We start from the raw sequence: 113350 nt of genomic DNA, 5'->3' as shown, positions 1-113350 counted from the left end.
GCCCTTCGGCCAAACGACAGATGTGGCGGGTTTTTGACCTTTCCCGAAACGCGGCCCGAAATGGGCCCGCATGCTGATGCGCATATCGTTCGATTGTATAGGTCGCACCGATCCCTTCGGGGCCCCACCAAATCATGTCTTCATTCCATGTTCGGGCCAATTCGTCCGTCAACGACAGACCACTATCCCACCGCCCCAGGTCTGAAATCATGGCGTTGATCGAGGCGAGTGTGCGCTCACCTTCTTCCGGTGGCGCATCCTTCGTCAGAATCCCATCATTGGTTATGGGGCCAGGTTGGACCAAATGAGCGGCCGTCTGAGGTGGAAATGGGTTTTGGCCAGCCTGTGCCATCAGATGGGGAATATCGAAGAACATGGCTGTCTCGGAGATTTTGCCACCAGACACTTTGTTGAATTCGCAATAGCGAAGAAAGGCCAGCTTCCCGGTTGGCCGAATACCCAGCCAAGGCGCATCGAACAGGCCCATCAGGTGCCCCATGGACACCACCCAGACACCTGCATCCTCGGTCAATGAGTTCTTTCCGGCAAAGAATATGTCCTGCCGACGCTGAAGACGCTTCAGACTATGGTTTAGCGGCTGCCAGAAGTCATTAGCCACCTGAGCTGCCCCCAGAACTTCATTGAACGGATGAAAGCCGCGCCATAACAGATCCGGAGCACAGAATCGGCGCATGACCCCTGTCAGCTCTGCGCCACTCGCACTGCTGAGATCCTCGTAAAACGAAGACACAAGCTGTTTCTCAGCCTCAAAGCTCGCTGAATTTCCATTTTTTTGCAGCACGTTACGCCTGCCTTCTCCAGATAATGATTCACTGTATTTTTTCATTTTTGCATACGTATGCAAAAATGTCTTGCCAGAATTGATGAGCGCAGATTACAGTTTTGCAAACGTATGCAAAGCGATTCCATACCGGGGGCATCATGGCGGAAATTCAACTGCGCAATGTCGGCAAGCGCTGGGGCTCTTTTGTAGGGGTCCATAATTTCGACCTGACCATCGCGGACAGAGAGTTTCTGGTGCTTCTCGGCCCTTCCGGATGTGGCAAGACAACAACCATGCGGATGATTGCAGGGCTTGAGGATGTGACCGAAGGCGAGGTTTTGATCGACGGCAAAGTGGTCAACGACCTTGAGCCCAAGGACCGGGATGTAGCGATGGTTTTCCAGAGTTACGCGCTTTATCCGAACATGAACGTCTATGAAAATATCCGCTTCCCTCTAAAGGTTCGCGGAATAGAACCCTCGACGCATGACGAGAAGATTCGCCGGGCCAGCGCGATGGTTGAGCTGGACGACTTCCTGCACCGTAAACCTGCGGAATTGTCGGGTGGCCAACGCCAGCGCGTAGCGCTGGCCCGCGCTATCGTGCGGGAACCCAACGTGTTTTTGATGGATGAACCGCTGTCCAATCTGGACGCCAAACTGCGCGTGTCAACCCGCGCGCAGATCAAGAACCTCAGTCACGAACTGGCCGTAACCACGATCTATGTGACCCACGACCAGATCGAGGCAATGACACTGGCTGACCGCGTGGTTGTCATGAAGCAAGGCGTGGTGCAGCAGGTCGGCAGCCCAACCGAAATCTATGACCGGCCCGCGAATACATTTGTTGCCAGTTTTATCGGCTCACCCGCGATGAACCTGATGGATGGTCAGGTTTCGGGTGGTGTGTTCCAAGCCGAACATGTGGCCATCCCGGTGGACGCTCCTGATGGCCCAATGACTTTGGGTTTTCGCGCCGAAGACGCCAACGTTGCCGAAAATCGGGGCCAAATCACCGCACCAATCTACACATTGGAGCTTTTGGGCGACGCGACGATGATTTCGGTCCGGGTCGGTGGTGCGCTGGTCTCGGTCAAGGCGGACAAGGCATTTCGCGCCGATATTGGCGAGACAGTCTCATTCTCGGTGCCGACAGAAATCTGTCACCTCTTCGAAGCTGGAAGCGGTGCGCGGATCGGGGAGTAACAGCCCCACAAACAGCCCGCACGGGCTTAACACCGGTCCGGACGTCGACGACGGACCGATCCGACAGGGAGAAACGCATGAAACTCAAGACGATCCTCATGGCAGGTGCCATGTCCATCGCCGCCAGCGGCGCATGGGCAGATTGCGCCTTTGAAAATGACGTACCTCTGAAGTCGTTATCAGCAGGCTTCGAAGCGTGGAAAGCCGTCACTGACGCGATGGCGGAATGTGGCAACTTCAGCGCTTCGCTGGATCAGGAATTCCGCGAAAAACAGCCGGAGGCCTTCGCAGCAGATCCAGCGCTTTATCAGATTGGCGGCGTATCAAACGCCACTCTGGTACCGCTTTTGAATGCGGGCACAATCCGCCCGCTTGACGATCTGGTTGATAAATATGGTCAGGACCTGTTGCCGAACCAATTGATCAAAGTGGACGGCAAGACCATGGCCATCGCGATGATGGTCAACGCGCAACATCTGATGTACCGCGATGACGTTCTGGCCGAGTTGGGTATTGATGAACCCAAGACCTATGACGATGTCCTGGCCGCCGCTGCCAAGATAAAAGACGCCGGTATGATGGATTACCCGATTGGCGGCACGTTCAAGACCGGTTGGAACCTGGGTCAGGAATTCGTCAACATGTATCTGGGCGAAGGCGGGTCTTTCTTTGGCGACGGCAATATGCCAGCGATCAACAACGAACAGGGTGTGGCCGCGCTTGAGACAATGAAAGCCATGACCGAGTACATGGATCCGGAATATCTGGTTTCAGACTCGACCTACGTTCAGCAGCAGTTCCAGCAGGGTAAAATCGCCATGGCGAACCTGTGGGCCAGCCGCGCGGCCGCGATGAATGACGAGGCTGAAAGCCAGGTGGTTGGCAAGGTAACCATGGCCGCAGCCCCAGTTGGTTCGGCTGTTCCGGCCACCACGATCTGGTGGGACGGCATCGTGCTGGCAGCCAATATGACCGATGAAGAGGCTGACGCCGCCTTCCGCGTTGCGCTGGAAGGCATGGATGGTGACATGGTCAGCGCCAACAACGATGTCGCGGTCTGGTTGAGCCCGGCATATAGCGCTGGCGCCCTGGCCGCAGGTGCAGCTGCATCTGCCGAGGCGGGGGCAAAGGCCTATCCGGCCTCAGGTCCGATGGGCATCATGCACACTTCGCTGGGGAACGGCCTGGCCGACTACCTGACGGGCGCCAAAGATGCCCAGACCACTCTGGCTGATATCGAGGCAGACTACATCACTGCCGCGACAGAGGCCGGTCTGATTAGCAACTGACCCTCCCCGCGGGAGGGCTCCGGCCCTCCTGCACCTTCCTGCGAGAAACATGAGAAAGGCAGAGCCATGAATTTCCGGACATTTGCCGCTTTTGTCGGCCCCTCTGTCTTTATGATGCTTCTCTTTATCGCGTTCCCACTGGTTAGCGTGTTCAAACAAAGCTTCTATGTCACTCAGCCAATCTATGAGATCGTGGAAAAGGAAACCTGCACCCCCGGCTTTTTGACGCAAACCTGCGTGACCGAGCAAGTGTCGCAGCCCATTCTGGACGAGCATGGCGAGGTCATCACGCAAACCCAATACGTAGGGCTGCAGAGCTACAGGAACGTGCTAGAGCCAGAACGGGCATGGCGTGCAATCAGCGATGGCAGTTGGCATGTTCTGTCTACAATCAATTTCTGGAAGGCCCTGCGGTTCACCCTGACATTCACTCTTATTACCTTGCCGCTGGTCGTCGGTTGCGGGCTTGGGATCGCACTCCTGATCAACAATGCGGCGCGGTCGATCCGCGGGCCGGTTATCTTCGTCTCGTTGCTGCCATTCATCATCACGCCTGTGATTGGTGTGCTGTCCATCAATTGGCTGTTCCGAGGCGACGGCATCCTAACCGCAATGATGGAATGGTGGTTGAACCGCGACATTGCCCTGTTCGCTCAAGCGTGGACGATTGAAATCCTTATGATGCTCTACCGCGTCTGGCACGTGGCACCATTCGCGGCGATCATCTTTTATGCCGGTCTGCAAACGGTCAATCAGGACAGCCTTGAAAGCGCCGTCATTGATGGAGCTACGCGCTGGCAGCGCTTAAAGTACATCGTCATCCCGCATCTGATGCCATTGATCATCTTTGTTGCGATGATCCACCTGATGGACAGCTACCGCGTCTTTGAAGAAATTGTCGGCTTCTCCAGCCAAGGGTACGTGATCTCGCTGCAGTGGCTGACGTTTGACTACCTAACACCAGATCAGGCGGGCAACCGGTCAATCAGCCGGGCTTCGGCAAACTCGATGCTGACTATGATTGGCGTCGTCATCCTTCTTATTCTGCCTCTGCGCCGCACGTGGCGCGATCATAAAGGGGGTCACTGAAATGTCCTCGCGCGCGCTTCGCCAACCTTTCAGCCTGCGGCTGACCTCAAATATCTTTCTGGCGCTTTGGTGTCTGATCGCGGCTTTCCCGATCTTCTGGATCGTCGTAATGAGTTTCAAATCACCGGTCGATGCCTTTGACAGCAATGCGCTGAATGTGATCTTTGGTCCAACCACACTGGGAGGCGGTAAAGGTCTCTCGCTGCTGGATATCGTCCTGGGCGTTGCAGTGATCTGGGCGACAATAGTGATTGCCACCAAAACCCTGCCTTCGATGGTAAAATCTTACTCGAAGCCCGGAGGGGAATGGTTCGGATGGGTCGTTGGCGTGCTGGTCGTCCTTTTAGGCTTTCTAGTGGTGTTCTTTGTTGTCCTGCCAACCGTTCTGAATGTACTGAACCCGTGGTTTGGACCTTTAGGGCGGGATGTTCTGGGCCTAACGACTGAACACTACAAAACTGTCTGGATCGACCGTGGGTTTTCGAACAACTTTAAGAACTCATTGATCGTGACCACTGGCGTGGTGACAGTTTCGCTGACTGTAGGCACGCTGGCGGGTTATGGTCTGGCACGCTCGGGTTCAACCTTGGCGTTCTGGATCTTGATTGTCGCGCTGGTCTTTCGCGCGTTGCCACATTCGGTGCTCGTGGCAGGCTACTTGCCGGTCTTCATCAACTCTGCCGAGTGGCTGGCCCCGATCCTTGGTGAGAACGCACCAACACTCTACGGTAAGCCTTTCGCTGTAATCGCGGTGCTGGTCGCCATCAACCAGCCTTTCACCATCTGGATGCTGCGCTCGTTCTTTCAGAACATCCCGGCAGAACTGGATGAGGCTGCCCGTGTGGATGGATGTAGCCATTTTCAAGCCTTTCGCCGTGTCATCATGCCGGTGATGTGGCCGGGTGTGATCACCACAGGGCTGTTCAGCTTCTTACTGGCCTACAACGATTTTCTCGTCACGGCGCTGCTGCTGGATGCGCAGAACCAGACAATGGTGCCTGCCATCGTCGGCATGTTTAACCGCGAGACCACAACAACCGATCAGGTCGTCGCCGTGGCCGCAGCGGTATCGATCACGGCGCCTTTGATTTTTCTGGTCCTGATATTCCAGCGCCAGATCGTCAGCGGCCTGACCGCAGGGGCGGTGAAAGGCTGATGAGCAAAAACGCAAGACACGACGCGATGTCACGCCATCCGGCGCTGAACAGAATGCCAAGGGATTTTCTGAGCATTGGGGCCGCAAACCCCAATCCTCCCCTCTGGCAATCTAAAAGGACACAGACATGAAAGGCTCCCGTCCCGAACAGGCGGTTCTGACCCGCGATACGGACATAAGCAAAACCGAAGACACGCGCCGCGTGATCGAAACCATGGTGGATGGCCTGAACGACCACCGCATCGACGATATTGGCGAGTTTTTCGCGCAAGGGTTCCGCTGGATAGGCAATCAGGGCTGCGGTACCAAAACCGGCTTGCAGGAGTTTCAGGACAATTGGCAACGCCCATTCCAAGCAGCGTTTTCTGACAAAACCTGCATAGACGAGGCGCGTCTTTACATGGGCGAATGGGCCGCCGCCTTTGGCCGTCAGGAAGCCACGCACTCGGGCGAGTTTCTGGGCATCGCCCCCACCGGCAAACGTGTCGAGATCCGTTATATGGATTTCTGGAAGGTGGTGGACGGCAAGATCGTCGACAACTGGGTGAATGTCGATTTCGCACATGTCGCCGCGCAATTGGGCGTGGACTTATTTCAGGGACAAGGCTGGGAAGCGTTTGACCGTGGAGAGAAGATCCCTCCCCGGCCCGAGAACTAAGGATTGATGAAAATGGGAATCGAGTATCTAAAACGTGGCAAGTCCGATGCGGACCGGGCTGAAGATGATGCCAAAACGCGCGCAGTGGTCGAGGCAACTCTCAAAGACATTGAAACCCGCGGTGACACCGCGGTTCGTGAGTTGAGTGAGAAGTTCGACAACTATTCTCCTGAATCTTTCCGTCTGAGTCAGCAGGATATCGACGGATTAATCGGCCAACTGACCGATCGTGAACTGGCCGATATCAAGTTCGCGCAGGAGCAGGTCACGAACTTTGCGCGTGCGCAACGCGCCTCGATGACGGATGTTGAGGTTGAGACTTTGCCAGGGGTTATTCTTGGTCACAAGAATATCCCTGTCCAATCCGTCGGCTGCTATGTTCCCGGTGGAAAATTCCCGATGGTTGCATCGGCACATATGTCGGTAGCGACCGCCAGCGTTGCCGGTGTTCCCCGCATCATTGCGTGCACTCCCCCATTCCACGGCAAGCCCAATGCAGCCGTGATTGCGGCGATGCATCTGGGCGGCGCGCATGAGATTTATGTCATGGGCGGTATACAGGCGATTGGTGCGATGGCCCTGGGAACCGAAACAATTGATCCGGTTCACATGCTGGTCGGGCCGGGCAATGCTTTTGTGGCCGAAGCCAAGCGCCAACTGTTCGGACGCGTTGGCATCGATCTGTTTGCCGGCCCGACCGAGACCATGGTGATTGCCGATCAAACTGTGGACGCGGAAATCTGCGCGACCGACCTGCTGGGTCAAGCCGAACACGGCTATAACTCGCCCGCCGTTCTGGTCACCAACTCGCGCAAGCTGGCCGAAGGGACCTTATCCGAGATCGACCGCCTGCTGGGGATTCTGCCCACAGCAGGAACTGCGCGCGTCAGTTGGGAAGACTACGGCGAGGTAATTCTGTGCGACAGCTACGACGAGATGCTGTCGGTTGCCGACGATATCGCGTCAGAACATGTGCAGGTGATGACAGACCGGGACGACTGGTTTCTTGAAAACATGACCTGCTATGGGGCTCTTTTCCTTGGGCCACGCACCAATGTGTCGAACGGGGACAAGGTGATCGGTACGAACCATACTCTGCCGACAAAAAAAGCCGGTCGGTATACCGGCGGGCTTTGGGTCGGCAAGTTCCTTAAAACGCATAGTTATCAAAAGATTCTGACTGATGAGGCGGCAACGCTGATTGGTGAATACGGCTCGCGTCTTTGTATGCTTGAAGGGTTTGTAGGGCATGCGGAACAGTGCAATGTTCGAGTGCGCCGGTATGGTGGAATCAATGTTCCCTACGGTCAGCCGGCTCCCTATCGGGATGCCGCCGAATGAGTTACAAACACACGCAACATAAGACCCTGATCGAACCTCTCAGGGCCGCAATGTACAATTTCAGTGAAACTGGCGTACGACAAGCTTTGGCCGCAGTCACATCGCCCAAGGCTGTGTTTCACTTATCCCACCCTTTCGGCGACAGCATTGGCAGCGATGCCTTCTATGACGCTGCTTATACAGACCTTCTGAGCGCCTGGCCCGACCTTGAACGCCGGGATTACATTGTCATGGCCGGACCGGATGAGTTCGGATCAGACTGGGTCGGATGTGGTGGTTACTACACTGGCGTCTTTACCGGCCCGTGGCTCGACATTCCGCCAACGGGCCATCAGGTGACCATGCGGTTCCACGAGTTTTTCCGGTTCGAAGACAACAAGATCGTTGAAATGCAGGCCTTGTGGGACATCCCCGAGGTGATGATGCAGGCCAGGGCCTGGCCAATGGCGCCCAGCCTCGGGCGGGAATGGCATGTGCCCGGCCCTGCAACACAAGACGGGTTGGTGCCCGGGCCTTATGATGCATCCAAAGGTCAGACGACGTGCCAACACATCATCGACATGCTGGAGCACCTGAAAAAACACCCGTCAGAAGGTGGGCCGGATGTCATGGAGATGGAGCGTTTCTGGCACCCACGCATGAGTTGGTACGGCCCTTCGGGAATTGGCACCGGGCGTGGTATTGCCGGTTTTCGCAACTGGCATCAGATTCCATTTCTGAACGGAATGCCGGATCGTGGGAAGTATGTAGAAGATATCACCTACCACTTCTTCGGTGATGGTGAATACGCAGCCGTAACCGGGTGGCCCAACATGATCCAAACAGTCACACACGATGGCTGGCTGGGGATTGCCCCGTCGGATAAAAAGATCACCATGCGGAGTCTCGATTTTTGGCGGTTGGAAAACGGAAAAATCCGCGAAAACTGGGTTCTTGTCGACCTGCTGGACGCCTATCTGCAGCTTGGCGTTGACGTCTTTGCCCGTCTGAGGGAATTCAATAAGGCCCGAAACATGGGCCGTATTGAAATACCGGATGGAATGACCTGATGACAGATTTGCCCCGCACCCCCTCGTTTTCACTAAGCGGCAAGGTCGCGCTTGTGACCGGTGCCTCTTCGGGCATTGGACGGGGGTGCGCCGTTGCTCTGGCAGAGGCCGGGGCGCATGTGGTCTGCGCTGCAAGGGGTGCGGATCGTTTGAATGAAACGGTTGCGGCGTTGCAGGCGCAGGGTTGGTCGGCTGAGGCGGCGGTCGTGGATCAGGGTGATCTTTCTGCCCTGAGACAACTCTTTCAGGCGCGCGCCTTTGATGTGGTCGTGAATTCCGCCGGAACCGCGCGTCACAGCGCGGCGATTGAGACCACGCCCGAGGATTTTGATGCCGTTACCGATGTCAATCTACGATCAGCCTATTTCCTGTCGGCCTATGCCGCCAAGGCACTTATGAAGGCGGGTAAGCCGGGCTCCATCATCCATATCTCAAGTCAAATGGGTCATGTTGGCGGTGTTGACCGGGCGCTTTATTGTGCGACCAAACATGGGCTTGAAGGCATGGTCAAAGCCATGGCCATTGAATGGGGCCAACAGCGCATTCGCATCAACACGGTCTGCCCGACCTTCATCCGCACAGCCCTGACGCAATCAACATTCGACAATCCCGAACGGGCCGCCTGGATCATGGAAAAGATCAAACTGGGTCGCGTGGGCGAAGTGGAAGACATCATGGGAGCAGTCACTTATCTGGCCTCGGATGCCTCAGCGCTGGTCACGGGGACTTCGATGCTTATTGACGGGGGGTGGACAGCGGACTGATGGCTGAGAAAGTTACATCCCTTCAGGTTGCGCAACTTGCCGGTGTGAGCCAGTCGGCGGTCAGCCGGGTATTCACACCCGGTGCGTCCGTCAGCAAGAAGACCGAAGAGAAAGTGCGCAAAGCCGCCGCCACGCTTGGCTATCGCCCCAACGTTCTGGCCCGGGCTATGGTCTCGGGCAAAAGCCGCATTATCGGCCTGGTTGTCGGTTATCTGGACAACTACTTCTACCCCGAAGCGCTGGAGAAACTGTCCAACGTCTTGCAGGAGCACGGGTATCATGTCTTGATTTTTATGGCGTCCCGATCTGCCGGAAACATCGAGAACGTGATGGAGGAAATTCTCGACTATCAGGTTGACGGGGTCATTTTGGCATCCGTACCGATGTCATCGGATATCGCGACGCGATGTCAGCAGGCGGGTGTACCCGTCGTGCTGTTCAACCGAAGTCAGGACATTGAAGGCATAACCACGGTCACGTCCGACAACTATGTCGGGGGTCGCAAGGTAGCTGAATTCCTGATTGCGGGCGGGCATAAACGCGTTGCCTATATTGCAGGATGGCAGGGGGCGTCCACACAGAGAGACCGGGAAGCCGGTTTTCGCGCTGCATTGACCGAGGCAGGACAGGAGTTGTTCGCGCGCGACGACGGAATGTTCCACACCGAAAATGCCCGGGACGCTGCGCGACGCATGTTTGATGTCGCTCCTGAAAATCGGCCAGATGCTGTCTTTGTCGCGAATGACCATATGGCGCTGGCGGTGATGGATGTGTTGAGATTCGAACTGGGGTTGAGCATTCCCGAGGATGTCTCGGTCGTTGGATACGATGACGTGCCGCCTGCGGGCTGGCCGGCATACAATCTTACAACAATTCGGCAACGGGCTAACCTGATGGTGACCGAAACGGTCGCCGCATTGCTGGACCACATTCAGGACCCGCACTCGGCCGAACCTCGCAAAGTGGCGATTGACGGCCCTCTGGTGGTTCGAACTTCAGCCCGGTTGCCCAAAGGTTGGAACCCACGAAGGATGAGTTCATGAAAGGCTTTGATCCTAAATTCCGGGATTTTCCCGATTATATCATCGGCATCACCAAAGAGATCTGGGAAGATCGGGGGATCGCGACACTGCACCAGTACTACAGCGATGACATAGTCGTTCGGTCACCCGGATCAGTTGTGCTGGGCAACCAGAATGTCATTGGCGCAACCATGGCTACGCTGGCGGAATTCCCGGATCGTCAACTGCTGGGCGAGGATGTCATCTGGTCTGGCACCCCAGAAAACGGAATGCTGAGCTCGCACAGGATCATTTCAACCGCGACGCATCTGGCCGAAGGCGTCTATGGCAAGCCTACCGGCACCAAACTGCGCTATCGGATTCTGGCTGACTGCCATGCAATCGACAATCAGATCAATGATGAGTGGCTGATCCGGGATCAGGGTGCCATTGTTCGGCAGATGGGATGGGATCCCAAGGAATATGCAGCAGATCTGATTGCGCGTGAGGGCGGCCCGGCGAACTGCGTTAAACCGTTGACTCCTGAAGTAGATCAGCCCGGCCCGTACAAAGGCACCGGCAACAACAATGAATGGGGTCAGCGTTATGCGGATATCCTGACCCGGATCATGAACGCCGATATGGGCGTGATTGAGGGTGAATATGACCGCGCCGTTCAGTCCGAATATGTGGGCGGAGTTACCGGCCATGGCTGGGGCGCGGTGGATCGGTTCTGGATGGGTCTGCGCGCCAGCTTCCCCAACGCCGAATTCAAGATCGAGCACCAAATTGGCCGCGATGACCCGAACATGCCACCCCGCGCTGCGATCCGCTGGAGCCTTTGGGGCAAGCATGATGGCTGGGGTGTCTTTGGCGCGCCAACCGGTGCGCAGGTCTATGTGCTGGGCATCAGCCACGGTGAGTTCGGCGAGTTGATCACCGGCCAGCCGCAGCTGCGCCGGGAATACACCCTGTTCGATGAGACCTCGGTCTGGAAACAGATTCTTCTACAGGGACAGGAGGGCTGAGTGGCCGCGACAGGCTCATCCCTGAACGCCAGTCAGGCGGCGCGGCGCTATCATATGCACCGTGCCTCGCTGCGCGCGCGGCGTCTGAACAACCGACCTCCGGGGGCGGGATTTATCCCCAAACCCCCAACTTCAAGGAGACACGTTCATGAGCACCATCCAACAACGCATCGTCCGCTACGGCGAGCTCCAACCCTGTAAAACCGCGTTCATCGACGCCCACACACCCGGCAGCGATCAAAAAGAGAACTTTACTATTGTCGGCGGCGGCGTGTCGGAATCCCCCGATCAGCACGTCCACATCACCGACAAGATCGGCTTTAACATCGGTGCGGCGGGTCAGCCGCCGAAATGCCGTAACTCTTTGCACAGCCATACGACCGCCGAGGTCTTTTTTGTCGCAAAAGGCCGCTGGCGGTTCTTCTGGGGTCGCTATGGCACGGCTGGTGAGTTCTTCGCCGAGGAAGGCGATATCTTTAACATCCCAACCGGCATCTTCCGCGGCTTCGAGAATGTGGGCCAGGACTACGGCATGATCATGTCGATCCTTGGTGGCGATGACGCCGGTGGCGGTGTCACTTGGGCGCCGCAAGTGATCGAAGACGCACAGGCGCATGGCTTGATGCTGGGCGACAACGGGGTCCTGTACGATTCCAAAAAAGGTCAGGAGCTGCCTCACAATGTCCGCCCGATGCCATTGTTGAGCGAAGAGCAATTGAAGGACTACCCTGAGGTTCCGGTCGAGGATGTCATCGGAAAATACGTTGCGCGCTATTGGGATCTGATGGCTCTGTCGGCCAAAAGGTCAGCGGTAGTGATCGGCGAGAATGGCCTTATCAAGGACAAACCGGGATTTGAGGTCGACTTTCTTGGCCATGGGTCTTGTGTGACCAATCCGGTCAAAGCTGAAAAGCCGGTGGTTCTGATGCCTGCCAGCGGTCATTGGCGAATTTCGATTGACGGGTTTGAGACGACGTTGTCCTCGGGCGACACGGCCTTGGTTCTGCCGGGCGAGGACTATAGCGTGGCACCATCGATGACTGGGCAGGCAGGCCTGTACCGGATCACTGCAACCGATGACCCCGCCGGAGCGACCTGGACAGGATGAACGCCGACCCCAACGACACACACGCCATTTATGAGCGGCAAGCGACAGAGTACGACAAGCGCCGATCAAAAGCTTTGTTCGAAGCGCGCTGGTTGGCGCGCTTCACCGCCAGCCTTAAACCGGGCGACCATGTTTTGGATCTGGGATGCGGCACCGGCGATCCGATTGCGCGCTGGTTCATGGCTGAAGGCTTTGATGTCACAGGGGCGGATTTCTCTGACGCGATGCTGGCCATCGCGCGCAAGCGTTGGCCTGATGGCGATTGGCGGAATGCGGATATGCGGGATTTTGAACTGGATACCCAGTTTGGCGGGATCATTGCCTGGAACAGCTTTTTCCACCTGACCGCAGAGGAACAGGAAGACTGTATCGCCCGCATGGCACGTCATTTGCGACCGGGTGGAATGCTGATGCTTACGGTAGGCCCGCGCGCTGGCGAAGAAACTGGCGCAGTCGGAAGCGAGCTTGTCTATCATGCCTCGCTTTCGCCCGCTGCCTACGCCCGGTGTCTGGAACAAAATGGGCTGAGGATGACAGGCTTTCTGGCAGAAGACCCTGAAACCCAAAGCCACACAATCCTGATGGCCCGCAAAGACTAAGGAGGCTTGTATGACCATAAAAACCACACATGTTGGGTCTCTGCCCCGAACGCAAAGGGTAGTGGATTTCATCTTTGCCCGCGAAAATGACAAGCCCTATGACGCTGCGGATTTTGATGCCTGCATGGCAGATGCGGTTTCGGAAACGGTACGTAAACAGGTCGAGGCCGGTGTTGATATCGTCAGCGATGGTGAGACATCCAAGATATCTTATGCCACCTACGTGAAAGACCGCTACACAGGCTTTTCCGGAGACAGCCCGCGCAATGCACCCGCCGATCTGAAGATGTTCCCCGGTTTTCTGGAGCGGCTGGCCAATGACGGTGGCACGCCGCAATACGCCCGCCCGATGTGTACAGGCCAGGTTCGGTCGAAGGGACAGGGTGAGCTGGAAAAGGATATCGCCAACCTCAAGGCTGCGATGAAACAGCACGAAGCAGCGCGCGGGTTCATGAATGCCGCATCACCGGGTGTGATCTCTCTGTTCCTGCAGAATGATTTCTACCCCACGCGTGAGGCCTATTTGGCTGCGCTGGCGGATGCCATGAAAGAGGAATACGAAACCATCGTTTCCGCAGGTCTGGATTTACAGCTTGATTGCCCCGATCTGGCCCTGTCGCGCCACATGCTGTTCAACGACCTGTCGGACGAAGATTTCCTCAAGATTGCCGACATGCATGTCGAAGCCTTGAACCACGCGTTGCAGAACGTACCGCAGGATCGGGTTCGGGTGCATATCTGCTGGGGTAACTACGAAGGCCCGCATTGCTGCGACATTGCGATGGACAAAGTTTTCGGCACCTTGATGGCGACCAAGTCTCGCTATGTTCTGTTTGAAACCTCGAACCCGCGCCATGCCCACGAGTGGACCGTTTTCCGCGCCCGAAAGGCAGAAATTCCCGAAGATAAGATTCTTGTTCCCGGCGTGGTCGATACAACCACAAACTTTGTTGAGCACCCGGAACTGGTGGCCCAGAGGATTGAACGGTTCACCGATATTGTTGGATCAGATCGTGTAATCGCAGGCAGCGACTGCGGATTTGGCACATTTGCAGGATTCGGCGCAGTCGACCCGCAAATAGCCTATGCCAAGCTGGCGGCGCTTTGCGAAGGAGCCAGGCTGGCCTCGGCATGATACCCGTTGTTTTCTTGCCCGGCATGATGTGCGATGTCCGCCTGTTCGGCCCTCAGATCAAAGCACTGTCGGGTATTTATCCCGTCATGAGCTTTCCTTTGGGTCATCATGATAACATTCAGACCATAGCGACCGACATTCTGAAAAACGCACCACCTTCCTTCGCGCTGGCCGGGCTGTCGATGGGCGGTATTGTGGCGATGGAAATACTGCGTCAGGCACCCGACCGTGTCGATCGGCTTGCACTACTGGACACAAACCCGCTTGCCGAAACGCCCGAGGTGAAAGCCCGCCGCGCGCCACAGATGGCGGCCGTGCGCGAAGGTCGCTTGCGGCACGTTATGCGCGATGAGATGAAGCCAAATTATCTGGCAGATGGCCCGTGTACCGGGGCAATACTCGACCTTTGCATGGCGATGGCCACCGATTTGGGCCCGGACGTCTTTTTACGGCAATCCCGGGCGTTGATGGACCGGGCAGATCAGTGCGCGACCCTCTCTGCTTATTCTGGAAAAGCTCTGATCCTGTGCGGGCGGGATGACGGATTATGCCCTGTCGAGCGTCACCAGTTGATGCACAACCTTCTTCCCAACAGCACGTTTGAGATTATTGAGCAGGCCGGCCACCTGCCCACATTGGAAAAACCTGACGAAACCACGGCGGCTCTGCTCCGCTGGCTGGAGGACACATGACACCTTCGCTTTTGACTCTGCTACGCAAGGTCGACACACCCACCGTCTGCAATGCTATCGAGGTTGCACAAGGCAAGCGCGGGTTCGACGGCTTCACCCGAGGCACCATGCTGTGTTCAGCCCCTGAAGAGCCCGCAATTGTGGGCTACGCCCGCACCGCCAAGATCGCGGCCGTCAATCCGCCGACTGAGCCCGCCGATGTCATTAGGGCCCGCCGGATGGCCTACTACAAATACATGGCAGACTCGCCTACACCATCCGTCGCCGTCATCGAAGACACAGATTACCCCGACTGCATCGGAGCTTATTGGGGAGAGATCAATACCACCATCCACAAGGGTTTTGGCCTGTCAGGTGCCCTGACTAACGGTGTTATGCGCGATCTTGGCGACGTACCCGATGGGTTTCCTGTTGTCGCCGGTTCCGTAGGACCAAGCCACGGCTTCGTCCACATACGCGAGATCGACACCCAAGTGTCTGTCTTCGGTTTGGTGGTCAGGCCGGGGGACCTGATCCATGCCGACCGCCACGGCGCGTTGGTCATCCCCGAAGACGTGATCGATCAGTTGGAGGGCGCAATCCATAAGCTTCTATCGACCGAGCGCATTATCCTCGACGCGGCCAGCCAACCGGGGTTTGACTTTGAAAAGTTTCAAAGCGCCTGGACAGCGTTTGAAAAGGCCAGGGTCTAAATCAATCCGGGGCCAAATCGGAATTTTGAGGCCCCCGTTCGTCCGCGACACGGCAACACCTCGTTTACTCTTGAAGACAGGTACCCGCTTGTGTCAGCAAAGGCCGATACCAATGACCGCATGGATCGCCAGAGCAAAAGCTGATGCCGAAACGTGACCATGTGCCTTAGAAGGAATACTGCCAGTGGCCGAGTTTGACGCTATTCCAGTGCTGGACGTTACCCCGCTGATCAACGGCGGCGACACAACCCAATTGGCACAGGATTTCCTGAAAGCATACGGGGAAACCGGGTTCGGATACATTGTTAACCACGGAGTAGATCCAAAGCTGTGCAAAGGTATCTTTGAGGCCTCACAAGCATTTCACGACTTACCCCAGTCCGCAAAACAGAAAATTGCGTTGGACAAGAACCATCGCGGTTATATCGCGATCAACACCTCTACGGACGTGAACTCTGATCTGGCGAAGGTTGAGAAACCCAACCAATCCGCATCCTTCATGATGATGCGCGAGGATGCCAGCCCGGACCCAGATGTGTATCTGTCCGGACCCAACCAATGGCCTGAACTCGACGGGTTCAGAGACACCTGCGAAGCCTATGCCAGTGCAATGAGCCAACTTGGGTTTCAGTTGATGACCTTGGCGCTTCAGGCGATTGACGCAAAAGATCATTCCGTGTTGCGGGCCTTCCAGGAACCGACGATCTGGCTGCGTCTGCTCAAGTACCCACCGCAACCGCCGCAATCGCCGGAAGACCTTTACGGGTCAGCGCCGCACAAGGATTTCGGATGCCTTACGCTGCTTGCACAGGACGACGTAGGTGGCCTCCAGGTGCAGACGCCTTCGGGCAACTGGGTGGATGCCCCACCGATGCCCGGTGCTTTTGTAGTCAATGTGGGGGATATGCTGCATCGCATGTCCAATGGGAAACTGCTGTCTACGCCGCACCGGGTTATTAACGCCACGGGCAAGCAAAGATACTCGGTTCCTTTCTTCTATGATCCGCATGTGTCACTGGAAATCGCAGCCCTGCCCGGCACCGGCGCCCCCAAGTTCGAAGCGATCAATTTCGGTGAATTCCTCCGAGGGGAACTTGAGGCCGCGTATGACGCACATAAGGCCCCCAAAACTGCCTAGTTTTAGGGTGCTCAACCGCCGAGCCTAACCTTCAGCATTGCGTGTGCGCAGATCGAATTGTTCAGGACGACCTCTTGATCCAGCAAACTCATGCTGCTTGTTCTGCGAATCAGCGTCTCGATGAGGCATTCAATCTCTAGCAGCGCGAGATGCATGCCAACGCACATGTGAACACCCGCGCCAAAGCCAAGGTGCCGGCGCGCGTTTTTGCGTTCCAGATCAAAGACATCAGCGTTTTCAAACATATCGTTGTCTCGATTGGCAGAGGCAAACAACATCATGACCCGCGCGCTTTGCGGAATTTCGACCCCTGCTTCAACCACAGACGCCGTGGCGTGGCGGCTGAAAGAGCGAATAGGGCTTCCAAGCCGGATTGCCTCGTGAATGGCGTTTGGAATCAGCGACGGGTCCAATTTGACCTTTTCGAAGGTGTCTGGATCACGCGCCAGATAATAGATCAGATGACCAATGGCCGAGATCGTCGTGTCTAGGCTTGGGTTTATGTAGTCGCGAATCGCAAACGGAGCCAAATCGGGATCGATGTCCCCTGCTCGCGACATTTCGCTGATCCGATGGGTCCAGCTTCCACATTTGAGCTTGTCTGGCGTTACATCGCGCTGAATGAAAACCCGCATTTCCTCGATCGCCTCACATGCGGCTTGCCCGCGCGCGTTCTGAACGCCCAATACGTCAAAGGCGGCGGCGGCCCATTTGAGCATGTTCTCGCGCCCGAAATCAGGCAGGCCAACCAGATCGCGGACCACTGCCAGCGGAAGGCCCTGCGCAAGATCCTCGACCGCATCAACGGTCCCTTTTTTCAGTGCGTTTTCAACCAGCTCGTCAGCAACTTCTTCAATACGTGACCGATATTGCTGCACGGCTTGTGCGGTCAGAGGCGGCTGCATCGCACCGCGCAGTGCATCGTGTCGTGCGCCATCAGAGGCAACAGTATTTCCCTGCAAATGGGTGCATCCAAAGTCATCCGCGGCAACGCCTTTGCCTGAAATGTAAAGCTCTGGGCGGCGCAGAGCGGAACGGACGGTGCTGTATTGAGTGAAAGCATAGTTGCCGTGTTCTGACATCCAGACAACCGGACCCTTGTCACGCAGGCGCGTGTAATGGGGCCATGGGTTCTGGATGACCTCATCCGAATACAGGTCAACGTCGTCGTGCGGGCAGTCGTTTGGCAAAATCATCATTGCCATAGAATACAACTATGCTAACTTAGGTCAATATTGTTGCATATGGGAGGAATGAATGACCTATCGCGCCGCAATCGCGGGCCTCTGCACATCGGTCGCAATGGCCACGACAGCAAATGCCCAAGACATTGACCTGACCATGTCGCACTACTTGCCACCCGTTCTCGGGCTGCACGTGGATTTTCTGGAACCGTTTGCGCGGGAGCTGGAAGAAAAATCCGGTGGCAAAATCGCCGTCGACATCCAGACAGCAGGAAGCTCGCTTGGCGTCATCACCAAGCAATGGGATCAGACTCAGGATGGTCTGTCCGACATTTCGTTTGGTCTTCACGGTATTCCACGCGGTCGCTTTACCTGCACCCAGGTTGTGGAACTGCCGTTCCTGACAGACAGTGTGGAAGAAGCCAACGCAGTGCTCTGGGGCCTGTACCCCGAATATCTGGCCGAGGAGCATTCGGGCGTGAAAGTGCTGGCGTTGATGGCGCATGATCCGGGCGTTCTGGCGACAAATGGGAAACGTGTTGAAACGCCCGAGGACCTGAAAGGCCTGCGTATTCGCGTGCCGTCCCCGTTCATTGCCGCCATGTTGGAAGACCTGGGTGCCGTGCCGGTGGGTATGCCTCCGGGGCAGGTTTACGAGAATATGCAGACCGGTGCGATTGACGGTGTGGTTCTGCCATGGGCGGGGCTAAAGGAATTCCGCATCACAGAAGTCACCACCAATGCCATCGAGATCGGAGCCTATACAACGCCCTTCTACTTCGTGATGAACGAAGACACCTACAATGACATGCCCGACGATGTGCGTTCTGTGATTGATGAGATCACAGGTGACGCGCTGGTCGCCAAATTCCCGAACTGGTGGACGGAATGGGGCGCAGCCGGCCCGGCGCAGATCACCGACGCGGGTGGAGAGGTCATTACTCCGGACGCTGCCCTGCGTCAGACCTGGATTGATGCAACTGCAGACACGGTGGCACAGCTTGAGAAAGATCTGGCTGAGCAATGCGGGCCAGAGCTGATCCAGGCGGCGCGTGCCCTTGCGGCGAATTAAAGGACGCGCACCGCTGGCAGGAAAGTCCCGCCAGCGGTAGCCTGAATTTCATGGACAATAAGATTGTGGAGACTGCCACCCTGGCGCTGGTCTGGATCGGCGGGTTGCTGATGTTGGGTGCGATGGCGCTGACCATTGGGGATATTGGCGCCCGATGGATGTTTTCGGTCGGATTCATCGGGCTGGTCGATGTGACTCAGTTTGCTGTTGTGGGGTTTGCCTATCTGGCCTTGCCAAGGGTCTTCTGGACCGATGCAAACGTGGCAATCGAGCTCTATGACGGGCGGCTTTCCCCGCGAATGGACGCAGCGCTGCGTATCCTGTCTTTGGTCTTGTCGCTTGGCGTGATCGCCCTTTTGTTACGGTATGGCTGGGTACAGGCGGAACGTACATTGCGTTACGGGGATGTGTCCCAGAACGTCAGTATCCCGATGATCGGTTTTTGGGTTCTCATATTGACGGGTCTAGGGGTATCCGCGCTCATCTGCCTTGTACGTTTGTGGCGGTCTTGTGTGGTTATTGTGAAAGGACGGGTGGCCGATGCCCATTGAACTCTGGGGCGTTACCGGCTTTGCAGCGCTGATCGCACTGATCCTGCTGCGTGTGCCCGTTGCCATCGCCATGGCCAGCGTAGGTGTGATCGGCGGGGCGCTTTTGGGTAGCGTCAAGAAAACCGGCCTGATCTTCTCGGCCGCCGCGTTAGAGAGTGTCTTTCCATATACGCTGTCAGTGGTTCCCCTGTTTATCCTGATGGGCGTTTTTGTGACGCATGCCGATTTGTCCAGAAAGCTATATGACGGTATCCACGCGCTTTTGTGTCACAAGCCCGGTGGGCTGGCCCAGGCAACGGTCGGGGCCTGCGCGATGTTCGGTGCCATTTGCGGCTCATCCCTGGCGACTGCGGCAACCATGACCCGCGTGGCCCTGCCGCAGATGCGGGCGAGAGGTTACGCGGACAGTCTGGCAACCGGCGCAATCGCTGCGGGGGGGACGCTGGGCATCCTGATCCCGCCCTCGATTATCCTGATGATCTATGGCGTCCTCACCGGCACGTCTATCGGTAAGCTTTTTCTTGCCGGCCTGATCCCGGGCTTGCTTGGCACTGCGCTGTATATGCTTGCGGCACGTTATTCTGTCTGGCGCGACCCCACCGCGGGCCCGCCGGAAGCCCGCAAAACATGGGGTGAACGTCTACATGCTCTGATGCGGACCTGGGACGTGTTCCTGCTTTTCGGTCTGGTTCTGGGCGGTATCTATGGCGGCTGGTTCTCAACCATCGAAGCGGCTGCCGTGGGTGCCTTTGGCGGGCTATTGGCTGCGGTGGTCCGACAAAGATCGCTTCGGTTTCTTCCCAAGGCCCTGGACGAGGCCGCCCGCACAACCGGAATGATCTTCATCATCATTGTCGGAACCGCCGCTTTCAACGCGTTTATCGAGCGCACGCACCTGCCCAACACGATTATCGGGTTCGTGGCTGATGTCGGCCTCAGCCCGTTGGTCGTATTGATCCTTTTGATGCTAATTTACCTGGTTCTCGGCTTCATCATGGACGGGCTATCGGTGGTCTTTGTGACCATTCCAATCGTCTTCCCGCTGGTACAATCGCTAGGTATCGATCCGGTGCTTTTTGGCATTCTGGTCGTTACAGCAACCGAGATCGGGTTGATCACACCACCCGTTGGCATGAACCTGTTCGTGATCAAGGGCATCGCACCGGACCTGGACATTCGGACGATCTGGAAGGGCGTGATCCCTTTCATTGCTGCCGATGTGATCCGGCTGGCTGTCCTGATCGCCTTTCCGGCGCTCACGCTCTTGCTACCTGCGGCAGTCCACTAGCCACCAAACTCTGTCGACAACGCGGCGCATGCTGCCTTCAGGCTTTTGCCAACGGCACCATCTGCCTTGTCATCAAAATCACCTGACCACCCCAGCACGGTCACCGCCAGCGACAGATCCGTCCCATAGGAAAAGACCGGCGCAGACAAAGAGGCGATACGGGGCAGCAAATCCCCATCCACCCGCCCAAGACCAATCTCCAGCGTATGATGGCGTATCTGTTCCATTTCTCCACCGCCCTCTTCTTCGGCCAGCGGAAGGACCTGGCTTTCATTGCCCCACGCAAGAAAGACGCGACCCGTGGCAGACGTCAGCACCGGCAGCACCAGCCCGGCGCGCGCTTCAACGGCCAACGGGCGAAACCCTTCGAAATACCGAATGATGGTCGGCCCGCGATTGCCCCATACGGCGACAAAAACAGCCTCACCAATCTCATCCCGCAATGCCTCGGCCCGGTCACAGGTGCGTTCTACAGTGTCGAGCCGACTTAGTGCCGAAAGACCAAGGCCAAGGGATGTAGCACCAAGGTCATACGCACCCCGCCCCGTTTGCCGTAGCGCACCGCAACGCACCAGCGAGACCAGATAGTGATGCACTTTCGAAGGCGAGCTATCCAAGGCCTGCGCGATCTCTGCCACGCCGACAGGTCCGGGAGCAGCAGCAACAATGTGCATGATATCAAATGCCCGCTCGACCGATTGAACGCCTTTCCGATCTCCGGGTTTGGCTTCTGCGGTCGGCATACGTGCCGGGGTTTGTAGGCGAATAATCGGTTTCAAAAGAGATCCTTATGTTACCGGAACAGATTACAATGGTATCTGTATGTTGCACAGAGAGAACAGGAATTCCCTGCAATTGGTTCTCTGTATATATCAAGGCAATGCAAAGGTAGGCGCGGACGGTTCAGGATCACCGGCATTTGCCGAATACGAACCGGCTATATGCGCCCCAACAAAGCCATTTACCGTGCCGTCAGTTCATCTTCCGAGACAATTGCCATCAAATTATGCCCAGAATGCTGTTCCCGGGGACAGTCACAACAGGCAACTTGTCAGCTTTTTGGCTGTAGATTAGCGTTCTTCGGGCGCAAATTGCGTTTTGGTCTGTTTCCTGAAGGAAGATATATTCATGCGCTGGTCAAGGACGAACCCGTTTTGATTAATCTCCGGATGCCTCACTATTTTGCGCTCGGTCTTCTCTTTTTTGTGTTGGTAACCGGGCGGGGCCTGCTCAGTGAAGGGTTTCACCCGGATGATTGGATGCATGCGGCCGGTTACACCGGGCGGTGGTTGGTGAGTGAGGGGCGTTGGTTTCAGGATACGATCTTCCGGTCCCTCTTGGGCGGAGAGTTCCGGCTCACGCTCCAAATCGCCCTGGCCGCCATTTGTTTTCTGACCATATGCTGGCGACTGGCGGGGCATATCACCGAAAAACATCTGCAAGGAATTGCCGCCCTCGCGTTGCTTCTTGCTGGCGTCAACCATGTTTATCTGACCGAAGCGATGACCTGGCAGGCACACGTTTTTTCGTATCCACTCGCGCTTCTTATGTCGCTGGTGGCGTTCGAACTTATTGCCCGATCAGCGAAAGACAGGTTCAGGCTGGAAGTATTCCTTCGCCTTGTATTGGCCGCACAGCTTCTTGCACTTTCCTTTGCCGTTTTTCAGGCCTTCGCGATTTTCGGAGCCATTCTTCCGATCATGATGCTTTTGCGCTGGGACCGCGATCCCCTCGCCTTGGTGGCGCGCGTATTTCTCTATTGCTGCGTGGCTGGGGTGGCATCAATCCTTCTTTATGCGATTGAATGGCAAATCATCGCGCGCATACATGATTTACAGCTCACGGCGGAAAGATTTGGGCTCATCACCTTTCCAGAACTTTTGAACAAGTTCTCGCAGATCGACGGATTTCTTCGAAATATCTACTCCGGGAAGGTAATATCCGTCCCAAGACCCGCCAGATTGGCACTGCTTTTGGTCGCTTTCGCGGGTTTAGCGCTTCCAGTCCTGGCTGCGGCCATGGCGATCATAACCGGAACCATGCCCCTGTCGCGGCGGTTGGAGATTGTCTTTAGGGTTGCAGTGTCACTGCTGCTTGCATTTGGGATTGCGCCGCTTCTGTTCTGGTACGTGACACCCGGAGAGTACTTCCCGCCCAGAGCAATCGGCTATATCGGGTTTTGGATGGCTGCACTGACATTGACCGGCGCTGTACAAGGGTGGTCCCTTCCTCAGCGGTCATGGTTTTCGAGGCTGTTTCCCGTCTCTGCCGCAATCGCCCTTTTATTGGCCGCTGTCGTCCACAACACCCTGTCAATCTGGATCTGGCGCGATCGTGCCGAGCTGGCTTCGAAAGACCTTGTCCTTGCGGAAGAAATTTTTGTTGCGGTTAATCAACTGGATCAACCCTGGAACAGCGTCAAAATTGTCGGGAATTTACCAGATGACTGGAATACGTTTTCCTGGCGCAGCTATATGGGCAGTTCAGCGTTCGAGCTGCGCAACCCGCAAAAATCCTTGTTCGAAGTTCAGTACAGTCCAGATATTGTTGTAGAGGGGGCGTACTACAGTCCGAAAGCCTGTCCGGCGTTTCCCGACCCTCGGTCCGTTTTCGTTGTCAAAGATATTGCTTACGTCTGCCTAGAAGCGATGCCCGCTTTCTCGGAACCCCAAACCTGCCTGCAGCTTTCAGATGGTCACTCTATCGCCGTCTGCTACGAGGCGCCTTATGTATTGGTTCGCTTTCCGACTTGCCCGGATGAGGCCTCGGACATCTACTATCTGCTCGAATGGATTGATCAAAGCACGGGTCGTCGGGACGTTTTGGGAACAATTTACCCACCTCAATTCATGCGCCTTTCGATGGAACATCTTGCCGAACCTCATGGCGACAGCTGTTATTATCGGATGCACGAATTACCCCAGATTGCTTCGGAAGTTGCCATCACCGCAAGAACTCGCAACGGTGAAACGCTGTTCGAAGACAGTGTCGAATTCACTGCAGCCCGGTAAAGGCACGACTTGACACCAACCTGAGCTTTTTTGAGCCCAGACCTGCATCACTATTCGGTGGCGAACACCGTCGGATTGCAATCACGGCGCAAGAAAACGAAGCCCTGCGACGACAGACATGCCCACCAGCATTGAGATTGGCAGGCTGCGGGTTTTTACAGCGACCAGGAACACAATCGCCCCCGCCACCCATTCGATAGGGCCGCCCTTTAGCATCAGCTGGGCCACCAGCGCGACTATCAGACAACCCGGCAACGCCTCCATCCCGCGCGCCCAACTTCCTTCCTGTGGCAAGCGCAGTGCCAACAGAAAACCGCCCAAGCGAATTGCATAGCTGACAACGCCAAGGCCCAGGACGGTCAACCAGATTTCAGTCGCCATGGGTTACTCCTGCCGTGAGTGCACCAAGCACAGCCCCGACTATCAGCCCCCAACTGGCGTATGACGGAAACATCAGCGCAAACGTGACGACGGAACATGCGGCCACACCCCAAGGCAATAGATCGCTGCGCCCTCGCCAGAGACCGGGCAACAACGCAACAAAAACTGCAATAATGGCAAAATCCATCCCAATGCTGGCCGGGTTTGATATCCCCTTGGACAACAGAGCGCCCGCACAGGTAGCGAAAATCCAGACCAGCAGCAGGAAGGCCCCTCCACCAAAGAGATACCAGTAACTTGCCAGCGCGCCTCGGGTCTTTGCAGCCTGCATAAGAGCGATCGAGGCATCTGTAGCCAGATATACGCCTGTTGCAATCTGCCACCGTGGACGGTTGATCAACGCGCCCCGCATACTTGCAGTGATCAACAGGATACGCATGTTCAGCGCAGCGCCCGCCAAAACCGCCGCTGCAACCCCCGCGCCTGTCATCAACTGATCCAACGCAATCAGTTGCGCCGAACCACCAAATACAAACGCGCTCATGCTAAGCGACTGAACCATGGAAAAACCTGACTGCGAGGCCAAAAGACCAAAGGCCACACCATAGGTGGCAGCGGCCAGCGCTATGGGCAGCATATCCCTCACGCCCGTCGCAATTTCAGAGATTTTGGGTATTGGCACTTCAGCCATGATTGACCTTTTCGAACGAACGCTGTTCACTAAAACGAACATACAGTTGTTCGATTTGAAATACAATCGTTCTATACGGTGAACACATGACCCCAAACGACCTCATTGCCAGCGCCATTCAAAGAGAGCGTAATCGCCAGGGGCTTAGTCTGTCAGCACTTGCAGCCAAGGCAGGTTTGGCAAAGTCCACCCTCTCGCAATTAGAATCTGGCAATGGAAACCCGAGCATCGAAACCCTTTGGGCGATTGCCTCAGCATTGGAGGTCACATTCTCGACGCTGTTTGAAATCAGCAAGCCCGAGACCAGTCTTGTCCGAGCAGACGAAGGTGACCGGCTGGAATCCGAACAAGCGGATTATCAGACAACGTTGCTGGCAAATTGTCCCCCGGGCATCCGACGTGATCTTTATCGGGTGGACCTTGAGCCCGGTAGCGTGCGCCGATCTACAGCACATCCAACCGGAACCGTCGAGCACGCTATTCTTTGCATCGGCCAAGCCCGCCTGGGACCGGTAGGGTCTGAAGAAACGCTCAACGCCGGGGACTACTATCGCTATCCAGCCGACGGGCCACATATCTACGAAGCGTTGTCGCCCGGCACCCAAATGGTCATCGTAATGGAAACAAGGGACTAGCCAATTCCTGAGAAACTATCTTCGATTTTTCCACCCTACGGCGATCATCGGAAACCAGGCCATGCGCGCGGCCCATTTTCGACTGGGTCTGACCGTACTAAATTTTCTTTTAACTTTTGCCTTGTGACCGCAGGTAAAACATAGCAACGTCAGATTGATTTTGTTGGTTCAACAATAATGAGGTAGATCAAATGGCCGGAAAGTTTGAAATCTTCGAAGACAAGGCCGGAGAATATCGGTTTCGGCTAAAGGCCGGGAATGGCGAAATCATCCTGGCCAGTGAGGGCTATGTCCAAAAGGCCAGCGCTGAAAACGGCATCGCCTCCGTGCAGACCAATGCCCCAAATGACGATCGGTACGAGCGCAAGGAAACCAAGTCCGGTGGCCATATGTTCAACCTGAAAGCCAGCAATGGGCAGGTTATCGGCACCAGCGAAAGCTATACAAGCACGTCCGGGCGGGACAACGGCATTGAGTCTGTCAAGCGCAACGCGCCCGATGCGCGGGTTGAAGATCTGACCTGACTCGCACCAATTGCGCGTGTTGCAGGGTCACATTTCGTGACCCTGTTGCTTATTTGCGGACAGAAAACAGAGAGGACTAAGCCCTCTCTAAAATTCCGATTTCCCTCTATCACACAGCTCCTGACAACGTTCATTGCGTGAAAAACGGCTTGTTGATGCCGGTTGCCAAGCTTGAAAGAGGCAACCGGAAGCGTCTATGCAACTTCTTGCTCACCGCCGCGTCGTTTACGACGCAAGGCTAAGCCAAGGCCGAAAACAGCTATATCCCCCAGAACCGAGATCGCACGATGCGCGATTGCCACGCTCAGACCGGCACCCTGACCGATGAACAGCCCAAGACCCAGAGCGATAATCCCGTCCCGAATTCCGATACCGCCAGGTGCCCCTGGCATCAGGAAACCTGTAACCCAAGCGGTAGTGAAGATCGCTGTACACTGCCACATACCGGCACTGCCTTCGGGGTAGACCGCCTGCGCGACACACCATAGCGATACGCCAAGTATCAAGAAGTTGAACCCATGTAGCGACAGCAAGACGAGGCACTTTGAAAATGTGATTTCTGGCCTCCCTGCCCTGCGCCAGATCACGATCTGGCCAATCACGATACTGGTTAGAAGCCCAAGGAACATAGCCACCATCGGCCAGCCAAACCAAACTGCGGGAAGGTCGGCCGTTATCGCTGCGACGAAATCGGGCATGGTAAGCAGCAGAACCCCGACGATCAGTACGCCGCTGGTTAGCAGGAAACCGACCTCAAGGAGTAACGAAGACGCTATAATAGAAGATGGTACCCCATCGCTCCGAGCGAGAGCAAACCGCCCCAAAAGATGCGCTACGTTCCCGGGGATGTATTTCCCGATCTGCGAAACCAGAAGCTGACTTTCGGCACGCGCGGGTGGCAGACTTACGTCATGAATGCCTAGCGTCACCCGCCAGGCTGCGGCGCCTACGAACTGCGACAGAACGTAAAGGGTGAACGCGCCTGTAAGCGCAACCCAGGCGCTGCCCGCCCCCAGGTCAAGCACCGCAAGGTCTCCTGCATGGCGCAGCAGGGTGATACCGATGAAAGCCAGAGCGGCAGCAGTACCGATATAGCGCAACGCGGTCGCCATACTATTAGGACTTGCGGGCGACGATGAGGTAGCCGACCCCGCGATCGCCGTTAAGGAACATCTTTTGTGCCTTCCAGACTAGCCGCATTGCTACCGTTCCGGGGAACGAGCTGTAGATAGGCCAGATGCGAGTCAGCAGGTTGCGGTCTGATCCGCTGGCACCAGTGCGTTCGTCCTGGTTCATCTCATCACCGCCGCGTTTCCGGGTCTGATTGGCATAGACTCCGGCGCTCAGCCGTTCCATGAAATTGGCCACCGGAAAGCCATAGCACAGGACTGCCTCGACCTTGAAACCAGCTTTTTCAGCCAAGTCCACAAGATCTGTACGCCGATATCTCCGGTAATGACCGGCCCAAACATCCGCTGGGTTCCAACGTTCGGGATGTGCGGGCACCGAGGCCATTAGAACACCACCCGATTTCAAATAGCGAGCCCAGTCCGAAAGCGCTTCAAAGTCGTCCTCAATATGTTCCAACACCTCGAACGCGGCCAAGTAGTCAAAGCTCTGCGGTGCGAGTCCATCACATGTTGCCCGGATTTCAACGTTGGGTGTTCCAACTAGCATTTCCCTGGCGATACGCTGAGCGGACGGAGATTCATCCACTCCCACTGCCGAAAACCCCATCCCGGCCAAGTCATCCAACAACGCACCCGAGCCGCAACCGATTTCCAAAAGCCGTCCGGGCACGAGTTGCCGAGTGACGCCTAGAATCACATCGCGCCGCATCAGGTAGCGCGGCGCAGGCACCCAATTGGCGTCTGGCAAGGCCGGGCCGAAATGCTTGTGTCGGGTGACGCTTCCTTGATGAGGGGCGGCGGTGAGTTGGGTATCCGTCATATCAGTCACGACTTTACTCAGCTTGAGGCAGGCAGTGAAACAGGTAATGACATAGGTTCCGCGCAATCTCTTGCGGTTGTGCCATTTCCAACCTGTCTGAGGGCAATACCGGATAACCCTCGGCTCGCAATTCAGCGATGGCGTCCAGCAGTGCGTCAGGATCGGAATGAGGGACCAATTTCAATCCGGGAGCATCAGTGCCGAAGGTTTCCGTCATGGCAGGTGAAGACCGGGTGACGACCGAACGGCCCGACATGAGTGCCTGGTAGACCTTGTTCGGCACCACAGAAGCAGCCTTACTTGAAGCACCAAAAATCCCGAGGCAGATGTCGGTTCGAGCAATCGCCTCTGTAATTTCCTCATACGGAACCCAATCTTGCCATGCAATGTGATCGTGGGCGGCACCCGCCAATACTCTATCGAGTAGTTTGCGTTCTTGCCCGGTACCGATCAGGTGCCAGTCGACCTTGCGGCCTCGATCGGACGTTGCAGCCGCCAGTATCGTTTCAAGCCCATGCAGCGGGATGAGTTGACCATAGAACAGCACGCGCGTAGCGCCTTCATGGTGCGAAGGGGCGGGCAAGCGCTGAAAAGATCCCGGCTCACTTCCCACCGGCACTGCGCCCAGTTTGTTTTTAGGTAAGTTGAAAATCCTCGCAATATGCTCGGCATGCGCCTGGGTATCGAGCAGGACACGGTGCGCGACGCGGCAGGCCAGCCATTCAGTGGCCCACAGCATCCATGCTGCCGGTGTCTTGCGGGCGACCATGCGACGATCATTGACGACGGTGTCATAGAGCGAAAGGAACATGTCCCAGGTGATCCGTTGCCTCCGCAACCGAGCAAAGGGCCAGAGTACCAATGTATCAAGCGCTCCGAGATAAGGGACAAGAACCGCATCGTGCCGGGGTGCGCGCAGGTAACGTAGGATCAAAAGCGGGTAAGCCAAAAATGCGCGGAGCAACACTTGGATCATCACTGCCACGTTCAGTTGGCTCTTGTCAGCATGCTTCGGCCAAATTTCAGCGTGAACTTCGGTCACCTCCACGCCAAGCTCTTGCAGCCCAGCGCGCAGAATCCGAGTGCGCGGTTTGCTGAGGTCGTAGGTACCCCAGAACACCACCCGTTTGTTACGGGGTTCTTGCGGGGCCGGAGTGGCGTGCGCCGCAGAGGGAGTGAGGGACAAGTCGGCGTTCATAGCGAAAGCATCCTAAAGCCGACATAGATGTTGCGGTCCAGACTGCCCGGTGCCGACGGTGCCACCCCGGTATCCCAGATCAGCCTGACTGTAACACCCTCTGGACCGATTATTTTCACTGGGTCGGTCCGCACTGCAAGCACATCACCAGTCTCGACCATGCTTGTATCGATCTGCACAGGCTGGTCGGCTTCTACCCGATAATTTCCGGGGAACGGGAGTACGAGCTGGACCGGTACGCCAGTCAATGCAACTTCTCGCCCCGCGAGCCAGATTGATCCCAAGTAATGAACGTATGACTTGCGCAGGATCGCGTGGTCCTCAGGCAATAGAACCGGGGCAGTACCGTCCGGCAGCGCTGGATCCATCGTGTGCGCCAGCGCAGTTTTATTCGCAATAAGCATGGGCGGTTGATGCTCGGCGATAATCCCGGCGAAAACAGGGTGACCCTCTGCCCGATAGCGCGCGACCCCCCAACCTGACATGAAGAATCCAGGATTTGGGAAACTCGCAATCATGTGGCTGTCATCAATATAGCTCACCGGTTCAGGGAAAAGACGATGCACTTCGGCAATCGTAGCGTGTTGGGTGGCTGCGCGATCGGGAAGGGTTTGAACCACCTGAATGCAGAACCCTGCAAACATCACCACAACAAGCTGCGTCAGACGACGTGAGGTGTCCAACCGCTGCGCTCCAATCGCCACCCCTACCATCAGCAGAGGTACGGCGAAGGGGAAGAAATAGACAAAGGCGTTGCGATAGATCACCACCGCAAACAGCGGCGCAGCGAATAGCATCAGCAATAGAACCTGCCTTGAGCTTCCTCTGGCGCTCACCCCGAGCCCCACGAGAATAATCTGCGGGATGCTGAACATTGCCCAACTGAGAAGTTCCGTCGCCCGTGGGAACATCCCGCTTTTTAACAGTGTGGTGTTCAGCGCGTCCTTGGCATTGTGCGCGGTCTCATTGCCTTCGGCGATACGAATACCGGACGCGTGCCAAAGGTAGAGCGAAGCACATATAATGCCCGCCAAAACACCCGCAACGATGATCCGGAGCACTGCTGAACGATCTTCAATCCTCCAGATCAACACCGCCAGGAACGCAGGCAGGTAAAGCGCCGATTTGATTGTGACCAGAACCGCAAGGGCGCTCATTATCGCGGCAGCAACCATCTGCCAGAATGACAGGCGAGTGCTCAGCAGGATCATAATCGAAGTGGTCAGCAGCGCCGCTGCGATCGGATCAGCTCGGAAGCTGGCACCATGGGCCAGCACAAAGCCCGATGTCAAATAACCCAAAACGGCAATATCGGCGGAACGACGGGTGGTGAAGTGTCGCGCGATGCGGTGGATCGAAAACGTAGTTAGACCCAGGCAGCCGATCATAACAAGCCGAGCGGCAAATATCTGTTCCATTTCATGCCCCGGCAGCGCACCGAGCCAAGTGAAGCCGTGGACGAAGAAGGTTTGCATCGGCCGGTCCAACCGACCATCGAGAAAGGCGTGAACATGAGACAGGAAATAGAATTCGTCCCAGTTCACATTGTGAGTATAGGCCAACACCAAAAGCAGCAGGAAGACACTGACGATGCCAACGCGCACTAAACCCTCAAGAGTAATAACCCCTACTATACCGTCGATCTTCTGACCGTGAATGGCAGGATTATCCATTCTCCAACGCCCTAGCCGGGTCGAGAGGGATCACCTCGGTCGGTTTACGGGGCGCGCGCAACAACTCACGAGCGCGTATGTCTTCCAACAGACTGCGGTTGGCCGAGATGAGATCGGCCAAGATACCAACCGCAAACAGGATCGTGGCCATGGCCAGAAGCACGCCGGATAGAACCAGAGACTGTACATGCCCGGCACCGCCGTCTGTCGCATAATAATACAGAAACCGACCGACACCGATCAGGCCGGGCAGCGCAAAGATCGCCGAAAGCGTCAAGAAAAACCGCAGCGGTGCATAGATCACGAACACACGTAGGATAGTTCGTGCCGAGCGCGCTACATATTCAGGAATACCCCTGAAGAGACGGGACGGGCGTGTCACCTTGTTGACCCGGACTGGCACCGAAGTCATCGGGATATGTTTCCGACCGGCCTGAATGATCGTTTCCAGCGTGTAGGTGTAGGTGTTGACCACACAAAGCCGAGCAGCAGCATCACGTGAATAGGCGCGAAATCCGCTCGGCGCATCAGGAATTTTTGACTTGCTGGCCACGCGCACGACCCAGCTGCCCAGCCGTTGCAGCACCTTTTTCAACAGAGAGAAGCTTTCGATTTCGGCAATCGGGCGGGCCCCGACCACAATTTGCGCCTGTCGTTTCAGGATTGGGTCAATTAGGGCGGGAATATCATCCGCGCAATACTGATTATCGGCGTCGGTATTGACGATCACATCGGCACCCAATGAAAGCGCATATTCGATCCCCGCACTGAATGCACGGGCAAGGCCGACGTGACTGCTCATCTCTAGGACGTGATCGGCCTTGGCATCCCAAGCGACGTCGACGGTTCGGTCGGTGGAGCCGTCGTCGATGACTAAAACCTCAATACTGTTGACTCCAGGAATGGATCGAGGGATCGCCGCGATCGCTTCTGCAAGAGTCTCCTCCTCGTTAAGCGCCGGTATTTGAACAATAAGTTTCATGATCATGGCCGCATCGATGACTTTGATGCCAAATTTATCCGCGTTTTTTGGGACCGAATTATGTCCAAAAAGAGCAATTGTTGCGCAATCTGAAACGATTGTTGCGCTTCGCCTTGCTGCGGTACGTGTCAGCAAACTCGCAAGCCACTTCAATGGCTTCGAGCCGTGATTCCTCATTGGCCAGACGGATCATGGCCAGTCGAAGAGCATCATCGTTCTTCTCTACGGCCTGGTATTGCATGGAGCTGCGTGCAAGGCCGACCACCTTGCAGGTGCGACGCTCTGATGTGCCGAGCTTCTGGCGAGCATGAATGACGGCCTGACGAAGTTGGCTCGTCGTCAGGCCCTCGGTTTTAGGTAGTTCAGACTTTCCTTGAGGATCAGCTTATCCAGTTCCAGTTCGGCCACGATCTTCTTTAGCCGGGCATTTTCTTTCTCCAGGCTGCGCAACTCCGACAGTTGCGACTTGCCCATGCCACCGAACCGACGCCGCCAATTGTAGTAGGTCGCATCACTGACACCGATACCACGACAGGCCGACCGAACATCGTCGCCATCTGCCAGCTTCAGTTCAATCTCACGCAGCAGCTTCAGAATGTCTTCGTCCGAGTGTCGCTTCCGAGCCATCTCTTGTTCCCCCTTCCCAGCCAAAGTAGTGGCCGAATTTTAGGGAGCAAAGACAGGTGATGAACTATCCGTTTGCCGCAAAATTATCACACAGAAGTTCTGACGGCTAGAATTGGCGGACCTCAGCGTTTTGATAGCTTGAGGATTTATGGTTTTTTTTTGGCAAGAATGTCGACCGAGTGGAGATAGCGACATACGCATCCGCCGCTAGGTGAAACTCGGTGTCGAGCGCAGCACCATGTTTCCGTACAGTCTTCGGCAAAGAACATGGATGCCGCCACGGGCTGCTTGACGCTACAAAGAACGTGGACTTTGCTTAATACCGTACCGCGCTAACAATTCTGCTCGCTTGCGCTTCACGCGAAAACTGGTGGCCTTGTGTCGTCGATAAATTGACAGCAAGTCAGCGCGACGCTCTCCAGAAACTAAGTTGTTACGGTTCGGGCCAGGAGCGTGATGATAACGAAAGCCGCAAATGTCCACATGTTGGAATGGAGCAAAGGCATATAGTTTAAGCAAGTAATCCCAGTCTTCGCGGCTCGCCAAATATGTGTCGAAATCTACTCTTCGGGCTAAATCAATCGGCACCAAAAAAGCACCTATCGGGATAAAGTTCTGTACCTCTATTGTATCGAGAGTTCTTTTTTTCAGCAAACGCGGCTTTGGTGCCCCGAAGCTCAAATCTGGATCATCTTGTACACGCGTGTAATTGCCATAGATCACCGTCCCCGGAATTAGGTGGGGCTTTGCCTGCTCTAAATAGTCAGGCGTGATCGTGTCGTCATCATCCAAAAAACAAATCCATCCCCCTCGCGCGATATTGCGCCCGAAGTTCCGACTGTTTGACGGACCTCGAGTACCAGGGTAGGAAAGAAAACTATCGGTCTCACGCAAGGCACCCGCCACTGCATCTCGGGTCTCACGAGAACCTTCATCCGCAACCACTATTAATTCGGCCTCAGGCCCTTGCGCGATTACCGACTTGATCGCTCGGACCAAAAGCTTAGGTCTATTATGGGTGGTTATTACGAATGAGATTAAAGGTGTCATCAATCACTTGCCAGTTTGCAGATTTCGGACGGAGGCGACCTCATCTGAATAGCCCAAGGTTTCACTTAAAGTCAGCAATCGTGACAACAAATCATCGGGGATGTGTTGTACCAATTCTTCAGGCGAAACCGCCTTACCGCGTGCTTCAGGGCGTGAGTTTCGATTGACACTTCCCGTCTGAAGCACAGCATGATCCAGAAAATCCGATAGTATCGCGTTGTCATCACGGTCCACTCGAAAAATGATCTTTGGCTTGAACGTCAAGCAAAGCTCAAACCAGTTCACATAGCTCGCCACCGCGCGAACAACATCAGAGGCGCTGTTGTCGCCGCCGATGGGATCGGTTCCCAAGCGTTCCCTGAGGACTTGGCGGCGAAACCGCAAGCTCTTCCCTCGCCTGTTTTCCGGAACAATTGATGGAATCGACGCGAATGGAGAGCGGGCAACCAAAAAAATCTTCGCGAACCCATTCAATGGCCCAATCGCATCGTGGAACGGGTTACGATACTTCTCGCCAGGCAACATCCAAGAGATGATCCCGTTCTCACCTACGATCTCATGACCAACATCCAAGCCACTCTTCGAGATCAGTGAAGCTGTGAACCCTGTGCCGCAGCGTGGATGTCCCAAGCCCACAAAAAAAGAACCGCGATGATGTATGCAGGTCGAGTTACCATGGGGCGATCTTGCCATTGTAGATTTTCCCGCAAGGTCAAAATTGGAGATGCATAGTTGACAAAAAGAAAGATAGGCTAGAGACGGCGACAAGCGATTTATGTAGCAAACCGGCTCGCGGCGCCAGCCTAAAAACCGTTAGTCAAACCACTTGAAGTGAGCGGTTGTTTAAGCAGCAAGTACCTAACCAAATCTGGGTGAGATTGATAAAGACACTCACTTTAGCCGCAACTCAGCAATTGCCCTCTGATCTGCCTAACCTTCCCCTTTCACCAGAGCATCCAACTCGTCTTTCACGGGGACCCGAGGGTGCAGCGTCATGTCAGCTTCTTCAACCGCCAGATCGAACGCAGCTTTCGGTGTCAGGAATTGTTCAACATCAAGTTCGGGGAACAATGCTTGCTTGATGTTTCCCAGCAGTTCAACGGATTGTACCGTACGTGGCACTTGATGTGGCACGAACACATTCTTCTTTCCCCGTGGTGATCTTGCTGACATCGTACTTTCCGAAGTAGCAGATCAGCCCGTCCTTGGAGCGGTTGAGAAGCTTGCTGTCGCCATCCGACCATTTGGACTTACCTTTCTGCACAGCCATCAACTTTTTGGCGTAATGCTCAAAGCTGGTGGCTTCCTTCTTGGCATGGTCGCTGTTGGCTTTGCTACGGAAGGTATGAGCAAACTCGTAAGCTACTTCGATGGCTTCCAGACGTGATTCTTCCTTGGAGGAACGGGTCACGTATTTGCCTGCTATCGGGTCTCTGAACCGGATATACCAATAAGGGCTGCGGCCCGTCCGATAGATCGCCAGACCCTTTCTGAGGATTTTTCGTTTGGAGATTTGGTTTTTTGAATCTTTGACCAAGGTCAGCCCGTCGGAGGAGTGTATAACTGTGTATAACTTTTACGGCTGAAAATCCGAAGGCTCAACGTTCAAAATTTATCAATTATTTCCGAGGTTTAGTGGTGCCCGGGGGCGGAATCGAACCACCGACACGAGGATTTTCAATCAAGCTACCAAGAGCAATTTCAATGGGTTACAATAAAGTGCATCACTTAGTGCATAACTTTTGAAAATTGATGGGGCGGGATCAGTTTAAGATATTGAAACTAATAAAGTAATCATGCCACCGACGTCGCCAAACGGGTTTTCTACGATAGCCGAGCCGGCAACCATGACTGACCCGATCTCTGCCAAAAATGGGCACCCGCCGAATACCGGCGGGTGCCTTGTCTTCAATGCTTCGGCAGCGACTTTGGCGTTTTATATGCATCGACGATTGCAGTTGCCTGATGCGAAGCAATGCTTCCAGCCTTAACTTTGCCGTTGAGATAGGTGGAAAGCTTCTTCTCTCGATAAACCTCACGCTTCCAGCGGTTGAACTCACCCAAGGCATCTTCGGGATAGCAAAACGCCTCCTGCGGTCCAGCAGCGGACTGCGGATAATAGCTAGGGTACTGATGAGAGAACTTTTGGCGCATACCGTAAACGGCATCCAAGTTTTCTTCCTTCCAGTACTTCGACCAAGCCATTCCAACGCTAATATCCGGCACAAAACTAGAGTCAATTTTGATATCCCGAGCGATCAACGCAGCGAACATGTCGGCAATCTCTTCAAAGACACAGAAATATCCCTCAGGCACTGAGCCATAGACAGAGCCCACACGGTCCATGAACTGTTTCGTGGAGAGATCTCGGATAGATGCACCACGAGAGAGGCCAACTTGTTCGTAGACAAAATCCACAAACCCCTTCCGGGCAAGTGTCCGGTAAGCCTTTTTGGCATGCTCATTGGATGCACTGCTATCCAGTGCATAGTATTCCAGAACAGCCATGCATACGTTTTCGGGAAACGCATGATAAATGGTACCGCCACGTGGCACAGGAAGGAAAGCATAGGTGTCATCGCCTTCCATCTCCCGGATATTTTTCTTTATCGTTGCGATACGTTTCTTGACAGGTGTTTCCTGCCAGTCATTCGTAATTTTGATGATGGTTGAGTGGTCGACGCCACAAAGCCGAGAGAGGCCACGTCCAGTCAAATAAGGGGCGCCATTGCTGAGCACGCCCATACCAACACCATCCGATTCAACTTCGGTAACAATGGTTAGGTCGAACTCCAATTGACCCTTGGTGCTCTTTTCAGGTTCTTCGGTCATTTATTTCCTCACAAACAGAAGGTTAGGGTTATGCCCTATCGGGTTTTTCTTCTGTTCCACCCCTGAGGATAGAGGGCCTTAGGGTTGTGTTACGTGCACTTTGTGCTTACGTCACACGATGTGAATGTGCTCTCATACCTCAGGTCCACCGGCTAAACCGCCAAATGGGCGCAGAACTGTTTGGATATAAGAGCTTAACTCTTGGTATCAAGGCCGCCTGCCGATTTGGCAGGCTTTTTTTTCGCCTTACATCGTACAATGAATTGCTGAAAGACGGCTCAGCAGGTCACCAACGACCAAACTTTCGGTGCAGATAGCAGCAGTGAGCTTCTCAACCACCTCAGGCCACCTTTGTAACTCTATCAGGCATGACAGGCTCATCCTTGTGGCGATCAGCACCGCCTTTGAAGCTAAAGAACATTGAACGCTGCCTCAGAATCTCCTGAGGGTCTTTGAACTGAATGTTTCGGCGGGACCCGCTGCGCCCAGCGGCAGCGGCTGAGATCGTGTCATAGAGTGCAGGTACCTTTATGGTTTTCCCCTCAAAAATATCATCTACCGTTAGAATTTGAATGGCTGGAATACGGCCTATAAAAGTCTCAACATAACCCGCCTTGCGGGCTTCCTCCAACATACCCTTGGACGGTTTGTGCGCAGAAATGAAAACCCCGATGGCGTTCGGGTCAGATGTTTCGCGACGTTCTCTTTCCAGAGTTCCGATCAGGTCTCTAACCATTCCAGGATTGAGGGATTTTCCGCCTTTCACTGACACTATTCCTCGACTCTTTTCTTCCTTTTCAGCAAGCCAGAAGAAAGAGCCATCAATGCCGCCATCTCCCCGAAACTTACCTGAGTGCATAGCGCCCACGGCTGCGACGGCCCATTCCTCAAATTTGAACGGGTGTTTTTCTGCTAGATATCTCGCCGAGTCCGCACTTTGAGGAATACCAAATACTTCAAAGTCGATATCAGAGAACTCATTGATGAGCCGGTCCTGTACCACACGCATCGCCTGTACAGCGACGTCGACACCAATCCACTTTCGACCCATTGCTTGAGCCGCATGCAACGTAGTGCCGCAGCCGCAGAAAGGGTCCAGCACAACATCACCTTCATTGGATGACATCGCTATGATGCGTTCCAAAAGTGCTAGAGGCTTTTGTGTTGGGTAACCAAGACGTTCTTGAGCCTGTGAGTTGAGCGGAAAGATGTCGGTCCAAACGTCGGTGAGCGCAATGCCCTTTTGTTCATCTAGATATCGTTTCACACGAGGCACTTTGCCTGGACCACTCTGGTGAATGAGGCCATCTTCGTAAGCCTTGTGCATTCTTTCCTTAGTCCATCGCCATACCCGCTTCACGCCTAGAAACTCATATTCCAAGTTGGGCCGGTTTTTGTTTGGGTTAAGCAGATCACCCAACGTGTAGCGTCTGCCTTCCTCATCAACGTTATTATATTTTTTTGCAGTTTTTTCAGGCAGGTCGGCGAGATCGTACGGTTTGTAGATTGCGCCTTCATTCCACGTCGCTGCATCGGATTTTTGGTACGATAATAGCAAATCGTGAGTATTCGGCAGACGGCGCTTCATCAAAGATTTGCCAGTGTTGCGCTGCCAGACAATCTCGTTCTGAAATCTACCTGCTCCAAAGATTGCGTCCATCATCATCTTTAAATAATGGCTGGCCGTCGGGTCACAGTGTAAGTAGATACTGCCAGTGGGCTTTAAAACCCGTTCGAGTTCGACAAGGCGCGCTGCCATCATTATCAGATAAGCCAGCATATCATTCTCCCCTAAAATTCGCCGCAGGGAGCTGATAAATGTACCAACCTTTCCAGAGGTCATTTCGAGGTATTCAAACGTTTCCTCGGCTGCATCACCCCAAGTCCAAGTGTCTTCAAAAGTTGCAATTTGGGCATCTGACCACTTGGACTTATCCGGCGATCTAAACAGCAAGTTGTAATTGGCGTTCGAGTTGAACGGCGGATCAAGATAGATCAGATCAACGCTTTCATCCGGAACATATTCTCGGAGGATGTGGAGGTTATCTCCAAAATAAAATGCATTCTTCATTTCAAAACTCCACCCCCCGGTGGCTCTGCGAGAAAAGCTGGCACGACGAAACCTGAAAAACATAATAGAAATCATATAGATGAACTATCCGAAGCAGAAATGGTGCGTCGAAGCCACGGTTTATCGGCTCACTCCGCCCGTCAACCACAAGATGTAGTACGAGCTTCACTTGGCCCGCCGAGTTCGCAGAGCGAGATAGCAGGTTGGGCAAAGGTAACTGCAGAGATCTGTAAGAGTCCGAGTGGCCATCATACCGGCCCAGAACATCTTTTTCTTCCGCTGATTAACTGCTACGACTGCCTCTGACATGGCAGACGCGGCCATGTTGGGGCGTGGAAACCCCTCGCGAAGAATAGTTGCTGGGCGACCAGCGACACCCATGACCTATGGTCGGGGTGCCTGTGTTATACAACAGGCTCCGGCTAAAGGCGCAGGGTCCGTCTTCGCGCGGATTTCCAACACCCCGATCACCAGTCAACGGCGAGGGCGCTCGCAGATCGGGGCATGCTGAACAAGACCACAAAACTATCGATGCAGACCGAGGCGCGTGACACTGCGCCCGCCGCTTCCAAATTCAATCCACCTGACCATTCAAAACCCCTGTCGGCCTACTTCAATGTTGGCCGTATCGGGGGCGGTGCGGGCACCCCTGCTTCCATCAATCCATGACTACAGGCATTAAAACATGACAGACTCACAAGACACAGACGACAATAACGACGAAGGCAGCATCTGGGACCTGTTCCGGCTCATCGGCTTTGGCGTCGTTTGCTATTTCATGTACGTGATATTCTTCACCGACCCTCGTGGCGACCAATTCAACGAACTGGTCGAGACAACGGCACCATCGGACCAGAAAGTGTTTCTGGATATCGTCGGGACGGCTATCGAAACCGCTGACAGTGCCAGCAACGATGCAGCAGCAACAGCGGCATACATCGCAGCCAACGAACAGCTTTGCTCCAGACAGGCCTTCGACCCGTTCAGCATGAAGACTGGCTGGGTCGGGATTTTCGATGGTGCTGACCTGACGGACTCAAACTCCAAGATGTATGTTGAGATCGACATCGGCCACGACAACGAAATTCGGGCCGAGGTTCCTGACGCATTACGCAACACAGTGTTGAACATCGAGGACGGCAAGTCAGTCACATTCTCAGGGCCATTTGAACCGGGCAACATGTATGAAAATCAGTGCCTGGACACCATCGGCTCTGTCCTGTTCGGAGCGAAGCCCAAACTGACCAACCGGCAGTTCACATTCGAGCTCAGGCAGATCGCAGAAATCGCCGAATGATCATTGTGCGCACGGCAAGCGATTGCTGTGCGTCCGTCACATCACCGCCAGTCATTTAAGCAGCAGGTTCTCAGGACACCATGAAGACGTTAACCCTTTCCGCCCTCCTTGCCTTATCGGTCGTGACCCATGCTGGCATCACACCCAGCTTCGCCCAAGCACAAACCGTCAGCCAATCCCAATCGCAGCTTGAGATTGCATTCAGGCAATTACCCGAGAGTGACAGGATCACGATCCAGTCTCAGCTTTCCAACTTCGGCCTCTATGCCAGTACGTTGGATGGGTTGTGGGGACGTAACACAGAAAACGCCCTGCGCCAAGCTGCCATGATGATGAAAAACAACATGGGGACAGAACTGGCTCTAAATTCATCGCAGCAGGCCAGAGCTTTCCTGAACCAGTTCATCGACGGATCGGCCAGTGATTTCATGTGGGGCGAAGGTGGCGAATGTGACGGATGTGGTGAAACTGACCAACAGACCTTTGCCGACGCCGAGAATACCGTTGTGCTGCCGGAAGGGTTTCAGTGCAATGCGCAACCCCGTTTGTATCAAGCTGGCAGGCTGGAATTTGGCGACTTGCGCTGGACTCAAGTATCCGAACAGGTCGAAGCCCTGCTGGCTTCATTCAAACACTCAACCGAAAGCGGACGCAGCCTGAACCCATCTGAAAAGCGTCAGATGGAAGAAATCATCAACACGCACGAAATCCCCTATGCGGCTGAGTTCTATGGCTACGAACTCTACAATGCTGGTGATTTGAAAGGCGCACACGAGGCTTGGGCCAAGGCAGCACTTCATGGCGAACCCGCCAGTGCCTCGCTGCTGACAGTTTCCTTGCTGGGGCAATATGATGAGTTCCAACATCTCAGCTTTGCCAATCGACCGGAGCCTCATGTGATCGTGGATTGCCTGCGCTATGCCGCTGAGGGTGAAGAGGAAAATTCGATAATGTACCTTGCATCAGCCCTCGTGGGAGATCCTGATGTACCCGATGAATTGCGAGGCGCTGTCGAAATCGACACAGAGGAAGCCCGCCGATTGCTTGGCACACTGCCATACAACTTCAGTACCGAGTATGCAGACGAAGGGCTTATGCACTTTGTTCAGAGGGTACATCATATAGGTGACTTTGGCGACCTCCCGATGTAAGAACTAAGAACAATAAGGGAACACATTATGAGGGCCGCGTATGACTGACTACCCAAAATCGCTTCCTGAGTTTCAGCAACGTTTTCCTGATGATGAGGCTTGTGCGTCCTGGCTATTCGATCTGCGTTGGCCGAACGGGTTTGAGTGTCCCGGTTGCGGTCATGACAAGTGCTGGACCTTGAGTTGCAGGTCGTGGACGTATGAATGCAAAGGATGCAGGCGGCAAACATCCATTCGTGCCGGAACGCTGATGCACGCTTCCAATCTGCCTCTGACTATTTGGTTCTGGGCAGCGTATCTTATGGCCACGCATTCGAACGGGTTCTCGGCCGTACAGTTGCAAAAACAACTCGGGTTGGGCTCATATCGGACCGCGTGGTTGTTGCTTGGCAAATTGCGTGCGGCCATGATCGATCCAGATCGTAACCCTTTGTCAGGACTGGTTGAAGTCGACGAAACATCGATCCGCCAACGGACTGGAAATGGCCCAGTCGGTGTGGGCAGAAGCCACGAGGGAAAGCTCATGATTGCCGGAGCAGTGGAGATCAAAGGACAAGGAGCCAAAACGCACCCCGGACGCCTCCGCCTGGCCGTGATTGCAGATTATACATCTGAGACCCTGCACGATTTTGTGGCCACCGAAATTGCCACAGGCAGCAGCATCAAGACCGACGGGCTGGCGTCATATAACAACGCACCCAACATGGACCACGACAGAAACGTCGTTGGAGATCAGTTGGCGCATCTGGTGCTGCCTTGGATCCATCGCGTTTTCTCCAACTTCAAGGCTTGGGCGCTTGGGGTCTACCATGGTTTGAGAGCAAAGCATTTGCAGTCGTATTTGGACGAATTTGTCTTCCGCTTCAATCGACGACGCTATCGGCACGCCGGGTTAAAAACACTGCTCAATCTCGTTACAAAAAGGCAACCAATGACATACAAGATGTTGATAGGGGCTGAACAAAGTGCATAAGCCCTGCAGACGATATTGCCGCCATCCGTAGGCTGGCCGACATGGCCGATCAAAAAGCCCGAGCGGATGCAGCAACCAAGGCTGCCGGGACCGCTCAATCTTTCTCAGGCAAGTGCGATGGACTGCTGTCGCTAAAGGGCATCTGTTGGGCAATGACACCCGACGAAATGGCGGCCGTTCTCACTTCGCAACAATACGAATGCAAACGTGACCTGTTTGAAAACCTGTACTGCCAATATGGTGAAGCAGAGATCGAATTTTCCGAAACGCAAGTGTCGTTCAACTGCGAAGCCTTTGACGTTTGCCAATACGATCATGCTGAAGTGTCCGACTTCCTGTTGAGGCAAGGTGTCGTCACGGCAATGGAAGAAAAACAACGACTGGTCACACAAGACGCTGGGGATGCCGCTTTATGGATTGGGCTGGGAGGGTCACCAGCCTTGGCTTTTGATGGTCCATACTGGCTGAACACAAACTGCGGTGTAGGATCCAAAGGCCAAGAGCTATGTGTCGAACAGCCCGAGGATGGTGTTGTTAGGCTGGTTCTGAACAAGAATACCTTTGGCGCAGCGACGCCGAGCTTCGATTGACTGGCAGACTTTCGTCCACACTGACACTTCCCGAAGTCCTTCAACATTACTTTGACGCTCCAGCCGGACGGCTCTGAATCGCCGAGTTTCGACCATAAACTATTTGTTTCCATACGGTACAGGTACATATCGAAACGCATAATAAGCGGTTGATTGCGCTTGACTATTCTGGCCCCTTGTGAAACCTATCAGGGAAATGCAGGCGCGACCTCTCCTCAGGGTTGCGAGTTGAGTTATTGGGTTAGGATTATGAAATCTAGATCCTTGATTGCTGTTGTCACAGGGCTGATGGCAATTTTTGTGTCGTCTGCTGGGTCGGCTGATGATAGCAGCACTGCTACTCATGTTCAGAACAGCCTGTCGGTCTGTTTGGGTGAACAGCATTTGACTGTTCCGCTGGTGCCACAGTTGCAGATTATTCAACCTGATGGATCGTTGCGAGATTTCCGATCACTAGAGCGAATGAATTCTGATCAGATTCAGAAAATCTTGGACAGCGCTCCTTTGAAGGCAAAAACCATTGTTCTGGGTTCCCCTGGAAATAGCTCATCGCAGCGACCTTTGCTGGACACGTTGTATGGTCAGAGGTCGCCTTACAAAATTCGAGAACTACGGCTGTACAGTGGACTTTGGCAAGATTTCGATACTTGGATGGGAAATTTTCCTAGCGACAGTACGACCGCCTCCGGCACTCATCGTTTCACTCCTAGAAGGGCTGATTTTTTTGAACGCCCAATAAAAGCGACGTGTTTCAAAGGTCTTCCACCCAGTAGTAATGACCCGGAAAGCCGCCATTGTAGCATCATTGGCCTGAGCCAAAGTGACACTTCTGTCATTGTCAGTTTCGACACAGGCAGGGATTTAGAAGGGTACTGGCCGACACTTACTTCTGACTGGAAAACACTTGAAATGTTTGGCTGGTCAGGGCCCTTGACGGAAATCGAAGACGCACTCCAATCCATTCAAGTAAGTAACAAAAGAAAAGAAAAATGCAACTAAACACAGAACAAAAAGAGTTTCTCGAGGCAATAATTGAGGGTGAATTTTCAGGTGCCGATATCAACGGGGTGCCAACAGCGGATTACATCGCGCAACTACCTCCTGAATTATCAACCATTTATGGCAATCTTAGTGTTAATTCGCATTTTGATTCTAACCCTGAGGCAATGTTCTATTTGGCTTTGGCTTCGATTGTCGAAGGTCAGCCTGCGGTAGAAGCGCCAGTCTGGCTTTGGCTGAGAGGTGCCGCTGAGGTCAATATTGGCGAGGGCAGTCAGGCGGATTTCATTCGGGACTACAACAACGCTCAGGCTGAGGCTCGAACTGGCGGAGCGGTAACGATAGACGAAATGAACGCTATTTCGAACTTAATGGCGCAGCGCGTCTTTGATGAAATATTTAACAATCCAGAAAACCCATCATTTACGGTTCCAGAGCTGTCAGTGCTAGCCTCAACCGATGCTCGTGCTGCTGCGGAAGTTCTTTTTGGCGGTGAAGACGAGCTAGGAGGGTGGGCCGGGAACCCACTATTTCTCGCACTTGGATATGATGTTGAATTCGACAATAACATCATCAATTCGCAACACGGTACCTACGATGCATTTGCGATGGTAAAATTCACGCGATCAGAATTTCAGATTGTCCAAAACACTTGGGACGCTCTGGTTCAATTTTTTAGCTACCCAAGCGGCGGCGCAACAGCGATTGAGGCTATTGGAAAACTCTCGGCGTCCCTTGAGGCATCGTATGGCTACGACGGAGGCACAATTCTTTCGCTGTTGGCGGATCCGTTCGTAAGCAACATTCAAGTTGGAAGAATCGAGCAAGACGACAGACTTGTGGCGACCGATAGCACGGACTTTATTCATGCAGGAGGCGGTGACGATATTATCGAGGGTTCTATTGGCGGAATAGACTTCATTGATGGAGGCGCTGATTTTGATACCGTAAACTTTAGCCACGATATTCAGCAATATAACATTGAAACGACGCAAGTGCGTGTCGGGTCTCTGGTTGACACCGGAATCGCGGTGGCTGGAGTGATTGCATACGAAGGCGACGAGGCGAACTTTGCGACACTTTATGATGTAGAGAACCTCGTTCTCGGTCAAAGCGATGATCATGTCAGCTTTGTTGGGGAAACCAGCCTTACGGAAATTGACGCAGGTGAAAACTCTGACCAGATCGGTGATACAATTGACGCGTCCCAATTGGCTGAACAAGCTGAAATTGACCTGTCTACCAGCCAAATAACCTATGGCGAAAATTCACTCACCGTTACGGGTTTTGAAAACGTCATCGGCACCGATTTCAACGACACCATCACCGGCGATGCCCAAAATAACGTTCTCAAAGGCGGCGGTGGCGCTGATATTCTTCGTGGCGGTGAGGGTGATGACACGATCTATTTCGATGCTGCGGACACAGAAATAGATGGTGGCGCAGATCGCGATATAGCAATTTTCGAAGGCAATGGTGCCGCCAATCTGGATTTGAGCGCGACAGGCTTTGAAGTTGCCGTTGGTGGCAAAGGTAAGGACACATTCACCGCGTCTGTTAACAGCTTGACACTAATGGCCGGGGGTGACGAAGCAGATACTTTTTCGCTGGAGTATTCTGATATTCAGGCAAGTACTCCAGGCCCTGCTATAATATGGGGTGGAGCCGGCGCAGACGTAATTAACTTTAACTCAGATGTAGGGATAATGGTGGCCAACATTCAGGGTTTGACTGAAGAAAATTTTCAGTCACTGACTCTAGATGATTTCGAGCTCGGTCAGAACTTCAATTGGGGTTTTATTGATGCAGTAATCATTAATCCTGATGCTCATGATAGAGTTTTCATTGGCGGTCAGGTTTTGGGTGTTTCTGATGTTAGTTTGAAACATAGCTATGTCGATCAAGCCGGAGGGAGCGAAGCTTATATCGGAACATCCAATGTCAAAGTCTTGAGCGTAGGCGCCCCTGGCTCTTATTCTTCCAACAGTGGCTATGATTTGGAGATTGCAACTGAAATTAACGCCGATTTCTTGGGAGTCCAAGCCTTGGGCCCTCTCAACAATGTCCAAACGAACGGTATAAAAACTTATACTTCATATCATTATCTTTACAGAGATTCGGAGGGCGTTGAGTACTTTGAAGGAGAGATTTATGACTACGACGACATAATTGATCTGAATTCTGCCGATGCTAGAACGGGTTGGCTTGAGGATGAGAACGGAACCAGCTTTAAAGTATACTCTTGGGAAGTATATGAAGGCTGGGTGAACGGGGAGCGTGTTCGTTCACAGCAGATAACATATGATGAAATTGATGAACCGTCTGAGATTTCTTATCTGAGTCTGTCACAATTTGAGGCACGCTATGATCTGGATATTTCTTCCTCAGGGCCGCCTTCTTCCTTTGTTTTCGGCGGTCGGTTCAACGGTGACATTCTTTCCGCAAATGGAGCAGTAAATATTTCATTGCTAGGTGGGGACCCCATCGAAGATGTCGATGACCATACTGAGCTGAACTTCGATCCCGGAAGCGGCGACAGCGGTGACAACAGATCGTTTTCTGGGTTCCAACCCGCCGTCAATGCAATTGTAATCGCAGGAACTGTTGTTGACCCCAATTCCACGCAAACAGGGATAACACTATCACAGCAGGGTAGTGACACTGTAATCACCTATGGTCAGAATGAAACAATCACGCTCTTGGCTACATCTCTGTCTGACTGGCAGGCCGCCGCAAACACTCAACTGTCGGGAACCGCTGCTGGCGAAACTCTCACCGGAACCGGAACGGGTGAACTGATTGCCGGAGGCGCTGGCGACGACGTTCTGCTTGGAAACGATGGCAACGATACGCTGCATGGCGGCAATGGCAACGACGAACTTAATGGGGGCTGGGGTAACGACACGATAATCTCTGGGTCCGACAACGACACAATTATTGGCGGATGGGGTGACGATACGATTGTCTACACATCCGGCGATGATGTGATCGTTGGCCTTAATGACAACTACGGCAACGACACGCTCGATCTCAGCAAGTATAACGCAAATCAGGTGAGTTTCACTGTGTCAGGTCATGCGGTCCTTATCGATACGCCAGATGGTCGTATCACGCTGGACTATCAGGCGAGTGTCGATGGCAGTAGCAATCTGACAAACATCGAAACTATCTTATTCGCTGATGGGTCTCTGGACTATCAAAGTATCAGAGAGCGGGCAGTTTCCGATCAATCAACTAATGCCGATGATACTATACAAGGCACTGGTTTAGATGACATGATCATAGACGCCGGAGGCAATGACACCATAACCGCCAGCAATGGTGACGACACTGTTGTCTATGAGTCTGGCGACGATGTCATTCGTGGCAGCAACTACAACCAAGGGAATGATACACTTGATTTGAGTAAATACAGTGCGGATCAGGTGACGTTTACGAATGGCGGGCATCATATTTTCATCGATACACCGGATGGTCGCATCACACTGGATGCGCAGAATACATTCGATATTGGTCACGAAAGAACAAACATCGAAACCATCGTGTTTTCTGACGGGACTCTGGATGAACTCGGCATCAGAGAACGGGCAATCGCAGATCATTCAACCACAGGTGATGATGTTGTTAGAGGTACCGGCAGGGGTGATTTGATCATCGACGCTGGCGGTAACGATGTGATTAACGCCGACTCTGGTGACGACACTATTGTCTATGCCTCAGGTGACGACTTTATTTACGGCAGAAAATACAATCAAGGCAACGACACGCTCGATCTGAGCAAGTACAGCGCGGATCAGGTAACGTTCAACAATGTTGGATTGGATGTAATTGTTCAAACCCCGGATGGACAGATCACGCTGCAAAATCAGACGGCTGTCGACGTTGGGCATGCCTGGACAAATATCGAAACTATTCTGTTTTCTGACGGTTCTTTGGACGATACCGGTATCCGAGGTCGGGCTGTTTCCGATCAGAAAACCAATGGTGACGATACGATCCGTGGAACCCTCTTTGACGACCTGCTGGATGGTGGAGAAGGGAACGACACGCTGATCGGCGGCTCCGGGGCGGACACTTTTGTATTTGCAGCAGACTTCGGCAATGATTCCGTATCCGACTTTACCGATGGTGTAGATCTAATTCAGATCGACATTGGAGGCCTTTCGTATTCGGATCTGATGATTTCTGAAACCAACGGCAGTGCGGAAGTTGCGATAGCTGGTCATGGCACGTTCACGTTGAACAATGTGAGCAGCTTGGTGCTAACCGAGGACGATTTCCTGTTCGTCTAGTCAGACCGGTAATAAGCCAGCCCGACGATCAGGTGCGGGCTGGCTGCTTTTTAGTGTCCCTACCCATCTTCACCGAGCAAATGTGGACAACAGTATTGCGGTGAGTTTGCCCCAATACTCACGTCGCATCGATATCGGCACGCAAATTGAGTGGCTGCCAGTGCCAGAAGCCGGGAACTTCCCGGCCCCCTGCCCTCCAACGATCCCCGTTGCCCACCCCGACCGAGAAATCCGATGCCGTCTACGACAAACCAACGTTTGTCGGTGACGGAGAGATGAAGCATGGCCGAGTATGTGGTTTACTACCGGGTTTCGACCGAACGGCAGGGACGATCTGGCCTCGGGCTGGAAGCGCAGCGGGCGATGGTCGAGCAATTCCTGACGCCCACCGATCAGGTCATAGCCGAGTTCACTGAAATCCAATCCGGCAAACGGGACGACCGAGCCGAACTGTGGAACGCCATCAACCTTGTGAAGAAAACCCGGTCGAAACTGCTGATCCCAAAGCTGGACAGATTTTCCCGGAAGGTGTCGTTCATATCGGGCATCATCGACCAAGGGATTGAACTGGTTGTCTGCGAACACCCGAACGTGTCAACGTTCTTCCTGCACCTGCTGGCCTGCTTTGCCGAAGAGGAGCGCCGACAGATATCAGAACGCACCAGAGCCGCACTCAGAGCGGCAAAGAACAGGGGAACCGTCCTTGGCCGGAACGCTCAGGCGTTGGCGGCTCAACGGCAGGCAGAGAAGCGGATATTCTTCGAAACGATCCGGGCCGAGTTCGAACGGGCGTTGGTCGAGGCGGGATCGTTTTCGGGAGCAGCACGACTGCTGAACGAACGTAGCGTGACAACATACAAGGGTGGGCGCTGGTATCCGCAATCCGTGAAGAATTACACAGTATTCTTGGACTTAGGCCAAGTGTAACGTGTTTGACAGCCTTACCTACAGGGCTGCCGATCTGACAAAGCCGTCATTGACAAGTACCTCGAATGATATGAAGAAAGAGACATGAACATGAATACTGCTTTTTTCATGACTTATTACTGCCGCCTCAACTGAGCGCGGTAAACTTTAACATTTTGCCGCCGCATGGTGGCACATATGTTGGCTCCTGCGGTGGATCGGGAGCATCTAATGAAACAACTTCCCCTTCCCTTGCCCACCAGTTTCGGAGTGATACGGCGCGCGCGCCCGACGGATATCGAGCAGATTGTCCAGATGGTCACACAATTAGCGAAACATCACGGCGACAAACCGACCATTACGCGCGAGGCCCTAGCCCGAGACCTGTTCGGTGAAATACCTTGGATTTTTGTCGTTGTCGCAGAGACGGACGACAAGCTGATTGGATACGCGGCCATGTGCAGATTAACTCGGCTCCAATTTGGGGCAAGGGGAATGGATATGCATCACTTGTTCACGGAGGGACAATTTCGGGGTCAGGGCGTGGGGCGGGGCCTCGTTGAAGCTTGCAAAATTGAAGCTATCACTTTGTCATGTAGCTACCTGACAGTCGGAACCCATCCTGAAAATCATGAAGCTCAGGCGTTTTATACATCACTCGGTTTCGAACGTAGAGATGCGCATCCGCCGCGCTTCTCTATCCGACTTGTTTCATGAGCGTCAGAAATAGGCATACACCAGCTATCACCGTCAGACCTACGCCTCACCCTTCACCAAAGCATCCAGCACGTCTTTCACAGGGTCCCGAGGATGCAGTGTCATATCAGCGTCTTCCACCGTCAGATCGAAAGCCGCTTTCGGCGTCAGGAATTGCTCAACATCCAATTCGGGGAACAGCGTTTGCTTGATGTTTTCCAACAGTTCAACGGACTGTGCCGTCCGTGGCACCTGATGCGGCACGAACACCTTCTTCTTTCGGGCATTGTCCACATCCGTTTTGGTGCTGGGAATGCCAAAGCCATCATTTAGGATTTGGGCTAGCTCTTTCACCTTCAGCTTGTAGTCGGGGGTGATGTTGTCCCGCTGGAACGACTCCACGTTAATTTTGTGGGTTCCAGCTTTCCGCAGCTTATGCGCAATACTCAGGTCCCGGCGCAGGCGTTTCAGGACACCATCCTGTTTGGCAATGTAAGCACCAGCCGGACCTTGAGCGGCCAACTTGCCCTCAAAGTACAAAGCCCATGCCCGGTAATCGTCCACGGACTTCAGACAATGCGCGGTCTGTTTGTTGTAGTCCGACCAGATGTCTCGAGTGGTGTTGAACTGATCTACCGTGTCCCACGGCTGCGTCGAGAATGCCAAGTGCGTTCGGGTCTGACCGCCTTTGGTCGTCACGGTCACATCGCCTGCTGTCTCCGGTCGCCGCTTCCAGTCAAACTCCATCGACAACCGTTTGGTCATTGTCTTGTCAACAAAGTCCATCCCCTGTTCATACATCTCACGGATGCCAGCACCCATCGTGACGGTCATCGTGTCGGTGGGCTTGCGGTCGAAGAACAGGTCGACGATTTTGCCATTCTGCTCCGCCTTCGACAATTTGGAGTCCAGCTTGATCCCGCCCTTGGCCAACACCACCCGTTCGTCTTCCTTGGGCACCATGCCGGTGCCGTCCCAATCCTTGGGTTCAGACCGCTCCAATGTCGCTTGGCCACGGGTACGCCAACCAATCGGCTTTCGAACGATATGTTTGACTTCATAAATCTTGGTTTCACTGAAAGGTACATCGTCAACAGACAACCGAACACGCGATGCCAGATAGTTCCGTCCAAGAAATCCGGTCGCCGCCGCTTTCATTTGATCGTCCGTTGCAGTCGTCAGGAAGCCATCTGTCGTCACACTAAAGATACTGACATCCTCAGGCAGAGCGTTCATGATCTCCCCAAGCACACCCCGACAGAAGGCCGTGATGAAGGATGCGAAAACCGGATTGGTGATCTTGCTCGGCCCAAGCGGTTTGGTTTCAGCATCCCGCAAATCATATATTCGACGTTCCCGCAAACCCTGCGCGGTCTTGCCGTAAGTGGAGTTGACCAGCTCTTTCCAGAACAGATTGTGCAGGGTCTTCTTGGGATGCTTGGCCCGTTCTTCGATGCAGTGATGGGTGAAGCCGGTGAAAGGCCGTTTAGCGTCTATTCCATCCGCCCTGCCAACTCTCCGGGAGTCGATCCGCTTGCCATCCACCAACTCAATATCGGCCCCAAGTTGTTGGGCCAGGAATATTTCGCTGACATGAGTGGAACTGTTACCTTTCCTCGGGAACACCAATCCGTTTTCCGTCCGCACCGGCAGAACCGGGTACCGCACATCATCCGGGAATTCGAAGTTTACATTGGCGAATGCCAGATCACCATGAACCAACTCACCGCTGAACAACTCATGTGTATCCCGTATCTCCCGAACGCTTGACCAGTCGGGGACACCAATGAGCGCCATGGCGGATGGATAAGCACTCGTCAGGTCATAATCATACCAAACGCCATCAGGTGCGGGGCCAAACCAAAATTGTTCATTGCGGCCACCGTGATAGCACTCGGTGAAGAAATCCTCATTGATAAACAGCTTTCGAATAGGGACGGTCTTTTTCTTGGATTGGTATCGACCGCTTTTCTTGTTCCAGTACTTCTCCTCCACGACTTCTTTGCCAACAACGTCGAGCGGGTCTATCCCCTTTGCCCGCCAATGTGCTTGAAACAGATCAACGCCGATGGATGTCAGAGTCACTGGCAGTTTGAATGCCCCGGTCTTTTCAAAATACAGCCGGATCATTCGAACAGTATATTGCGCACAGACCTCAGCATCCCGGATGGCATAGTCCCGGAACAGGGGCCAATTGGCGTCCAGCAGTTCTCCCATATGCTCCTTGTAGTATTGCTCCTGCTCTGGATCGTCGGACAGCTTCAGCTTCTCAAAGCCTAGGATTTCACCCAGCTTGGCAAGGCTTTTGGCTCCTGCGGGTGCCAGAGCAATCGTGTCCCGGATTGCCACATGCAGCTTGACCGGCTTGAGCGTTCCACCCCGCTTCAGATTAACCTTGATATCCTTTTCGACATTCATGAACAGATTGCGGACATTCTCCAGATTCATGGCCTTCCGGGTTTTCTCCTCCTTGAAGTCAGAGAACCCCGGGACGTCGGCACGAGTGAAGTGCGCCACCAGATAGACATTCACCGGCACTTTCAGATTAGGGTGCTGGGCAAACCCATCTCGCAGCGCATGTTCCACAAACTCGGCCAAAGTCAGCCGGTCGTCATCTGCTGGCCCTTTCGGCAACACAATGCCGGACCAGTGTTGTTCATCACCTGCGTTGTCCGGCGTGATGACATGGCAGCTATATTGGTAGGACAGCACCTGATTGCGAACCTCGGCCAGACCATCAGCATTTACAAACGGCTCCCGCTGATACTCGGTGTCAAAGCCAATGACGAGATAACGAATATGCCGGGAACTTGGTCTATTCTTGGGATAAAAATGATAGGGCTGAAAAGTGAGTTTGGCTTGCATGGGACCCCGAGTTCAGATCAAGATGCTGGAACGTGCCACGCTGCCATAGCGGCAAAAATGGTAATTGTTAATCCCCTATACCCACACGGCACTTTTACTATTCTCTGGCTTCAGACACATATGATAGATCAAGCATGATAGCCCCTCAGGACAGCTATGCGGACGGAACGGACCTTTAGCGCAGTTTACAAATGGACGCCGGACCGTGGTTTGTTCCTTGAAGTTGAATGTCGGCAGGATCGCATCAAAAGGTCATGTCGAAAATCTCTATGCGGCTGCCAGGTTGTTTCGATTCACTTTGGGAATTGCCAGCATCCAGAACGCCCTCTCTGATGTACCCGATGTCGCGCAGATGGGCTGAATTAAGTTCACGCAACGCTTCGTCTAGTTTTTGTCGTTTAACACGTTCCTCGCGATAGGCTTGAAAGGTCCGCCAAAGTTTACCAGCGATGAAGCGGTAACCATCCGCCGATGCGGGTGAAGTCGGGTAGTCCACCATTCGTCTGTCTCCTCCGTGCGATACAAGGAAAACATGGCGCGACCTGCCTTCCCCAGGCCAGTTCAGAGCGATTTAAACCCCGGTACAGTTTCTGAACTGGAACGGGGTCTACTTGAAGATATAATCTGAACAGGAGGGAGGACTGACACGATGCCTGCCAAATCCTATGGAATGATTTGCCCAATCTCAAAAGCGTGCGAAATTCTGACGCCGCGTTGGACAATCCCGATTTTGACCGAAATGGGGTATAACGGCTACACCAAGTTCACCGACCTTAAGCGGGTACTTGGCAACATTTCTCCGGCAATCCTTTCAAAGCGGCTATCCGAGATGGAAGCAGTAGGTCTGATCGAACGGATCGAAGACAAAGGCAAAGGAACCATAGACTACTTGCCTACAGATAAGGCGAACGCTCTGGTACCAATACTAGATGCTTTGGCTGAGTGGACCCAGAAACATATTGAAGCCGAGCTGGCTGTGTGCAGTTATGATTTGTCGCGACTTATGTGGTATTTGCGCCAGATGATCGTGGTCAACGAACTTCCTCGTCGGCGCGTAGTAGTGCGTATGAATTTTGCCGATGAAGAGGGGCCATTCCCAGTCTACTGGCTGGTCTATGAGCCCCACAGCGGTATTGTTGAGGCCTGTGTAGACGTGCCTTCCTTTGACGTGGACTTGTATATCGAAACGACCAAGCTGTCATTTGGAGCTGTTTTTTACGGTCGAACAAGCGTTGCTCGAGAGGTCGCGGAAGGCCGCATGTTTCTTTCCGGAGATAAAGTGCTAGAACGAACCATCGACCGATGGATGCCGCGAGCGGCACTGGCATCAGTCGAAGGCACTCTGCAATTGGCGGCGGCTGAATAGCGATCTTTGTCAGTACGGGAGTTACCTTCAATCGTCGCAAAGGGCTCGAAGCAGACCTTGATAGTTGGCGTCTGACCAAAACCCTTGCACGAGAGCCCAAATTCATACGATGATGCTGGAACACGCCAAACTGCCTCTGCCAAAATGGTAATTGTTAACCCCCTACACCCATACGGTACATTTACTATTTTTCCGTTGCCGGACCACAAGGCCGTGGGAGAATTTGCCCCGATCCTTGTGTTTCAGGGGATATTCTCCCGAATTTGCGCTGACCCCGATTTAATCACGGATTCATGACCAAACATCGATCTGTGCCCCCTAAATAGATCATACGCAGACACACACCGCACACGACAACACATTGAACACAGCTCGTAGCTCTCTTGCATCAGGACCGCGATGCAAACCACATATAGACAGCCCGAAGCGTCATGCGATCAGAAGGTAATTTCCGCCGGATGGTGACGAACCGAAATCAGTAGGCCAGCAGACATGACGTCATCGAATAGTAGGGTCAGGAGACAGCGAAAGCGGGGGAAGGATGAAAGCCCCCATGAGAAAGCCAGAGCAAAATAATTGTCATCACGAGACGGGGAAGTGCCGTCGCCGAGCTAGCCCCGCTGCCGTCCACGCAAAGCTAGCATATCGGTCCGCTGTTTAAGCAGCACGTAGGCTGAGACCGGATAACCGCCAGCCGTGCTTTGGAAAGCAATCGTGTGTGGATGGTATGACAGAACCCACGGGGTCGTCGGACTTCTCCTCAACGGATAGGAGAAGTATGTCCAAAATCCAAATTGACCAAAAAAGGATTAACATTCGCGAAGCGAATGTCTTGCGAAGCAAGCGATTGATCAATCATTGCCAGATGATGGCCAACAGATAGCTTACTGCTTCACTGCGTGAAGTGCTTCGCATCTGCTAGCTTGTTTCAACCGGTTGGTTGGGCTGGCCGGGGTAAGTACTTGGTCCCATGGCGTTCGGTCTGGTGGCCGTCGGGACCATAAAGGAATGATGATTGCTACCTATTGCCATCTACCGGCAAATGGATAGCCATCAATTTCACTTCGTGAAATGCTTCGCATGTGCTTGGAGATTTTATTCGACCATTGGACTGGCTGGATGATGATCTTGATCCCATTGCTATCCATATTGGACCTGACAAACCTTGATAGGATCAAAACTTGCCATCCATCGCCACCGTCCAGCAATTGTTTGGCTATCAACTTCACTTCGTGAAGTGCTTCGCATGGTTTGGTTTTTTGTTGCTCGTGGTTGACACCAACCGGAAAGCAAAAGGTCCCATTGCGTTCCATCAGAACCCAACGGGACCAAATAAAGTTCTCGAAGCAACCGGCAGATGTCACTTTCCGAACCGGCTGCGGATGGCTGTCGCAGCCGTCTCAAGGACCGCATCCAGTTTGCCGTCACTCGTGAGGCTTTTCAGCTTTTCAAGGTTTTGCACCACGTCCTCTGCATCCGTGCATTTGATCGCTGACAATCCCGGAGCCAGTTCGAGAGACGCTTTACCGTACCTCGGCGAGATGAACCATTCGCCTTTGCTCGACTGCCAAACCCAAGTGCTTTTCGTCGGGTTGCTGATTTCCCCTGTCGCCATACCGGCCAACTGCTTGTCGATTGCAGCGATGAATTTCTGACGACGCTGATGGGACGGCTGGGTCGTCTTGGGCTTTTCCGCTGCTTCCAGATTGAATTGTTTTTCAAGTGCCATTGGGATCTCCTTTGCTACCCCAACGGCGTCCTATGGCTCACGATTGCAGACAACGGACTGGAATATAACTTTTGGTTTCTTGCTGATACTTCTGGCTTTGGCGATACTCAGGACTGGCTTACTTTGCGAATAGGAGGCGCAGCTTGTGAAGGTCAAAGCATACCTTGGCTTAGGAAGCCGCTACTCGTATCTTGCATCAACACAACTTGACCGAATTGCGGAAAGCTGTGGCATTGAATTTGACTGGATACCCATAAATTCAGTTGATTTGATAAGACGCGCCAGAACCGATGGCTCGCCATGTGACCAGCCAATATTAGCTGGACAGTACGATCCCAAGTTCAGAGAACGAGACGCAAAACGATGGGCAGTGCATTATCATGTAGCGTTCAATGAGCCTGACTTATCTTCACTCCCCTCCAATGCACTGGCACTAACTTGCTGGTGCCTGCCGGACCCGGACCTACGGCAGAAGCTTATAAAAGATATTTTCAATGCCATTTTTTCTGAAAGTGCGACGATGACCATGAACTCTCTAGAACTTGTTGCCAGAAACTATGATGTGTCACCCGCCGAAATTGCAGATGGCCTCAACGGCGGTGAAGCTGCTTCACTGCACGAGCTAGCGATCCAGAACGCCCTTAAAGACGGTGCGTTTGGAGTGCCAACTTTCGTTGCAGACGGAGAGTTATTCTGGGGAAATGATCGGTTGCCACTGTTGGAAACCTACCTCGAGGCACTTTGAATTCGCCATATATTAGACCCCGAACAGCAACTTCACCGCTGGGGCAATCAGCTTGTTTCGACCAAAACTCACTCCCGGTGCTGCAAGTTCTCAATGATCCCTGTCGTGGGAGCCATGTTCTTCAAATAGAACCGCTCCAACTGATCCACGGATGTTCCAGCATTCTTGGCAAGTGTGTGGGGGTTCACCTTCCCATTCGACGACCTCACCCGGGACTGAATGGCATAATGCCGAAGTGAGTAAGGTGACAGCTTACGGTCATCATCCAGCAGATCGGCCTTTTCCAATATGTGGTTGAAGATACGCCGAGCCGTGTTAATCGCCGTTGTTCGGTTTGGGTACTCCGGCATCCAGACATAACCGTTCCTGTCCGGCCCCTTCTCATCGAATGGGTTCAAGGTGGCATGGTAGAGGGGCACAGCCAAAGGCATCGTCACGCTGACACGACCACCTGTCTTACCGCCCCGCACACTCATTTCCAGATGAGCCGGGTCACCCTTGATCTGGATATCCTTGTGCTTGAGGCCGAACAGTTCGCCCTCAGTCGGACGGAGGAACGTGTGGACCACAAAGCGGAACATCTTGGCATGATGACCGGTGATCTCGACGCCACGCACCTTGTCTCTGCGTTTGACACACTCTCCAGTGGCCTTCATGAACCGTTTGTATTCGTCATCGGTGAATGTGTGCCGAGGCGTATCAACGGTCTTTTGCTTTGGCATCACCGGCAGCACATCCAGCAGGCCATCCTCGACAGCCAGCGTCAGGACTTTGCGGATGATAATGGTGTGCTTGGCCTTGGTTGATTCCGCCAACCGCTTTGGCCGGTTCTCATCCAGGTGAATCAGATAATCCCGAACCATCCCCGTGGTGATCTTGCTGACATCATATTTGCCGAAATAGCAGATCAGCCCATCCTTGGATCGGTTCAGCAGCTTGTTGTCACCATCCGACCATTTCGACTTACCTTTCTGCACAGCCATCAACTTTTTGGCGTAATGCTCAAAACTGGTAGCTTTCTTCTTGGCGTGGTCGCTGTTGGCCCTGCTGCGGAACGTGTCAGCAAATTCCTCAGCCGCCTCACGGGCTTCGACCCGTGATGTTTCTTTCGTAGAACGCAGTACATAACTACCCTTTATCGGGTCTCTAAGGCGAACATACCAATAAGGGCCTCGGGCATACATTAGGATGGCCAGCCCTTTACGCAGGTGTTTTATCTTGAGTATTCGATTTTTGGAATCTTTGGCCATGTCGGAACCGTTCGAGGAGTGCATACCTGTGCATAACTTTTACGGTTGAGAATCCGAAGGCTCAACGATCAAAATTCATCAAGTATTTCAGGGAGTTAATGGTGCCCGGGGGCGGAATCGAACCACCGACACGAGGATTTTCAATCCACTGCTCTACCCCTGAGCTACCCGGGCACGGGAACGGCGGCTGCCGTTGGGTGGAGGCGTTCTATGACTTGCCACCGGCAGTGTCCAGAGGCTTTTTTACATTTTTTCAATGGGGCCGAACCGGTTTGGGTACAGCCTGATCCAGCTCGTCATCCACATCCTCATCACGCTCGGATGGCACGGCATATGAACCGTTCATCCATTTAGCCAGATCAATGTCAGCGCAGCGTTTTGAGCAGAAAGGACGGAAGGCATGCAAAGTCTCTTTTCCGCAGATTGGGCAACTCATTTCAACACCTCCGCCAGCGGAACCCGGCCGCGTTTTCGCTGAAGCTCAAAATGTCCAAGCGGGGTCCATCCGGCCAAAATCGTCTCGTCCAGATCCGTCTTGAAGGCCGAGCGCAGCGCAGATTCAAAACCCTTACGGTCTTTTTTGGGCATCGGCGCCAGGTCCAGCGTGATCTGCCCGCCCAGACCGCGCACGCGAAGGGCGCGGGGCAATGCCTTTGCGCAAGCGAAATTGGCCTTGGTTCCGGCTGCAAGAGAGGTATCACTGCCCGTATTCACATCTACCGCAACAAGCGCCCGCGTGGGCTGTATGAACAGGGATGCCCCTGCGGGCAACGGCTCGACAATGCCGGACGCCACGTCCAGCGCGTCAAGAACGCCATGGGTTTCAAAACTGCCCGCAGCGGTCGCGACTTCTGCCGGGTCCGTCCAATCGCGCCAGGCCAGGACATGCGGTGCGTCACCATCGCAGAGCGTTTCGGGCTCGGTGCCGGGGTCCAGCATCACCTGTTCTGCCTGCGCGCGCATGGCAGAAACGTCCTCGGCAATGTCTGCGTCGTCTGCGCCATGGCAACAGGACCGAAGGATCAGGCCATAGTCGCAGCCTTGCATCTGGTCATGCGCGATTTCCAGCAGCCGGTCGCGTTCGTCTTCATCCCGGATACTGCGCGAGATGTTCAGACCCGGAGCGTCAGGGGTCACAATGGCATACCGGCTTTTGAACAGAATACGGTTCGTCACCGGCAGCGCCTTGCCCGGCTCGGCAAAGCCCGTCACCTGCACCAAAAGCTGCACGCCAGGCGCCAGGCCTTTTACCTGCCGCAGAAAGGCCGGCCCGTCGGGAGTGGTCAGGAACATGCCACCTTGCCCTTTCACGGGCCGATCCGCGCGGGCGCGGTAAATCGTGCCGATGGGCGGAGCATCCGAGGCGATCAGGAAATCTTCGAGGATGCCATCGACCATAAGCGCCGCGGCCTCGCGGCCTTGGATGTGATCCAGAACGACAGTACGACCCTTCATGAAGCCTCGCGATAGAGTGGGTAGCCGATCCCCAATAGCAGAGCGGCAGTTTCAGACAGGGGCAGGCCGACAATGCCGGTGAATGATCCTGAAATCCAGGGAATGAAAGCGCCGGCCGGACCTTGTATAGCATAGGCCCCGGCCTTGCCCTGCCAATCTCCGGTCGCAAGATAGGCGTTGATCTCAACATCCGACAGGCGTTTGACCTTGACCTGGGACACTACATCCCGTTGCAAGACCCGATCTCCGCGCCGAACGGCAACAGAAGTGATCACCCGGTGTCGCCGACCGGATAGGGCATGCAGGAATTCTGCCGCCTGGCCCGTGCCTTCGGGCTTACCCAAAATGCGACGGCCCAATGCAACAGTGGTATCTGCACACAGGGTGATATCATCGCCACCCGCCTGAACCGCCTGCACTTTTTCCCGCGTTATACGGTTGCAGTAGGGAAGCGGAAGCTCCCCTTGCAACGGTGTTTCATCAATGTCAGGTGCGCAAATGGCATCGGGCCGCACGCCAAGCTGAACCAGCAGGTCCAACCGCCTTGGGCTGCCCGATCCTAGGATAAACGCCATTGCGGCAGGCGTTACTTGAAGCGGTAGTTGATCCGACCCTTGGTCAGATCATAAGGGGTCATCTCGACCTGAACCTTGTCGCCGGCCAGAACACGGATGCGGTTCTTGCGCATCTTGCCTGCCGTATGCGCGATGATCTCATGGCCGTTTTCCAGCTCGACCCGAAACGTCGCATTAGGCAGGAGTTCCTTCACGACACCGGGAAATTCGAGCGTATCTTCCTTGGCCATGTTGTCTCCATCGTTACGTTGCACCCGCAGAATCTGCGGGGATGTGCGCTTAAATGAGCTTATTTTGGGCTCATTTCAAGGCCGGAATCATTAAAGCGAAGAGATTGTGACTGATTCGACTCTGGGCGCCTGTTCAGCCCAATGCGTTCTATTCAGCACATGTCCATCCTTACGAACATTGGCTATGGCAGACAAATCAATGTCTGAAAAGGTCCAGCCGGGCTGGTTCATGGCACCTTCCGCCAACACTCCGGTCTGCGGGAAACCGGTATCGGGTGGCCCGAAGATGCCGCCCATGCCGGTATTCTTGTCGACCGCTTCAGACCAACTGTTATCCCCGACCAGCGAAGCCATGACCGTAACGCATTGATTTTCAAGCGCGCGCGACATTGCTCCGATCCGAACGCGCCAATACCCCGACAAAGCTTCGGTGCACGAGGGCACAAGGATCAGATCGGCATCGCTGAGTGCGCGACCCAACAGGGGAAACTCGCTGTCATAGCAGATCAGCACACCGATCTTACCCAATGCGGTGTCGAACAGCTTTAACGAACCGCCGGGCGCAATATCCCAGGATTCACGCTCGAACCGGGTCATGATCTGTTTGTCTTGGTGGTCATGCGCACCATCCGGCGCGTAAAATACGGCCCTGTTCACCGGTCGGCCCGGCCCGCAGAGAACCGGTGCCGAAGCCCCGAGAATATAAACCTTGTGTTCTTGCGCCAGACGCCGATGCACAGCCTGAACCTGCTCCATCCGATCCGAAACGGCCATGATCGAGCGTTCCAGATCACCCGCCGTTTCGGCTCCATCGAGCGTAGACAACTCCATCGCGCCATATTCGGGAAAGACAAGAAGATCAGCGCCCTGCCCCACCGCATCCGAAACCCAACGCGCCAACTTGTCTTCGTACTGGGCCCAACTGTCGAGCCAATCCAGCGGATAGGCGGCGGTTGCGATTTTCACGAACAAATTCCTGTTGGTCAGTTTCGCGTAAGGGTAGGAGGTAAGATTGCCTGATGTACAGGTCTACTTTTTGATCCGAGGTACCTGCAGGTGGTATTGGTGCGCAATGGGTAGCCGTACCGTAAGTTAGCGCGTCAGATGAGCATTGGAAATAGGGAAGTCACTGCCGTGGATAGGTTTTCGTATCTTGGTCGGATTAGCACGGCCCGATTGCGTATCGAGGATTGGGCCAGTGTTCCCGCAGATCCACACAAGGCCAGCGAGCTCAAAACCGCTCTGGCAACTGCGCTTACGCCTCAGGTCACGCAATACCTGCCGCTTTCGATGCAGTTTCCGCGCCCTGATAGTGGAATAGATGACTGGATCGCGGATCGCAGCGAGGAAGCTCATGTTCTGCTTGTAAAGCATCGCGACCGAGGCACCTTTGCAGGGTTGATACTACTACATGCTGAACCCGGACCCGAACAGCGCCCAACGATCAATCTGGGCTACTTCTTTCACGAGGATTACTGGGGGCAGGGATATGCGTCCGAGGCGGTGAAAGCACTTGTTGCAGCGTTGGAAGCAGGTCCCCCGGCGCAACTGATTGCTGGCGTGGATAAAAGCAACGCTGCATCGGCAAACGTTCTGCGCAAGTCTGGATTTTCACATGATCCAGAACAGTCTACTGCGACACGAGATTACTTTGTCTTCTCAACCGGCTGAGTGATCAGAGAGGTCACGTGGCCCTTTATGCAGTTCTAGAGATCCCGCATCCAAAACTGCAACGGTTTCTGCGTCTCACCGTCTTCCCCAATATCCTTCCACGAAAACTGCGCGATCACGCCCGGCAAGGGCGCATACCCCCGCGCGCGCCAGAACGCATCAAGCGGGCGATAGCCCGCAGGGCGCATCGGGTGGTCAGCCGGTCGTTGGACACCGCAGAAGGCGCATTTCGAGAAGCTTAAGCGCCGCGCATGTGCTTCACGCAGGTCGAAGAACTTATGGCCAACACCTTGGCCGCGATACGCGGGCAGCAACACCGATTCCGCGCAAAAGAAAATGTCATTCAGGTCCAAGCCTGTTCCATCGAACGCGGCGGCGAAATCATCGGCGTGATCCACTAGCGGAGCCCCCGTGGATGCCCCGATCAGCCTGTCACCATCAAATGCACCGACCACGATAGCGCGGGTGCTGTCCCGATAGGATTGCAGGTATTTACGCTCGTATTCCAGGTCACCGTCGTACAGGTAAGGCCATGCGCGAAACACTTCGATCCGCAGGCGCGCAACATCGTCCAGAGCGGCCTCAAGCCCCGATCCGGTCAGCGCGCGAACTGCGCTCACCTCAGCCATTTGAAACCTGTTTGGTCCAATCCGCCAAGTTGTAGAACGTGGTCACACGGGTGATCTTACCGTCTTTCAGATCAAAAAAGGATCCGGCCGGCAGGCGGTATGTCTGCCCATTTGCCCCGGGCAAGCCTCCATCCGTTTCAAGATAGGTGCCGTTCACGGTAAACTCGGCGGCGGCGCGCGTGCCGCCTTGGGCTTCGAAAACAACGATATCGGTCAGGTTCTCTTTGTAGCAGCGGTTCATATGGGCACAGAACGCGGCGAACTTTTCCTTGCCTACCCGAATTTGACCTTCGTTGACGTGATGGGCCACATCTTCGGACAAACACGCCAGCATGCCGTCAACATCACCAGCATTGAAAGCGTCAAAATAGGTTTTCACGGTTGCGTTCATGATCTCTCCATTGGTTCGCCCCAGCGATCTTTCAGATGACTGATGATCTGGTCACGTGTTTGTCGATAGTGAAGTAACTTTTCGTCCCGCGTTTCGCCCAGCCCGGTGGGATCCATAATGGGCCAATAGTCGACAGCGAGATGAAAAAACCGGGTCAGTTCCAGTGCTTTTCGCTGGCTGGCCGGGGATAAGGCGACGATCAGGTCAAACGAGCTGAGGTCATCGCCCCATTCTTCCATCTCGTCAAACGACCGGGACCGGTGGCGCGACAACTCGACATCAATTTCCTGACAGACAGCGATGCAGAAGCCGTCTATTTCCAGGTCATTGTGCACCCCGGCAGACTGCACATAAGTGCCGGTGCCGTAGAACTTCTTCATGATGCCTTCGGCCATCGGGGACCGAACCGAGTTATGGTCGCAACAAAACAGGACCGACTGCGGCAGGGGCTTCACCTGTCACCCTCCGAAATGCAGTACGCAAATCAGCGTGAACAGGCGGCGGGCGGTGTCGGTGTCGATCTCGGCCTTGCCCTCCAACCGCTCTTGCAGCACCCGGCTGCCTTCGTTGTGGATGCCGCGCCGCGCCATGTCGATCGTTTCGATCTGGCTGGGCGGGAGTGTTTTCACGGCGTTGAAGTAGCTTTCACAAATCTGGAAGTAATCCTTGACGACCTGCCGAAAGGGGCCAAGCGACAAATGAAATTCAGCCGCTTTTTCGCTTTCCTCGGTTTCGATATCGAAAACCAGACGTTTGTCACGGATCGACAATTGCAGATGGTAAGGTCCAACGGGAACCTGACGATCTTCCCGCTGGGGCAATGCGAACGAGTTCTCTTCAAGCAGATCGAAAATCGCCACCTTGCGCTCCTGCTCAATCTCCGGGGTCGGAGGCGGCAGGTTGCTGTCATCCAGTTCGATATGCGAAATGCGAGTCATTTTTTCTGTCGTCCGTTCAGATCAGGTCAGACCTATATCAACAGACCAGCAGGGGCAACGCGCAGAAACTCTGCCTGAACGACAAATCAACCATTCAACCGATGCAACCGCGCCAAAACGGACAGGCCATGCGCCTCAAGGCTTTCAGACTGTGCCAGTTGCGCGGCGCTCGGGCCAATTGCCTGCAACGCCTGCGGCGTCATGTGGCTGAGCGTTGTTCGCTTGAGAAAGTCCATCACGCTCAACCCGGACGAAAACCGCGCCGAGCGTGCCGTCGGCAACACGTGATTGGGACCGCCGACATAGTCGCCAATGGCCTCGGGCGTGTATTGCCCAAGGAATATCGCACCCGCGTGAACGGTTTTGGCGCTAAGCGCCTGCGGATCGGCGACACATAGTTCAAGGTGTTCAGGGGCGATCCGGTTGGAAAGCTCTGCCGCTTCGTCCAAGTCGCGCACGACGATGACCGCACCGAAATCCCGCCAGCTTGCCCCGGCAATTTCACGGCGTTGCAAGGTTTCCAAACGCTTCGCAACGGCATCGGCCACCGCATGACCAAACTCGGCACTGTCTGTAATCAAAAGCGCCTGCGCGCTTTCGTCATGCTCGGCCTGGCTGAGCAGGTCCAGGGCGATCCAATCAGGGTCGTTATCCTTGTCGGCAATCACCAGAATTTCAGAGGGGCCGGCAATCATATCAATGCCGACCTTACCAAACACCCGCCGCTTGGCCGCGGCCACAAAGGCGTTGCCCGGGCCCGTGATCTTGTCCACCGGTGCAATCGTCTGGGTGCCATAAGCCAACGCGGCCACTGCCTGCGCCCCGCCGATACGATAAATTTCGTCTACCCCTGACAAATGCGCGGCCAGCAGAACAAGCGGATTCACCTGCCCGTCTGGCGTGGGGACCACAATCGCCAACCGCTCGACCCCTGCAACTTTGGCCGGGATTGCATTCATCAGAACCGACGACGGATAAGAGGCCAACCCGCCCGGCACATAAAGACCGGCCGCTGAAACGGCCGACCAACGCCATCCCAATGTCGCACCGGTGTCATCCGTCCATTCCTGATCCGAGGGCAATTGCTTTTCGTGATAGGCACGGATTCGGTCCGCAGCCAATTCCAGCGCGGCACGATCTTCGGGCGACACCTGTGCAATCGCTGCCGCGATTTCTTCATCGCTGAACGCCAGCGTTTCGGGCGTCAGGTCAAACCGGTCAAACCTGGCCGTAAGCTCGATAACGGCCGCATCGCCGCGCACCCGCACGTCGTCAATGATCTGCGCCACGACGGCATCCACATCCGGGCTGTCTTCGCGCTTAGCCGCAAGCAGCGCCTGAAATGCGGTCTCAAATTCGGGCGAAGCTGTATCAAGGAAAACGGGCATGGTCTGACACTCCGGGCGTTTCGCCCCGGGACATAGCGTTGGCAGGGTCCGGCCTCAACCCTCAGACCACAGGGTGCAACGATTTGCGCATCGGGAACTGCGGTATTCCGTTCCACGAGCCGGGATCACCACATTGGACCCACCCCTGCTTGGAATAGAAATCGCGTGCCGTCCGAGTGGCATCTAAACGCGCCTCCTCGCACCCCAAAGCCGTAAGTTCACGTTCCAGTTTGGCCAGAAGCTTGGACCCCATCCCGCGACCCGCATGGTCGGGGTCGACATAGAGCAAAGACACCTTACCGGTTTCGAAAATTCCGCCCACGGCCGCCACCTGACCGGCGGCTTCAGCCAGCCAGATTACCGAACCGGATACGATCCAGCCTCGAATGGTTTCGGGATCCTTGTTCGCCGTCCAGAGCCTCAAATTGCGTGGGTCATTGCCATGATCAGCAGCACAAAGATCGGTGATCGAACGGATCAATACGCGGCTGAGGGAAAAAACATCGAAGACTGTTGCTCGTCGCAGCGTAACTCCGCCGGGCACGGTCGAAAATGCCTGCGCTATGCCGCGTTTGTTCTGCATCTAGTCCGGGTGGTGCGGGGCATGTCCCGAAGGCGCGCGATACGGGCGGGTAACGTCTTTGAGCGTGGCGTCCAACGCTTCAACCCGCAAACGGATCGCGCCGTCACCGGCGAGGGTCAGCAGAACGTCCCCTGCCCCATCCTCACCGGGTTCGAACTCGATCGACAGCAGGGACAGAATCATATCCTTTTCGCTGCGGTCGATACCTTGACTGGCTACCGACAAAACTGACTCGAAAACCAGAACCGCCTGCACACGCTCGAACGCGCGATTACGCCGGGTGGCGGCCTCTTTGTCCTCCCACCGGAACCGGTTGAGAAGCAAGGCAAACCGGCGTTGCGACGGGCGCCACGACATCTCGGTGACCGGAAAAACGGCATCCTGAGTCAGCGTTGCAATGACTTGAAGATCATTGCTGTCCTCGGCACCCAGATTTAACGGCGCTTCGCGCCCATCGTGGAAACTTGCGTCTGTCATTGGCCTTTTATCCGTTCAATCTTGGCACCCACGCCTTCGAGTTTGCGCACCACATGTTCGTAGCCCCGGTCCAGATGATAGACCCGACTGACCGTCGTTTCACCCTCTGCGGCCAAACCGGCAAGGATCAGGGAAACCGACGCCCGCAAATCGGTGGCCATCACGGGCGCGCCTTTCAGTTTGTCCACCCCTTTGACGGTGGCCGTGCCGCCATGCACCTCAATATTCGCTCCCATCCGCACCAGTTCTGGGGCGTGCATGAAGCGATTTTCAAAGATGCGTTCTTCCAGAACCGAGGTGCCCTCGGCGGTGCACATCAGCGCCATCATCTGCGCCTGAAGATCAGTCGGGAACCCCGGGAACGGTTCGGTCACCACATCCACTGATGCGACGCGTCCGTTCTTACGGGCGACCTTAAGACCCCTTTCAGTCTCATCAACGTTGACCCCAGCCGCATCAAGCTTGGCTGCGAAGGATTCAACCAGAGACATGCGACCACCCAACAGCTCGACCTCACCGCCACAGATCGCCGGTGCCAGCATATAGGTGCCCAATTCAATCCGATCGGTGACGACCTGATGCGTCGCGCCGTTCAGGCGGTCAACACCCTGAATTTCGATGGTCGACGTCCCCTCACCCGAGATCTGCGCTCCCATCTTGCGCAGGCATTCCACCAGATCGACAATCTCGGGCTCGCGCGCCGCATTCTTAAGCACCGTTGTACCCTTGGCCAGGGTCGCGGCCATCACGATATTCTCGGTCGCCCCAACCGACGCAAAGCGCATCTCGTGCACTGCACCCTTCAATCCGCCGCTGGCCTTGGCGTGCAGATAACCATCCTTCAGTTCGATCTCGGCACCCAGCGCCTCCAGACCCTCAACATGCAGGTCCATCGGCCGCGCACCGATGGCACAACCACCGGGCAGCGAAACCACCGCCTGCCCCAGCCGGGCCAGCATCGGGCCCAAAACCAGATTGGATGCGCGCATCTTCCGCACGATATCGTAGTCCGCCGTATGACTGGTCAGGTCGTGACTGGACATCGCAATCACCTGCCCGTCCTGCAATTGCGAGACCTCAGCCCCCAGCGACTGCAGCAACTGGGTCATCGTCTTGATATCACTCAGCCGCGGTGCGTTGGTCAGCGTCAGCGGTTCATCGCTCAGCAAGGTGGCTGGCATCAAAGTCAGACACGCGTTTTTTGCCCCCGCGATGGGGATTTGCCCGTTCAACGGACCGTTGCCCGTCACCAGAATCGAATCCATCTGCTCTTATCCCTCGTTTTTGTCGGCCTTATCCGCCGCAGCGGCGCGTGCCTTAGCCTGTTCCTTGCGCCGCGCCATATTTGCCTTGAGTGCAGCCTTCAATCGGTCTTCGCGCGCATCACCGGATTTGCCGTGTTTTTTTGGTGAATTTTTATCTGCCATTATCTTTCTCTACAGCAGACACAAAAAACCGTCCAGACACCCTTGCGCCGCGTTTCGTTTGAGTCTAATCACCCGCCCACAGCGCTGCTGTAGCTCAGAGGTAGAGCACTCCCTTGGTAAGGGAGAGGTCGAGAGTTCAATTCTCTCCAGCAGCACCATCCCAACCGTGCGAAAACATGTTGAGCCTCAGTAGCCAATTGCGTTTATCCGCTTTTGTTTTGTAGGCACAATAGGAGTACCCGCGGTCAAGACGTCTTACCTATTCTCTGCCTCACCCCCCGCGCAGGCGCTGCATTAGGTAAATCTCGGCCCCGTCCGGGATCGGTTCCGCCAGCCCCGTCGCGATGATGCGCCCGTCGATTGAAATCGAAACGCCAGCGTCAATGGGCCCCTTTAACTGAGGATACGCCTGCACAAGTTCGCGCAGTAATTCGCCGGTTGTGGTGGCCTCCACCTCGACCATCTGACGACCCCCGGTCAAAGACCGGAGGCCTGACCATAGGTTGACCTCAACCATTGGCCTTGAGCGCGGCAAGGATGCGAGGTGGCGACATGGGCAGTTGCCGCATCCGGACACCGGCCGCATGAGAGACCGCGTTGGCAATGGCAGCCAGTGGCGGCACGATTCCGGTTTCCCCGACACCACGTACGCCGTAGGGGTGGCCGGGGTTCGGAACCTCAACAATCACCGTGTCGATCATTGGCAGGTCGCTTGCCACCGGGATACGGTAATCGAGGAAGATCGAGTTCTGCAGGCGCCCATCCTCGCCATAGATGTACTCCTCATTCAGCGCCCAGCCGATGCCTTGCACTGCCCCGCCCTGGTACTGACCCTCGACATAATCGGGATGGATGGCTTTGCCCGCGTCCTGAATAACCGTGTAGCGGATGATGCAGGTCTTGCCGGTTTCCGGGTCGACCTCGGCATCGACGATATGGGTGCCGAACGAGACCCCGGCGCCCTCGGGCGTGGCTTCGAAATGGCCCGAGATTGGGCCGCCTGTTGCCCCCATATTGGCAGTGATGTCGGCCAGTGGCAGCGGATCGAAATCCCCAGCATTGGGTCCGGAAGGCACCGCACAGCCGTTTTCCCATTTCACCGCGTCCACCGGGATGCCCCATTTGGCCGCCGCCCGCTCACACAGCTTTTCCACCGCATGATTGGCGGCCTTGATGGTCGCCAAACCGGACGCATAGGTCACGCGAGACCCATGACTGACATCATTGTAGCCAAGCGTCGCCGTGTCCGCGATCGTAACGCGGATGTTCTCGTAGGGAATCCCCAGAACCTCAGCCGCCATCAGGGCCATTGACGCGCGTGAGCCGCCGATATCTGGCGTGCCAACCATGACCTGGGCCGAACCATCCTCGGACAATGCCAGCGAGACCGAAGTTTCACCACCATGGTTGAACCAGAAACCGCAGGAAATCCCGCGCCCCTGCCCCGGTTTCAGCGGGGCCGAATAATGCGGATGCGCCTTGGCGGCTTCAAGCGTTTCCACCAGGCCTATACGCTCATAACGCGGACCATAGCTGGCTTTGGTGCCTTCATGGGCCGCGTTCTTCAGGCGTACGTCAACTGGATCCAGCCCGAGCTTGTTGCACAGCTGATCCAGAACGGATTCGACCGCGAATGCACCCATGGGGGCACCAGGGGCACGATAGGCTGCCTGTTTGGGGCGGTTCGCCATCACGTCATAGCCAACCTGCCGCACATTGGTCAGGTTGTACGGGGCAAAGGCGCACATGGCAGTCATGTCGCCGGGCGCACCCGGGAAGGCCCCGCCTTGCAGGCGGAAAATGCCCTCGGCAGCGGTGATTGTCCCGTCTTTTTTCATCCCGATCTTGATATCCATCGAAGCGGAAGAGGTCGGGCCGGTGGCCCGGAACACTTCGGATCGGCTCATCACGATCTTCACCGGTCGGTTTGCCTTGCGGCTCAGCGCCAGCGCCACCGGCTCGATAAACACCGTGGTTTTACCGCCAAATCCGCCGCCGATTTCGGACGCTGTGACCCGCAGCTGAGCCGTTTCGATCCCGACCAGCGCCGCGCAATACTTCTGCGCGTACCAGTGACCTTGTGTGGTGCACCATAGCTCTCCGCGCCCGTCTGTGCCCAAAGACGCAAGACAGGCATGGGGTTCGATATAGCCTTGATGGGTCGCCTCGGTGACAAAGCTGTCTTCGATGACCAAATCAGCCTCGGCGAATCCGGCCTCGACATCGCCATGGCCGCTTTCGTGATAGCGCACGACGTTGGGGTGCATCCCTTCCGGCACAGAATAGTCCGCTGCCCCTTCCCGGATCACCGGCGCGCCGGGGGCCATCGCTTTGTCGACATCGGTGACATGAGGCAGCACTTCATACTCCACCTCAATCATCTTGAGCGCATCCCGAGCCGCCAGCGCCGAGGTTGCCGCCACGGCGGCCACCGCGTGCCCGTCATACAGCGCCTTCTCACCTGCCATGACGTTTTCCAGAACGTTCCAGAATTCGCCTTCCAGACCGGGCTTGAATTCCGGTTTGTCCGAAAAATCGGCGCGCGTGATGACGGCTTTGACATCCTTGTGCGCCTCGGCCTTCGACGCATCGATCTTCACGATTCGTGCGTGGGCGTGGGGTGAACGAAGAACGGCACCATGCAGCATACCCGGCGCATAGGCATCTGCGCCGAACTTGGCGCGCCCGGTGACCTTGTCCAACCCATCGGGGCGTTCAGGCCGAGTGCCGACAAAACTGAATTCAGACTTACGATCGTCCAGAGCCATTACGAAGCCTCCCGCATCTCAGCTGCTGTATCCATCACAGCGCGAATGATCTTGTCATAACCGGTACAGCGGCAGAGGTTACCCGCCAGCCAGTACCGCGCTTCTTCTTCGGTTGGGTTGGGGTTCTTTTCCAGCAGCGACTTGGCGGCCACCAGAATTCCCGGGGTGCAGATGCCACATTGCAGCGCGGCGTATTCGACGAACTTCTTCTGCAACGGGTGCAGTACGTCCCCGTCCGCGATGCCTTCGACGGTTTCGATCTGTTTGCCTTCGGCCTCGACCCCCAGCATGAGGCAGGAACAGACCAAACGACCATCGACGGTGACCGAGCAGGCACCGCAATCGCCCGTGCCGCAGCCCTCTTTCGCGCCGGTCAGGTTCAGTTTGTCCCGCAGGCAATCCAGAAGGGTTTCGCGCGGATCGCAGAGGTATTCGACCGCGTCACCGTTCACGGTGGTGGATACGTGCAACTTGCTCATGCTTGCTCTCCCTTCGCGCGGGCATAGGCGATTTTGGCGGTGCGCCCGGCCAGAACGCCAGCAACCTCGGTGCGAAATTCAATAGTACCGCGCTTGTCATCGATCGGATTGCAGGCTGCCGAGGCAGCAGCGGCAAGCGCGCTCAGGGCGGTTTCATCCAGTGTGGTACCAATGATGGCCTGGGCCGCATCCTCGACAAGCAGAACAGTTGGGGCCACGGCCCCCAGCGACACGCGCGCTTCGGTGATCGTGTCACCGTTCAGACGCAGGTTCACACCTACCCCTACAACAGCAATGTCCATCTCGGTCCGTGGAATGAAACGCAGATAGGCGTCGCCTCCATGTTCCCCGCGCGCCGGGATATTGACTGCTGAAATCAGTTCGCCCTTGGCCAGCGACGTCTTGCCGGGACCGGTAGGTATGTCCTCAACAGCAACCGTCCTGTTTCCGTTCGGCCCCGTGACCGCAACAGTCACACCAGCCGCAACCATTGCAGGTACGGAATCCGCCGCCGGAGAGCCGTTGCAAAGGTTGCCGGTCAGAGTCGCACGGCCCTGAACCTGAGTCGATCCGATCAGATCCATGGCCTCGACAACACCCGGCCAGTCGCGACACAGATCAGGACGCTCGCTCATCTCGGCACCGGTGGCGGCGACACCCAATGTCCAACCGCCATCAGGGTTGCGGGTGATGTCGCGCACGCCGTTGATTTTCTTGATGTCTATCAGCGTATCAGGCGTCACCAGCTCGGACCGTAGCTGCACCAAAACGTCGGTGCCGCCGGCCAGAAACCGTGTGATGCCCGTCGCATTCGCAGCCAGCGCCGACGCCTCGGCAAAACTGGCGGGGCTATGATAATCCATAAGGTACCTCGCACCTGTTGATCAGGAATTCACTGGGTTTGAAACGGACGTTAGTGCAGCATCCCGCTCACGTCCATGGCAGCCGCGACCTATTTATTAACCCAAAAGGTCGTTTCCAAGACATTGCCTAAAGATCGATCTCGATCACCCCGTCAGGCTGGGCCGCGCGGCTTTGGCACAGAATGATCGCGCCCTCACGCTGCTTGTTCGACAATACAAAGTCACGATGTTCGATTTCACCCGAAATCACGTTGCATTTACAGACTCCGCAAATGCCGTCCGAACACTTCACATCCACATGAATACCGGCCTCATTCAGGACCTGAGCCGCGTCCTTGTCTTTGGGGACAACCAGTTCCCGGCCTGACTTGGCAAGCTTCACTGTAAAGGCGTGGTTTTCATAGTCGGGCTGTTCAGGAACCGAGAAATACTCCAGATGACGCGCCTCCTCTGGGAAACCTTGCTGCTCGGCCGCCTGAATGACCCCGTCCATGTAACGGTCAGGCCCGCAGGTATAAACGTGCCAGCCGTCTTGATACCCTGACAGGATTGCTTCGAGATCGGCGCGGGTGCCCTCATCCGAAAAGTGGTAGTGGACTTGATCCGCCCAAGGCATCGCGGCCAGATCGTCAAGATATCCGGCCCCTGCGCGCGTACTGGCCGAATAGTGCAATTCAAACGCCTTGCCCAGCGCATGCAGACGGTGTGCAAAGGCAATCATCGGGGTAATGCCGATACCACCACCCATCAGAAAGGTTTTGGAGGCAGCCTCGTCCAACTCAAAGTGGTTAATGGGTTTCGAGATAAAAACCTTGCGACCTTCGTTGAATATCCGGTGCAACAGGGCCGAGCCTCCACGGCCTTCATCCTCGCGCAAAACACCAATCTGATAGACAGACCGGTCAGACGGATCGCCGGACATTGAATACTGACGCAGGTATTCCGGCGCGACCAGCACGTCCAGATGCGCCCCGGCAGTCCAATCCGGCAGCGGTGCACCATTCGGGGCCGAGAACTCGTATTTGGTCACATCAGCCGTCATCTTGTCGACCCTCGTCAGTTCCACACGCATGACCGGCGCATCGCCTGCGATTTTATATGTGTGAATGACCGACAGGTCGCCTGCTGCTTTGCGCGCCTTGTATTCCTGCGCTGTCACCAAGGCCTCATACGCCGCAATCCCGGCCTCACGATCCATTGCAAAGGGATAGGGCCATGGGTGCGGTGCCAGATAGGCGGGGTATACGGCCAGCGTCTGATCCTCGTATTGCAGATCAAGGTCCGCCTGCAAATCGCGCCGGTTCAAGGGGTGGGTTGTCGGCCGATAGGCACCGTCTGCCTGCAACTCGATATCCCACCACCATTTCTTGGTATCATTCAAACCACCATTGCCGACGACATCGTCCAGCTTCGCCAAGGCAGGCGCGGCGGATGGGATGTTCATGGCGGCCCAACGGAAAGGGCGTTCCTTGAAAATCCCTTCGAGGTTCCAGGGGCAGGTTTTCATGCACCGCCCGCACATGGCCCCACCCGGTGTGGTCACGCGGTATGTGGCGCATTTCTGACTGTCCGACTTCCAGATTTCATAGCCGTTGAACATCAGTTTCGGCCCGGCGGTAATCGCCCCCGACGGACATTCCCGCGCGCATTTGTTGCAGTTTTCGCAAAAGTTCTGCAGACCAAAGTCAATGGGCTTGTCATGGGCCAACGGCATATCGGTTGTAACGACCCCGGACTTCAGCCTTGGGCCGAGATAGGGGTTCAGGATGACCTCGCCAATCCGGCTGACCTCTCCTAATCCAGAGAGCAGCAAGAGCGGAGGCTGCAAGACCTCTCCATCCATCACCGTATGAGCCTTGGCCTTATAGCCAAGATTGCGGATCTGCTGTGCGATCACGCCGCCCAGCAATGAAAACCGCAGGTAGGCGCGCATGGATTGCGCAACACTGATCCAGTCATCCCCGCTGGCGCCCTCCATCGTTTCATAGCCCTGATCGATGATCATGCTGATGGCTTGATCGTGCGGTGGCCTGATCTCCTCTCCGGTGGCGTCATGGGAATACCAAGACCATTCCGGGCATCGGCTGAGGCCCACCGCATCCACCCCCAGAAAATAGCTCGCCGCTTTGATATTTGCGGCGTTCTGGTCCGCATCGGTGGGCTTGGCGACCGCGGCGCTTTCGCCATCCTGCAACAGGACAAAGGCCCCCAATGCACGGCGTTGGGCAAAACTGGGTGCGGCTTTTCGCACGTAATACCCGCCCTTCGCGGCCTCTTGCAGCGACTTTCCCATATCCCCGAACTGCGCCCGCGCGAACATGTCCGCGCGTTTCGGCACGCGGGCGACGTTTTCCTCATCAATATAGGTTGTCGGACTTTCCACGCGCCGGAGGTTTTCGAACGGATGCGCACCGTCTGCGTAACGCCGTTTGGCGTAGGGGTCGCGATTCAAAGCGTTTTTGGCAAAACCCGTTCCCAGCCACCACGCCGGGCCTTGCGTCCGAAACCACGGCTGTTGCGCCATTGGCAACAAGGGGAGATCATGGGCGATGTCCATCTCTGTCGTCACTGCGGCCAGCCCAAAACGCTTGCCAAGCCACGGGGCGACAACCTGTTGGTTTTCGATCGATGCCAGACCGGCTGCAACCGCCAGTTTACCTAGATCAACCTCGGAAGACATGGCCGTATGAGCCCGGGCATCGAACCCCAGCAAACGAATGTAGTTTGCAATGACAACCGCGTTTTCCGTGGCCAGAAGGCAGGCGCGATGGTCCTGGGCATCCTTGATCCAGTCCGTGCCGGGCTCGGCGGGGTCCGGGTCACGATTGAATTCGTAAAGAAACACGATGGCATGGCGATGGCTGTCCATCGATCCCGGCTTGGCCTCCATGCTTTCCTTAAGGTCCGCCATGATCACATCAATCCCGGACGCGAGCGTCTTTGTCTGGCGCGTCTTCAACGCATGCGCCAGGCGGTCTATATCCGGATTGCGACGCGGTTCCGGCAGCATCGCATCGGCCGTCAGTGGTCCGCAGCCCATCATCGACGCATCGTTGAAATACCCGAACGCCTTTAAATGATTGGCCCGGTCTTGCGGATCGACCGGAATTTCAGAGGCAATCGGGTTTACAAACCCATCCCGAATAGCATCCATCATCGCCTGAAACTCGCCCATTGCGTTGACGATGCTTTGGGGGTGCTCAGGCCTGTGAAAGCTGATCTGGCGCATTGGCTCAGCCGAAGACAGGTCCGGCATCGTGGTCTGCCGCGCCAACCTCTCCAACGGGTATGACCCCATATGAACGGGTCTGTTCTTGTCCGAGAAAAAGCGGATTCCCATTCTGTGTCTCCTGTCCTGTCATCCGACTATCGCGTCATGGACAGCAAAACCATTCATGAATAATCATATACGGTATGAACAAAACTGATTTTACCGATCTGGACGGCAAAGTCCTGCGTGTTTTTCTGACCATCCTCGAAGAGAGCTCGGTTTCCAAGGCTGCCGACCGATTGGGCGTCACACAATCGGCGATCAGCCATACACTGAACAAACTCAGGCAGGTACTTGGGGATCCCCTGTTTGTCCGCTCGGGTCAGGGGTTAACCCCCACAGAACGCGCTTTGACCCTGAAAGAGCCCGTACAACAAGTACTGGACGGGCTGCGCGCTTTGACCGAGGAACGCCCCTTCGATCCGCTTTCCGAAGAGATTGACATTCAGATTGCCACAAACGATCTGCCACGAGAGCTGATTTTCCCGGCCTTGCTGCGTGCCGCCCGGGCCGAAGGCGTCAGGCTTCGGTTAGAGTTCATTCCTTCGGGGGTTCCCGATCCGGACTTGTTGCGCAATGATCGCTGTCAATTGATGGTCACGCCGTTGCCTCCGGATGGGCCGGACATCTTTCAGAAACGACTCTTGACCAGCCCGTTGATGATTTTCTACGACGCGTCGCGCCGACAGCCGCCAGACAGTTGGCAGGCCTATTGTCAGGCCGACCATGTCGAAGTGCGCTTTGCCGATGGCCGCAATGCACGGGCCGTGATGCAAGGCGTAGATCAAAGCCAGATCAAACCGCCCACGGTCACCCTTCCGCACTTCAACGCCATTCCGCCGTTTGTTACGGGAAGCGATCTGATTTCGACGGACACAGCGTTGATGAAACAGGGGCCGTTGGCGGCCCTGGATTGCGCCAAGCTGCCGTTCCCGTGCCCCCCGGTTGCTATCTACATGGTCTGGCACCAGCGAACGGCCAACGCACCGGCGCACCGATGGCTCAGAAAACGGATCGAGGCGATTGCGGCAACGCTGTAAACCTGAGACGCTGGCACCTACATCATTCGAACACAGTTTAGGCGGAGAACAACATGACCAAAGTAGCTTTGATAACTGCAGGCGGCAGCGGCATGGGCGCGGATTCTGCGCGCAGATTGGCTGCCGACGGGTTCAAGGTGGGCATCCTGTCCTCGTCCGGCAAGGGCGAGGCGTTGGCAAAAGAGTTGGGCGGCGTTGGTATCACCGGCTCAAACCAGTCGAATGACGACCTGCAAAAGCTGGTTGATGCAGCCCTGGCGCATTGGGGGCGTGTCGATGTGCTGGTCAACTCTGCCGGGCACGGACCACGCGCGCCAGTTCTCGAACTGACAGATGAAGACTGGCACACGGGTATGGATGTTTATTTCATGAATTCCGTGCGCCCGACGCGGCTGGTGACGCCGATCATGCAAAAGCAGGGCGGCGGATCGATCATCAACATCTCAACCTTTGCCGCATTCGAACCGGACCCTGTCTTTCCGACATCCGGCGTGTTTCGGGCAGGCCTTGCCGCCTTTACCAAGTTGTTCTCGGATAAATACGCAGCAGACAACATCAGGATGAACAACGTCCTGCCCGGTTTCATCGACAGCCTGCCGGAAAAAGAAGAGTTCCGGTCGCGCATCCCACTGGGCCGCTATGGGCGCAGCTACGAAGAGATCGCCTCGGTTGTTGCCCTGCTCGCCTCGGAAGGCGGAGCCTACATCACCGGTCAGAATATTCGTGTCGACGGCGGGATCACGCGATCTGTCTGACCCTAGAACCGAGCCTTGAGAAGATGGGTCACGGCAGCGCCTGTTTCGAAAAAGGTCCGGCGCAGACCGGTCCAGGTTTCGCGATGGCGCTGAACGGGCGGTATCGGCAAATTTGACGTCTCACCCGCCAACAGACTTTCGGCCAACATGCGCCCGAATACGGTACCCGGACCAATTCCACGCCCTGAAAACCCGTGTACGGACAGGGCGTTAGGTCCGATTTGCGTAATCTTGGGCAGATGATCCGAGGTCATTGAAATTCGGCCATGCCACCCTTCGACGAAGGGCTGATCCGCCAATTGCGGATACAGCTCTGCCATTTTGCGCTTGGCCCAACTGCCGTGCACGTCCCGACCGATTTGCCCCAGATCGCCCATGCCGCCAATCAGGGATCGGCCGTCCTGATCAAGCCGGAAGGACGTCATGATAAGCCCTGTATCCCAACACCCCTCGCCGCCCGGAAGAATGCTGGCCCTTAGATTGTCAGACAAAGGCGCCGTAGCGTATTGGAAATAGTAGACCGGCACATAGTCCGTCGCGAAATCTGGCAGACCCTGATGATAGGCATTCGTGGCCTGCAAAACCGATTTAGCGCGTACCGTCCCTTGGCGCGTCGCCAATTCCCAGACATCGCCCTGTCGCAGCGTCAGCACCGGACTGTTTTGAAACACTTTCGCGCCGGCCTGAACCGCTGCACGGGCCAAACCTTTGGCATAGGCCAACGGTTGGATGGTTCCCGCCCTCGGATCGAAAAGAGCCCCATGAAACTTAGCGCTGCCGGTCCTGCGGGCCACGTCCTCAGCCGCAATCAACTCTACCGGAGCACCCGTCGCCTCAAGTTGCGCGTTGCGGGCCTGCAAATCGCGAAACCCGCCCGCAGAATGTGCACAATGCAGCGTTCCCGAGCGCGTTGGTTCGCAATCGATTTCGTGGGCTTTGATGAGATGAAACACGTCATCAGGTGCAGCGGCCAACAAAGCGATCAGGCGATCCCCGTTCTTTGCCCCAAGCTTGGCGCGGATCTGCGCCGGCGGCATCCACAGACCGGCATTGACCAACCCAACATTTCGCCCCGACCCGCCATGACCGATCTCGTTCGCCTCGAGCAAACAGACCGAGGCACCGGCTTGGGCCGCGGTCAAAGCGGCAGAGCACCCCGTATACCCCCCACCGATGACAGCAAGATCAACGGTAAGATCGTCCGCCAAGAGTGTGGTCGGAACCTGCTCGCGACAGGTTTTTCGCCACAGAGAATCGTTGTGATCGCTCAAGTCAAACCTCGTGAAGTTGCGCGGATCATCTGCGCAGTTTCGAAGAGGCGCAAGGGTTCCATCTGTTCCAAACCCAAAGAATTGAATTGGCAAAACGGTCGGTTCAAAATTTCCCGTTGGTGTTTTTCCATTCCGCTTGGGGGGCGATGGTTTCCACTGTATCCCAATGCTCGACAATTTTGCCGCGCTCAACGCGGAACAGATCGTAGAACGCCGTATGGCGTCCGCCCAACTGGCCCTCGCAGACCGTCAGAACGAAGTTACCCTCGGCCAGTACCCGGTGCAGATGTTGGTAATCCAATGCCAACCGATCATTGGTCAAATGTCGACGCAGATCGATTAGATCGTCTGATAGTCCGGGGCTATGTTCAACGAACGAGTCACCGTTGATGGCGGTACCGATGTGATCCAGATCCCCTTGGATCAATACGGTTTGAACAAAATCTTTGACAAAGGCACGGTTCTGCTCGGTCAGGTTTCTGTCCGCAACCTCGGTCGCTCCGTCCACCATGCTGTGGCCGGACAGGTTCGGGCCCTGCCGTTTTTGAATATTGTCCCAGTGTTCAACGGCCTGGCCGTCTTCAAAGCGGAAAACCTCGAACCCGATATTCCGACGCGAGAAATCATATTCGGTATGGGCAAAAACAAATGCACCGTCCTCGAACGCACGCACAATATTCACCCGAGGAGAGGTCTGCGACAATCGCTTGAACAAGGCGGCGAGGCCCTCGCTGCCTTCATGAGTTTGCGGATTGTGCTGGATATACTTGGCCTCGTTCACAACAGACACCGGCCCGGGATCGCCGGTCTCGATGCTTTTGAGCAGGGCGCGAATGCGGTCCTTGTTGCTTTGTGCCAAGATCTGTCTCGCCGGTTGGAACGCTTAGCTGCCAGCATGGCAGCGAACGCACTGTCAGACAACGGTTCTATCGCCAACCACCCTGCGCGGCGGTCAGACGGCAGGGGCCACGCAGGCGACAGGTTTTGGACTAAGTTAGACGTCCAATGACCGTGCAATGAGTTCCTTCATGACTTCATTGGTTCCGCCATAGATCATCTGTACTCTGGCATCGGCATAGAGGCGCGCAATCGGATATTCCATCATGAAGCCATAGCCACCAAAGAGTTGCAGGCACTCGTGCATGATCTCGTTCTGCACTTCAGAGCCCCAGTATTTGACCATGGACGCAGTGGCCGCATCCAGTTCACCTGCTGCAAGCTTGCCGATACAGTCATTCACAAAGCTGCGCAGCACTTCTGCCTTGGTTTTGCATTCAGCCAGTTTGAACCGCGTGTTCTGGAAATCCATCACGCGTTGACCAAATGCCTTACGCTCCTGCACATATTTTACTGTCTCGGCGATGGCGAAATCAATCGCGCCCAGCGCCATGATGCCGATGGTCAGGCGCTCCCATGGCAGTTGCTTCATCAGCTGATAGAACCCCTGCCCTTCCTCTGGCCCCAGCAGGTTGGTCATCGGAACCTTGACGTCCTCAAAGAACAACTCGGCCGTATCGTTGCCTTTCATCCCCAATTTCTTGAGGTTACGCCCCCTGCGAAACCCGTCGGCCCCATCCGTTTCGACAACGATCAGCGAAACACCTTTGGAACCCTGAGACTTATCTGTCTTGGCCGCAACGATCACCAGATCGGCGGATTGACCATTGGTGATAAAAATCTTGGACCCGTTGATCTTGTAGGAATTCCCGTCTTTCTCGGCCGACGTCTTCACGGCTTGCACGTCCGACCCTGTTCCCGGTTCGGTCATTGCCAAAGCACCGACCATTTCGCCCGAGGCGAGCCTGGGCAGCCATTTCTGCTTTTGCTCATCGCTGCCATAGGCGGCGATATAGTGCGTTACGATGGACTGAATGCCGAAGCCCCAGCCTACATCCCCGCGCGAGCCTTGTTCGTACAAGGTTACGGCATCGAACCCCATGCCCCCGCCAACACCGCCATATTCTTCGGGAATCGAACCCGCCATCAGCCCGGTTTCCCCGGCCTTCAACCAGAACTCACGGTCCACCACCCCGTTTTCGACCCAGGCGTCGATATTCGGAACAAGCGCATCATCCAGAAACCGGCCTGCCATTTCGGCAAACATCCGGTGCTCGTCGGTCACCCAGGTGGCGGTACTGGTAAAAAGAGACATGTCTACCCCGTTTATCTGATTTTGCGTCAAAGCTAGCCGCAGAAACCGCCCGGTCCAATCCACCTGACGTCGCGTTCCAGTTCCACGGAACGCAACGTCCTTTGCTGCGCCACCAGCTTACCGCCCGAAAAGTTCACAGTTTTGTCAACTCCGCTGCCGCCAACCACTTAGATTACTAGGTAGGTCAGCGCGCCCTAAGAGGCTTTCGCCGGGTGATCATCCACCGCGGGGCCGCATCGCAAAGAAAGGACATCCCATGCCGCGCGCCTTTTCACAGCTAACCTTCACCCCGTCTGTGCTGACCCATCAGGAACGCATGGGGTCTGCGAAAACCTACTCCAAATTTATCGAGGGCGGACCGGAACAGGGGCACGAGATCGGGCCAAACGAAAAGTCCTTTATCGAGGCACGCGACGGGTTCTATCAGGCAACGGTTTCTGAAACCGGATGGCCTTATGTTCAGTATCGCGGAGGGCCTATCGGTTTCCTGAAGGTCCTTGATAAAAGAACCATCGGGTACGCGGATCTGACCGGTAATAAACAGTATATCTCGCGCGGGAATCTGGATGGTAATGATCGGGTGGCCATGATCCTGATGGATTATGCAAACCAGCGCCGCCTGAAAATTCTGGGGCGGGTCAGCTTTAGGGAAGGTGCCGACGCTGCCGCCCACCTTCTGCCCGAAACGGTCGACACCCCGCCCGAGCGTGCGGCGATCATCCATGTCGAGGCGCTGGACTGGAATTGCCCGCGCCATATCACGCCCCGCTTTACCGAAGACGAATTGCGACCACATCTGAACACCCTCGGACGCCAGATGGCAGAGTTGCAGGCCGAGAACGAGCGTTTGAAAGCCGAATTGGCCGAATTCAAGAGAATCTAGAGGAATCGGAGGAAACCTCTTGACCTTCCTGTGACTGGAACCCCCATCTGATTGGCAAGACCACAATCGGGACGACACGGATGGCGGACTCAAGCCAAACTCAGATCAAGATCACCGGAATGAGCTGCGCATCCTGCGTCGGGCGCGTCGAAAGCGCGCTGCAATCGGTGGCCGGGGTTCAGGACGCTACAGTCAATTTCGCCACCAAGACCGCTCTAGTCACGTATGATGGCCCCTTGCCGGACGTTGTACGGGCGTTGGATTCGGCGGGTTATCCTGCGGCCACGCAACAATGCACATTGCAGATCGACGGGATGAGCTGTGCCTCGTGCGTCGCACGGATCGAGCGCGCATTGCTTGCCAGCCCGGGTGTTGTGCAGGCGCAAGTCAATCTGGCCGCCGGAACCGCTCTGGTCACTTGCCTCGAAGGGGCAACTGATCCGGCAACGCTTGCAAAAGCCGCGACCGATGCTGGGTATCCGGCATCTGCCGAGAAGGACGCGCGCAGCGACAGTCGATCAGCGCAGGACGATGAGATACACGCCCTGACCCGCTCGACACTGTTGGCAGCGCTGCTGGCCCTTCCGGTTTTCGCACTTGAGATGGGTGGCCACATGATCCCGGCCTTTCACCATTGGGTGCATGCGACCATCGGTGCACAGACCAGCTATCTGATCCAATTCGCGCTGACATCAGCGCTGCTGTTGGGGCCCGGCCGCATGTTCTATTCAAAAGGCATTCCTTCGCTGTTGCGCGGGACACCGGACATGAACGCCTTGGTCGCGTTGGGGACTGGTGCAGCATACCTTTATTCCGTCGTCTCGGTTTTCGCGCCTCAGGCCCTGCCGCAGGGTACTGCGAATGTCTATTTCGAGGCCGCCGCGGTTATCGTTGCACTGATCCTGTTGGGTCGGCTGTTAGAGGCGCGGGCCAAAGGCCGGACGGGCGCCGCGATACGCAAGCTTGTCGGGTTACAACCCAATACGGCGCGGGTGGAACGGGATGGCGTTTTTACCGACCGTCCGATTACCGAGATTGTCGCAGGCGACGTTTTACAGATCCGCCCGGGCGAGCGGGTTCCCGTTGATGGGCAGGTTCTGGACGGAACTTCGTATATCGACGAAAGCATGATCACGGGCGAGCCTGTGCCGGTTGGCAAAAACACTGGCGACGAAGTGGTCGGGGGCACGGTCAATGGCACCGGTGCCCTGCGCGTGTGCGCGACCCATGTGGGTGCCGACACGGTACTGGCTCAGGTTATTCGGATGGTCGAGCAGGCCCAAGGTGCAAAACTGCCGATTCAGGGTCTGGTCGATCAGATCACCCATCGCTTTGTTCCAGCCGTGATTGCCGTTGCGTGTCTGACGGTTCTTGCGTGGCTTTTCTTTGGCCCGCCACCCTCTCTGCCGCTGGCGCTGGTTGCGGGTGTTTCCGTGCTGATCATCGCCTGCCCCTGCGCCATGGGGTTGGCCACGCCGACCTCAATCATGGTCGGCACGGGCCGCGCGGCCGAGTTGGGCGTGCTGTTCCGCAAGGGGGACGCACTGCAGCAGTTACAACAGGCCAAGGTGATTGCTCTGGATAAGACCGGGACATTGACACTGGGACGGCCCCAGCTTGTCGATGTGATCCCTGCCAATGGTTTTGATCATACTGAGGTGCTGCGGCTGGCAGCAGCGGTTGAAGACTATTCAGAACATCCCATCGCAACTGCGATTACCCGGGCCGGGCCTGAGGTACTACCTGTGGTTTGCGATTTTCAATCCCTCACCGGTCTTGGCTTGCAGGCTTCGGTCGAGGGACGCATGATCCTGATCGGGTCTGATCGGTTGATGGAACAGAACGATGTCGATCTGGGCGTCCTGACCGCCGAAACGGAACATCATGCTGCGAAAGGCGCTACTCCACTCTATCTTTCAGTGGACGGTCTTGCGGCGGCGGCCCTGATCGTTTCCGACCCGATCAAACCCGGCACTCAAGAGGCGTTGGCCCGTCTGCATCAGATGGGGTTCACTCTGGCCATGGTGACAGGAGACAATGCTCGCACAGCGCGGGCCTTGGCCGATGAATTGGGCATCGACCATGTTACGGCTGAGGTATTGCCCAGCGGTAAACTCGCCGAGATTACCAAATTGCAGAACGACTTCGGAACCGTGGCTTTTGTCGGCGATGGCATTAACGACGCACCGGCCTTGGCTGCAGCCGATATCGGCATCGCTATTGGAACCGGTACCGATGTCGCGATCGAAACAGCGGATGTTGTTCTGATGTCCGGTGATTTGCGCGGCGTGGCCAACGCGGTTGAAATCAGCTGCCGCACCATGCGGAATATTCGCCAGAACCTGGGCTGGGCCTTCGGTTACAACACGTTGCTGATTCCGGTTGCCGCTGGGGTATTGTACCCGTTCGGCGGCCCGATGTTGTCACCGGCTCTCGCCGCCGGGGCGATGGCATTGTCCAGCGTGTTTGTTGTCTCGAACGCCCTGCGCCTGCGCCGTGTGCGCACATCGATGTCGGAACCCGGAGAAATGCCGCAAACACGCGAGGTCCATTCATGAATATCGGAGATGCCGCCAACCTGACCGGCCTGCCTGCGAAAACCATCCGCTACTACGAAGAAATCGATCTGATCACTCCGCTGCGCGACGAGAACGGATATCGCAGGTTTCGCGATCAGGACATTCACAAGCTTCACTTTCTCGGGCGTGCTCGGGCCTTGGGGTTTTCCATCGATGAATGCCGCACGTTGCTGGCGCTGTACGAGGATGAAAGCCGTGCCAGCGCAGATGTAAAACGGATTGCGCGCGAACACCTGACCCGGATCGACACCAAGATCGCGGACCTGAAAGCGATGCGGGACACGCTTGGCCACCTGATCGACGCATGCGCCGGCGACAACCGCCCGGATTGCCCAATCCTTCAGGATCTTGGAGGCAGGACGTAACACGGGGTTGCCCTTTCGGCCCGGCTTTGCTTTGTCAATGCCAGACGATCCGGTCGCCAGATGCGCACCGGACAGCGAAGAGGATAACCAAATGGCAAAAGTCGCTTTCCTTGGCCTGGGTGTCATGGGCTTTCCTATGGCCGGGCATCTTCAGGCTGCGGGCCACCAGGTCACAGTTTACAATCGCACCGCGGCCAAAGCCGAGGCCTGGGCGGCCCAATATGGCGGCACCATGGCCCTCACGCCGCAAGAAACCGCAAAAGACGCTGAGTTTGTCATGGCCTGCGTCGGCAATGACGACGATCTGAGGGTGGTTTGCACCGGGGAAAATGGCGCGTTTCACGGCATGTCCGAGGGTGCGATTTTTGTCGATCACACGACCGTCTCTGCCAAAGTGACACGCGAACTCTACGACGCGGCAAAAAGGCAAAACATCCATTTTGTCGACGCACCGATCTCGGGCGGTCAAGCAGGGGCCGAGAATGGTGTTCTGTCCATTATGTGTGGCGGGGATCAGGCGGCCTTCGATGCTGCTGAGCCGGTGATGCAGGTCTATTCGAAAATCTGCCGCCGGATTGGCGATAGCGGTGCCGGGCAGATGACCAAGATGTGTAATCAAATCGCCATCGCCGGTTTGGTGCAGGGGCTGAGCGAGGCCCTGCATTTTGCTGAAAAGGCGGGGCTGGACGGACGCGCGGTGGTTGAGGTGATCAGTCAGGGCGCGGCGGGTAGCTGGCAGATGGCGAACCGATACGAAACCATGCTGGACGATCATTTTGAACACGGGTTCGCTGTGGACTGGATGCGCAAGGATTTGGGAATCTGTCTTGCGACGGCGAATGAGACCGGCGCATCCCTGCCCGCTACGGCTCTGGTGGATCAGTTCTACAAGGACGTGCAAAAGCTCGGCGGTGGGCGGTGGGACACCTCGTCGCTGATCAAGCGGTTGCGGGCGTTGGACTGAAGGGGGCTGTCTGCCCCCTCTTGGCCCGCTGGGCCAATTCACCCCCGAGGATATTTTCAGCCAGATGAAGAGGATCCCGGTGTAAACCGGACAGGGAAGCACATGAGCGATATGGAAGCATTCTGGGCAGAGGTTTTGCGTCAGCATTGGGGGCTGGATGCCCGATTGACGCGGTTGGATGGGGAATATGACCTCAATTTTCTGGCGCAGGCCACGAATGGCCAGGACTACATTCTGAAAGCCATGCGGACCGGTTGCGAGACCGAGTTGGTTGACCTTCAGATCAAGGCTTTGGAGCATGTCTCGGGCGCGGCGCCCGGCCTACCCTTTCCTAAGGTGTTCGGCGCCCTGGACGGGTCGGTACTGCCGGAGATACCTGATGCGGAAGGTCAGCCGCGTCTTGTCTGGCTGCTGGAGCGCCTTCCGGGGCAGTGCTATGCCAAGGCCGAGCCGAAGTCCGAGGACCTGATCCTGAAGCTGGGGCGCGTGTTGGGGGCGACTGATCGTGCGCTTGAAGGGTTCACCCATGACCATCTGAACCGCGAAGGATTCAAATGGGACATGTTGCAGGCCGACTGGATAAAAGACGGTCTGGATGCCGTCTCGGACCAGAAGCGCCGTGTACTGCTGGACGAGGTTTTGCAGGGATTTGACGCAGTATCGGGCCGTCTGGCGCAGTTGCCTGTGCAAGCCATTCACAACGATGCCAATGACTACAACATCCTGGTTGAAGGCGAGTTGAGCGAGCGCCGCAGTATCTCAGGGCTGATCGACCTTGGCGACATGTGCGCGGGCCCCCGTGTCTGCGATCTGGCGATTGCCGGGGCATATGTTGTGCTGGATCACCCAAAGCCTGAGCGTGCTTTGGCCGCATTGGTACGAGGGTACCACGCCGCCAATCGGTTAACCCCCGAGGAGGTTGATCTGATCTGGCCGCTGTTGCGTATGCGGCTTGCGGTGTCGGTTGTGAATTCGACCCTGATGGCAGTCGAAAACCCCGACGATCCCTACGTGACCATCAGTCAGGCCCCGGCGTGGCGCTTTCTGGAGAATGACAGCGTCAATGGCGGGTTGATGCCAGCCCGGCTGCGCGCTGCCTGCGGGTTGCCGGTCGTTGACGGGGCCGAGCGTGTTCACGCGTACCTGTCGGCACATCGCGGGCATTTTGCGCAGATGTTCGGGCAAGATCTGAGCGATGCTCCGCTTGGCTCCCTATCTGTGGAAAACTCTACCTGGCCACAGAATCCGTTTCACATGCCTTTGTCCGAGGCCGCGCGCGTTGGTGAGGAATTTGGCGACGGCCCCTGGCTGGGTTACTACAACGAACCGCGTCTGATCTATGCCGAACCCGGGTTTCGTAAAGGACCGTGGAAGGCGTCCGACCGGCGCACGGTGCATCTGGCGGTGGATGTGTTTGCCCCTGCTGGCACGGTCCTGAACGCTCCGGTGAGTGGTCGGGTTGAGGTGGTTGAGAACCGTGACACGCATCTGGACTATGGCGGCGTGGTGATCCTGCACCATGAGACGCCTGAGGGTGATCCGTTTTATACCCTGTACGGCCACCTGGACCCAGAGGTTTGCGACCGGCTGAAACCCGGAGACCCCGTGGCGCAAGGGGCAGCCTTTGCACGGTTGGGCGATGCCACCCAGAACGGTGGCTGGGCACCGCATGTACATTTTCAGTTGGCTCTGACAACGGCCGGAATGGAGGCCGACTGGCCTGGTGTCGGTGACCCGGATGAGATGGAGCTGTGGCATGCAGTCTGCCCGAACCCGGCAGCCCTGCTGAACCTGCCGGATGACAAGGTGTTCTATCGCCCGACCGACAAACAGGCGATCCTGCAAGGGCGTCGGGATCATTTCGGCGGCAATCTCAGCCTGACCTATGACGACCCCGTCATGCTGGTGCGCGGCTGGAGACATCACCTGTTCGACGAATGGGGTCGCCCCTATCTGGACGCCTATAACAACGTCCCGCATGTGGGGCACGCACACCCCCGTATTCAGGCGGTGGCGGCGGACCAGCTAAAACGGATGAATTCGAACACGCGCTATTTGCACCCGGCGCAGACGGCATTTGCTGACAAGGTGCTGTCCAAACTGCCGGAACAGTTTGACGTTGTTTTCTTCGTCAACTCTGGCACAGAGGCAAACGAACTGGCCCTACGGCTGGCTCGCGCGCATACCGGGGCCAAGGGTATCGTGACGCCGGATCATGGGTATCACGGCAATACCAATGCGGCTGTGGCGATTTCGGCCTACAAATTCAACAAGCCGGGCGGCGTCGGACAGGCAGACTGGGTCGAATTGGTCGAAGTGGCGGACGATTACCGCGGATCGTATCGGCGCGACGACCCGGAGCGCGCCCGAAAGTTCGCGGATTTGGTGGACCCAGCGATCGCCGCCTTGCAGGACAGAGGTCAGGGCCTGGCCGGGTTTATTGCCGAAACTTTCCCTTCGGTCGGAGGGCAAATCATACCGCCCAAGGGCTATCTACCTGCTGTGTATGAGAAAATTCGCGCAGCGGGTGGTGTATGTATTGCGGATGAGGTGCAGACAGGGCTGGGGCGTCTGGGCGAATACTACTTTGGCTTTGAACACCAGGGCGCGGTACCTGACATCGTGGTGATGGGCAAACCCATCGGCAATGGCCATCCGCTGGGCGTGTTGGTGACCACCAAGGAAATCGCCCAGAGCTTTGACAACGGGATCGAGTTCTTCTCCACCTTTGGCGGATCGACCCTGTCCTGTCGGATCGGGAAAGAAGTGCTGGATATCGTCGATGATGAAGGTCTGCAGGATAACGCCCGCACCATGGGAGGTCGGCTGATGGAGGGGCTTCAGAGAATCGAAGCCGATTTCGCCTGCATCGGCGACGTGCGCGGCATGGGCCTGTTTTTAGGGGTTGAATTGATCAATCCCGACGGGTCGGAAGGCACCGATATTTGCAGCTATGTCAAAAACCGGATGCGCGACCATAGAATTCTGATCGGCAGCGAAGGGCCAAAAGACAATATCCTGAAAATTCGGCCCCCTCTGACCATCGAAGCCGATGATGTGGACATGATCTTGTGGGCCTTGCGTCAGGTTTTGTCGGAAGTTGGTGATTATACTCCAGCGCCGAACTGTGACCATGGCCATCACCATGCTGGCTGCGGGTGTTGCTGACGACGCAAAACTTGCCAGAAAATGCAAAACCCCGGCTGAAATTGCCGGGGTTTTGCTGCGCCAATCAGTGCAACAACGCAGAGGGTGCGTGATGCCCTGTTGTTGGCACGGGGGTCACAGAAGTCATACGGCGCAGGGCCAGACCAAGTTCTTCAGACAAAGATGCCAATGCCGGAGCAAAATCCGGTCGGACAATCAGTGATGCCATCATCATGGCGTCCTCGCGCGCACCCTCGGTGGCGGAGGCGATCATTTGCGCAAAACAGTTCTCATCCGCTCCAAGGCACGAGCATCCAAGCCCGTGGTGCACAATGGGGCGACGGCCGTGCTGCACACAAAGAGAACACAGACGGTCGAGCGCAGACATTGCAGCCTGCCCCTGATCCGATCCCAGAGCGATGCCAAAATCATTGGCGGCGTCCGTCCGACCGGTGGCACCACCGCCCCACAGGCGTAAGTACATAACTGCACCGGCTTCGAGTGGGGTCAGGTCGGCGATCCGTCCGACAGCGGCCCCGCCCCGCGAGGTTGGCGTGCTCATTTTGTCAGGATCAGTTTACCGGCGCGGGTGATGCGCAGGGTGTAAAGCTGATCGCCCAGTTCGATATGGGCCAGATTGCCGCCATTGGTCAGCTCTTCAGCTTTATGGGCGGGCAGCATCGGGACAGCATAGCCTTGGGAAGGAGTAGGGTTTTGCGCGTTCATCGGGACATCTCCAGAGTATGTCGGGCAAAGTGCCGTATCTGTGATTGATTTTGCGATATGGCTGACCCGGAATGGGCTAGCTTTCTGTTCCTGCCTTTAATCTGATTATTTTAGTAAGGATTGTCAAGCATTGGTTTTAGAACCTTTTTTCCGGGCCTCAGTTGCGTATCCTCACTTACCCGGTTAGGCCTGAAACTGCGGCAAACAAGGTGGAACACAAATGAGTGCTACGATTGTCTTTGACCTGGACGGCACATTGATTGACAGCCTGGCTGACCTGTCTCAAGCCGTGAACAGGATGCTGAGCGATGTCGGTGAGCAGCCTTTACCCCAGCAAACCATCCAGCGATTCGTTGGAAACGGATTGCCGAAACTCGTTCAACGGACAATGGACCATTGCGGGCTACCGCAGGGCCGCCATTCGGAACTGACCAGACTGACTCTGGACCACTACAACGCGGCCCATTGCGAACATACGACGACTTATCCCGGTGTTCCCGAGGCCCTGGCCGAGCTGCGGCGGATGGGATCCGTCCTGGGAATTTGCACCAACAAACCGGAAGAACCCGCACGGCATGTTCTGAAGGCGCTAAACCTGTCCGGTTTTTTCGATGCCGTGCTAGGCGGGGACACTCTGACCACGCGCAAACCGGATCCTGCGCATCTGCATGCCAGCTTTGATGCGCTGCCTGATGCCGGGCCAAGACTGTTCGTCGGTGACAGTGAGGTAGACGCCGAAACCGCCCACCGCGCGGGCATTCCGTTTCTGCTGTTCACCGAAGGATACAGGAAATCGCCCGTCGCCGATTTGCCGCACAAGATCAGCTACTCCGACAGCGCAAAGTTGCCCGATTGTGTCCGGCAAGTCATTGGCACGGCCTCTGAAGTATCACCAAAACTGGCCGGAAATTGAGGGGCTGGCTAAGGGGGTAAAAAACCAGCCCCCCCCCGTAGGGGGATTAAGTGAGAGTGGTAAGACCACATTGGCCTTGTAATGTCTTGACTATATCGCAAACCCCAAAGGCTGCGATATTGGGGGTTTCCCGTAGGGCACCGCCTTTGGCCCCCTAGGACATCACATTTAACGCGGCGCGTGCGATGACCAGTTCCTCGTTCGTAGGAATAACCATGACTTGAACGCGGGACATGTCACTGGAAATGGTAGTGGCGTTTGACTGGTTTGCATCGGAATTCAGGTCGATGCCCAGCCAGCCCATTTCCTCACAGGCTTGCTGACGGACCAGTGCGGAGTTTTCCCCGATGCCGCCTGTAAAGACCAAGGCATCCAGCCCCCCTAAAGCGGCAGACAGCGATCCCATTTCGCGACGAATGCGGTAGGTGAAATACGCGATTGCGTTTCCCGCTTCGGTCGTTCCCGCTTTTTCAAGCGCTCTCATATCGTTTGACAAACCAGACAGACCCAGCAACCCGGATTTGCGGTACAGAAGGTCGGAAACTTCTGCGGCCTCCATGCCCTTTTGTTCCAACAGGTACAAAAGAACGCCTGGATCGATCTGCCCGCTACGCGTTCCCATTGGCAACCCGTCCAGAGGTGAAAACCCCATGGTCGACCCGACGGAACGCCCGTCCTTGATCGCACACATGGATGCTCCGTTCCCCAGATGAGCGACGACCACGCGCCCTGCATGTAAATCGGGCGCGGTCTGCTGTAGGTGCCCGGCAATGTAATCGTAGCTCAGCCCATGAAAACCGTAACGCCGCACACCCATGTCGTAATATTCGCCCGGCAGGGCAAACGTATCGTTGACCCAGGATTGGGTTCGGTGAAACGCCGTGTCAAAGCAAGCAACCTGAGCCGCGTCAGGAAAGCGTTTCATCGCCGCGTAAGCTCCGGCCAGATTATAAGGCTGATGCAAAGGGGCAAACGGCGCCAGGCTTTCCAGGCTGCGCAAACTGTCTGGCGTCAGCAGCACCGGGCGATCATTGTCCGGCCCGCCATGTACAATCCTGTGCCCAACAGCGGCGATCCGAGCCTCAGGAAATTCCTGTTGCAGCAGGGTCAGCACCTGATCCAGCGCAATATCGTGATCTCGTATGGAGTCGGACACCTCATCGAACAGGGTTTCTCCACCTGACAGGCGCGCCGAGATATGAGCCTCCGCACTGCCGATGCGATCGACAAGCCCTGTGCAGATCACACAAGGCTCGCCCGCCTTGGTTGCGAACAGCCCGAACTTCAGCGAAGACGACCCCGCATTCAGTGTGACAACGTGGTCCATCAAAGCGCCCCTGAAAGTCGCGCCGCATGCAGCGCGGCCACCGCGCATGATGCCAGTCGCGCCTTGTCATCATCCGCGCGGCTATTGAGAATGATCGGCACTTTTGCGCCCAGAACCACCCCTGCCCCTTCGGCATGGGCGATGTAAGTCAATTGTTTGGCCAGCATGTTCCCCGCATCCAGGTTGGGAACGACAAGAATATCAGCACGCCCGGCGACCTCGGACACAATCCCTTTGGTGCGCGCGGCCGCAAGGCTGACCGCGTTGTCCATGGCCAAAGGCCCATCGACCAGTCCCCCCTTGATCTGTCCGCGCTCCGCCATCTTCGACAGCAGCGCCGCGTCGATGGACGAGCGGATCGCAGGATTGACTGTCTCGACGGCCGACAGAATCCCAGCCTTGGGAGATTCGATACCGATCGAGATCGCCAAGTCGATCGCGTTTTGGGTGATGTCTATCTTGGTCTCAAGGTCGGGCTCGATATTGATTGCAGCGTCGGTCACCAACAGCGGATGAGGCTGCCCGGGTACATCCATGACAAAGACATGAGTGAACCGGCGCCCGACACGCAGCCCCCGGTCTCGCCTTAAAGCCGCGCGCAACAGCTCATCGGTATGGAGATGCCCCTTCATCAACGCCTGAGCCTGCCCGTCTGCGACCATATTGACGGCGATGTTGGCGGCTTGGAAATGACCGTGAACCGGAACGATTTCGGTGTCGCCCAGCGACAGACCAGCTTCGCGCGCTGCGGCTTCGATCTTGTCCGGGTCGCCAACCAGAATCGGCCTGATGATCGTCTCGCGCGCGGCCAGCAGGGCACCCCCCAGCGAGTTGGGTTCCTCGGGCGCAACCACCGCGGTGGGCACCGCCTCTAACGGGCGGGACTGCTCCAGCAACGCATCAAAATGACGGTGTCGTTGCACGACAAGACCCGGCACTTCGATCTCGTGAAAGGACAATTCCTTGTCCGGAGCGATTACCACGGCTTGGCCAGAGACAATCACCGCATTGTCGCGCGGTCGTACCACGCTGGTCTCCATGACCACCTCGCGGTTCTCTCGCTTCTCTAAGACCGTTACGCGGGCCTGCAACTCCTCGCCCGCATGCGCCCTCTGATGAAACTCGAAATGCTGCGTTTTGTACAACGTGCCCGCGCCCGGCAGGATGTTCCCCAGAACCGCCGAAATCAACGCGCCAACAAACAAGGCCGGAGCAATCGCTTCGTTGACCGAGTCGCCATCGCCATCCTCGGTCGACAGATGCAGAGGGTTGTGATTGCCCGAGTTTGAAGCAAAGACGAAGAAATCATCCTCCGTGCAGATCCGGGTCAGCTCTGCCGTATCTCCGACGTTCAGTTGGTCGTACGGTTTATTGTGATATTGCATGGGTTTACTCGGCGGTTGCCAGGATCGATTCATCCCCCGGACCACGCGGATTCCAATCAGGCCGGAGCTTCGGTTCGGGACTTTAGGTGGTTTCCGCAAGATGTCCAATGATATCGCGATGGACAGGCCACGGCGTCAGGCCATGCAACGATACGATGCATGGCGTTCGACATCTTCGGGTAGAATTTATTGAGCAGCCTGACAGGCTCAGGTCATTCCCAGAGCTTCTTTATACATCTCGATGACAGCCTCTTGCTCGGCAATGTCATCTTTGTCGCGTTTTCTCAGCGAGATGATGCTGCGCATTGCTTTCACATCATAGCCACGCGCCTTGCTTTCGGCGTAGACCTCTTTGATCTGATCCGCGATGTCTTTCTTTTCCATCTCCAGACGCTCGATACGTTCAACGAATTGGCGCAGTTCGCCTGCGGTGACCCGGTAGTTGGCAGCGGCCTGATCTTCGGTGACGTCTTCCATCTGTGTCTCTCCCTGGCGAAGCAATGTTGTCAGCACGCAGCCGGATACATCGGCGCCGCGCGCTGCGCAAGCGCGCAATCTGGGGGCGAGGCTTGTGCCATGCCCACCAATCCGTTATGCGCGGGCTCAGGAAATATGGGTAGTGTTGGAAAACATGTTCGACATCATCGTCTGGGGCGGGGCAGCCCTGTCCGTGGCCGGTTTGGCAGGTCTTGTCTGGTGCATCCTGCGCGTGATGAAAGCGCGCAAAGCCGGGCTGCCGGACGATGAATTGCGCGCCACCGTCCAAGGAGTTTTGCCCTGGAACATGGGCGCGCTGTTTCTTTCGGTGATTGGCCTGATGATGGTCATCCTGGGCATTTCGCTGGGGTGACCCCCCCGGGTCAGACCGGCATATTGTCAAATTGCGCTTCCAGCGCATCCTCGCACAGCGCGGCATCCAACCGACGCAGGCGTGATGGAATCTGCACACCCCTTTCGCGCATCCGATCCAGAACTTTGCTGACACTGGGTTGCAGCGCCAAACGTGTATCCAGGCAAGCGTTCTGCAGCTTTTGTTCAAGCTGTTCCGCTTCGACAAAAAGATCCTGAGCAGTCATTGGCATCCTCCCATGTCTCATACTGTGTCTGATATAGGTAACGACATTAAGACCAGAATGAGACTAGATGAACTTCGCGCGGTTTCTTGCCTGTCCTGTGGAAAAACCGGCTATCCTTCTCTGATCGACTATTCATTATACAAAAAATTCGAAAATGCCTTGACTGACATCAACTCGTGATTTGGAACTTCCATCATATTCCGCTATCTGTATATGAAATGACCCTGCGGGAGGACCCCATGACGCCCAAAGTGAAAGCTTTCTTCGACCCTGATACATTTACGGTATCCTACCTGGTCCAGGATCCCGAAGGTTCTTCCTGCGCGATCATCGATAGCGTACTGGACTTTGACCATGCCTCGGGGCGTACCAACACCGCGTCGGCGGATCAAATCATCGCTGATGTAAGAGACAACGACCTCAAGGTTGAGTGGATTCTGGAAAGCCACGTTCATGCAGATCATCTGTCCGCCGCGCCTTACTTGCAGCAGCACCTTGGCGGTCGGGTCGGTATCGGAGAGAATATCGTCGTGATCCAGGACACGTTTGGAAAAATCTTCAACGAAGGGACCGAGTTTCAACGTGATGGCAGCCAGTTCGATGCCCTGTTTTCGGAAGGCGACAGTTTTCACATCGGGCAGCTGCGTGGGGATGTCCTGCACACGCCGGGCCATACTCCGGCCTGCATGACCTACGTGATCGGAGATGCGGCTTTTGTGGGGGATACGCTGTTCATGCCGGATTTCGGCACGGCGCGCTGTGATTTCCCGGGCGGATCTTCCGCCGACCTTTATGCCTCGATCCAGAAAATCCTGTCATTGCCTGATGAGACCCGCATTTTCGTGGGGCACGACTATAAGGCGCCGGGGCGGGACGAATTCGCGTGGGAAACAACAGTCGGTGAGCAGAAAGAACTGAATGTTCACATCGGCCAGGGTCGCAGTATCGAAGAGTTCGTTGAAATGCGTGATGCGCGCGACGCGACCTTAGGGATGCCACGCCTGATTCTGCCGTCACTACAGGTCAACATGCGCGCGGGACAGATGCCGCCTGCGGACGAAAAGGGTGACGTGTTCCTGAAGCTTCCGGTCAACAAACTGTGACCTTCTGACAAGAGATACCAAGATGAATATCGAATGGATATGGGGATTTGCCGGAGGGCTGCTGATCGGGCTTGGCGCTGCCGTTTTCCTGCTGGGCAATGGCCGCATCATGGGGGCGAGCGGCATATTGGGCGGGTTGATTGAACGCGACACCGGTCAGTCTCAGACCGAACGGCTGGTCTTTGTCGCCGGGCTGATCGGCATGCCCATGCTGCTACGACCGATTATCGCACCGCAAGCGCAAACACATCTGACCAGCGATCTGGCCATTGTGATCCTTGCCGGACTGCTGGTGGGTGTTGGAACGCGTATCGCCAACGGCTGCACCTCGGGCCATGGCGTCTGCGGCATCTCTCGGTTCTCACTTCGGGGGATCGTGGCCACTGTCTTCTATATTCTCGCAGGCGGTCTGACATTGGCCCTGTTCCGCCATGTTTTGGGGGTGATCTGATGCGGATAGTCTTCGCGTTTGTCGCCGGGTCACTGTTCGGCGTCGGCCTGCTGATCTCTGGCATGACCAACACCACCAAAGTTCAGGGCTGGCTGGACGTGTTCGGCAATTGGGACCCAACGCTAGCCTTCGTCATGGGCGGGGCGATCTTGCCTATGCTGATCGCCTGGCGCCTGACACGCGGCCGCGCACCGCTGGCTGGCGGGCAATTTCCAGCACCCCCAAAGCCCGAGTTGGACCACCGCCTGATCGTCGGGTCGGTTCTGTTCGGAATAGGCTGGGGGCTGGCAGGTCTGTGCCCCGGCCCCGCGATGGCCTCGCTGAGTTTTGGCGGCCTGGGCGGAGGTGTTTTTCTGGTTGCTATGATCGCGGGCATGCTTGCGGCCCCAAAACTGGGCGCGCAACTGGACAGACTTGCAAACGCAGCCTAAGCATTTCGCATGGAGATTCGACCGATTACCCCCCGCTACGCCGTCTCGCCCCAAATCTCGGTCGAGGACGTGCCAGCCATTGCCGAGGCAGGTTTTGTCAAGGTGATCTGCAACCGCCCCAATGTCGAAGTTCCGCCTGACCAGCAGTCCGATGCGATTGGCGAGGCGGTACGGGCTGCGGGGCTGGAGTATGAGGTTCTGGAACTCACCCACCAAACCATGACGCCCGAAAACGTGGCGCGCCAACGGGACCTGGCCGAAAGCTGCAGCGGGCCGGTTCTGGCCTATTGCGCCTCGGGTACCCGGTGTTCGGTCGTCTGGGCGCTGGGTCAGTGCGACACGCTGAGCACCGATGAGATTCTGGATGCCACCGGCAAGGCCGGGTACGCACTTGAAAACCTGCGGCCAGCTCTGGATCAGATACGCACCCAGCGCGACTGATCCGATCAGAATGTTGGGTCGCCGTCCGTGTTTTGATCCGGCAACCCCGCCAGCTGTGATATTTCAGCGGCTACCTGATCCGAGTTTAGAACGGTCAAATCCTCGTCACCTGAGAATATCACATCCGGGGCAGAACTATCTTTGGGCAGGTCGATAGCGACCCCAGCCGCCGGGCCTTCTTCGTCTTTCAACCCCGTTTGGCTTTCCAGAAAGGTCTGATCTGTCTCGCCAGTCTCGACAGTCAAACCAGCCTGTTCGTTGATCCGAACTGCACGCATCCCGCCACATTGCCCCAGCCGCCCGATGGCAGCCCGCACGCGATCAATCGTTTGAACATCCGTGCGGTCCAGCCGCGCACCGGTCAACGGCAGGATATCGCCGGGCTTGAGTGAGGAAAACGACGACAGGGGCAGAGATATTCGGCAAATCATTGCGTGCAACTCGGCCCGCATAACACCCGAGGCCTGCCCCAGATTGTTACCGGCATCCAACGCCTCAGCCACTGGATCGGCTTCAGTGTCGGCACACTCAGGCAGCAGGATGGTGATCTGACCCTGCCGCGCCCCTTCCGCCAAATCGACCGTCAAACCAAAAACCCGGTAGGAGTCATTGGTGAGATGCAGAGTCAGCGTTCGGGCTTCGTCGGCCCGCAGATCAAATTCGTAGTCGGGCAAGCTGTTGATATCTTGCGGTGCTTCGACCATATCCCGTGCCCTGGGAAACAGATCTTCGATCAGCGGCACGGTCATTGCGGCATCGGTGTTGGTGAACGGACGAGACTGGAGCTGATCGCCTGTCACCTCTCCAATCGTCTGGGATTGCACAATGGCAGAGACACAGCCCGGGTCGATACACACCGCCGCAATGCTATCCGCGTGGGTAAATTGCAGTGACATCCACCCGTCCGGAACCACATCGGCCAGATCTGCCTGCGCACAGACCGATTGTTTGACACCGATTACTGTCAGTCGAAGGTCCAACTTGTCCGCCGCCGACCGTGCCAGCGCCAGCCGCAACGCGCGTAGAATTGAACGGGGGTTATTCCCTGTACTGTCCTTCCCCGCCGAAAGTTTGCGCGCCAATGCTGCGTTGGCATGTTCCATCATAGCACCGAACCGTCCGTTTCAATCGTGATCCGGTCTTTGATGTAACCCGCCACAGGTTACGAATGTCTTTATGCAAATCTCATTGCGCCGCCTGTTGATAGGCCAAGGGCAGGCTAATTCTAAATGCAGCACCGCCCTGCCCAGGCAAATAGGTGATTTCCCCGCCCAGACGCTGCATGATTTCCCGGCAAATCGCCAATCCAAGCCCGGCCCCGCCCGCTTTGTCCGACCCAACGCGGGCAAATTTTTCAAACACCATCGATTGGGCCTCGGACGGGATGCCGCTGCCATTGTCGATGAAATCGACTACCACTTGCCCGCCAACATCATGCGCCGAAATGGTCAACGACGGCTCATCCGCATCACAGTATTTCTGCGCATTGGAAATCAGATTGATAAAGACCTGACCCAGACGGTCCAGATCCGTGTGTAACGCAATTCGCTCGGCAGAACGGACACGCCGCACGTTTAAAGGTCGGTCACTGCCCGCAAGCGCGCTGGAAACCGCGCGGTCCAGCACCGAGCGCAAGCTGCCGTCACCCATGTTCAAACTGACCTGTCCGCTTTCCAGAACGCTGAGGTCCAGCAAATCATCCAACAAACGCGTCAGCCTCAGCGCCTCATCATGGATGATCGCGGCATAGCGGGTCTGTTCTGCGTCGCTTAGCCCATCGGCATCCCGCATGATCTCGGAAAATGCGCGGATCGAGGTCATGGGCGTACGCAGTTCATGGCTGACCTGGCTTAGGAACGCATCCTTCTGCACCGAAACCTGGGTCAGTTTGGCGTTGGCCTCGCGCAATTGACGGGCCGTATGGCTGAGTTCGGCTGATTTTGCCTCCAACTGGCTGGAATACTCCAGCATTTGCGCGGATTCGTCGGCCACGGCCAGCAGGTCTTCGACGGAAACGGACGAGCCGCCAACGATCTGACCAATCATTGCATGTGCGGTGGCAGCTCCAACTGAACCGCTCAACTCACGTTCAAGACGTTGGAGGAAACCGGGCGTGGGTTCTGGCAGTTGCCCGGCCCTGCCGTTCTGCTTGGCGGCCTCGGCCTGAAAGAACTCCTGCGCGGGGATCGTGCCCAGAATTCTCTGGGTCATGATCATTAAGTCCTCGCTTTGCGCCACTGATCCGGTCCACCCCCGCGGTGCAACGGAATGATCGAAGATGTTGACAAACTGCGCGCCCTGCAAACGTTCCAGCGGACTTGGAAAGCTGAGCAGCGAGGTCACGCAAAAGGCAATTGTGTTCAGCAAGAGAGACCACATAACTGTGTGCACCATCGGGTCAATGCCTTCGATCCCAAACAGGGCTTGCGGCCGCAGCCAACCCCAGCCGAATGGACCATTCTCAATAACCGACAGCGGGATCAGACCCCCACCCATCCCGGGCAGCAACAGCGTATAGATCCATAGCCCAAATCCCACGCTTAGCCCCGCCAGAGCCCCGGTGCGTGTTGCCCCTCGCCAGAACAAACCGCCCACCAGTGCCGGTAGAATCTGAGAGATGCCGGCAAAAGCCACAAGCCCGATTGACGCCAATGCGGCGCCCCCGCCGGACAGGCGGTAATAAAAATACCCCAGTGCCATGATGACGGCGATGGACACCCGGCGAGCCATTAGAACGATGGTCCGGACGTCTCCTGAAACCGATCCGGACCCTTCTTGCGTATTCAGCCAGATCGGCATGACCACATGGTTCGATACCATAGTCGACAGGGCCATCGCCGTGACAATCACCATCGATGTGGCCGAAGAGAAGCCACCGATGAAAGACAACATTGCCAGACCGTCATTGCCCTGCGACAGGGGCACCGTCAGTACGAACAGATCCGGGTTGGACCCCTCCGGCAGCAGGTCCAGCCCTACGACCGCAATGGGAACAACGAACAAGCTCATCAACAACAGATACAGCGGAAAAGCCCAGGCGGCGGTGCGCAGATGGCTTTCGTCGTCGTTCTCCACCACCATGACTTGAAACATCCGCGGCAAGCAGACAAAGGCGGCAGCGGACAGAAAGATAAATGTGGTCCACCGGCTGGCGTCCACATTCCATTGCCCGATCTCTGACGCGTCGATCCGATCCATCATCGGCCCCAGCCCACCGGCAATACCCCAGACCACAAAGATACCAACCGCCAGCAAGGCAAACAGCTTGACCACCGCCTCAAGCGCGATTGCTGTGACGACGCCGTGGTGGCGTTCATTGACGTCCAGATTCCGGGTGCCGAACAGGATTGCAAACACCGCCAAACCGGCAGCGACATAAAAGACGCTGGACCCTTCACGATAGAGGCCGGTGGGATCCGCCTCGGCAAAGATCGAAAAGGACAGGGTAATCGACTGCAATTGCAGCGCGATATAGGGCGTGCCGCCCAACACCGCCAGAATGGTGACGCAAACAGCAAGCGTATTCGACTTGCCATAGCGCGAGGAAATCAGGTCAGCGATTGAGGTTACTCTTTGGCTGCGCCCGACCCGAACCAGCTTGCGCAGGCCCCACCACCAGCTGATCATGACCAGCGTTGGCCCAAGGTAAATGGTGACGAACTCCAGCCCTGATCGCGCAGCGTTTCCGACGGCACCATAGAATGTCCAAGCCGTGCAATAGATTGACAGGGACAAAGTGTAGATCAGTGGGGAACGCAGCCATTTGCCGCCCCCGGCGGCTGCCAAACGGTCTGCGGCAAAAGCGACACCAAACAGCAGAACCACATAGCCAAGACAAACCAGAATCAGAATATTCAGCGTTGCCATTCATCCGCCTCCGGCGTGGAGGTCTCCCGCGTGGTCAAACGCCGGGCGGCAAAGCCAAAGATCACGCTGATGACAATCAACGCCCCCCAGCAGATGAAAATATAGAAAATTGCCGCAGACAGTTGCACTGCGCCTTCACCGCCACTTTGATCCGGCCACAAAAGCGGTAGCGCCAGCAAGGCAGCACCCAGAAACGGCAGCAGGCGCGCAGCATCGGCCAGCCGTCTGCGACGATAGCTTTGCCGCTCCAGAAAGATGGACGGGCGCGCCGTCGATTGTCGTTGCGCCTCGTCCGGCGGGGTCATGACCGGGTCGCCTGCGCGTGCAGATCACGCACCGCCGTCAGAACTTCGGCATTCGAGAACGGTTTGGTCATAAACCGGCTGACACCTGCTTGCTCGGCCATCTCGCGGTCGCGGGATTGGCCACGTGCCGTCAGCATGAGGACCGGCAGCCCCTGCATGTCGGCATGGCCTCGCAGATCGCGCAGGATGTCCATGCCGCTTTTGCCCGGCAGCATGACATCCAAAATAACCAGATCGGGTTCGGCGGCTACGATAACCTGTACCGCGTCCGTGCCCTCAGCATGTGTCTCGACCAGCCAACCCTCACGCGTCAGCAAAAAGCGGATCGCCTCGGTAATGTTGGGCTCATCCTCGATCAGCAGAACCTTACGGCTCATATTTTCAATCCCTCCCCATGGCCTGTCTTGTGACTGGCCATCCGTCCCGCCCAGATTAAGCGTTCTGTCAGGAAACTGTCAAAAACCTTCGCTCAGGATCGACGGCTCCCGGCGCGACGTGCAACCGCGCTTTGGGCAGACACGGCAGTTGGCACCAACCTGTGCAGTCGCCTCGGTCGTTTGCACGGGTTCCTCGACCGGCTGCACCAGCATCACAGAACGATATACCGGGTCTTCGCCAAAAGCGGCCGCTGGCTGCGGCCAGGCAATCGCGTGACATTCGAATTCAGCCGCAGTTCGCCCCATCTGAACCACGCGTTTTCGGATTGGCACCAGCGGGCGGTTTAGCGCAGTGAAAACAGGCCAAAGCGGACAGCCCCCACCATGACGAGGCAGCGCAAACCCCGGCGCGGGCTTCAAGAACAACACGCTACCCGACGCGTCGCAGATCACCAGACCCGTCGGGCGGACCAGCGCTCCTTCCGGCAAAAACGCCAGTCGACGCAAGGCCGTAGCTAGATCGACCGAGAACTTGGCCGCTATCGCGAAAGGGTCAAAGCCTGTTTCCTCCAAGACGGACAAAACCGCATCCAGGGGCATGACATTTGCATCAGAGGCGTAGACGCTCAGAAGCTCCTTTGCGACCAGTTTGGCAGAGGCTGAATCCAGATTGTTCGACAGGGCGTCGTCGGTGATATTGCCAGTCTCAAGATCGGGAAAATGATACCCGTGATCGGCAAAAAATGCCTCGACCGCATCCAGAGGCACTCCGCGGCGGTCCCCCTGCCCATCGCTGTCATCCAAAAAACTAACCAACGCTTTGGAACTGTCTGCCAATCTTTCGGCGTCCTGATGCAGGTTCTTGTGAAACCTGTTGCGCCATTCGTCGTCAATTTCGCCCGGTTCGGCCAAAATGGCAGCGGTCGAACGGATCGCGGCTGCGGTGGACAGGACTTCGTGCATCGAGGCCGCCAAATGCGGGTCATGGGTCAGGCGGTCCGACAGGGTTTCCACCGTGCGTTCCAACGAAACGACCCGACGATGCATTTGCGCCAACACACCGGACCAGCCGGGGAAGCGGCCGGCAAACTCCTCCAACCCATCCAGCTCAGCCTGCTGACCAACCGAATCTGCGGCGGCCTCGCGCAGGGCCGCAATCAAAGTCGCTTCAATTCCTTGGGTCAGCATCGACGGTTCGACCGACAGAGCGGCTGCGATATCGACCAGCAGCTTGCCACCGATGCGACGCCGGTTGTGTTCGATCAGGTTTAGGTACGAGGCCGAAATCCCAACCTGCCGAGCCAATTCCGCCTGTCGCAGACCCGATATCTGACGTCTTTCACGTATCCGGCTGCCGGTCAGCAAATCCCGCATAATGCCCAACCCTAAGTTGGTGCCACCCCGTCCCAGAGCACAGAGCAGCCATATTTTTCAGAATAATCGTTTAATTATTACCGATTAATAAGGAGTTTTCAAAGGTACTTTACAACTTTAACAAGCCAGATACGCATCCCTCTTCTCTTTCATGCAAATACGGGTCACCATACGTAGTATGAGCGACCCTGCCTTCGAATATGCGCCCATCGGACTGGTAGAACTGGAAAACCGGATCATCCGACGCTGCAATTTACAATTCGCCAGAACCTTCGGCGGTGAAGAGGCTGAATACCGCAACATGCCATTGTTGCATCTGTACCCGTCGGTCGCCGATTGGGAAAGGATTGGCGCGCGCAGTCTACAGGTTATGCGGGACACGGGTTACTATACCGATGAGCGCGTCATGAGACGCCGCGACGGCGATCTGTTTTGGTGCCGCGCACGTGGGCGCTCCCTGACACCGGACGATCCGTTTCGCCACGGAATCTGGAGCTTTACTGACATCTCAGAGGAGCGCCCTCTGGTCGAGTTGACACCGCGTGAACGCGAGGTTGCGATCCTGTCTTGTCGCGGATTGTCGGCGAAGGAAATCGGCGCTGATCTGGGCCTGAGCTACCGCACAATCGAAGCGTACCGCGCCCGGCTGCTTGAAAAATTCGGCGCGCGAAAACTGCCCGAGTTGGTCGCCAAATTGTCCGGAATGCCGCTGTAACAAAAATTTGCTCCTGAGTTTCCGACTAAACCCCATCTTTTCATGGGCAGACTGCGCTTTTCATGGCCGGGCGCATGGCTTATAACCCTGCGTAATCAGACCAAGCCCGCAGGAAACAGACGGGCCAAAGGGGAACCTTCGAGGACACTCATGACAGACACCAAACACGAAGCGGACGTGGCGTTCATCAAGGCACTGGCCGAATTGCTGCGCGAAAACGACCTGACCGAATTGCAGGTCAAACGCGAATATGGCGAAGAAGACAGCCTGAACGTACGCGTCAGCCGCGCAATGCAAGCTGTTGCCGCTCCGGTTCAGGTGGCCGTTCCCGCCGCTGCGCCCGCTCCGGTCGCTGCCCCTGCTGCCACCCCGGCTGCGCCCGAGGCACCGGCTGCAACAGATGATCCAGCCAGCCACCCCGGTGCTGTGACGTCGCCCATGGTTGGAACTGTCTATATGCAGGCTGAGCCCGGCGCACCCGCGTTTATCTCGGTCGGCGCATCTGTCTCGGAAGGTGACACGCTGCTGATCGTCGAAGCGATGAAAACCATGAACCACATCCACGCGCCCAAATCGGGCACCATCAAGCGTATTCTGGTCGGTGACGGCGACGCTGTGGAATTCGGCACCCCTCTGGTCATCATCGAGTAAGGCGGGCCCATGTTCGACAAGATCCTGATTGCCAACCGAGGCGAGATCGCCCTGCGCGTGATCCGCGCCGCGCGCGAGATGGGGATTAAGACGGTCGCCGTCCACTCCACCGCCGACAGTGACGCGATGCATGTGCGCATGGCCGACGAATCGGTCTGTATCGGCCCGCCGCCCAGCCCGCAAAGCTATCTGTCCGTCCCCGCCATCATCTCGGCCTGTGAAATCACCGGCGCGCAGGCGATCCACCCCGGCTATGGCTTCCTGTCTGAAAACGCCGAGTTCGTGCAGATCGTCGAAGACCACGGCATCACATTCATCGGCCCTACCGCCGAACATATCCGCGTCATGGGTGACAAGATCACCGCCAAGGACACGATGAAGGAACTGGGTGTTCCTTGTGTTCCCGGCTCAGATGGCGGCGTTCCAACGCTGGCCGACGCCAAGCGTATCGGTGAGGAATTCGGCTATCCCGTCATCATCAAGGCCACCGCCGGTGGCGGCGGGCGCGGCATGAAAGTCGCGATGAACGCCGATGAGATGGAAAGCGCCTTCATGACCGCGCGCGCCGAGGGCAAGGCCGCCTTTGGCAATGATGAGGTCTATATCGAGAAATACCTGACTACGCCCCGCCATATCGAGATTCAGGTCTTTGGCGACGGCAAGGGCAAGGCGGTGCATCTGGGTGAACGCGACTGTTCCCTGCAACGCCGCCACCAGAAAGTGTTCGAAGAAGCTCCTGGCCCCTGCATCACGCCCGAAGAACGCGCCAAGATCGGTAAGGTCTGTGCCGATGCAGTCGCCAAGATCAACTATATCGGCGCAGGCACCATCGAGTTCCTCTATGAAAACGGCGAGTTCTATTTCATTGAAATGAACACCCGCCTGCAGGTGGAACACCCCGTGACCGAAGGTATCTTCGGCGTCGATCTGGTGCGCGAACAAATCCGTGTTGCTGCGGGTGAGGACATGTCATTCGGTCAGGACGACCTTGAGATCAACGGCCACGCCATTGAGGTTCGAATCAACGCGGAAAAACTGCCGAACTTCTCGCCCTGCCCGGGCAAGATCACGGCCTATCACGCGCCCGGCGGTCTGGGCGTTCGGATGGATTCGGCGCTATATGATGGGTATTCGATCCCGCCATATTACGACTCGCTGATCGCCAAGCTGATCGTGCAAGGACGTGACCGGGCCGAGGCTCTGGCACGGCTGGAACGCGCTTTGGGAGAGTTGATCGTCGATGGCATCGACACCACGGTTCCCCTGTTCCACGCCCTGTTGCAAGAGCCTGATCTCCACAGCGGTGACTATAATATCCACTGGCTGGAACACTGGCTTGCCGAGAACATGGCCCAATAAACCCGAAAGCTCGAAAGGTCCCGGCCTTTCGAGCTTAGATTTATCTATATGAGCCTTTCGCCCGAACTTCTGCTTCACGGCTATTCCATTGGCATCTTTCCAATGGCCGAACACCGGGATGACCCCGAACTGTTTTGGGTCGAACCCAAGTTTCGTGGTGTGTTTCCCCTGGACGGGTTCCATATCTCACGCAGCCTCGCGCGCCGGATGCGCAACTGCGGTTTCCACGTGACCATCAACCGCGATTTTGAGGGCGTCGTAGACGGTTGCGCCGACCGGTCGGATACTTGGATCAATACGGAACTCAGGCGCCTATACGCTGCGCTGCATCAATCTGACCACGCACATTCCCTTGAAATTTGGGAGGAAAACAATCTGGTTGGTGGCGTTTACGGTGTTGCGCTAGGGGGGGCGTTCTTCGGCGAAAGCATGTTTTCGCGGCGCAAGGATGCCTCAAAAATCGCCCTGGCTTATTTGGTTGACCGTCTGCGGCGGACAGGATTTCAATTGTTTGATACCCAGTTTCTGACAGCTCATTTGGCGTCATTGGGCGCAATAGAAATCCCCAAAAGCCAATACAGACAGCAACTGGAGAAAGCGATCACCGCAAGCGCAGATTTCACGTCTGATCTGGATCAATCCGCAGATGGCGTCATACAGCGGATCACCCAGACATCGTAGCGAGAGTGGTCCAAAGCATTCAGTGCTGGCGACGTGGCAATCATCCAGCCATCGAACAGCTGCTCTGACCGGCCCTGTTCCCAAATCGTCAAAAAGGCGAATGCATCGCCTGTCGGGTTGTCCACCGGATAGCGGCAATCTCCCAATGCAACGTCCAACCCAAATATCGCGGCAGTCTGACCACTTTGCACTTCGACATCAACAGTTTGACCGTTAACCTTATCCAGGCCGCGCAGCGTCGCCCCCGGACTGGACTGAACCCTTTGCTGCGCCCAGGCACCTGTCGCGGCAAGTAGAAACATTGCCAGAACGCCATATTTCATTCGCTGCCATCTCCGGCCACAAATTTAACCAACAGAGAGATCAGGCTGACCGCCCCTTGCGTATCCTCGATCTCATCACCCGGTTCGAAATAGAATGGCGATCCGCCGGGCATTACTTCGACAAAGTTCCCACCCAAAAGACCTTCGGAAGAGATGACGATGGCGCTGTCATCCGGGATCAGGATACCGTCCGCCACAGAAAAACTGGTGTCTGCACGATATGTCTCGGGGTTCAGGGAAACATTTGTCACTGTCCCGATTTTTACTCCGGCAAGGCGTACATCCGTTCCAACGCCAACGCCCTCCAAAGACCGAAATGACGCCCCCAGTTCGTAGCCGTTGCTTGTCTGCGACAGGCCTGTCGACTGGCTGGCATAAACCCCAAACGCAATCGCACCGGCCAAAACGACGCCGCCTACAAGAACTTCGGTCACTGTGTGGTTTGACATGCCAGCCTCGCTTATTCCGGGCTCCAGGCTTCGTAGTCTTTCCGATCAACCGGATCGGGGCGACGCAAAGATCCCGCCGGAGCATAGGCAAGCGCGGTTCCGGTCAGGTTCTCCTGATGGGGTTTCTCCCACGACTTATGCTGCAAAGGTTTATCCGTCGGCGGTTCGTCCCAAGTGCGATGCAACCACCCGTGCCAGTCCGGATCAATGCGGCTGGCCTCAGCCTCGCCGTTAAAAATCACCCAGCGCTTGCTGTCATCCGCGTTGCGATAAAACACATTGCCTTCGTCGTCTTCACCAACCTTAACGCCCTTGCGCGCGGTATAAATCTGCGTGTTCAGGGTGGCTCCGTTCCACCAAGTCACGGCCCGCAAAAGAGTGTTCAGGATTCCCATCGGCTGCCTCCGGCATTTCTGTCCCCGAAGATATGGACCAAAGCCGGGCGAAGGTCCAGTACCACACGGCACCCCGATGTCATTCCGGCAAAAACGCGGTGACTTCGATTTCGATCCGGTATTTCGGATCCACCAGCCCGCATTCTATCATCGTCGCCACCGGGGGATTATTGCCAAAAGTTTCGGCCAATATCGGCCAACATGGCTCAAATTCCGTTCGGTCCGGCAGCATGTAAGTCACGCGCACAACATCCGCAAAAGATGCCCCTGCTTCCGCCAATGCCTTTTCGATGATGGACAGGCTGGACCGGCATTGCGCAACAACATCATCGCCCTCGCCAACAGTCCCAGCGACATGGACCCAACCGCCTGCAACAACGGCCCGGCAATACCCCACCTTCTCTTCGAACGCGCCCCCGGACGATATACGCTTCACCACCAATGAGACCTCCTGAGAAATGCACTTTGCGAGGCTCTGCCTCGCGCTCCGGGATATTTATAGCCAGATGAAGAAAGGATCCCCTGCTTCTTCTGTTCCGAAATACCTCGGGGGAGTCGCGGCTTGCCGCGGCGGGGGCAGAGCCCCCGGCCTTGGGTTTGGAATACTATCCAGCCGAAGCGGATTCGTGATTCACATCTGCATAGATAATCAACGGCTGCGTCTCTGAAGTGACGGCTTCTTCGTTAACCACTACTTCGGTCACGTTCTTCAAGCCGGGAAGCTCGAACATTGTGTCCAACAGGATGTCTTCGAGGATCGAGCGCAAACCACGCGCGCCCGTTTTGCGCTCAATGGCTTTCTTGGCAATCGCTTTCAGTGCGTCGTCAGTAAACGCCAGTTCAGCGTCCTCCAACTCGAACAAGCGCTGGTACTGTTTGACAAGGGCGTTTTTAGGGCTGGTCAAAATGGTGACCAGTGCATCTTCGTCAAGATCCTCAAGCGTCGCCAGAACAGGCAGACGACCAACAAATTCAGGGATCAAGCCGAACCTCAAAAGATCTTCGGGCTCAAGATCCTTGAAGATCTCACCAACGCCGCGCTCGTCATTGTCACGAACGTCCGCGCCAAATCCCATGGCCGAACCCTTGCCACGCTGAGCAATGATCTTGTCCAGACCCGCGAAAGCGCCGCCGCAAATGAACAGGATGTTGGTGGTGTCCACTTGCAGGAATTCCTGCTGCGGATGCTTGCGCCCACCCTGCGGCGGCACGCTTGCGACAGTACCTTCCATCAGTTTCAACAGCGCCTGCTGCACGCCCTCGCCCGATACGTCGCGCGTGATTGAAGGGTTTTCGGACTTGCGTGTGATCTTGTCGACCTCATCAATATAGACAATGCCACGCTGCGCACGTTCGACGTTGTATTCGCTGGCCTGCAGCAGTTTGAGAATGATGTTTTCGACATCCTCGCCCACATAACCGGCCTCGGTCAGCGTGGTCGCGTCCGCCATTGTAAACGGCACATCCAGAATCCGCGCCAGCGTCTGGGCCAGCAGAGTCTTGCCGCAACCAGTCGGACCAATCAGCAGGATATTGGATTTCGCCAGCTCGATATCGCTGCCCGCTTTCTGAGCGTGATTGAGGCGCTTGTAGTGGTTATGAACAGCGACAGAAAGCACCCGCTTTGCCGTGGCCTGACCAATAACGTAATCGTCCAGAACTTCACAAATATCTTTAGGTGTCGGCACGCCGTCTGAAGATTTCAGGCCACTGGCCTTCGTTTCTTCCCGGATGATGTCCATGCACAGTTCGACGCATTCGTCACAGATAAATACGGTCGGACCGGCAATCAGTTTGCGGACCTCATGCTGGCTTTTGCCACAGAAGCTGCAGTAGAGCGTATTCTTACCGTCACCACCAGAATTCGTCGACATGTTCTACCTTTCGGGCTCCATCCGTGCGACCCCATCCGGACCGCGTTTGCCGCCTTTGCTGCAGCTTAGGCCAGCGCTGTGGCAGCTACAATCGCAAAATCATCCGTTACACCCCAAGGCACGGGGTTTCGGACCTAGGCCTCATCACCATCCATTTTGGCGCGATTCTCGACGATTTCGTCGATGTGGCCCCAATCCTTGGCCTCTTCCGGGCTCATGAAATTGTCACGGTCAAGGGCCTTTTCAACGGCCTTTTTAGTCTGCCCTGTATGGCGCACATAGATATCATACAGACGATCCTTGAGTTTTTGCGTTTCCGCCGCATGGATCATGATGTCACTTGCCTGACCCTGATAGCCACCGCTGGGCTGGTGGACCATAATGCGGCTGTTGGGCAGTGAAAAGCGCATCCCTTTCTCGCCGCCAGCCAGCAAAACCGAGCCCATCGAGGCCGCCTGACCGATCACCAATGTGGAACATTTCGGCTTGATGTACTGCATTGTGTCGTAAATCGACAAACCGCTGGTCACAACACCGCCGGGTGAGTTGATGTAGATCGAGATTTCCTTGTTCGGATTTTCCGCCTCAAGGTGCAGCAGCTGCGCCACGACCAGATGGCTCATCCCATCATGGATCGGACCATTGATAAAAATGATCCGTTCTTTCAGAAGGCGCGAAAAGATGTCGTATGCGCGCTCACCCCGGCTGGTCTGTTCCACGACCATAGGGACGAGCGTGTTCATATAAGTGTCAACTGGATCGAACATTTCTGGACCTGCCTGCTTTGCTATGGATCGGGACCATACCCGGGAAGAAGTTACCCGAGTCTTAGTGCCGCCACCGGGGGGCCGCAAGGGGGGCCGAAACGATCCGTGAAATCTGGTGCAAACCGCGTGAAATCTATGTCACGTCTGCGCAAAACGCAGCGTCGGCTTTTACCTCTGCCACTCGCTGCGCCTACCACCACGGAATGCAGACCAGCTTCTCTTTCATCACGCTATTTTGATCCGTGCATATAGAAATGCATGGACATAACGTGTACCTAGTTGGCTCGCGTTCAGGCCGATCCAGTCAGGCCGGACTGCTCACGGGACTTGTAAGGAAATCGGAATATGGCTCTTCCCCAATTTACGCAGGATATGTCTTCGAAAGACCTGGACCAAATGGTGGAAAACGCCACGAATGCCTCCAATTTCCTCAAAGCCATCAGCCACGAGGGCCGACTGATGATCCTGTGCCATCTGGTGTCCGGAGAAAAATCGGTAACTCAGCTGGAAGAGCTTTTGTCTGCGCGGCAAGCCGCCGTTTCCCAACAACTGTCGCGGCTTCGCCTTGAAGGACTCGTGGTGCCGCGGCGTGAGGGCAAGGCGATCTTCTATCGCCTGGCCGATGACCGTCCCCGCCGGATTCTGGAAGTGGTTTACGAACTGTTCTGCAAAGAAAAATAGGGCCCTGCACGGATTTTCCGGTTACCCGATTGCCGAATACCCTTTGGCCAGCAAAAGCTGTAGCTCTGTGATCCCAAAACTGCTAACCAAAACAGGACATTTACCAAAGGAGTTACCCATGATCCGTGCGATTCTGATTGGCCTGGCCTTGTTCTCGCTGGCAGCCTGCGAAACCGCCAAAGGTGCTGGCAAAGACATTGAAAAAGCCGGTGACGCCATCCAAGGAGCGGCGACAGACGTTCAGGAGAGCCTCTGAGCCACATCAAAATAATGCGGGCACCCACGCTTATGCCGCAATATGTAGTTGCAGGCGCGGGCCAAACAGCGTAGCATCATCACACAGGTGCATAGACGCGGCATTGCATCATCTGACACTTCGACGGGGGTCTTTCGCGCACACGAAAGGCCCCCGTCTCCCGTTTGTAGGGGTCGTCGAGTGGTAGCCTGTACGAACCTGGGGTTCAGAATAGGAAAAGGCGTCAGGTGCGCAGACGCGGTCTTTGCATGCATCCTTTCGGACACTCCTGACGCCTTGCCGGTCCGGCACGCCCGAGGACGTCCCGATCCAGTTGCCCCGGCCCCCGAAAGGACCAAAGCCTCTGCCGCACGCGCTATGTCGCGCCGCAGATCGCACCTGCCCTCTGAGAGGCTGATCACCCAATTCAAGCGCGAAGCCTGATCCAGCTGATTAGCCACCGGTAAGTCACTGCAACTTAGAGCAAATCCTAAAATCCGTCTTCGTCGCCGCGCCCCCTGGGCTTGTGCATCCCGCCTTGGCCCCGAGGAACCTAAGCGGTGATCTGACTTTTGCATTCACGCTGTGATCCGACAAGAAAATAGCACTGCAGCATAAAAATTAGGCGTGGATAAGCTGTTGATATCCGCAGGGGTAGCAATGTGGATAACTCCAGAATGCGCGAGATCGCGTAGGGTTGAGCGCGGAAAAGTTCAGACATCATCAAAACACCCATTTCCCCCCAATTTCTGCAGGTGCAAACGGATTTAAGTGCCCGCGGAACAATTCTCACCCGCAAAATCGCCCAACCTCCCCCTTGAGTTCGTCGAATCAATGGGCCAGGGATTCGCATCCTCTTCCACCGGATTTCGAATACTGGCCGGGCAAACCCCCAACACTCCGCGAGGTCGCGCTGAAGGGTCGCGAGGCCCGATTGCCCGACACGCGCCGCTGCCGCACCAGGCAATTGGGATCCGATCGCAGACAGGTAGGGGCTGCCCGGCCCGTCTCCTCCCTGTGGAGACGATGGTTTCATGAACTGAGAAGCGCTCTGCCCCGGCCGATGTAACCTATCACACACCACCGTACCCCGTTGGTCCGGTGCTCTTACCCTCTAAAACCGACCGGGTCAGAGGCGCTTCAGTTCACCTGACGTTCCAGAACGGTGCTGTAGGTCGTTCCGTTTCGCAGGCTACGGAAATCCGCGTAAATCTTGCCGTCTTCATAGCGCGCATCGATCAGCGCGTTTGCACCGATCACCAGCGGAGAGGTCTCGACAAGCCCGATCTTGCCAGAGCCATCCAGACTGATCGTGCCGGTGACTTCGTATTCCTGCCATTCATCGACATTCACACTGCGCCATTTGCTGGGCCCCCAGAACACGTTGTCCTGCTGTTGCTGGATGTCGATCATCCATTCCGCCTGATTAAAGCGCGGCTCGTCGCCCTTGTAGTAATGGCTGGGCTGGACGGTTGTATACGTCCCCAACCACGTCCCCCGCAGGTCCGGCGTGGTCTCGGCCAGCGCCGAGGTGGCAAGGGTGAGGGTCGTGGCCAAAGCGGCTGCTCCGGCAGTAATGTATCTGGTCATGGGCTCTCTCCATCTCATCTGCTGAACAGATTGGAAGGGAGAGAGAGGGTTACAACTTACCTAAAGGAAACTTCATGAAGGGTTAAGGGTGAGGCAAAATCCGGGACGGGGTTAACCCGACCCTAAAGGTATCAGTGACAGTGATAAGGTTTCGAGCCCGCGTGGCAGCATTTCCCCGGAGGCGAGTCTTTCCGACAGCCACCACCATGTGCGTTAACTGTCGTTGCAGTAAGAATAGTAATGATCATCACAAGAAAGAAATGACGCATTTGAAACTCCAGTTTTAACCATAAATCAAAACGTTAACAAAGGTTAACAGGCTGGAGCACAATCTCAAGTATCATTTTGACATTATTTTCTCATGTTTGAGCATTGCCCTTGGAGCACGAACTGCAAAGCCCCGGGCGCAAACATGTTTGGGATGGTTGATCGACCGAACAGAGGGCAGCGCCGACCCGAGGGGAGGCACAAACGCGCCACCCGTTTTGCCGGACACAAACCTTTGGTTTGACTGGGGCGGCTCGGCGCGGCTCCGGGGTACCGCCGGGCGGGTGGAGTGCGTACTGGAGTACAACCAAAATCACATTCAAAAATCATAAGAACAAAACGACTTGAACCTCACCGCATAAACTGACAGCAAAACAGTACTATCACTGAATTTGTTCACATCGAGGATAACTCTGTGCGTGCTTTTCTTCGCTTCAAGAATAGTCTTTCTCTAGCTTTTGTCGCCTTTTTTGCAACAACGTCGTTAGTGTCATCAGAAATTGCAGACTTTACCGCATTTGATGTCAATCTCACACTCGCACTTTTGCGCAAGGATCAAAAAATAGAAGTAGTAGTAAGAGATCAAGTCACCGACGGCTGCTGGACAAAATCCAATGCGGCTAAAACAGCCGTTGAAAAGAACTTAATTATTGCAGGTTATGAGAATATTGTGCCGGCTGACGACAACGCCTTCTTCACAATAGAAGTTAGCGCTCTTGGCTATGACACAGGTGGAAACAACTGCGCAGTGTATGTTAGCTTGCGGGCCATCAGCGGGGAAGCTGACCGCTACTACATGAATGATCATGAAGTAATGGCTATCAACCTCAGAGAGCAATTCTCTAGCTCGACTCTGCTAACCGGCCCCAAAAGCGATATGACAAGTAGGATAAACGATACGTTATACGAAAAATCTGACGAACTTATCGTTGCAATAAATGCTGCGAGAAACTCGCTCCGAAAGAAGATTTCGGATACCACAATATCGGAGCAGAAAAAGAACGGTTTACTGTCGGCGTTTTCTCTTGACTAGGCTACTTCGTTGGAAAGAACTTAGATGAACAGCCTCATCCATCCATCTTCAACGCGCTAATAAACGCCTCCTGCGGGATATCGACCTTCCCGAACTGGCGCATCTTCTTTTTCCCCGCCTTCTGCTTGTCCAGCAGTTTGCGTTTCCGCGTGGCATCGCCTCCGTAGCACTTCGCAGTCACGTCCTTGCGCAGCGCCGAGAGGGTCTCGCGGGCGATGACCTTGCCTCCGATGGCGGCCTGGATCGGGATTTTGAACATGTGGCGCGGGATCAGGTCTTTGAGCTTTTCGCACATCGCCCGGCCCCGCATCTCGGCCCGGTCGCGGTGAACCATGGTCGACAACGCATCCACCGGCTCATCATTCACCAGCACCGACATCTTGACCAGATTATCCTCGGTATAGCCGGTCATCTGATAGTCGAAGGACGCATAACCCTTGGTCACCGATTTCAGGCGGTCGTAGAAGTCAAAGACGACCTCGTTCAGCGGCAGGTCATAGACGACCATGGCGCGGCTGCCCGCATAGGTCAGGTCCAGCTGGATGCCGCGACGGTCCTGGCAGAGTTTCAGCACGTCGCCGAGATATTCATCCGGCACCAGAATGGTCGCCTTGATCCGCGGCTCCTCGATATGGTCGACCTTCGACGGGTCGGGCATGTCGGCGGGGTTGTGCAGCTCGATCATCTCGCCGTCTTTCATGTAGACGTGATAGATCACCGACGGCGCGGTGGTGATGAGCTCGATATCGTATTCGCGTTCGATGCGGTCGCGGATGACCTCAAGGTGCAGAAGACCAAGGAAGCCGCAGCGGAAGCCAAAGCCAAGTGCGGCTGAGGTTTCCATCTCAAAGCTGAAGCTGGCGTCGTTCAGGGCCAGTTTGTCGATCGCGTCGCGCAGGTCTTCGAATTCGGAACTGTCGACGGGGAAGAGGCCACAGAACACCAC

Annotated in this window: 116 protein-coding genes and 2 tRNA genes (2 of these 118 only partly in view); 55 read left to right on the top strand and 63 right to left on the bottom strand. The window is 55.9% G+C overall.

Going from position 1 to position 113350, the window contains the following annotated elements; genetic code table 11:
* A protein-coding gene (locus tag ACP0GE_RS16695; protein WP_424833040.1) for an ester cyclase crosses the window boundary here: on the bottom strand, window positions 1-694 show its 5' portion. It extends 224 nt beyond the left edge of the window; the window shows 694 of its 918 coding nt (coding positions 1-694); it begins with the start codon at window positions 692-694; its stop codon lies off the left edge, out of view.
* A gap of 248 nt (window positions 695-942) precedes the next feature.
* On the opposite strand from ACP0GE_RS16695, the gene ACP0GE_RS16690 reads away from it, so the two are divergent.
* The 16 genes from ACP0GE_RS16690 (at window position 943) to ACP0GE_RS16615 (ending at window position 16728) form a co-directional block, all read left to right on the top strand.
* Window positions 943-1989 carry an ABC transporter ATP-binding protein gene (locus ACP0GE_RS16690; RefSeq protein WP_424833039.1) on the top strand — a complete coding sequence of 349 codons (1047 nt, stop codon included), beginning with the start codon at window positions 943-945 and terminating at the stop codon, window positions 1987-1989.
* A 77-nt stretch (window positions 1990-2066) separates the two neighbouring features.
* A complete protein-coding gene (locus tag ACP0GE_RS16685; protein ID WP_424833038.1) occupies window positions 2067-3278 on the top strand; it encodes an ABC transporter substrate-binding protein in 1212 nt (403 codons plus the stop codon).
* Window positions 3279-3344: 66 nt separating this feature from the next.
* Entirely contained in the window at window positions 3345-4367 is a 1023-nt protein-coding gene (locus tag ACP0GE_RS16680; RefSeq protein WP_424833037.1) for a carbohydrate ABC transporter permease, read from the top strand.
* A 1-nt stretch (window position 4368) separates the two neighbouring features.
* Window positions 4369-5523, top strand: coding sequence for a carbohydrate ABC transporter permease (locus tag ACP0GE_RS16675; protein ID WP_424833036.1), 1155 nt, complete (start codon window positions 4369-4371; stop codon window positions 5521-5523).
* Between the two features lie 127 nt (window positions 5524-5650).
* Window positions 5651-6181, top strand: a complete 531-nt coding sequence (locus tag ACP0GE_RS16670; RefSeq protein WP_424833035.1) for an ester cyclase — start codon at window positions 5651-5653, stop codon at window positions 6179-6181.
* 12 nt (window positions 6182-6193) lie between these two features.
* Window positions 6194-7522: a histidinol dehydrogenase gene (hisD, locus tag ACP0GE_RS16665; protein ID WP_424833034.1), complete on the top strand. Its 1329-nt coding sequence runs from the start codon at window positions 6194-6196 to the stop codon at window positions 7520-7522.
* The gene (locus ACP0GE_RS16660; RefSeq protein ID WP_424833033.1) at window positions 7519-8571 is read left to right on the top strand and encodes an ester cyclase; all 1053 of its coding nucleotides are present in this window, start codon (window positions 7519-7521) and stop codon (window positions 8569-8571) included. The genes hisD (ACP0GE_RS16665) and ACP0GE_RS16660 overlap by 4 nt, the downstream gene beginning before the upstream one ends.
* Window positions 8571-9335 (top strand): SDR family NAD(P)-dependent oxidoreductase, encoded by a 765-nt coding sequence (locus tag ACP0GE_RS16655; protein ID WP_424833032.1) that lies wholly within the window; start codon window positions 8571-8573, stop codon window positions 9333-9335. The genes ACP0GE_RS16660 and ACP0GE_RS16655 overlap by 1 nt, the downstream gene beginning before the upstream one ends.
* Window positions 9335-10378 carry a LacI family DNA-binding transcriptional regulator gene (locus ACP0GE_RS16650; protein ID WP_424833031.1) on the top strand — a complete coding sequence of 348 codons (1044 nt, stop codon included), beginning with the start codon at window positions 9335-9337 and terminating at the stop codon, window positions 10376-10378. The genes ACP0GE_RS16655 and ACP0GE_RS16650 overlap by 1 nt, the downstream gene beginning before the upstream one ends.
* Window positions 10375-11364, top strand: a complete 990-nt coding sequence (locus tag ACP0GE_RS16645) for a nuclear transport factor 2 family protein (protein WP_424833030.1) — start codon at window positions 10375-10377, stop codon at window positions 11362-11364. Before ACP0GE_RS16650 ends, ACP0GE_RS16645 begins: the two co-directional genes overlap by 4 nt.
* Window positions 11365-11512: 148 nt before the next feature.
* The gene (locus ACP0GE_RS16640) at window positions 11513-12472 is read left to right on the top strand and encodes a cupin (protein WP_424833029.1); all 960 of its coding nucleotides are present in this window, start codon (window positions 11513-11515) and stop codon (window positions 12470-12472) included.
* Window positions 12469-13071: a class I SAM-dependent methyltransferase gene (locus ACP0GE_RS16635; protein ID WP_424833028.1), complete on the top strand. Its 603-nt coding sequence runs from the start codon at window positions 12469-12471 to the stop codon at window positions 13069-13071. Before ACP0GE_RS16640 ends, ACP0GE_RS16635 begins: the two co-directional genes overlap by 4 nt.
* A gap of 10 nt (window positions 13072-13081) precedes the next feature.
* Window positions 13082-14206 carry a cobalamin-independent methionine synthase II family protein gene (locus tag ACP0GE_RS16630; RefSeq protein ID WP_424833027.1) on the top strand — a complete coding sequence of 375 codons (1125 nt, stop codon included), beginning with the start codon at window positions 13082-13084 and terminating at the stop codon, window positions 14204-14206.
* A complete protein-coding gene (locus ACP0GE_RS16625; RefSeq protein ID WP_424833026.1) occupies window positions 14203-14898 on the top strand; it encodes an alpha/beta fold hydrolase in 696 nt (231 codons plus the stop codon). Before ACP0GE_RS16630 ends, ACP0GE_RS16625 begins: the two co-directional genes overlap by 4 nt.
* Window positions 14895-15590: an RraA family protein gene (locus ACP0GE_RS16620; RefSeq protein WP_424833025.1), complete on the top strand. Its 696-nt coding sequence runs from the start codon at window positions 14895-14897 to the stop codon at window positions 15588-15590. Before ACP0GE_RS16625 ends, ACP0GE_RS16620 begins: the two co-directional genes overlap by 4 nt.
* 184 nt (window positions 15591-15774) lie before the next feature.
* Window positions 15775-16728 carry an isopenicillin N synthase family dioxygenase gene (locus ACP0GE_RS16615; protein ID WP_424833024.1) on the top strand — a complete coding sequence of 318 codons (954 nt, stop codon included), beginning with the start codon at window positions 15775-15777 and terminating at the stop codon, window positions 16726-16728.
* Window positions 16729-16739: 11 nt separating this feature from the next.
* Here ACP0GE_RS16615 and ACP0GE_RS16610 read toward each other — a convergent pair whose 3' ends face one another.
* The gene (locus ACP0GE_RS16610; protein ID WP_424833023.1) at window positions 16740-17933 is read right to left on the bottom strand and encodes a cytochrome P450; all 1194 of its coding nucleotides are present in this window, start codon (window positions 17931-17933) and stop codon (window positions 16740-16742) included.
* Between the two features lie 52 nt (window positions 17934-17985).
* Here ACP0GE_RS16610 and ACP0GE_RS16605 point away from each other — a divergent pair, with 52 nt between their 5' ends.
* Genes ACP0GE_RS16605 through ACP0GE_RS16595 form a run of 3 tightly spaced genes read left to right on the top strand, consistent with a single transcriptional unit; the run spans window position 17986 to window position 20823 of the window.
* On the top strand, window positions 17986-18984 hold the full coding sequence (locus ACP0GE_RS16605) for a TRAP transporter substrate-binding protein (RefSeq protein WP_424833022.1): 999 nt from the start codon (window positions 17986-17988) through the stop codon (window positions 18982-18984).
* A 50-nt stretch (window positions 18985-19034) separates the two neighbouring features.
* Entirely contained in the window at window positions 19035-19535 is a 501-nt protein-coding gene (locus ACP0GE_RS16600; RefSeq protein ID WP_424833021.1) for a TRAP transporter small permease, read from the top strand.
* A complete protein-coding gene (locus ACP0GE_RS16595; protein ID WP_424833020.1) occupies window positions 19525-20823 on the top strand; it encodes a TRAP transporter large permease in 1299 nt (432 codons plus the stop codon). The genes ACP0GE_RS16600 and ACP0GE_RS16595 overlap by 11 nt, the downstream gene beginning before the upstream one ends.
* Here the strand turns inward: ACP0GE_RS16595 and ACP0GE_RS16590 are convergent.
* Entirely contained in the window at window positions 20820-21602 is a 783-nt protein-coding gene (locus tag ACP0GE_RS16590) for an IclR family transcriptional regulator (RefSeq protein ID WP_424833019.1), read from the bottom strand. The genes ACP0GE_RS16595 and ACP0GE_RS16590 overlap by 4 nt on opposite strands.
* A 162-nt stretch (window positions 21603-21764) precedes the next feature.
* Between ACP0GE_RS16590 and ACP0GE_RS16585 the strand changes: the two genes are divergently transcribed.
* Entirely contained in the window at window positions 21765-23834 is a 2070-nt protein-coding gene (locus tag ACP0GE_RS16585; protein ID WP_424833018.1) for a hypothetical protein, read from the top strand.
* A gap of 81 nt (window positions 23835-23915) precedes the next feature.
* On the opposite strand, the gene ACP0GE_RS16580 is transcribed toward ACP0GE_RS16585, so the two are convergent.
* Both ACP0GE_RS16580 and ACP0GE_RS16575 read right to left on the bottom strand, forming a co-directional pair.
* On the bottom strand, window positions 23916-24215 hold the full coding sequence (locus ACP0GE_RS16580) for an AzlD family protein (protein WP_424833017.1): 300 nt from the start codon (window positions 24213-24215) through the stop codon (window positions 23916-23918).
* On the bottom strand, window positions 24205-24906 hold the full coding sequence (locus tag ACP0GE_RS16575) for an AzlC family ABC transporter permease (protein WP_424833016.1): 702 nt from the start codon (window positions 24904-24906) through the stop codon (window positions 24205-24207). The genes ACP0GE_RS16580 and ACP0GE_RS16575 overlap by 11 nt, the downstream gene beginning before the upstream one ends.
* Before the next feature lie 86 nt (window positions 24907-24992).
* On the opposite strand from ACP0GE_RS16575, the gene ACP0GE_RS16570 reads away from it, so the two are divergent.
* Together ACP0GE_RS16570 and ACP0GE_RS16565 are read left to right on the top strand one after the other, a co-directional pair.
* On the top strand, window positions 24993-25541 hold the full coding sequence (locus ACP0GE_RS16570) for a helix-turn-helix domain-containing protein (protein WP_424833015.1): 549 nt from the start codon (window positions 24993-24995) through the stop codon (window positions 25539-25541).
* Between the two features lie 191 nt (window positions 25542-25732).
* On the top strand, window positions 25733-26065 hold the full coding sequence (locus ACP0GE_RS16565) for a YegP family protein (RefSeq protein WP_424833014.1): 333 nt from the start codon (window positions 25733-25735) through the stop codon (window positions 26063-26065).
* 194 nt (window positions 26066-26259) lie between these two features.
* Here the strand turns inward: ACP0GE_RS16565 and ACP0GE_RS16560 are convergent, their stop codons facing one another.
* The 12 genes from ACP0GE_RS16560 to ACP0GE_RS16505 form a co-directional block, all read right to left on the bottom strand.
* On the bottom strand, window positions 26260-27177 hold the full coding sequence (locus tag ACP0GE_RS16560) for a lysylphosphatidylglycerol synthase domain-containing protein (RefSeq protein ID WP_424833013.1): 918 nt from the start codon (window positions 27175-27177) through the stop codon (window positions 26260-26262).
* Window positions 27178-27181: 4 nt separating this feature from the next.
* Window positions 27182-28015 carry a class I SAM-dependent methyltransferase gene (locus ACP0GE_RS16555; RefSeq protein WP_424833865.1) on the bottom strand — a complete coding sequence of 278 codons (834 nt, stop codon included), beginning with the start codon at window positions 28013-28015 and terminating at the stop codon, window positions 27182-27184.
* A gap of 13 nt (window positions 28016-28028) precedes the next feature.
* On the bottom strand, window positions 28029-29213 hold the full coding sequence (locus tag ACP0GE_RS16550; RefSeq protein ID WP_424833012.1) for a glycosyltransferase: 1185 nt from the start codon (window positions 29211-29213) through the stop codon (window positions 28029-28031).
* Window positions 29210-30688: an ArnT family glycosyltransferase gene (locus ACP0GE_RS16545; RefSeq protein WP_424833011.1), complete on the bottom strand. Its 1479-nt coding sequence runs from the start codon at window positions 30686-30688 to the stop codon at window positions 29210-29212. Before ACP0GE_RS16545 ends, ACP0GE_RS16550 begins: the two co-directional genes overlap by 4 nt.
* 190 nt (window positions 30689-30878) lie before the next feature.
* Window positions 30879-31868, bottom strand: coding sequence for a glycosyltransferase family 2 protein (locus tag ACP0GE_RS16540; RefSeq protein ID WP_424833010.1), 990 nt, complete (start codon window positions 31866-31868; stop codon window positions 30879-30881).
* Window positions 31869-32207: 339 nt separating this feature from the next.
* Window positions 32208-32495, bottom strand: a complete 288-nt coding sequence (locus ACP0GE_RS16535; protein WP_424833009.1) for a transposase — start codon at window positions 32493-32495, stop codon at window positions 32208-32210.
* Window positions 32496-32789: 294 nt separating this feature from the next.
* Window positions 32790-33545, bottom strand: a complete 756-nt coding sequence (locus tag ACP0GE_RS16530; RefSeq protein ID WP_424833008.1) for a glycosyltransferase family 2 protein — start codon at window positions 33543-33545, stop codon at window positions 32790-32792.
* Between the two features lie 3 nt (window positions 33546-33548).
* Window positions 33549-34238, bottom strand: coding sequence for a hypothetical protein (locus tag ACP0GE_RS16525; protein ID WP_424833007.1), 690 nt, complete (start codon window positions 34236-34238; stop codon window positions 33549-33551).
* A 237-nt stretch (window positions 34239-34475) separates the two neighbouring features.
* Window positions 34476-34667 carry a hypothetical protein gene (locus tag ACP0GE_RS16520; RefSeq protein ID WP_424833006.1) on the bottom strand — a complete coding sequence of 64 codons (192 nt, stop codon included), beginning with the start codon at window positions 34665-34667 and terminating at the stop codon, window positions 34476-34478.
* Window positions 34642-35082: a hypothetical protein gene (locus tag ACP0GE_RS16515; RefSeq protein WP_424833005.1), complete on the bottom strand. Its 441-nt coding sequence runs from the start codon at window positions 35080-35082 to the stop codon at window positions 34642-34644. The genes ACP0GE_RS16520 and ACP0GE_RS16515 overlap by 26 nt, the downstream gene beginning before the upstream one ends.
* Before the next feature lie 371 nt (window positions 35083-35453).
* Window positions 35454-36377, bottom strand: a complete 924-nt coding sequence (locus ACP0GE_RS16510; RefSeq protein WP_424833004.1) for a hypothetical protein — start codon at window positions 36375-36377, stop codon at window positions 35454-35456.
* Between the two features lie 340 nt (window positions 36378-36717).
* Window positions 36718-38448 carry a DNA methyltransferase gene (locus ACP0GE_RS16505; protein WP_424833003.1) on the bottom strand — a complete coding sequence of 577 codons (1731 nt, stop codon included), beginning with the start codon at window positions 38446-38448 and terminating at the stop codon, window positions 36718-36720.
* A gap of 504 nt (window positions 38449-38952) precedes the next feature.
* Here ACP0GE_RS16505 and ACP0GE_RS16500 point away from each other — a divergent pair.
* From ACP0GE_RS16500 to ACP0GE_RS16460, 9 genes are all read left to right on the top strand, one after another.
* Window positions 38953-39117 carry a hypothetical protein gene (locus ACP0GE_RS16500; protein ID WP_424833002.1) on the top strand — a complete coding sequence of 55 codons (165 nt, stop codon included), beginning with the start codon at window positions 38953-38955 and terminating at the stop codon, window positions 39115-39117.
* Window positions 39118-39133: 16 nt separating this feature from the next.
* On the top strand, window positions 39134-39745 hold the full coding sequence (locus tag ACP0GE_RS16495) for a hypothetical protein (RefSeq protein WP_424833001.1): 612 nt from the start codon (window positions 39134-39136) through the stop codon (window positions 39743-39745).
* 80 nt (window positions 39746-39825) lie between these two features.
* The gene (locus ACP0GE_RS16490) at window positions 39826-40896 is read left to right on the top strand and encodes a hypothetical protein (RefSeq protein ID WP_424833000.1); all 1071 of its coding nucleotides are present in this window, start codon (window positions 39826-39828) and stop codon (window positions 40894-40896) included.
* Between the two features lie 40 nt (window positions 40897-40936).
* Window positions 40937-41869 (top strand): IS1595 family transposase, encoded by a 933-nt coding sequence (locus tag ACP0GE_RS16485; RefSeq protein WP_424832999.1) that lies wholly within the window; start codon window positions 40937-40939, stop codon window positions 41867-41869.
* 41 nt (window positions 41870-41910) lie between these two features.
* Entirely contained in the window at window positions 41911-42459 is a 549-nt protein-coding gene (locus tag ACP0GE_RS16480; protein ID WP_424832998.1) for a hypothetical protein, read from the top strand.
* A 249-nt stretch (window positions 42460-42708) separates the two neighbouring features.
* The gene (locus ACP0GE_RS16475; protein ID WP_424832997.1) at window positions 42709-43458 is read left to right on the top strand and encodes a hypothetical protein; all 750 of its coding nucleotides are present in this window, start codon (window positions 42709-42711) and stop codon (window positions 43456-43458) included.
* Window positions 43449-47750, top strand: a complete 4302-nt coding sequence (locus ACP0GE_RS16470) for a hypothetical protein (protein WP_424832996.1) — start codon at window positions 43449-43451, stop codon at window positions 47748-47750. Before ACP0GE_RS16475 ends, ACP0GE_RS16470 begins: the two co-directional genes overlap by 10 nt.
* Before the next feature lie 282 nt (window positions 47751-48032).
* Complete coding sequence (locus ACP0GE_RS16465) at window positions 48033-48677, top strand: recombinase family protein (protein ID WP_424832995.1); 645 nt, start codon at window positions 48033-48035, stop codon at window positions 48675-48677.
* Between the two features lie 210 nt (window positions 48678-48887).
* Window positions 48888-49373: an N-acetyltransferase family protein gene (locus ACP0GE_RS16460; protein ID WP_424832994.1), complete on the top strand. Its 486-nt coding sequence runs from the start codon at window positions 48888-48890 to the stop codon at window positions 49371-49373.
* A gap of 39 nt (window positions 49374-49412) precedes the next feature.
* Here ACP0GE_RS16460 and ACP0GE_RS16455 read toward each other — a convergent pair whose 3' ends face one another.
* Entirely contained in the window at window positions 49413-52217 is a 2805-nt protein-coding gene (locus ACP0GE_RS16455) for a DNA polymerase (RefSeq protein ID WP_424832993.1), read from the bottom strand.
* A 244-nt stretch (window positions 52218-52461) separates the two neighbouring features.
* Window positions 52462-52716 carry a hypothetical protein gene (locus tag ACP0GE_RS16450; RefSeq protein WP_424832992.1) on the bottom strand — a complete coding sequence of 85 codons (255 nt, stop codon included), beginning with the start codon at window positions 52714-52716 and terminating at the stop codon, window positions 52462-52464.
* Window positions 52717-52866: 150 nt separating this feature from the next.
* Here ACP0GE_RS16450 and ACP0GE_RS16445 point away from each other — a divergent pair, with 150 nt between their 5' ends.
* Window positions 52867-53583 (top strand): winged helix-turn-helix transcriptional regulator, encoded by a 717-nt coding sequence (locus ACP0GE_RS16445; protein ID WP_424832991.1) that lies wholly within the window; start codon window positions 52867-52869, stop codon window positions 53581-53583.
* A gap of 1360 nt (window positions 53584-54943) precedes the next feature.
* Here ACP0GE_RS16445 and ACP0GE_RS16440 read toward each other — a convergent pair.
* Window positions 54944-55312, bottom strand: coding sequence for a hypothetical protein (locus tag ACP0GE_RS16440; protein ID WP_424832990.1), 369 nt, complete (start codon window positions 55310-55312; stop codon window positions 54944-54946).
* Between the two features lie 145 nt (window positions 55313-55457).
* On the opposite strand from ACP0GE_RS16440, the gene ACP0GE_RS16435 reads away from it, so the two are divergent.
* Entirely contained in the window at window positions 55458-56057 is a 600-nt protein-coding gene (locus tag ACP0GE_RS16435; RefSeq protein ID WP_424832989.1) for a DsbA family protein, read from the top strand.
* Between the two features lie 68 nt (window positions 56058-56125).
* On the opposite strand, the gene ACP0GE_RS16430 is transcribed toward ACP0GE_RS16435, so the two are convergent.
* The 7 genes from ACP0GE_RS16430 to ACP0GE_RS16400 all read right to left on the bottom strand — a co-directional run bounded on the left by ACP0GE_RS16430 (window position 56126) and on the right by ACP0GE_RS16400 (window position 60533).
* A complete protein-coding gene (locus ACP0GE_RS16430) occupies window positions 56126-57307 on the bottom strand; it encodes a tyrosine-type recombinase/integrase (RefSeq protein WP_424832988.1) in 1182 nt (393 codons plus the stop codon).
* A gap of 99 nt (window positions 57308-57406) precedes the next feature.
* Window positions 57407-57481: transfer RNA gene (locus ACP0GE_RS16425), tRNA-Phe, on the bottom strand.
* 79 nt (window positions 57482-57560) lie between these two features.
* Window positions 57561-57743, bottom strand: a complete 183-nt coding sequence (locus tag ACP0GE_RS16420) for a DNA gyrase inhibitor YacG (RefSeq protein WP_424832987.1) — start codon at window positions 57741-57743, stop codon at window positions 57561-57563.
* Window positions 57740-58762: a ribonuclease E/G gene (locus tag ACP0GE_RS16415; RefSeq protein ID WP_424832986.1), complete on the bottom strand. Its 1023-nt coding sequence runs from the start codon at window positions 58760-58762 to the stop codon at window positions 57740-57742. Before ACP0GE_RS16415 ends, ACP0GE_RS16420 begins: the two co-directional genes overlap by 4 nt.
* Window positions 58759-59337 carry a Maf family protein gene (locus ACP0GE_RS16410; protein ID WP_424832985.1) on the bottom strand — a complete coding sequence of 193 codons (579 nt, stop codon included), beginning with the start codon at window positions 59335-59337 and terminating at the stop codon, window positions 58759-58761. The genes ACP0GE_RS16415 and ACP0GE_RS16410 overlap by 4 nt, the downstream gene beginning before the upstream one ends.
* Before the next feature lie 11 nt (window positions 59338-59348).
* A complete protein-coding gene (gene infA / locus ACP0GE_RS16405) occupies window positions 59349-59567 on the bottom strand; it encodes a translation initiation factor IF-1 (protein ID WP_005978431.1) in 219 nt (72 codons plus the stop codon).
* A 90-nt stretch (window positions 59568-59657) separates the two neighbouring features.
* Window positions 59658-60533 (bottom strand): carbon-nitrogen hydrolase family protein, encoded by an 876-nt coding sequence (locus tag ACP0GE_RS16400; RefSeq protein WP_424832984.1) that lies wholly within the window; start codon window positions 60531-60533, stop codon window positions 59658-59660.
* Window positions 60534-60701: 168 nt separating this feature from the next.
* On the opposite strand from ACP0GE_RS16400, the gene ACP0GE_RS16395 reads away from it, so the two are divergent.
* Complete coding sequence (locus ACP0GE_RS16395; protein ID WP_424832983.1) at window positions 60702-61238, top strand: GNAT family N-acetyltransferase; 537 nt, start codon at window positions 60702-60704, stop codon at window positions 61236-61238.
* Window positions 61239-61273: 35 nt separating this feature from the next.
* On the opposite strand, the gene ACP0GE_RS16390 is transcribed toward ACP0GE_RS16395, so the two are convergent.
* The 9 genes from ACP0GE_RS16390 to ACP0GE_RS16350 form a co-directional block, all read right to left on the bottom strand.
* Entirely contained in the window at window positions 61274-61867 is a 594-nt protein-coding gene (locus ACP0GE_RS16390) for a GNAT family N-acetyltransferase (protein ID WP_424832982.1), read from the bottom strand.
* Window positions 61860-62258, bottom strand: coding sequence for a ketosteroid isomerase-related protein (locus ACP0GE_RS16385; protein WP_424832981.1), 399 nt, complete (start codon window positions 62256-62258; stop codon window positions 61860-61862). The genes ACP0GE_RS16390 and ACP0GE_RS16385 overlap by 8 nt, the downstream gene beginning before the upstream one ends.
* Window positions 62255-62713 carry a low molecular weight phosphatase family protein gene (locus ACP0GE_RS16380; protein ID WP_424832980.1) on the bottom strand — a complete coding sequence of 153 codons (459 nt, stop codon included), beginning with the start codon at window positions 62711-62713 and terminating at the stop codon, window positions 62255-62257. Before ACP0GE_RS16380 ends, ACP0GE_RS16385 begins: the two co-directional genes overlap by 4 nt.
* A gap of 3 nt (window positions 62714-62716) precedes the next feature.
* Window positions 62717-63196, bottom strand: a complete 480-nt coding sequence (locus ACP0GE_RS16375; protein ID WP_424832979.1) for a UPF0262 family protein — start codon at window positions 63194-63196, stop codon at window positions 62717-62719.
* A gap of 86 nt (window positions 63197-63282) precedes the next feature.
* Window positions 63283-64584 (bottom strand): histidinol dehydrogenase, encoded by a 1302-nt coding sequence (gene hisD, locus ACP0GE_RS16370; protein ID WP_424832978.1) that lies wholly within the window; start codon window positions 64582-64584, stop codon window positions 63283-63285.
* Window positions 64585-64645: 61 nt separating this feature from the next.
* Window positions 64646-65167 (bottom strand): GNAT family N-acetyltransferase, encoded by a 522-nt coding sequence (locus tag ACP0GE_RS16365; protein WP_424832977.1) that lies wholly within the window; start codon window positions 65165-65167, stop codon window positions 64646-64648.
* The gene (locus tag ACP0GE_RS16360) at window positions 65168-65644 is read right to left on the bottom strand and encodes a DUF2948 family protein (protein ID WP_424832976.1); all 477 of its coding nucleotides are present in this window, start codon (window positions 65642-65644) and stop codon (window positions 65168-65170) included.
* Window positions 65641-66909, bottom strand: coding sequence for a UDP-N-acetylglucosamine 1-carboxyvinyltransferase (gene murA, locus ACP0GE_RS16355; protein WP_424832975.1), 1269 nt, complete (start codon window positions 66907-66909; stop codon window positions 65641-65643). The genes ACP0GE_RS16360 and murA overlap by 4 nt, the downstream gene beginning before the upstream one ends.
* 6 nt (window positions 66910-66915) lie before the next feature.
* The gene (locus tag ACP0GE_RS16350; protein ID WP_424832974.1) at window positions 66916-67071 is read right to left on the bottom strand and encodes a hypothetical protein; all 156 of its coding nucleotides are present in this window, start codon (window positions 67069-67071) and stop codon (window positions 66916-66918) included.
* Window positions 67072-67154: 83 nt separating this feature from the next.
* On the opposite strand from ACP0GE_RS16350, the gene ACP0GE_RS16345 reads away from it, so the two are divergent.
* A tRNA-Thr gene (locus ACP0GE_RS16345) sits at window positions 67155-67229 on the top strand.
* Window positions 67230-67342: 113 nt separating this feature from the next.
* On the opposite strand, the gene ACP0GE_RS16340 is transcribed toward ACP0GE_RS16345, so the two are convergent.
* The 5 genes from ACP0GE_RS16340 to ACP0GE_RS16320 all read right to left on the bottom strand — a co-directional run bounded on the left by ACP0GE_RS16340 (window position 67343) and on the right by ACP0GE_RS16320 (window position 74521).
* Entirely contained in the window at window positions 67343-67588 is a 246-nt protein-coding gene (locus ACP0GE_RS16340) for a MoaD/ThiS family protein (protein ID WP_424832973.1), read from the bottom strand.
* Window positions 67581-69839 (bottom strand): xanthine dehydrogenase family protein molybdopterin-binding subunit, encoded by a 2259-nt coding sequence (locus tag ACP0GE_RS16335; RefSeq protein ID WP_424832972.1) that lies wholly within the window; start codon window positions 69837-69839, stop codon window positions 67581-67583. Before ACP0GE_RS16335 ends, ACP0GE_RS16340 begins: the two co-directional genes overlap by 8 nt.
* The gene (locus tag ACP0GE_RS16330) at window positions 69839-70318 is read right to left on the bottom strand and encodes a (2Fe-2S)-binding protein (protein ID WP_424832971.1); all 480 of its coding nucleotides are present in this window, start codon (window positions 70316-70318) and stop codon (window positions 69839-69841) included. Before ACP0GE_RS16330 ends, ACP0GE_RS16335 begins: the two co-directional genes overlap by 1 nt.
* Window positions 70315-71181, bottom strand: a complete 867-nt coding sequence (locus tag ACP0GE_RS16325) for an FAD binding domain-containing protein (protein WP_424832970.1) — start codon at window positions 71179-71181, stop codon at window positions 70315-70317. The genes ACP0GE_RS16330 and ACP0GE_RS16325 overlap by 4 nt, the downstream gene beginning before the upstream one ends.
* Window positions 71182-71308: 127 nt before the next feature.
* Window positions 71309-74521 (bottom strand): reductive dehalogenase, encoded by a 3213-nt coding sequence (locus ACP0GE_RS16320; RefSeq protein ID WP_424832969.1) that lies wholly within the window; start codon window positions 74519-74521, stop codon window positions 71309-71311.
* A gap of 74 nt (window positions 74522-74595) precedes the next feature.
* Here ACP0GE_RS16320 and ACP0GE_RS16315 point away from each other — a divergent pair, with 74 nt between their 5' ends.
* Entirely contained in the window at window positions 74596-75492 is an 897-nt protein-coding gene (locus ACP0GE_RS16315; protein ID WP_424832968.1) for a LysR family transcriptional regulator, read from the top strand.
* 53 nt (window positions 75493-75545) lie between these two features.
* Entirely contained in the window at window positions 75546-76247 is a 702-nt protein-coding gene (locus ACP0GE_RS16310) for an SDR family oxidoreductase (protein WP_424832967.1), read from the top strand.
* A gap of 2 nt (window positions 76248-76249) precedes the next feature.
* Here ACP0GE_RS16310 and ACP0GE_RS16305 read toward each other — a convergent pair whose 3' ends face one another.
* From ACP0GE_RS16305 to ACP0GE_RS16295, 3 genes are all read right to left on the bottom strand, one after another.
* A complete protein-coding gene (locus ACP0GE_RS16305) occupies window positions 76250-77518 on the bottom strand; it encodes an NAD(P)/FAD-dependent oxidoreductase (protein WP_424832966.1) in 1269 nt (422 codons plus the stop codon).
* A 103-nt stretch (window positions 77519-77621) separates the two neighbouring features.
* On the bottom strand, window positions 77622-78377 hold the full coding sequence (locus ACP0GE_RS16300; RefSeq protein WP_424832965.1) for a nuclear transport factor 2 family protein: 756 nt from the start codon (window positions 78375-78377) through the stop codon (window positions 77622-77624).
* Window positions 78378-78512: 135 nt separating this feature from the next.
* Window positions 78513-79670 (bottom strand): acyl-CoA dehydrogenase family protein, encoded by a 1158-nt coding sequence (locus tag ACP0GE_RS16295; protein WP_424832964.1) that lies wholly within the window; start codon window positions 79668-79670, stop codon window positions 78513-78515.
* Window positions 79671-79926: 256 nt separating this feature from the next.
* Here ACP0GE_RS16295 and ACP0GE_RS16290 point away from each other — a divergent pair, with 256 nt between their 5' ends.
* The 5 genes from ACP0GE_RS16290 (at window position 79927) to ACP0GE_RS16270 (ending at window position 87629) form a co-directional block, all read left to right on the top strand.
* Window positions 79927-80553 carry a pyridoxamine 5'-phosphate oxidase family protein gene (locus tag ACP0GE_RS16290; protein WP_424832963.1) on the top strand — a complete coding sequence of 209 codons (627 nt, stop codon included), beginning with the start codon at window positions 79927-79929 and terminating at the stop codon, window positions 80551-80553.
* An 80-nt stretch (window positions 80554-80633) separates the two neighbouring features.
* Window positions 80634-83111: a heavy metal translocating P-type ATPase gene (locus tag ACP0GE_RS16285; protein ID WP_424832962.1), complete on the top strand. Its 2478-nt coding sequence runs from the start codon at window positions 80634-80636 to the stop codon at window positions 83109-83111.
* Window positions 83108-83497: a Cu(I)-responsive transcriptional regulator gene (gene cueR, locus ACP0GE_RS16280; RefSeq protein ID WP_424832961.1), complete on the top strand. Its 390-nt coding sequence runs from the start codon at window positions 83108-83110 to the stop codon at window positions 83495-83497. Before ACP0GE_RS16285 ends, cueR begins: the two co-directional genes overlap by 4 nt.
* Before the next feature lie 91 nt (window positions 83498-83588).
* Window positions 83589-84461 carry an NAD(P)-dependent oxidoreductase gene (locus ACP0GE_RS16275; RefSeq protein ID WP_424832960.1) on the top strand — a complete coding sequence of 291 codons (873 nt, stop codon included), beginning with the start codon at window positions 83589-83591 and terminating at the stop codon, window positions 84459-84461.
* 102 nt (window positions 84462-84563) lie between these two features.
* Window positions 84564-87629, top strand: a complete 3066-nt coding sequence (locus ACP0GE_RS16270) for an aminotransferase class III-fold pyridoxal phosphate-dependent enzyme (RefSeq protein ID WP_424832959.1) — start codon at window positions 84564-84566, stop codon at window positions 87627-87629.
* Window positions 87630-87693: 64 nt separating this feature from the next.
* Here the strand turns inward: ACP0GE_RS16270 and ACP0GE_RS16265 are convergent, their stop codons facing one another.
* Both ACP0GE_RS16265 and hemP read right to left on the bottom strand, forming a co-directional pair.
* The gene (locus ACP0GE_RS16265) at window positions 87694-88170 is read right to left on the bottom strand and encodes a hypothetical protein (RefSeq protein WP_424832958.1); all 477 of its coding nucleotides are present in this window, start codon (window positions 88168-88170) and stop codon (window positions 87694-87696) included.
* On the bottom strand, window positions 88167-88334 hold the full coding sequence (gene hemP / locus ACP0GE_RS16260) for a hemin uptake protein HemP (protein WP_424832957.1): 168 nt from the start codon (window positions 88332-88334) through the stop codon (window positions 88167-88169). The genes ACP0GE_RS16265 and hemP overlap by 4 nt, the downstream gene beginning before the upstream one ends.
* 220 nt (window positions 88335-88554) lie before the next feature.
* Here hemP and gph point away from each other — a divergent pair, with 220 nt between their 5' ends.
* Window positions 88555-89247: a phosphoglycolate phosphatase gene (gene gph / locus ACP0GE_RS16255; RefSeq protein WP_424832956.1), complete on the top strand. Its 693-nt coding sequence runs from the start codon at window positions 88555-88557 to the stop codon at window positions 89245-89247.
* 154 nt (window positions 89248-89401) lie between these two features.
* On the opposite strand, the gene ACP0GE_RS16250 is transcribed toward gph, so the two are convergent.
* The 3 genes from ACP0GE_RS16250 to ACP0GE_RS16240 form a co-directional block, all read right to left on the bottom strand.
* Window positions 89402-90574 carry an acetate/propionate family kinase gene (locus tag ACP0GE_RS16250; protein WP_424832955.1) on the bottom strand — a complete coding sequence of 391 codons (1173 nt, stop codon included), beginning with the start codon at window positions 90572-90574 and terminating at the stop codon, window positions 89402-89404.
* On the bottom strand, window positions 90574-91959 hold the full coding sequence (locus tag ACP0GE_RS16245; RefSeq protein ID WP_424832954.1) for a bifunctional enoyl-CoA hydratase/phosphate acetyltransferase: 1386 nt from the start codon (window positions 91957-91959) through the stop codon (window positions 90574-90576). Before ACP0GE_RS16245 ends, ACP0GE_RS16250 begins: the two co-directional genes overlap by 1 nt.
* 207 nt (window positions 91960-92166) lie before the next feature.
* Window positions 92167-92436, bottom strand: coding sequence for a DUF2312 domain-containing protein (locus ACP0GE_RS16240; RefSeq protein WP_424832953.1), 270 nt, complete (start codon window positions 92434-92436; stop codon window positions 92167-92169).
* Window positions 92437-92590: 154 nt separating this feature from the next.
* Here ACP0GE_RS16240 and ACP0GE_RS16235 point away from each other — a divergent pair, with 154 nt between their 5' ends.
* Window positions 92591-92809, top strand: coding sequence for a hypothetical protein (locus tag ACP0GE_RS16235; protein WP_424833864.1), 219 nt, complete (start codon window positions 92591-92593; stop codon window positions 92807-92809).
* 10 nt (window positions 92810-92819) lie between these two features.
* Here the strand turns inward: ACP0GE_RS16235 and ACP0GE_RS16230 are convergent, their stop codons facing one another.
* Entirely contained in the window at window positions 92820-93035 is a 216-nt protein-coding gene (locus tag ACP0GE_RS16230; RefSeq protein ID WP_424832952.1) for a hypothetical protein, read from the bottom strand.
* 239 nt (window positions 93036-93274) lie between these two features.
* Between ACP0GE_RS16230 and ACP0GE_RS16225 the strand changes: the two genes are divergently transcribed.
* From ACP0GE_RS16225 to ACP0GE_RS16210, 4 genes are read left to right on the top strand one after another with little or no spacing between them, the layout of a single operon-like run.
* Window positions 93275-94138 (top strand): MBL fold metallo-hydrolase, encoded by an 864-nt coding sequence (locus ACP0GE_RS16225; protein WP_424832951.1) that lies wholly within the window; start codon window positions 93275-93277, stop codon window positions 94136-94138.
* 22 nt (window positions 94139-94160) lie between these two features.
* Window positions 94161-94589, top strand: coding sequence for a YeeE/YedE family protein (locus ACP0GE_RS16220; protein WP_424832950.1), 429 nt, complete (start codon window positions 94161-94163; stop codon window positions 94587-94589).
* The gene (locus ACP0GE_RS16215; protein WP_424832949.1) at window positions 94589-95020 is read left to right on the top strand and encodes a DUF6691 family protein; all 432 of its coding nucleotides are present in this window, start codon (window positions 94589-94591) and stop codon (window positions 95018-95020) included. Before ACP0GE_RS16220 ends, ACP0GE_RS16215 begins: the two co-directional genes overlap by 1 nt.
* 9 nt (window positions 95021-95029) lie before the next feature.
* A complete protein-coding gene (locus ACP0GE_RS16210; RefSeq protein WP_424832948.1) occupies window positions 95030-95461 on the top strand; it encodes a TIGR01244 family sulfur transferase in 432 nt (143 codons plus the stop codon).
* A 5-nt stretch (window positions 95462-95466) separates the two neighbouring features.
* Here the strand turns inward: ACP0GE_RS16210 and ACP0GE_RS16205 are convergent, their stop codons facing one another.
* The 5 genes from ACP0GE_RS16205 to ACP0GE_RS16185 all read right to left on the bottom strand — a co-directional run bounded on the left by ACP0GE_RS16205 (window position 95467) and on the right by ACP0GE_RS16185 (window position 101384).
* Window positions 95467-96564 (bottom strand): FliM/FliN family flagellar motor switch protein, encoded by a 1098-nt coding sequence (locus tag ACP0GE_RS16205; RefSeq protein WP_424832947.1) that lies wholly within the window; start codon window positions 96562-96564, stop codon window positions 95467-95469.
* Window positions 96565-96646: 82 nt separating this feature from the next.
* The gene (locus tag ACP0GE_RS16200; RefSeq protein ID WP_424832946.1) at window positions 96647-99328 is read right to left on the bottom strand and encodes an ATP-binding protein; all 2682 of its coding nucleotides are present in this window, start codon (window positions 99326-99328) and stop codon (window positions 96647-96649) included.
* A complete protein-coding gene (locus ACP0GE_RS16195; protein ID WP_424832945.1) occupies window positions 99316-99633 on the bottom strand; it encodes a hypothetical protein in 318 nt (105 codons plus the stop codon). Before ACP0GE_RS16195 ends, ACP0GE_RS16200 begins: the two co-directional genes overlap by 13 nt.
* Complete coding sequence (locus ACP0GE_RS16190) at window positions 99630-100010, bottom strand: response regulator transcription factor (RefSeq protein ID WP_424832944.1); 381 nt, start codon at window positions 100008-100010, stop codon at window positions 99630-99632. Before ACP0GE_RS16190 ends, ACP0GE_RS16195 begins: the two co-directional genes overlap by 4 nt.
* Before the next feature lie 78 nt (window positions 100011-100088).
* Window positions 100089-101384 (bottom strand): short-chain fatty acyl-CoA regulator family protein, encoded by a 1296-nt coding sequence (locus tag ACP0GE_RS16185; protein WP_424832943.1) that lies wholly within the window; start codon window positions 101382-101384, stop codon window positions 100089-100091.
* A 178-nt stretch (window positions 101385-101562) separates the two neighbouring features.
* On the opposite strand from ACP0GE_RS16185, the gene ACP0GE_RS16180 reads away from it, so the two are divergent.
* From ACP0GE_RS16180 to aat, 4 genes are all read left to right on the top strand, one after another.
* The gene (locus tag ACP0GE_RS16180) at window positions 101563-102099 is read left to right on the top strand and encodes a LuxR C-terminal-related transcriptional regulator (protein ID WP_424832942.1); all 537 of its coding nucleotides are present in this window, start codon (window positions 101563-101565) and stop codon (window positions 102097-102099) included.
* Between the two features lie 150 nt (window positions 102100-102249).
* Window positions 102250-102750: an acetyl-CoA carboxylase biotin carboxyl carrier protein gene (accB, locus tag ACP0GE_RS16175; protein WP_424832941.1), complete on the top strand. Its 501-nt coding sequence runs from the start codon at window positions 102250-102252 to the stop codon at window positions 102748-102750.
* A gap of 9 nt (window positions 102751-102759) precedes the next feature.
* Window positions 102760-104109 (top strand): acetyl-CoA carboxylase biotin carboxylase subunit, encoded by a 1350-nt coding sequence (gene accC, locus ACP0GE_RS16170; protein WP_424832940.1) that lies wholly within the window; start codon window positions 102760-102762, stop codon window positions 104107-104109.
* Between the two features lie 48 nt (window positions 104110-104157).
* Window positions 104158-104790: a leucyl/phenylalanyl-tRNA--protein transferase gene (aat, locus tag ACP0GE_RS16165; protein ID WP_424832939.1), complete on the top strand. Its 633-nt coding sequence runs from the start codon at window positions 104158-104160 to the stop codon at window positions 104788-104790.
* On the opposite strand, the gene ACP0GE_RS16160 is transcribed toward aat, so the two are convergent.
* The 6 genes from ACP0GE_RS16160 to ACP0GE_RS16135 form a co-directional block, all read right to left on the bottom strand.
* Window positions 104745-105113, bottom strand: coding sequence for a DUF2155 domain-containing protein (locus ACP0GE_RS16160; RefSeq protein WP_424832938.1), 369 nt, complete (start codon window positions 105111-105113; stop codon window positions 104745-104747). The genes aat and ACP0GE_RS16160 overlap by 46 nt on opposite strands.
* A complete protein-coding gene (gene mlaD, locus ACP0GE_RS16155) occupies window positions 105110-105562 on the bottom strand; it encodes an outer membrane lipid asymmetry maintenance protein MlaD (protein WP_424832937.1) in 453 nt (150 codons plus the stop codon). The genes ACP0GE_RS16160 and mlaD overlap by 4 nt, the downstream gene beginning before the upstream one ends.
* An 11-nt stretch (window positions 105563-105573) precedes the next feature.
* Window positions 105574-105957, bottom strand: a complete 384-nt coding sequence (locus tag ACP0GE_RS16150; RefSeq protein ID WP_424832936.1) for an NADH:ubiquinone oxidoreductase subunit NDUFA12 — start codon at window positions 105955-105957, stop codon at window positions 105574-105576.
* Between the two features lie 79 nt (window positions 105958-106036).
* On the bottom strand, window positions 106037-106399 hold the full coding sequence (locus ACP0GE_RS16145; RefSeq protein WP_424832935.1) for a RidA family protein: 363 nt from the start codon (window positions 106397-106399) through the stop codon (window positions 106037-106039).
* A 163-nt stretch (window positions 106400-106562) separates the two neighbouring features.
* Window positions 106563-107831: an ATP-dependent Clp protease ATP-binding subunit ClpX gene (clpX, locus tag ACP0GE_RS16140; RefSeq protein ID WP_424832934.1), complete on the bottom strand. Its 1269-nt coding sequence runs from the start codon at window positions 107829-107831 to the stop codon at window positions 106563-106565.
* Window positions 107832-107965: 134 nt separating this feature from the next.
* On the bottom strand, window positions 107966-108598 hold the full coding sequence (locus ACP0GE_RS16135) for an ATP-dependent Clp protease proteolytic subunit (RefSeq protein ID WP_039970058.1): 633 nt from the start codon (window positions 108596-108598) through the stop codon (window positions 107966-107968).
* Window positions 108599-108943: 345 nt separating this feature from the next.
* On the opposite strand from ACP0GE_RS16135, the gene ACP0GE_RS16130 reads away from it, so the two are divergent.
* Together ACP0GE_RS16130 and ACP0GE_RS16125 are read left to right on the top strand one after the other, a co-directional pair.
* On the top strand, window positions 108944-109279 hold the full coding sequence (locus ACP0GE_RS16130) for an ArsR/SmtB family transcription factor (RefSeq protein WP_424832933.1): 336 nt from the start codon (window positions 108944-108946) through the stop codon (window positions 109277-109279).
* A gap of 118 nt (window positions 109280-109397) precedes the next feature.
* Window positions 109398-109535 (top strand): entericidin A/B family lipoprotein, encoded by a 138-nt coding sequence (locus ACP0GE_RS16125; protein ID WP_424832932.1) that lies wholly within the window; start codon window positions 109398-109400, stop codon window positions 109533-109535.
* Window positions 109536-110654: 1119 nt separating this feature from the next.
* On the opposite strand, the gene ACP0GE_RS16120 is transcribed toward ACP0GE_RS16125, so the two are convergent.
* Entirely contained in the window at window positions 110655-111104 is a 450-nt protein-coding gene (locus ACP0GE_RS16120; protein ID WP_424832931.1) for a hypothetical protein, read from the bottom strand.
* A 682-nt stretch (window positions 111105-111786) separates the two neighbouring features.
* Between ACP0GE_RS16120 and ACP0GE_RS16115 the strand changes: the two genes are divergently transcribed.
* Window positions 111787-112404 carry a hypothetical protein gene (locus ACP0GE_RS16115; protein ID WP_424832930.1) on the top strand — a complete coding sequence of 206 codons (618 nt, stop codon included), beginning with the start codon at window positions 111787-111789 and terminating at the stop codon, window positions 112402-112404.
* 34 nt (window positions 112405-112438) lie between these two features.
* Here the strand turns inward: ACP0GE_RS16115 and lepA are convergent, their stop codons facing one another.
* Window positions 112439-113350, bottom strand: the 3' portion of a protein-coding gene (gene lepA, locus ACP0GE_RS16110) for a translation elongation factor 4 (RefSeq protein WP_424832929.1). It continues 888 nt past the right edge of the window; the window shows 912 of its 1800 coding nt (coding positions 889-1800); the start codon falls outside the window, past its right edge — the gene reads right to left on this strand; its stop codon occupies window positions 112439-112441.

It is taken from the genome of Ruegeria sp. (genome assembly GCF_965243365.1).
Lineage (GTDB): Bacteria > Pseudomonadota > Alphaproteobacteria > Rhodobacterales > Rhodobacteraceae > Ruegeria.
Note: the sequence above shows the minus strand (reverse complement) of the source record. Positions and strands in the feature narration are given on the sequence as shown.

Coding starts and splice junctions, on each gene's coding strand:
- ACP0GE_RS16525 (WP_424833007.1), bottom strand. CDS start 34,238: ATGGCAAGATCGCCCCATGGTAACTCGACCTGCATACATCATCGCGGT.
- ACP0GE_RS16200 (WP_424832946.1), bottom strand. CDS start 99,328: ATGGCAACGCTGAATATTCTGATTCTGGTTTGTCTTGGCTATGTGGTT.
- ACP0GE_RS16470 (WP_424832996.1), top strand. CDS start 43,449: ATGCAACTAAACACAGAACAAAAAGAGTTTCTCGAGGCAATAATTGAG.
- ACP0GE_RS16290 (WP_424832963.1), top strand. CDS start 79,927: ATGCCGCGCGCCTTTTCACAGCTAACCTTCACCCCGTCTGTGCTGACC.
- ACP0GE_RS16295 (WP_424832964.1), bottom strand. CDS start 79,670: ATGTCTCTTTTTACCAGTACCGCCACCTGGGTGACCGACGAGCACCGG.
- ACP0GE_RS16445 (WP_424832991.1), top strand. CDS start 52,867: ATGCCTGCCAAATCCTATGGAATGATTTGCCCAATCTCAAAAGCGTGC.
- ACP0GE_RS16350 (WP_424832974.1), bottom strand. CDS start 67,071: ATGGCAGATAAAAATTCACCAAAAAAACACGGCAAATCCGGTGATGCG.
- ACP0GE_RS16500 (WP_424833002.1), top strand. CDS start 38,953: ATGCTGAACAAGACCACAAAACTATCGATGCAGACCGAGGCGCGTGAC.
- ACP0GE_RS16135 (WP_039970058.1), bottom strand. CDS start 108,598: ATGTTCGATCCAGTTGACACTTATATGAACACGCTCGTCCCTATGGTC.
- ACP0GE_RS16545 (WP_424833011.1), bottom strand. CDS start 30,688: ATGCAAACCTTCTTCGTCCACGGCTTCACTTGGCTCGGTGCGCTGCCG.
- ACP0GE_RS16230 (WP_424832952.1), bottom strand. CDS start 93,035: ATGACTGCTCAGGATCTTTTTGTCGAAGCGGAACAGCTTGAACAAAAG.
- ACP0GE_RS16410 (WP_424832985.1), bottom strand. CDS start 59,337: ATGGCGTTTATCCTAGGATCGGGCAGCCCAAGGCGGTTGGACCTGCTG.
- ACP0GE_RS16570 (WP_424833015.1), top strand. CDS start 24,993: ATGACCCCAAACGACCTCATTGCCAGCGCCATTCAAAGAGAGCGTAAT.
- ACP0GE_RS16285 (WP_424832962.1), top strand. CDS start 80,634: ATGGCGGACTCAAGCCAAACTCAGATCAAGATCACCGGAATGAGCTGC.
- accC (WP_424832940.1), top strand. CDS start 102,760: ATGTTCGACAAGATCCTGATTGCCAACCGAGGCGAGATCGCCCTGCGC.
- infA (WP_005978431.1), bottom strand. CDS start 59,567: ATGGCCAAGGAAGATACGCTCGAATTTCCCGGTGTCGTGAAGGAACTC.
- ACP0GE_RS16185 (WP_424832943.1), bottom strand. CDS start 101,384: ATGCGGGATTTGCTGACCGGCAGCCGGATACGTGAAAGACGTCAGATA.
- cueR (WP_424832961.1), top strand. CDS start 83,108: ATGAATATCGGAGATGCCGCCAACCTGACCGGCCTGCCTGCGAAAACC.
- ACP0GE_RS16325 (WP_424832970.1), bottom strand. CDS start 71,181: ATGGATTATCATAGCCCCGCCAGTTTTGCCGAGGCGTCGGCGCTGGCT.
- ACP0GE_RS16440 (WP_424832990.1), bottom strand. CDS start 55,312: ATGGCACTTGAAAAACAATTCAATCTGGAAGCAGCGGAAAAGCCCAAG.
- ACP0GE_RS16480 (WP_424832998.1), top strand. CDS start 41,911: ATGGCCGATCAAAAAGCCCGAGCGGATGCAGCAACCAAGGCTGCCGGG.
- ACP0GE_RS16600 (WP_424833021.1), top strand. CDS start 19,035: ATGGACAATAAGATTGTGGAGACTGCCACCCTGGCGCTGGTCTGGATC.
- ACP0GE_RS16240 (WP_424832953.1), bottom strand. CDS start 92,436: ATGGAAGACGTCACCGAAGATCAGGCCGCTGCCAACTACCGGGTCACC.
- murA (WP_424832975.1), bottom strand. CDS start 66,909: ATGGATTCGATTCTGGTGACGGGCAACGGTCCGTTGAACGGGCAAATC.
- ACP0GE_RS16575 (WP_424833016.1), bottom strand. CDS start 24,906: ATGGCTGAAGTGCCAATACCCAAAATCTCTGAAATTGCGACGGGCGTG.
- ACP0GE_RS16560 (WP_424833013.1), bottom strand. CDS start 27,177: ATGGCGACCGCGTTGCGCTATATCGGTACTGCTGCCGCTCTGGCTTTC.
- ACP0GE_RS16310 (WP_424832967.1), top strand. CDS start 75,546: ATGACCAAAGTAGCTTTGATAACTGCAGGCGGCAGCGGCATGGGCGCG.
- ACP0GE_RS16365 (WP_424832977.1), bottom strand. CDS start 65,167: ATGCAGAACAAACGCGGCATAGCGCAGGCATTTTCGACCGTGCCCGGC.
- ACP0GE_RS16605 (WP_424833022.1), top strand. CDS start 17,986: ATGACCTATCGCGCCGCAATCGCGGGCCTCTGCACATCGGTCGCAATG.
- ACP0GE_RS16635 (WP_424833028.1), top strand. CDS start 12,469: ATGAACGCCGACCCCAACGACACACACGCCATTTATGAGCGGCAAGCG.
- ACP0GE_RS16195 (WP_424832945.1), bottom strand. CDS start 99,633: ATGACCCCGCCGGACGAGGCGCAACGACAATCGACGGCGCGCCCGTCC.
- ACP0GE_RS16460 (WP_424832994.1), top strand. CDS start 48,888: ATGAAACAACTTCCCCTTCCCTTGCCCACCAGTTTCGGAGTGATACGG.
- ACP0GE_RS16580 (WP_424833017.1), bottom strand. CDS start 24,215: ATGGCGACTGAAATCTGGTTGACCGTCCTGGGCCTTGGCGTTGTCAGC.
- ACP0GE_RS16210 (WP_424832948.1), top strand. CDS start 95,030: ATGGAGATTCGACCGATTACCCCCCGCTACGCCGTCTCGCCCCAAATC.
- ACP0GE_RS16265 (WP_424832958.1), bottom strand. CDS start 88,170: ATGAGCACGCCAACCTCGCGGGGCGGGGCCGCTGTCGGACGGATCGCC.
- ACP0GE_RS16585 (WP_424833018.1), top strand. CDS start 21,765: ATGCGCCCCAACAAAGCCATTTACCGTGCCGTCAGTTCATCTTCCGAG.
- ACP0GE_RS16690 (WP_424833039.1), top strand. CDS start 943: ATGGCGGAAATTCAACTGCGCAATGTCGGCAAGCGCTGGGGCTCTTTT.
- hisD (WP_424832978.1), bottom strand. CDS start 64,584: ATGCCCGTTTTCCTTGATACAGCTTCGCCCGAATTTGAGACCGCATTT.
- ACP0GE_RS16450 (WP_424832992.1), bottom strand. CDS start 52,716: ATGGTGGACTACCCGACTTCACCCGCATCGGCGGATGGTTACCGCTTC.
- ACP0GE_RS16160 (WP_424832938.1), bottom strand. CDS start 105,113: ATGAAATATGGCGTTCTGGCAATGTTTCTACTTGCCGCGACAGGTGCC.
- accB (WP_424832941.1), top strand. CDS start 102,250: ATGACAGACACCAAACACGAAGCGGACGTGGCGTTCATCAAGGCACTG.
- ACP0GE_RS16625 (WP_424833026.1), top strand. CDS start 14,203: ATGATACCCGTTGTTTTCTTGCCCGGCATGATGTGCGATGTCCGCCTG.
- ACP0GE_RS16125 (WP_424832932.1), top strand. CDS start 109,398: ATGATCCGTGCGATTCTGATTGGCCTGGCCTTGTTCTCGCTGGCAGCC.
- ACP0GE_RS16430 (WP_424832988.1), bottom strand. CDS start 57,307: ATGGCCAAAGATTCCAAAAATCGAATACTCAAGATAAAACACCTGCGT.
- ACP0GE_RS16360 (WP_424832976.1), bottom strand. CDS start 65,644: ATGACAGACGCAAGTTTCCACGATGGGCGCGAAGCGCCGTTAAATCTG.
- ACP0GE_RS16235 (WP_424833864.1), top strand. CDS start 92,591: ATGTTCGACATCATCGTCTGGGGCGGGGCAGCCCTGTCCGTGGCCGGT.
- ACP0GE_RS16275 (WP_424832960.1), top strand. CDS start 83,589: ATGGCAAAAGTCGCTTTCCTTGGCCTGGGTGTCATGGGCTTTCCTATG.
- ACP0GE_RS16565 (WP_424833014.1), top strand. CDS start 25,733: ATGGCCGGAAAGTTTGAAATCTTCGAAGACAAGGCCGGAGAATATCGG.
- ACP0GE_RS16645 (WP_424833030.1), top strand. CDS start 10,375: ATGAAAGGCTTTGATCCTAAATTCCGGGATTTTCCCGATTATATCATC.
- ACP0GE_RS16505 (WP_424833003.1), bottom strand. CDS start 38,448: ATGAAGAATGCATTTTATTTTGGAGATAACCTCCACATCCTCCGAGAA.
- ACP0GE_RS16610 (WP_424833023.1), bottom strand. CDS start 17,933: ATGGCAATGATGATTTTGCCAAACGACTGCCCGCACGACGACGTTGAC.
- ACP0GE_RS16535 (WP_424833009.1), bottom strand. CDS start 32,495: ATGGCTCGGAAGCGACACTCGGACGAAGACATTCTGAAGCTGCTGCGT.
- ACP0GE_RS16120 (WP_424832931.1), bottom strand. CDS start 111,104: ATGACCAGATACATTACTGCCGGAGCAGCCGCTTTGGCCACGACCCTC.
- aat (WP_424832939.1), top strand. CDS start 104,158: ATGAGCCTTTCGCCCGAACTTCTGCTTCACGGCTATTCCATTGGCATC.
- ACP0GE_RS16680 (WP_424833037.1), top strand. CDS start 3,345: ATGAATTTCCGGACATTTGCCGCTTTTGTCGGCCCCTCTGTCTTTATG.
- ACP0GE_RS16475 (WP_424832997.1), top strand. CDS start 42,709: ATGAAATCTAGATCCTTGATTGCTGTTGTCACAGGGCTGATGGCAATT.
- ACP0GE_RS16320 (WP_424832969.1), bottom strand. CDS start 74,521: ATGGGAATCCGCTTTTTCTCGGACAAGAACAGACCCGTTCATATGGGG.
- ACP0GE_RS16190 (WP_424832944.1), bottom strand. CDS start 100,010: ATGAGCCGTAAGGTTCTGCTGATCGAGGATGAGCCCAACATTACCGAG.
- ACP0GE_RS16385 (WP_424832981.1), bottom strand. CDS start 62,258: ATGAACGCAACCGTGAAAACCTATTTTGACGCTTTCAATGCTGGTGAT.
- ACP0GE_RS16495 (WP_424833001.1), top strand. CDS start 39,134: ATGACAGACTCACAAGACACAGACGACAATAACGACGAAGGCAGCATC.
- ACP0GE_RS16630 (WP_424833027.1), top strand. CDS start 13,082: ATGACCATAAAAACCACACATGTTGGGTCTCTGCCCCGAACGCAAAGG.
- hisD (WP_424833034.1), top strand. CDS start 6,194: ATGGGAATCGAGTATCTAAAACGTGGCAAGTCCGATGCGGACCGGGCT.
- ACP0GE_RS16620 (WP_424833025.1), top strand. CDS start 14,895: ATGACACCTTCGCTTTTGACTCTGCTACGCAAGGTCGACACACCCACC.
- ACP0GE_RS16375 (WP_424832979.1), bottom strand. CDS start 63,196: ATGACTCGCATTTCGCATATCGAACTGGATGACAGCAACCTGCCGCCT.
- gph (WP_424832956.1), top strand. CDS start 88,555: ATGAGTGCTACGATTGTCTTTGACCTGGACGGCACATTGATTGACAGC.
- ACP0GE_RS16335 (WP_424832972.1), bottom strand. CDS start 69,839: ATGGCTCTGGACGATCGTAAGTCTGAATTCAGTTTTGTCGGCACTCGG.
- ACP0GE_RS16180 (WP_424832942.1), top strand. CDS start 101,563: ATGAGCGACCCTGCCTTCGAATATGCGCCCATCGGACTGGTAGAACTG.
- ACP0GE_RS16550 (WP_424833012.1), bottom strand. CDS start 29,213: ATGAACGCCGACTTGTCCCTCACTCCCTCTGCGGCGCACGCCACTCCG.
- ACP0GE_RS16225 (WP_424832951.1), top strand. CDS start 93,275: ATGACGCCCAAAGTGAAAGCTTTCTTCGACCCTGATACATTTACGGTA.
- ACP0GE_RS16485 (WP_424832999.1), top strand. CDS start 40,937: ATGACTGACTACCCAAAATCGCTTCCTGAGTTTCAGCAACGTTTTCCT.
- ACP0GE_RS16640 (WP_424833029.1), top strand. CDS start 11,513: ATGAGCACCATCCAACAACGCATCGTCCGCTACGGCGAGCTCCAACCC.
- ACP0GE_RS16245 (WP_424832954.1), bottom strand. CDS start 91,959: ATGCAATATCACAATAAACCGTACGACCAACTGAACGTCGGAGATACG.
- ACP0GE_RS16415 (WP_424832986.1), bottom strand. CDS start 58,762: ATGAAGGGTCGTACTGTCGTTCTGGATCACATCCAAGGCCGCGAGGCC.
- ACP0GE_RS16420 (WP_424832987.1), bottom strand. CDS start 57,743: ATGAGTTGCCCAATCTGCGGAAAAGAGACTTTGCATGCCTTCCGTCCT.
- ACP0GE_RS16555 (WP_424833865.1), bottom strand. CDS start 28,015: ATGACGGATACCCAACTCACCGCCGCCCCTCATCAAGGAAGCGTCACC.
- ACP0GE_RS16315 (WP_424832968.1), top strand. CDS start 74,596: ATGAACAAAACTGATTTTACCGATCTGGACGGCAAAGTCCTGCGTGTT.
- ACP0GE_RS16330 (WP_424832971.1), bottom strand. CDS start 70,318: ATGAGCAAGTTGCACGTATCCACCACCGTGAACGGTGACGCGGTCGAA.
- ACP0GE_RS16455 (WP_424832993.1), bottom strand. CDS start 52,217: ATGCAAGCCAAACTCACTTTTCAGCCCTATCATTTTTATCCCAAGAAT.
- ACP0GE_RS16220 (WP_424832950.1), top strand. CDS start 94,161: ATGAATATCGAATGGATATGGGGATTTGCCGGAGGGCTGCTGATCGGG.
- ACP0GE_RS16670 (WP_424833035.1), top strand. CDS start 5,651: ATGAAAGGCTCCCGTCCCGAACAGGCGGTTCTGACCCGCGATACGGAC.
- hemP (WP_424832957.1), bottom strand. CDS start 88,334: ATGAACGCGCAAAACCCTACTCCTTCCCAAGGCTATGCTGTCCCGATG.
- ACP0GE_RS16540 (WP_424833010.1), bottom strand. CDS start 31,868: ATGAAACTTATTGTTCAAATACCGGCGCTTAACGAGGAGGAGACTCTT.
- ACP0GE_RS16510 (WP_424833004.1), bottom strand. CDS start 36,377: ATGACCGAAGAACCTGAAAAGAGCACCAAGGGTCAATTGGAGTTCGAC.
- ACP0GE_RS16215 (WP_424832949.1), top strand. CDS start 94,589: ATGCGGATAGTCTTCGCGTTTGTCGCCGGGTCACTGTTCGGCGTCGGC.
- ACP0GE_RS16205 (WP_424832947.1), bottom strand. CDS start 96,564: ATGGAACATGCCAACGCAGCATTGGCGCGCAAACTTTCGGCGGGGAAG.
- ACP0GE_RS16675 (WP_424833036.1), top strand. CDS start 4,369: ATGTCCTCGCGCGCGCTTCGCCAACCTTTCAGCCTGCGGCTGACCTCA.
- ACP0GE_RS16650 (WP_424833031.1), top strand. CDS start 9,335: ATGGCTGAGAAAGTTACATCCCTTCAGGTTGCGCAACTTGCCGGTGTG.
- ACP0GE_RS16530 (WP_424833008.1), bottom strand. CDS start 33,545: ATGACACCTTTAATCTCATTCGTAATAACCACCCATAATAGACCTAAG.
- mlaD (WP_424832937.1), bottom strand. CDS start 105,562: ATGTCAAACCACACAGTGACCGAAGTTCTTGTAGGCGGCGTCGTTTTG.
- ACP0GE_RS16655 (WP_424833032.1), top strand. CDS start 8,571: ATGACAGATTTGCCCCGCACCCCCTCGTTTTCACTAAGCGGCAAGGTC.
- ACP0GE_RS16390 (WP_424832982.1), bottom strand. CDS start 61,867: ATGGCTGAGGTGAGCGCAGTTCGCGCGCTGACCGGATCGGGGCTTGAG.
- ACP0GE_RS16150 (WP_424832936.1), bottom strand. CDS start 105,957: ATGGGAATCCTGAACACTCTTTTGCGGGCCGTGACTTGGTGGAACGGA.
- clpX (WP_424832934.1), bottom strand. CDS start 107,831: ATGTCGACGAATTCTGGTGGTGACGGTAAGAATACGCTCTACTGCAGC.
- ACP0GE_RS16130 (WP_424832933.1), top strand. CDS start 108,944: ATGGCTCTTCCCCAATTTACGCAGGATATGTCTTCGAAAGACCTGGAC.
- ACP0GE_RS16250 (WP_424832955.1), bottom strand. CDS start 90,574: ATGGACCACGTTGTCACACTGAATGCGGGGTCGTCTTCGCTGAAGTTC.
- ACP0GE_RS16270 (WP_424832959.1), top strand. CDS start 84,564: ATGAGCGATATGGAAGCATTCTGGGCAGAGGTTTTGCGTCAGCATTGG.
- ACP0GE_RS16490 (WP_424833000.1), top strand. CDS start 39,826: ATGAAGACGTTAACCCTTTCCGCCCTCCTTGCCTTATCGGTCGTGACC.
- ACP0GE_RS16340 (WP_424832973.1), bottom strand. CDS start 67,588: ATGGTTGAGGTCAACCTATGGTCAGGCCTCCGGTCTTTGACCGGGGGT.
- ACP0GE_RS16595 (WP_424833020.1), top strand. CDS start 19,525: ATGCCCATTGAACTCTGGGGCGTTACCGGCTTTGCAGCGCTGATCGCA.
- ACP0GE_RS16685 (WP_424833038.1), top strand. CDS start 2,067: ATGAAACTCAAGACGATCCTCATGGCAGGTGCCATGTCCATCGCCGCC.
- ACP0GE_RS16465 (WP_424832995.1), top strand. CDS start 48,033: ATGGCCGAGTATGTGGTTTACTACCGGGTTTCGACCGAACGGCAGGGA.
- ACP0GE_RS16660 (WP_424833033.1), top strand. CDS start 7,519: ATGAGTTACAAACACACGCAACATAAGACCCTGATCGAACCTCTCAGG.